The 97,242-nt window shown below is 48.7% G+C and carries 90 protein-coding genes; 57 read left to right on the forward strand and 33 right to left on the reverse strand.

The genetic code is table 11. The features are described 5' to 3' along the window. The first annotated feature begins 229 nt into the window (after positions 1–229). Positions 230–913 carry a class I SAM-dependent methyltransferase gene (locus AB3R30_RS12735; RefSeq protein WP_458649566.1) on the forward strand — a complete coding sequence of 228 codons (684 nt, stop codon included), beginning with the start codon at positions 230–232 and terminating at the stop codon, positions 911–913. 115 nt (positions 914–1,028) lie between these two features. On the opposite strand, the gene AB3R30_RS12740 is transcribed toward AB3R30_RS12735, so the two are convergent. The 7 genes from AB3R30_RS12740 to phoU form a co-directional block, all read right to left on the reverse strand. Then, positions 1,029–2,177, reverse strand: a complete 1,149-nt coding sequence (locus AB3R30_RS12740; protein WP_458649567.1) for a DUF4350 domain-containing protein — start codon at positions 2,175–2,177, stop codon at positions 1,029–1,031. Then, positions 2,174–2,767, reverse strand: a complete 594-nt coding sequence (locus AB3R30_RS12745) for a DUF4129 domain-containing protein (RefSeq protein WP_458649568.1) — start codon at positions 2,765–2,767, stop codon at positions 2,174–2,176. The genes AB3R30_RS12740 and AB3R30_RS12745 overlap by 4 nt, the downstream gene beginning before the upstream one ends. A gap of 46 nt (positions 2,768–2,813) precedes the next feature. Beyond that, positions 2,814–3,410 carry a Uma2 family endonuclease gene (locus tag AB3R30_RS12750; protein WP_458649569.1) on the reverse strand — a complete coding sequence of 199 codons (597 nt, stop codon included), beginning with the start codon at positions 3,408–3,410 and terminating at the stop codon, positions 2,814–2,816. 88 nt (positions 3,411–3,498) lie between these two features. Further along, positions 3,499–4,980: a tetratricopeptide repeat protein gene (locus AB3R30_RS12755; RefSeq protein WP_458649570.1), complete on the reverse strand. Its 1,482-nt coding sequence runs from the start codon at positions 4,978–4,980 to the stop codon at positions 3,499–3,501. Positions 4,981–5,076: 96 nt separating this feature from the next. Then, positions 5,077–5,874 carry a S1 family peptidase gene (locus tag AB3R30_RS12760; RefSeq protein ID WP_458649571.1) on the reverse strand — a complete coding sequence of 266 codons (798 nt, stop codon included), beginning with the start codon at positions 5,872–5,874 and terminating at the stop codon, positions 5,077–5,079. Between the two features lie 245 nt (positions 5,875–6,119). Beyond that, a complete protein-coding gene (locus AB3R30_RS12765) occupies positions 6,120–6,827 on the reverse strand; it encodes a COP23 domain-containing protein (RefSeq protein WP_458649572.1) in 708 nt (235 codons plus the stop codon). Positions 6,828–7,219: 392 nt separating this feature from the next. Further along, entirely contained in the window at positions 7,220–7,873 is a 654-nt protein-coding gene (gene phoU / locus AB3R30_RS12770) for a phosphate signaling complex protein PhoU (protein WP_458649573.1), read from the reverse strand. A gap of 337 nt (positions 7,874–8,210) precedes the next feature. On the opposite strand from phoU, the gene AB3R30_RS12775 reads away from it, so the two are divergent. Continuing rightward, a complete protein-coding gene (locus AB3R30_RS12775; RefSeq protein WP_458649574.1) occupies positions 8,211–9,290 on the forward strand; it encodes a hypothetical protein in 1,080 nt (359 codons plus the stop codon). A 20-nt stretch (positions 9,291–9,310) separates the two neighbouring features. Here the strand turns inward: AB3R30_RS12775 and clpP are convergent, their stop codons facing one another. Together clpP and hflX are read right to left on the reverse strand one after the other, a co-directional pair. Continuing rightward, positions 9,311–9,922 carry an ATP-dependent Clp endopeptidase proteolytic subunit ClpP gene (clpP, locus tag AB3R30_RS12780; protein ID WP_458649575.1) on the reverse strand — a complete coding sequence of 204 codons (612 nt, stop codon included), beginning with the start codon at positions 9,920–9,922 and terminating at the stop codon, positions 9,311–9,313. 171 nt (positions 9,923–10,093) lie between these two features. After that, positions 10,094–11,794, reverse strand: coding sequence for a GTPase HflX (hflX, locus tag AB3R30_RS12785; RefSeq protein WP_458649576.1), 1,701 nt, complete (start codon positions 11,792–11,794; stop codon positions 10,094–10,096). Between the two features lie 545 nt (positions 11,795–12,339). Between hflX and AB3R30_RS12790 the strand changes: the two genes are divergently transcribed. The 9 genes from AB3R30_RS12790 (at position 12,340) to proB (ending at position 20,565) form a co-directional block, all read left to right on the forward strand. After that, positions 12,340–12,690, forward strand: coding sequence for a DUF1815 family protein (locus AB3R30_RS12790; RefSeq protein ID WP_458649577.1), 351 nt, complete (start codon positions 12,340–12,342; stop codon positions 12,688–12,690). Positions 12,691–12,697: 7 nt separating this feature from the next. Further along, positions 12,698–13,636 (forward strand): NAD-dependent epimerase/dehydratase family protein, encoded by a 939-nt coding sequence (locus tag AB3R30_RS12795; protein ID WP_458649578.1) that lies wholly within the window; start codon positions 12,698–12,700, stop codon positions 13,634–13,636. A gap of 37 nt (positions 13,637–13,673) precedes the next feature. Continuing rightward, positions 13,674–14,843, forward strand: a complete 1,170-nt coding sequence (locus tag AB3R30_RS12800) for a F420-0:Gamma-glutamyl ligase (protein ID WP_458649579.1) — start codon at positions 13,674–13,676, stop codon at positions 14,841–14,843. A gap of 122 nt (positions 14,844–14,965) precedes the next feature. Further along, a complete protein-coding gene (locus tag AB3R30_RS12805) occupies positions 14,966–16,276 on the forward strand; it encodes an N-acetyltransferase (RefSeq protein WP_458649580.1) in 1,311 nt (436 codons plus the stop codon). A 13-nt stretch (positions 16,277–16,289) separates the two neighbouring features. Beyond that, positions 16,290–16,742, forward strand: coding sequence for a Holliday junction resolvase RuvX (ruvX, locus tag AB3R30_RS12810; protein ID WP_458649581.1), 453 nt, complete (start codon positions 16,290–16,292; stop codon positions 16,740–16,742). Positions 16,743–16,836: 94 nt separating this feature from the next. Then, complete coding sequence (locus AB3R30_RS12815) at positions 16,837–17,409, forward strand: DUF3727 domain-containing protein (protein WP_458649582.1); 573 nt, start codon at positions 16,837–16,839, stop codon at positions 17,407–17,409. A 90-nt stretch (positions 17,410–17,499) separates the two neighbouring features. Further along, complete coding sequence (mltG, locus tag AB3R30_RS12820) at positions 17,500–18,588, forward strand: endolytic transglycosylase MltG (RefSeq protein ID WP_458649583.1); 1,089 nt, start codon at positions 17,500–17,502, stop codon at positions 18,586–18,588. Between the two features lie 111 nt (positions 18,589–18,699). Further along, entirely contained in the window at positions 18,700–19,239 is a 540-nt protein-coding gene (locus AB3R30_RS12825; protein WP_458649584.1) for a YqeG family HAD IIIA-type phosphatase, read from the forward strand. 207 nt (positions 19,240–19,446) lie between these two features. Then, positions 19,447–20,565 (forward strand): glutamate 5-kinase, encoded by a 1,119-nt coding sequence (proB, locus tag AB3R30_RS12830; RefSeq protein WP_458649585.1) that lies wholly within the window; start codon positions 19,447–19,449, stop codon positions 20,563–20,565. Positions 20,566–20,583: 18 nt separating this feature from the next. On the opposite strand, the gene AB3R30_RS12835 is transcribed toward proB, so the two are convergent. Continuing rightward, on the reverse strand, positions 20,584–21,363 hold the full coding sequence (locus AB3R30_RS12835; protein WP_458649586.1) for a response regulator transcription factor: 780 nt from the start codon (positions 21,361–21,363) through the stop codon (positions 20,584–20,586). 280 nt (positions 21,364–21,643) lie between these two features. On the opposite strand from AB3R30_RS12835, the gene AB3R30_RS12840 reads away from it, so the two are divergent. Then, positions 21,644–21,892, forward strand: coding sequence for a DUF6761 family protein (locus tag AB3R30_RS12840; RefSeq protein ID WP_458649587.1), 249 nt, complete (start codon positions 21,644–21,646; stop codon positions 21,890–21,892). Between the two features lie 96 nt (positions 21,893–21,988). On the opposite strand, the gene grxD is transcribed toward AB3R30_RS12840, so the two are convergent. The 3 genes from grxD to AB3R30_RS12855 form a co-directional block, all read right to left on the reverse strand. Next, positions 21,989–22,312, reverse strand: coding sequence for a Grx4 family monothiol glutaredoxin (gene grxD / locus AB3R30_RS12845; RefSeq protein ID WP_458649588.1), 324 nt, complete (start codon positions 22,310–22,312; stop codon positions 21,989–21,991). Between the two features lie 64 nt (positions 22,313–22,376). Then, positions 22,377–22,631 (reverse strand): BolA family protein, encoded by a 255-nt coding sequence (locus tag AB3R30_RS12850; protein ID WP_458649589.1) that lies wholly within the window; start codon positions 22,629–22,631, stop codon positions 22,377–22,379. A 148-nt stretch (positions 22,632–22,779) separates the two neighbouring features. After that, entirely contained in the window at positions 22,780–23,403 is a 624-nt protein-coding gene (locus AB3R30_RS12855; RefSeq protein WP_458649590.1) for a hypothetical protein, read from the reverse strand. A 233-nt stretch (positions 23,404–23,636) separates the two neighbouring features. Here AB3R30_RS12855 and AB3R30_RS12860 point away from each other — a divergent pair, with 233 nt between their 5' ends. After that, entirely contained in the window at positions 23,637–25,742 is a 2,106-nt protein-coding gene (locus AB3R30_RS12860; protein ID WP_458649591.1) for a S8 family serine peptidase, read from the forward strand. Positions 25,743–25,744: 2 nt separating this feature from the next. On the opposite strand, the gene AB3R30_RS12865 is transcribed toward AB3R30_RS12860, so the two are convergent. Next, positions 25,745–28,168 carry a hypothetical protein gene (locus tag AB3R30_RS12865; protein ID WP_458649592.1) on the reverse strand — a complete coding sequence of 808 codons (2,424 nt, stop codon included), beginning with the start codon at positions 28,166–28,168 and terminating at the stop codon, positions 25,745–25,747. Between the two features lie 294 nt (positions 28,169–28,462). Between AB3R30_RS12865 and AB3R30_RS12870 the strand changes: the two genes are divergently transcribed. Beyond that, on the forward strand, positions 28,463–28,828 hold the full coding sequence (locus AB3R30_RS12870) for a hypothetical protein (RefSeq protein ID WP_458649593.1): 366 nt from the start codon (positions 28,463–28,465) through the stop codon (positions 28,826–28,828). On the opposite strand, the gene AB3R30_RS12875 is transcribed toward AB3R30_RS12870, so the two are convergent. After that, positions 28,822–29,235, reverse strand: coding sequence for a hypothetical protein (locus AB3R30_RS12875; RefSeq protein WP_458649594.1), 414 nt, complete (start codon positions 29,233–29,235; stop codon positions 28,822–28,824). The two genes, AB3R30_RS12870 and AB3R30_RS12875, sit on opposite strands and share 7 nt — an antisense overlap. Before the next feature lie 440 nt (positions 29,236–29,675). Between AB3R30_RS12875 and AB3R30_RS12880 the strand changes: the two genes are divergently transcribed. Further along, complete coding sequence (locus tag AB3R30_RS12880) at positions 29,676–31,460, forward strand: S8 family peptidase (RefSeq protein WP_458649595.1); 1,785 nt, start codon at positions 29,676–29,678, stop codon at positions 31,458–31,460. Then, a complete protein-coding gene (locus AB3R30_RS12885) occupies positions 31,457–31,678 on the forward strand; it encodes a hypothetical protein (protein ID WP_458649596.1) in 222 nt (73 codons plus the stop codon). The genes AB3R30_RS12880 and AB3R30_RS12885 overlap by 4 nt, the downstream gene beginning before the upstream one ends. A 169-nt stretch (positions 31,679–31,847) precedes the next feature. Here the strand turns inward: AB3R30_RS12885 and rppB are convergent, their stop codons facing one another. Beyond that, positions 31,848–33,221 (reverse strand): two-component system sensor histidine kinase RppB, encoded by a 1,374-nt coding sequence (rppB, locus tag AB3R30_RS12890; protein WP_458649597.1) that lies wholly within the window; start codon positions 33,219–33,221, stop codon positions 31,848–31,850. A gap of 9 nt (positions 33,222–33,230) precedes the next feature. Further along, positions 33,231–33,923 (reverse strand): two-component system response regulator RppA, encoded by a 693-nt coding sequence (gene rppA / locus AB3R30_RS12895; protein WP_458649598.1) that lies wholly within the window; start codon positions 33,921–33,923, stop codon positions 33,231–33,233. Between the two features lie 117 nt (positions 33,924–34,040). Between rppA and AB3R30_RS12900 the strand changes: the two genes are divergently transcribed. Further along, positions 34,041–34,214 carry a hypothetical protein gene (locus AB3R30_RS12900; protein ID WP_458649599.1) on the forward strand — a complete coding sequence of 58 codons (174 nt, stop codon included), beginning with the start codon at positions 34,041–34,043 and terminating at the stop codon, positions 34,212–34,214. An 81-nt stretch (positions 34,215–34,295) separates the two neighbouring features. On the opposite strand, the gene AB3R30_RS12905 is transcribed toward AB3R30_RS12900, so the two are convergent. The 3 genes from AB3R30_RS12905 to AB3R30_RS12915 form a co-directional block, all read right to left on the reverse strand. Then, positions 34,296–39,752 carry a choice-of-anchor I family protein gene (locus AB3R30_RS12905; protein WP_458649600.1) on the reverse strand — a complete coding sequence of 1,819 codons (5,457 nt, stop codon included), beginning with the start codon at positions 39,750–39,752 and terminating at the stop codon, positions 34,296–34,298. Between the two features lie 299 nt (positions 39,753–40,051). Then, entirely contained in the window at positions 40,052–40,189 is a 138-nt protein-coding gene (locus AB3R30_RS12910; protein ID WP_458649601.1) for a hypothetical protein, read from the reverse strand. 32 nt (positions 40,190–40,221) lie between these two features. Next, positions 40,222–40,449, reverse strand: a complete 228-nt coding sequence (locus tag AB3R30_RS12915; protein WP_458649602.1) for a hypothetical protein — start codon at positions 40,447–40,449, stop codon at positions 40,222–40,224. A gap of 230 nt (positions 40,450–40,679) precedes the next feature. Between AB3R30_RS12915 and AB3R30_RS12920 the strand changes: the two genes are divergently transcribed. The 9 genes from AB3R30_RS12920 to AB3R30_RS12960 all read left to right on the forward strand — a co-directional run bounded on the left by AB3R30_RS12920 (position 40,680) and on the right by AB3R30_RS12960 (position 50,492). Continuing rightward, on the forward strand, positions 40,680–41,297 hold the full coding sequence (locus tag AB3R30_RS12920; protein ID WP_458649603.1) for a hypothetical protein: 618 nt from the start codon (positions 40,680–40,682) through the stop codon (positions 41,295–41,297). A 2-nt stretch (positions 41,298–41,299) separates the two neighbouring features. Continuing rightward, positions 41,300–44,452: an efflux RND transporter permease subunit gene (locus AB3R30_RS12925; RefSeq protein WP_458649604.1), complete on the forward strand. Its 3,153-nt coding sequence runs from the start codon at positions 41,300–41,302 to the stop codon at positions 44,450–44,452. A gap of 170 nt (positions 44,453–44,622) precedes the next feature. Next, on the forward strand, positions 44,623–44,889 hold the full coding sequence (locus AB3R30_RS12930; protein ID WP_458649605.1) for a hypothetical protein: 267 nt from the start codon (positions 44,623–44,625) through the stop codon (positions 44,887–44,889). Then, the gene (locus tag AB3R30_RS12935) at positions 44,882–45,217 is read left to right on the forward strand and encodes a VOC family protein (protein WP_458649606.1); all 336 of its coding nucleotides are present in this window, start codon (positions 44,882–44,884) and stop codon (positions 45,215–45,217) included. The genes AB3R30_RS12930 and AB3R30_RS12935 overlap by 8 nt, the downstream gene beginning before the upstream one ends. A 254-nt stretch (positions 45,218–45,471) precedes the next feature. Then, on the forward strand, positions 45,472–46,212 hold the full coding sequence (locus AB3R30_RS12940) for a DUF502 domain-containing protein (protein ID WP_458649607.1): 741 nt from the start codon (positions 45,472–45,474) through the stop codon (positions 46,210–46,212). Positions 46,213–46,296: 84 nt separating this feature from the next. Further along, entirely contained in the window at positions 46,297–46,935 is a 639-nt protein-coding gene (gene nusB / locus AB3R30_RS12945) for a transcription antitermination factor NusB (protein WP_458649608.1), read from the forward strand. 45 nt (positions 46,936–46,980) lie between these two features. Further along, on the forward strand, positions 46,981–48,582 hold the full coding sequence (ftsY, locus tag AB3R30_RS12950; protein WP_458649609.1) for a signal recognition particle-docking protein FtsY: 1,602 nt from the start codon (positions 46,981–46,983) through the stop codon (positions 48,580–48,582). 271 nt (positions 48,583–48,853) lie between these two features. Further along, on the forward strand, positions 48,854–50,071 hold the full coding sequence (locus tag AB3R30_RS12955; protein WP_458649610.1) for an urease accessory protein UreH domain-containing protein: 1,218 nt from the start codon (positions 48,854–48,856) through the stop codon (positions 50,069–50,071). Beyond that, positions 50,046–50,492, forward strand: coding sequence for a hypothetical protein (locus AB3R30_RS12960; RefSeq protein WP_458649611.1), 447 nt, complete (start codon positions 50,046–50,048; stop codon positions 50,490–50,492). The genes AB3R30_RS12955 and AB3R30_RS12960 overlap by 26 nt, the downstream gene beginning before the upstream one ends. A gap of 69 nt (positions 50,493–50,561) precedes the next feature. Here AB3R30_RS12960 and AB3R30_RS12965 read toward each other — a convergent pair whose 3' ends face one another. Both AB3R30_RS12965 and AB3R30_RS12970 read right to left on the reverse strand, forming a co-directional pair. After that, positions 50,562–52,379 (reverse strand): ABC transporter ATP-binding protein, encoded by a 1,818-nt coding sequence (locus AB3R30_RS12965; protein WP_458649612.1) that lies wholly within the window; start codon positions 52,377–52,379, stop codon positions 50,562–50,564. 33 nt (positions 52,380–52,412) lie between these two features. After that, positions 52,413–52,565 (reverse strand): hypothetical protein, encoded by a 153-nt coding sequence (locus AB3R30_RS12970; RefSeq protein ID WP_458649613.1) that lies wholly within the window; start codon positions 52,563–52,565, stop codon positions 52,413–52,415. A 508-nt stretch (positions 52,566–53,073) separates the two neighbouring features. Between AB3R30_RS12970 and AB3R30_RS12975 the strand changes: the two genes are divergently transcribed. The 4 genes from AB3R30_RS12975 (at position 53,074) to priA (ending at position 58,134) form a co-directional block, all read left to right on the forward strand. Then, on the forward strand, positions 53,074–53,706 hold the full coding sequence (locus AB3R30_RS12975) for a hypothetical protein (protein ID WP_458649614.1): 633 nt from the start codon (positions 53,074–53,076) through the stop codon (positions 53,704–53,706). Positions 53,707–53,805: 99 nt separating this feature from the next. Further along, on the forward strand, positions 53,806–54,636 hold the full coding sequence (locus tag AB3R30_RS12980) for a LapA family protein (RefSeq protein ID WP_458649615.1): 831 nt from the start codon (positions 53,806–53,808) through the stop codon (positions 54,634–54,636). A gap of 84 nt (positions 54,637–54,720) precedes the next feature. Beyond that, on the forward strand, positions 54,721–55,287 hold the full coding sequence (locus AB3R30_RS12985; protein WP_458649616.1) for a shikimate kinase: 567 nt from the start codon (positions 54,721–54,723) through the stop codon (positions 55,285–55,287). Positions 55,288–55,407: 120 nt separating this feature from the next. Then, positions 55,408–58,134: a primosomal protein N' gene (gene priA, locus AB3R30_RS12990; RefSeq protein ID WP_458649617.1), complete on the forward strand. Its 2,727-nt coding sequence runs from the start codon at positions 55,408–55,410 to the stop codon at positions 58,132–58,134. A 122-nt stretch (positions 58,135–58,256) separates the two neighbouring features. Here the strand turns inward: priA and queA are convergent, their stop codons facing one another. Further along, a complete protein-coding gene (gene queA / locus AB3R30_RS12995) occupies positions 58,257–59,387 on the reverse strand; it encodes a tRNA preQ1(34) S-adenosylmethionine ribosyltransferase-isomerase QueA (RefSeq protein WP_458649618.1) in 1,131 nt (376 codons plus the stop codon). Positions 59,388–59,516: 129 nt separating this feature from the next. Here queA and AB3R30_RS13000 point away from each other — a divergent pair, with 129 nt between their 5' ends. The 3 genes from AB3R30_RS13000 (at position 59,517) to AB3R30_RS13010 (ending at position 61,560) form a co-directional block, all read left to right on the forward strand. Next, positions 59,517–59,810, forward strand: a complete 294-nt coding sequence (locus tag AB3R30_RS13000; protein ID WP_458649619.1) for a hypothetical protein — start codon at positions 59,517–59,519, stop codon at positions 59,808–59,810. A gap of 505 nt (positions 59,811–60,315) precedes the next feature. Beyond that, positions 60,316–60,531 (forward strand): hypothetical protein, encoded by a 216-nt coding sequence (locus AB3R30_RS13005; RefSeq protein WP_458649620.1) that lies wholly within the window; start codon positions 60,316–60,318, stop codon positions 60,529–60,531. 300 nt (positions 60,532–60,831) lie between these two features. Continuing rightward, positions 60,832–61,560 (forward strand): pentapeptide repeat-containing protein, encoded by a 729-nt coding sequence (locus AB3R30_RS13010; protein ID WP_458649621.1) that lies wholly within the window; start codon positions 60,832–60,834, stop codon positions 61,558–61,560. An 18-nt stretch (positions 61,561–61,578) separates the two neighbouring features. Here the strand turns inward: AB3R30_RS13010 and AB3R30_RS13015 are convergent, their stop codons facing one another. Together AB3R30_RS13015 and AB3R30_RS13020 are read right to left on the reverse strand one after the other, a co-directional pair. Beyond that, a complete protein-coding gene (locus tag AB3R30_RS13015) occupies positions 61,579–62,316 on the reverse strand; it encodes a hypothetical protein (protein WP_458649622.1) in 738 nt (245 codons plus the stop codon). Positions 62,317–62,449: 133 nt separating this feature from the next. Further along, positions 62,450–65,101, reverse strand: a complete 2,652-nt coding sequence (locus tag AB3R30_RS13020) for a PAS domain S-box protein (RefSeq protein ID WP_458649623.1) — start codon at positions 65,099–65,101, stop codon at positions 62,450–62,452. A 286-nt stretch (positions 65,102–65,387) separates the two neighbouring features. Between AB3R30_RS13020 and AB3R30_RS13025 the strand changes: the two genes are divergently transcribed. From AB3R30_RS13025 to AB3R30_RS13040, 4 genes are all read left to right on the forward strand, one after another. Further along, a complete protein-coding gene (locus tag AB3R30_RS13025; RefSeq protein WP_458649624.1) occupies positions 65,388–65,654 on the forward strand; it encodes a hypothetical protein in 267 nt (88 codons plus the stop codon). Between the two features lie 147 nt (positions 65,655–65,801). Continuing rightward, on the forward strand, positions 65,802–66,185 hold the full coding sequence (locus AB3R30_RS13030; protein ID WP_458649625.1) for an alr0857 family protein: 384 nt from the start codon (positions 65,802–65,804) through the stop codon (positions 66,183–66,185). A 249-nt stretch (positions 66,186–66,434) separates the two neighbouring features. Next, positions 66,435–68,216 carry a signal peptide peptidase SppA gene (gene sppA / locus AB3R30_RS13035; protein WP_458649626.1) on the forward strand — a complete coding sequence of 594 codons (1,782 nt, stop codon included), beginning with the start codon at positions 66,435–66,437 and terminating at the stop codon, positions 68,214–68,216. Positions 68,217–68,610: 394 nt separating this feature from the next. Beyond that, a complete protein-coding gene (locus tag AB3R30_RS13040; RefSeq protein ID WP_458649627.1) occupies positions 68,611–69,327 on the forward strand; it encodes a PHP domain-containing protein in 717 nt (238 codons plus the stop codon). 32 nt (positions 69,328–69,359) lie between these two features. On the opposite strand, the gene AB3R30_RS13045 is transcribed toward AB3R30_RS13040, so the two are convergent. Then, positions 69,360–69,722, reverse strand: a complete 363-nt coding sequence (locus AB3R30_RS13045; RefSeq protein ID WP_458649628.1) for a Lin0512 family protein — start codon at positions 69,720–69,722, stop codon at positions 69,360–69,362. 189 nt (positions 69,723–69,911) lie between these two features. On the opposite strand from AB3R30_RS13045, the gene AB3R30_RS13050 reads away from it, so the two are divergent. The 3 genes from AB3R30_RS13050 to AB3R30_RS13060 all read left to right on the forward strand — a co-directional run bounded on the left by AB3R30_RS13050 (position 69,912) and on the right by AB3R30_RS13060 (position 71,501). Beyond that, entirely contained in the window at positions 69,912–70,778 is an 867-nt protein-coding gene (locus tag AB3R30_RS13050) for an SWIM zinc finger family protein (protein ID WP_458649629.1), read from the forward strand. Between the two features lie 85 nt (positions 70,779–70,863). Continuing rightward, a complete protein-coding gene (locus tag AB3R30_RS13055; protein WP_458649630.1) occupies positions 70,864–71,004 on the forward strand; it encodes a hypothetical protein in 141 nt (46 codons plus the stop codon). Between the two features lie 293 nt (positions 71,005–71,297). After that, a complete protein-coding gene (locus AB3R30_RS13060) occupies positions 71,298–71,501 on the forward strand; it encodes a DUF2949 domain-containing protein (RefSeq protein WP_458649631.1) in 204 nt (67 codons plus the stop codon). On the opposite strand, the gene AB3R30_RS13065 is transcribed toward AB3R30_RS13060, so the two are convergent. The 3 genes from AB3R30_RS13065 to infC all read right to left on the reverse strand — a co-directional run bounded on the left by AB3R30_RS13065 (position 71,498) and on the right by infC (position 75,810). Then, on the reverse strand, positions 71,498–71,986 hold the full coding sequence (locus AB3R30_RS13065) for a Crp/Fnr family transcriptional regulator (protein ID WP_458649632.1): 489 nt from the start codon (positions 71,984–71,986) through the stop codon (positions 71,498–71,500). The two genes, AB3R30_RS13060 and AB3R30_RS13065, sit on opposite strands and share 4 nt — an antisense overlap. 103 nt (positions 71,987–72,089) lie before the next feature. Beyond that, positions 72,090–75,158, reverse strand: coding sequence for an Npt1/Npt2 family nucleotide transporter (locus AB3R30_RS13070; protein WP_458649633.1), 3,069 nt, complete (start codon positions 75,156–75,158; stop codon positions 72,090–72,092). A 124-nt stretch (positions 75,159–75,282) separates the two neighbouring features. After that, positions 75,283–75,810: a translation initiation factor IF-3 gene (gene infC, locus AB3R30_RS13075; protein ID WP_197984955.1), complete on the reverse strand. Its 528-nt coding sequence runs from the start codon at positions 75,808–75,810 to the stop codon at positions 75,283–75,285. 332 nt (positions 75,811–76,142) lie between these two features. Between infC and AB3R30_RS13080 the strand changes: the two genes are divergently transcribed. Further along, positions 76,143–77,099, forward strand: coding sequence for an alpha/beta fold hydrolase (locus tag AB3R30_RS13080; protein ID WP_458649634.1), 957 nt, complete (start codon positions 76,143–76,145; stop codon positions 77,097–77,099). A 114-nt stretch (positions 77,100–77,213) separates the two neighbouring features. Here AB3R30_RS13080 and AB3R30_RS13085 read toward each other — a convergent pair whose 3' ends face one another. Then, the gene (locus AB3R30_RS13085) at positions 77,214–77,870 is read right to left on the reverse strand and encodes a L,D-transpeptidase (RefSeq protein WP_458649635.1); all 657 of its coding nucleotides are present in this window, start codon (positions 77,868–77,870) and stop codon (positions 77,214–77,216) included. Between the two features lie 103 nt (positions 77,871–77,973). Between AB3R30_RS13085 and AB3R30_RS13090 the strand changes: the two genes are divergently transcribed. Beyond that, the gene (locus tag AB3R30_RS13090) at positions 77,974–79,512 is read left to right on the forward strand and encodes a 2-succinylbenzoate--CoA ligase (protein WP_458649636.1); all 1,539 of its coding nucleotides are present in this window, start codon (positions 77,974–77,976) and stop codon (positions 79,510–79,512) included. On the opposite strand, the gene AB3R30_RS13095 is transcribed toward AB3R30_RS13090, so the two are convergent. Continuing rightward, positions 79,415–79,879, reverse strand: coding sequence for an acyl-CoA thioesterase (locus AB3R30_RS13095; protein WP_458649654.1), 465 nt, complete (start codon positions 79,877–79,879; stop codon positions 79,415–79,417). The genes AB3R30_RS13090 and AB3R30_RS13095 overlap by 98 nt on opposite strands. A gap of 5 nt (positions 79,880–79,884) precedes the next feature. Beyond that, a complete protein-coding gene (locus AB3R30_RS13100; protein WP_458649637.1) occupies positions 79,885–80,628 on the reverse strand; it encodes a class I SAM-dependent methyltransferase in 744 nt (247 codons plus the stop codon). A 578-nt stretch (positions 80,629–81,206) separates the two neighbouring features. On the opposite strand from AB3R30_RS13100, the gene AB3R30_RS13105 reads away from it, so the two are divergent. The 15 genes from AB3R30_RS13105 (at position 81,207) to AB3R30_RS13175 (ending at position 95,799) form a co-directional block, all read left to right on the forward strand. Next, the gene (locus AB3R30_RS13105; RefSeq protein WP_458649638.1) at positions 81,207–83,756 is read left to right on the forward strand and encodes a sugar phosphate nucleotidyltransferase; all 2,550 of its coding nucleotides are present in this window, start codon (positions 81,207–81,209) and stop codon (positions 83,754–83,756) included. Between the two features lie 548 nt (positions 83,757–84,304). Then, positions 84,305–85,666, forward strand: a complete 1,362-nt coding sequence (locus AB3R30_RS13110; protein WP_458649639.1) for an APC family permease — start codon at positions 84,305–84,307, stop codon at positions 85,664–85,666. A gap of 120 nt (positions 85,667–85,786) precedes the next feature. Further along, positions 85,787–86,413 carry an SAM-dependent methyltransferase gene (locus AB3R30_RS13115; protein ID WP_458649640.1) on the forward strand — a complete coding sequence of 209 codons (627 nt, stop codon included), beginning with the start codon at positions 85,787–85,789 and terminating at the stop codon, positions 86,411–86,413. 204 nt (positions 86,414–86,617) lie between these two features. Continuing rightward, positions 86,618–87,085, forward strand: coding sequence for a CBS domain-containing protein (locus tag AB3R30_RS13120; RefSeq protein ID WP_458649641.1), 468 nt, complete (start codon positions 86,618–86,620; stop codon positions 87,083–87,085). 64 nt (positions 87,086–87,149) lie between these two features. Then, positions 87,150–87,806, forward strand: coding sequence for a phycobilisome degradation protein NblB (gene nblB, locus AB3R30_RS13125; protein WP_458649642.1), 657 nt, complete (start codon positions 87,150–87,152; stop codon positions 87,804–87,806). A 117-nt stretch (positions 87,807–87,923) separates the two neighbouring features. Continuing rightward, positions 87,924–88,181 (forward strand): hypothetical protein, encoded by a 258-nt coding sequence (locus AB3R30_RS13130; RefSeq protein ID WP_458649643.1) that lies wholly within the window; start codon positions 87,924–87,926, stop codon positions 88,179–88,181. Continuing rightward, positions 88,178–88,588: a type II toxin-antitoxin system VapC family toxin gene (locus AB3R30_RS13135; RefSeq protein ID WP_458649644.1), complete on the forward strand. Its 411-nt coding sequence runs from the start codon at positions 88,178–88,180 to the stop codon at positions 88,586–88,588. The genes AB3R30_RS13130 and AB3R30_RS13135 overlap by 4 nt, the downstream gene beginning before the upstream one ends. A 190-nt stretch (positions 88,589–88,778) precedes the next feature. Next, entirely contained in the window at positions 88,779–90,434 is a 1,656-nt protein-coding gene (locus AB3R30_RS13140) for a serine/threonine protein kinase (protein ID WP_458649645.1), read from the forward strand. Positions 90,435–90,557: 123 nt separating this feature from the next. Then, complete coding sequence (gene mnmG / locus AB3R30_RS13145) at positions 90,558–92,492, forward strand: tRNA uridine-5-carboxymethylaminomethyl(34) synthesis enzyme MnmG (RefSeq protein WP_458649646.1); 1,935 nt, start codon at positions 90,558–90,560, stop codon at positions 92,490–92,492. Continuing rightward, positions 92,489–92,713 (forward strand): BrnT family toxin, encoded by a 225-nt coding sequence (locus AB3R30_RS13150; RefSeq protein WP_458649647.1) that lies wholly within the window; start codon positions 92,489–92,491, stop codon positions 92,711–92,713. Before mnmG ends, AB3R30_RS13150 begins: the two co-directional genes overlap by 4 nt. A gap of 35 nt (positions 92,714–92,748) precedes the next feature. Further along, complete coding sequence (locus tag AB3R30_RS13155; protein WP_458649648.1) at positions 92,749–92,973, forward strand: hypothetical protein; 225 nt, start codon at positions 92,749–92,751, stop codon at positions 92,971–92,973. Between the two features lie 76 nt (positions 92,974–93,049). Continuing rightward, positions 93,050–93,628 (forward strand): Uma2 family endonuclease, encoded by a 579-nt coding sequence (locus AB3R30_RS13160; RefSeq protein WP_458649649.1) that lies wholly within the window; start codon positions 93,050–93,052, stop codon positions 93,626–93,628. 84 nt (positions 93,629–93,712) lie between these two features. After that, a complete protein-coding gene (tcmP, locus tag AB3R30_RS13165; RefSeq protein ID WP_458649650.1) occupies positions 93,713–94,597 on the forward strand; it encodes a three-Cys-motif partner protein TcmP in 885 nt (294 codons plus the stop codon). Continuing rightward, a complete protein-coding gene (locus AB3R30_RS13170; protein WP_458649651.1) occupies positions 94,594–95,442 on the forward strand; it encodes a DUF5131 family protein in 849 nt (282 codons plus the stop codon). The genes tcmP and AB3R30_RS13170 overlap by 4 nt, the downstream gene beginning before the upstream one ends. After that, complete coding sequence (locus AB3R30_RS13175; RefSeq protein WP_458649652.1) at positions 95,443–95,799, forward strand: type IIL restriction-modification enzyme MmeI; 357 nt, start codon at positions 95,443–95,445, stop codon at positions 95,797–95,799. Positions 95,800–96,092: 293 nt separating this feature from the next. Here the strand turns inward: AB3R30_RS13175 and AB3R30_RS13180 are convergent, their stop codons facing one another. Further along, positions 96,093–96,917, reverse strand: a complete 825-nt coding sequence (locus AB3R30_RS13180; protein WP_458649653.1) for a hypothetical protein — start codon at positions 96,915–96,917, stop codon at positions 96,093–96,095. Between the last annotated feature and the right edge of the window lie 325 nt (positions 96,918–97,242).

A 97,242-nucleotide genomic window follows, 5' to 3' on the forward strand; every position in this document is an offset into this window, starting at 1 on the left:
CATGATTGGTTCAGAGGTAGCTGCCGCTCTATTCTCTCCCATCTATCCACCAAAATAAAGTTGACAGCCTACTAGTAGTCTGCTACTTTGAGTTGAAACTGGCAACGGATGAATAGGGTAGGACACAAAGATCTTTGAGAAATATGGAATAACGGACGGTTGTTGTGTCGATAAAGTCTTGTAATATGGCTCGCAAGATAGTCTGATCGAAATTTATATCGGTGTTTCAATGAACTCATTTACTCTAGAGAGAGTTGCAAGAGCAACTAAAAAATTTGTCAGAAAAGCGATCGGCTGTTCGTGTCTTGAGGATTACTCAGTTGAAAAACGACGAATGATGTGGTCGATGGTAAAGCCTCTAGAAAAGAGACATATTCACAACTGTAAATTGTTAGAAGACCGACTCAAAATGCTTGAGTACATGCCCAAAAATGCGGTATGTGCCGAAATCGGTATCTTGCGATGTGAGTTTTCAGAGTCAATTCTTGAGATCACTCAACCCTCTAAACTTCATTTAATTGATATTGACCCAAACGCTATTAATATTGCTAAAGAAAAGTTCAAAGACAAAATTGCGAGTGGTCAAGTTGAAGTACACCTTGGAGACTCAGCAGCAACTCTAATGGCAATGTCTGACAATTACTTTGATTGGACTTATGTGGATGGAGATCATAGCTATTTAGGAGCTAAAAGGGATCTGGAGGCATCACGATTGAAATTGAAGACTGATGGGCTAATAGCTGTGAATGATTATGTATATTTCTCGGTATCCGATTTCAAGAAATATGGAGTCCTTGAAGCTGTCAATGACTTTTGCATTAATCATAGTTTTGAGATGCTGTTTCTCGCTTTTCAGGGCAGATCCTACAATGATGTGGTTCTTCGGAAAATTACGTCAGAGATCGCAATCTAGCTTGATTTAGAACTTGCCTCTAGATCATCCCTATCGTTGTAATGAGACGCGATCGCAAATGTGGCGATCTGATCAATTTTTGCTGAGGCACTTTCATTTGTTCTCGTTTTCTCATTCAGGAAAGCTGCGATCGCACCGTATTCATTGTTGCTAGCCACTGGCTTAGTTCTGTTTCACTAACGCGACGATGACGGGCGGCGGTACGGAGCAGGGCTTGCAGGGGGGCGGTAGGTTGCCCGGTTTGCTGTAACCAAGCAGCTATCAAGTCATCAATAGACAGGGGAATTGTTCCTAAACCCAAGGCTTTTTGAATCTCTAATTGTTCCGCTTTACCCAGGGTTTCCAAAACAAATTCGCTGCCGCCTGCTTTGTGCAACACGCCAGCAAGGGCTTGAATGTATGCCTCGCTATTATTTAGGGTTGGAGTTTCTATTCGTTCTGGCAAACCCAATCGGCGATTTTGACCCCAAATGAGTAGGAGTAGGAGCGCGATCGCCTGAATTGCCAGCAAAGAGAGGGGAGTTCTCATCAAGTAGCTGAATAAATTGGCTTCACTCGCTGGGTTATTCTGCTCCTCTGAATCTTTGTAACCGTGTAGGTATTCATCCACCCAAACGGGATAGCCCGGTTCGGTAACGATCTTGGCGAGAAGCTCGTAGTTAGCGCGAAAATCTTGGTAGGCGTTGGCGGCAAGATGCGTAGTGATGACGGAAATCAGGCGACCTTTACCCAGGGTTTTCTGCCAAACAACAGTGCCAAAGGAATCTTGCAGAATGGCGGCGCTGTCGGATGATGGGCGGTAGCGGCGGCTAGTGGCAATTCGCACAATCCCCCCAGGGCTAGCCATGTCTGAGGTGAACGGTGCTTGGGTGACGGAGGCATCGACGATCGCCCCCACCAACACCAGCACATTGCCCTGTTTCACCCATGCTTCACTCGCGGCGGATAGCTCCAGATCTTTGCCAATCCGCAGGAAGGTGATGGGGGTTTTAGGAAGCAAAATTTTACGGTTCGGTGTTGGGTCAGCTTCATCGGTTTTGCTATTGGGTTGAAATAAAGCATCTGTGGGCTGTTGCCATCGTTTCACATCTTTACCTTGCTGTTGCATGGAGGCATACCAAGCACCGTAGCCATCGGGAGCGCGACTATAGGTGGAGGCACTCTGGCGATCGCTGCCCATAGGCGCAAGCAGCAGCGTCAATAAAATCATTGCTCCAAGGGCGATCGCCAAGATGACAATTTGGCGGCGAGAAAGTCGCATCATGGCGTTTCTGTCTCCCGATAGGCTTGCTCACAGTCGATAAACTGGGCTTCAGAAATGTCTACCTCACCAAAGCACGAGCGCTCATGGGTGCGAAACAGCACATGATAAGGGCGCGGATTCGGCTGAGTTTGCAAAAACCGCAGGTATTCTCCATCGGTGCGGCTGCGATCGCCAGGTAGGATTTTGCGATCGTCTAACTGCTGTAACACTGCCATATAAAGCGCTTGACAGGCGGCTCGATAGTTACCCTGTTGAGCATAGGTGCGCGATCGCACGATCCATCGCGCTTCAGGCACCGATTCTGCGGAAACTGGCTTGGCAACACTTTTTGAGCGCTCTCGACCGGGGAATAAAGTAGTGAATAAATAGGGACTCAATAAGCGATAGAGCCGCCAGCCGAACCACACTATTAGGGCGATCGCGATCGCCCAAAACACCAGCCGAAAAACCCAATCTGGCACCGACCAATTGGGCAACTTGCCAGATGGAGCTTGAGCAGAATTCAACAGCCGTTCAAACCACTCACCAAACTGCTGCTGGAGGAGGTGAACTTGCCAACCCAAGCTATTTTTTTCAAAAGTACCAGACATAGGCAAGCTGAAAACGAAGGTCTAGACGAAAGCGAAAGCACGAAACTTACGGATCTCCTGCCTGCAAGATTTGTTCTGCGGTCAGTTGCAGCGATGCAAAGGCAGGGGATTCAATCCGTTGATTTCCTCGAAATTCAGTTCTCTGATACTGTCCATGACTAAGAAGGTGCAACACAAATACCTCTCTAGCTGGGTCAATTAGCCAATACTCAAGGATGCCTCTAGAGGCATATTCTTGAGACTTTTCAATGTAATCTCGATTGTAGTTATCGCTGCCAAGATTGCCGGGTGAAACCACTTCAACAGTCAACTGTGGGGCAGGCATCTCTAAGCTAATCAGCGATCGCTGATCCCGCTTCATTGCAGCGCGAGTTTCTTCGGTCAGCACCATTAAATCGGGGTATCTGGAAGTCACCAAGCGGCTTGGAACTGCGATTTCCGTCCCTCGGCGAATTAGATAATGAGGAACGACCTGAGCCAGCATGAAAAACAAAAAACCAGCGATTTGAATATTTTTGTCGTTCTCTGCGCCCATTTCAACAATTTCCCCATTGACCAATTCATAGTTGCCCTCTGGCAATTCAGATGGATTTGCCGCTGCGTATTCCACAAAATTCTTGAATCGTGTTTTTGTTTGTACCATTGCGATCGCCCTTCTTACGTGCCTTTGCGAGTTGGCTCAGAGTTGCGCTTTTATATCGAGTATTCGGGATTGTTCTCATCTTGACACACTACCGCAAACCCGCAAGCAGGCGTTGGGCTTCGGAATTGGTGGGTTGCAGTTGCAGTGCTCGTTGCAGAGAGGCGATCGCTTCTGGTCGTCTGCCCAAGGCATTCAAGGTTTTGCTTTGCAAGATTAAGGCAACCGTAAGATTGGGATTCAGTTGCAGCGATCGGCTAAAGGCAGCCAAGGCTTCGGTGTGCTGACCCAGTTCATGCTGGGCGCGACCTTTGCCCATCCAAGCATCGGCAAAACTGGGATTGATCAACAAGGCGCGATCGTAAGAGGCGATCGCCTGTGGATAATCCCGCAAATCTTTGTTGAGTAAATTACCGCGCATATGCCACAACACATAGTCATCGGGCTTGAGTTCCGTTGCCTTGTCAAACGAGCCAAGCGCCGCTAGATATTGATGCGCTGCCCCTAACAACACCCCGCGATCGCGCCACACGCCATACAAATCAGGCTTTAGCTGAATGGTGCGCTCATAGGACTCCAGTGCCTCCGTTGCCCGATTCATCGCAAACAACACATTGCCCCGCTCATACCAGGCAGCGTAAAAATCAGGCTGAAGTTGCACGGCTCGATCTAGCGCTGACAACGCGGCTGGCAACTGTCCGGTGCGATAAAGCTGATTGCCGCGATTAGTCCACTCGATCGCGCTGCCGCTGTTGTCAAACGGGGTTGGTATCGTAAACGGACGAATGGTTTGCTGCTGGTCGGCAGTGACGCGGCTGGGTGGCGATCGATCAATTCGCAAGCCTAAATTTAGCCCCGATTGAGGCAACAAGCGCAAAAACGTGGTCATTGGAATGCCCGAACTAAAGCCCCGCTTCACCCGTGCCGTGCCGCGTTGCCCATCGTCCACTGTTTCTCCTTCTGCCAGCCCATGAATGCCAATCACGCGCCCATCCGTATCCAACACGGCACTGCCACTCATGCCCACTTCGGTCAGGTTGCTATAGAACAAGTCATAGCCATCTTGGCGAATGCCTTGGGTTTGGGCAATGGAAAAAGTGCGATCGCTCAAAAACCCTGCCGAAAACCGCCACGATTCCCGTAGGGATTGTTTCACAAATCGCGCCGCCGTAAACCCTGCCGTAAACACCGTATTAAATTCGCTATCAGACGCATAGGTGGCTAAAGTTGCCGTGCGATAGGTGCGCCGACTGACGAAGGGCACGATCGCCAAATCTGCCCCTGCCAGCCGAATAATTCGCGAATAGTCAACCACATGGCGATCGCCCATCGGCGTCACAATTGTGTATTCATCCGGTATCCCCACCACATGGCGCGCTGTCAGCACATAATACGTCTCCCCCACGCGATCGATGATCACACCCGATCCCGGATTTACCCCATCAATCAGCACCGTCATTCCCTCCGCAATCTGCTGTACCTGATTGACAGAAAGCGCCTGTGCAGGCTGAAGTTGAACCAACGCGATCGCGCCTGTCAAAAAGATCGTTGAAAGTGAAGTAAATCGGTTCATAGTAGATAGGGAGTTTTGAGTTTTGAGTTTTGAGTTTTGGGTTTTAAGACACGAGGGTGTGTACCATCGCCGTAACGCACCATGAGAAAAATTCAGTTAACACACCTTTTGATTCACCCCCGAGATCGCCGGAGCAAGACAGAGAAACGTATCAATCGGCACTGCCCAGCTAGAACGCACAATCAGCGATCGCTCTGGGGTCGCAGGCTTAGAGCCATCCACAAACACATAGGGATCGCCCCACAGCGGATAGGCGTGCAAACTGTTAATTCCAACCACTTCACCTTTCGCATTCAACACCGGACCGCCGCTCATCCCCTGGAAAATCAGATTGGTATAGCCCAGTTGATAGCCGCCCAAAAACGGCTGCTTGGGAATCAGAGAAACCTTGCCTATGGATTGCAACAAGCTATTTTGCTTAGAAAACTCATCTAGCGGATATCCGGCTGCCATCACTAGATCGTTGCGAACCAGCAACTCTGACCGCCCAAGAGTAGCGATCGCATACGGATTGCCGCTATGAAATTGCAGGAGTGCCAAATCATTTTCCTGAAAATCTATTTTTTTTAGCAAACTTGCCGGATGCGATCGCTGATCCGGTGTTTGAATCACATAGGGTGTACCCGGAGTAACCACATGTCGATTTGTCAGCACCGTATAAAGCTGTCCCTGCCGTCGGATCAAAATTCCCGATCCCCCGTTTCGTCCTGCTTTTACCTTCACCGTAATGGCGCGGCTGATCGCCTCCAGTGCCTTAGCATCCTGATCGGGTTCTAACCGACTAGGAGCAATAGAACCAGGCAACAGCCGAACGTCTACACCGGGACTGATAAAAGGTGAGAGGAAAACTTCCTGTCGCAAGACAAACACAAGGGCAAGAACAGTCTCAATCACAGGAGTTCACCTAATCTACCAAGCGATCTATAAAGAGGAGTGAGTCAGGTGTGAAACGCGATCGTTTACCGAATCAGATATCCACAGAAACAAGCCAATTAACAAATTTACAAATCATCCAGGGGTCTATCCCCTCAAGGTTTGAAGCAGGTTTCCGCACTGGTATCACACCACTAGTGCGGAAGGGCACGGGCAACTCAAAACAGTCTAACGGGCTGGAACTGTTGCCCCGTGCTTCCTTTTCATTAGCGCAATGCCTGTGTGTAAGGTTTCATGTCAATGTATTCACGAGACCCACTCTCAAACAGAGGCCCCGAAGCACCGACTCGTACATCAAACAGTTGTTGAATCGTGCGGGGGACATTTTGACCCGGTTTCAGTGTGAACAATACGCCACGGCAAGGTCCACCCATTTCGCTAGCAACGCAAACTACAGGTTGATTATTGACAATGCCAGTGGTGACAAAGTTTAAAATTCCCTGGTTGTAAAAGCGGTTAAACCGTTGCGAAACTTCTTGACAACGAACCGTAGGGTTATACCCAGAGTGGTTAAAGTGGTGAGAAACCCAACGAATTAAGGAAATATTTCCGGTGGGAGTATTCACAAAAGTTGTTGGCGCTCCTTGGGAACTTTGTCCACAGAAAAAGTAGTCTCTTTGAGAAACCTGGAGCGCTGGCAGTGAAGAACCACCACAAGGGGAACCTCCTATTGGCACAGGACCGCAGAGTGCATTCGGACCACCCGGAGGAAAACCAGGAACACCCGGAAAAGTAGTAGTGGTGGTCGTAGTGGTAGGAGATAAGGGAACAACAGTTGTCCCAGATGAGGTGGAAGGAGTGGTGACGGTAACCCTGGGTCTTTTTTTGGCAAAACTGGGTTGGCTGAGGGTCAGCGCCATGCTAAACGCGATCGCCCCAACACCCAACAGCTTTAGATATGAAGTTGACTTCATGGTGATTCTCCGCAAGTTAAATGTGTCATCAAAACATGGTTCGAGGGGTAGCCAAGTAGGAAGATAAGTAATCACACCATTGCGCGGCGTGTTCTATCTCATCTCCGACTAGGTAACCCTCGTTCCATTTATCTGAAAACCAAAACTATTTCCGGATAACTCACCCAGGAAAAATTAAATTTCCACAACTCAAAACTCTAGAAAAGCCGGAAATGCGCTTGATCCGGAGAAAAATCCGCCAGCAAAAATTGCTGCGTTATGTAAAGAGGCGAGAGGCGAGAGGCGAGAGGCGAGAGGCAAGGGGTGAGAGGCGAGAGGTAAGAAAGGAGTACTCAAAACTCAAAACTCAAAACTATTAACCTTTCACTACCCATTGCTTTTGTAGCGTTTTTTTATCGGTGTCCTGTGACAATATAAGCAACGCGCTTACCAATATTTGTGGCGTGATCTGCCATGCGTTCTAAATGCCGGATCGTTAGGACTAACAAGACAATCGGTTCTACAACGCCTTGAACATTTTTCTGTTGTGCCAAGGAGTGATAGAGGGTTTCATAGTCTAAATCCACTGCATCGTCGCGCACTTTTACGGCTAACCCTGATTCGGCATCGAGGTCGGATAAAGCGGCTAGACTAAGCGCCAACATTGCCCGACAGCGATCGCACATGTGCTTCACCTGCTCCATATCCTTTGGAACTGGATAGGGGAACAGTAAAATTGAAATTTCGCCTAAATCTTCTGCATAGTCACCAATTCGCTCAAGGTCGCGAACCAACTGCATCATGGCACTCAGCAAGCGTAGATCTTGAGCAACAGGGGATTGCAGAGCAATCAGCGTCACACAATCTTGCTCAATCTGCCGATAGAGTTGATCAATTTGCTCATCTTGGAGCGAAATTTGGTTAGGAGCTTCTAAACACCGCTCAAATAGAGCCTGTCGTGCAAGCCAAAACGAGTTTTCAACTAGCGCTCCCATCCGTAAAACATCCCGCTGAATGCGCTTAAGCTGCCGCTCAAACTGGACACGGGTTGAGCTTGAAGTATTCAATAGCTTGTTTACCTCATGCACTTCAAAGGTCTTTACTGTAGCCTTTTAAGCTGGTTTTTGTAACTGCTGTGAGATTGTTATATAGTCACCTTGTCACTATATAAATCTTCTGCATCTGTAACCATATCGTAGATTACATTCGGGTTTATCTCTCTGCTCAAAGCGTTTTAGGGCAATTTTTTAACGAAAAAACATCCCCCCATATGATTTATATGTCATGGTTCTTTGACACGCTACTCTTTGCCTTGCCGCAAGGATAGATGCATTGAAGTTAGACTATTGCGCTACTGTATCTAGCAGCGGTTTTAGAATTTCAGTTATTGTTTGGATTCTTGTTATGTCTCAGATTGGTAGCTCTAAGGGATGGTTCACTCAATTACAAAAGCACTATCCTATGGGTGCTTTAGTGACTGAGCTAGTGCAAATTCATCAAGAGCGATTTATTGTTAAGGCGATCGTGCAAATGGGCGGGGTGACGATCGCAACGAGTATGGCAGAGTCAGCTAACCTTGAAACGGCAGAAGGCCAAGCGAGACTCAGAGTTTTGGAGTTTTTGGGCATTTCAGCGATCGCTCAACCGTCTAATAGTGCTAGCCCTGTAATCGCACCGGAGCCTTTGATGCCGCCTAGCGATCGCTTCCCAGAAATCGCCTTGCCAGAAATTTCATTACCAGAAACTCTCGCCACTTCAATTAGGCAACCCACAGAAAATAGCGTGTCGATCAATCCATTATCTAGCCTAGACTTGGAGACCATTGCTCCCTCTGCTCCCTTATCCCTGCCAACGGTGCCCCTGCCTGAAATATCAGCAGATTTATCGATGCCGTTTCCAACAGCGTTGTTTTCGCCGGAGGTAATACCTGTTGAACCGGAACCCGCTGAACCGAAGGGGATACCTGCTGAAGAAGATAGCCCTGAGGAGACTGTGAATAATTTTGAGGAGACTGTGAATAATTTTGCAGAGGTCAATAATTTTGAAGAAGAGTATTTGCCCAGTGTGGAAGATTATGGGGCAGGGGATGAAGACGAACCCGAAGATACATTCCCCCAAGATTCATTCTCCCAAGATTCATTTGTTGAAACTGAGGCGATCGCGACGATCTCTCCTACTGAATTAGTACCAGAGCAGCCCGAAGCTAATTTCTCGGCTCCGCTCAACTTAGATAAACCCAAAAAAGGGATCGCGACTGAAAACCCAGTCGCTAATAATCCTGTTGCGACGATTGAGCCAGATGATCTTTCGACTCTAATTGCCCACACCGACGTGGAAATGGATCGGATTGGTTGGACAAAGCAAGAGGGTCGCGATTATTTGAAAAAAACCTATAAAAAATCAACCCGCCAACGCCTAGACGTGGACGAGTTGATGGACTTTTTGAATTATTTAAGAGCCTTGCCCTCAGTTAATGGCATTTAAGGCAGTTTACGGGCGATCGCTTAGTTGTTGACAACTGCGATCGGGTGGACAGCAGACGGGCGACGATCAATCACCTGATCGATCAAGCCATATTCTTTTGCCTCCTCCGCAGACATAAAGAAGTCGCGCTCGGTATCATCCTGAATTCGCTCCAAAGATTGCCCAGTATGATCTGCCAGCAATTCGTTTAAGCGCTGCTTGTGATACAAAATTTCCTTCGCTTGAATTTCAATATCAGTTGCTTGCCCCTGAGCGCCGCCTAAAGGCTGGTGGATCATAATCCGAGAATTGGGTAAGCTCATGCGTTTGCCCTTTTCACCCGCACTGAGTAAAAATGCGCCCATACTAGCAGCTAGCCCCATACAAACGGTGGAAACGGCTGGACGAATTTGTTTGATAGTGTCATAAATACCCATGCCAGCAGTGACTGAGCCACCTGGAGAATTAATGTATAGATAAATATCTTTTTCTGAATCCTCCGCTTCCAAAAACAGCAGTTGGGCAACAATCAGGTTTGCCAAGTCGGAATCTACCTGCTGCCCCAAAAACACAATCCGCTCTCTTAGAAGGCGAGAGTAGATGTCAAAAGCGCGTTCACCGCGACCAGACTGTTCAATAACGGTAGGAATCATAGCGCCTGCGTGTAGTGAGTTTCTCCTATTCTACCGATTTGCTGAAAGACTAGGAGGAGAGTTTTGAGTTTTGAGTTTTGAGTTTTGAGTTTTGAGTTTCGAGTTTCGAGTTTTGAGTTTTGCCTCATAACCTTCGCCCTTCGCCCTTCGTCATTCGCCACTCGCCATTCCCTAGCAGGATGCGGCATAGTGAACGAGTTGCCCTAGGCGATGACGAAGGGTTTCTAAGCCGAGCCGTTCGCTAGCGGAAATAAAGAGTGCTTGAGGGTGTTCTTCTTTCGCCAGCATTAGGGTATCGCCGTCGATCTGGTCGATTTTGTTGAAGGCTAGCAGGCTAGGACCGGGGGCGATCGCCATGTCCGACAAAATGGTCATCACTGAGCGAATTTGGCTTTGCCATGCGGGATGAGATAAATCCACCAGATGGATTAAGGCTGTGGCTTCTGTGACTTCTTCTAAGGTGGCGCGAAAGGCATCGACCAACGAGGGCGGCAACTCGTGAATAAAACCCACGGTATCGGTGAGCAAAACCGACAGTGGCTCTTGTGTGATCGCATCAGGAACGACCGTCCGGCGAGTGGTCGGATCAAGGGTAGCGAAGAGTTGGTCAGCCGTGTAAATCTCAGCGTTAGTCAACACGTTTAGCAGGGTTGATTTGCCGGCGTTGGTATAGCCGACAACGGCGATCGAGGGCACTTCTTCATGCTGCCGACGTTGGCGCATTCGGGCACGGTGGGCTTGCAGTTGGGTAACTTCCCGCTGCAACCGAGTGATACGCTGTTGAATCGATCGCCGTTCTGTTTCGAGTTTGGTTTCACCCGGTCCTCGTGTGCCAATCCCGCCGCCTAAGCGTGACATTGCCTGTCCGCGCCCGGTTAATCGGGGGAGGCGATATTCCAATTGTGCCAGTTCAACCTGGAGTTTTCCGGCTCCTGATTGGGCGCGCTGGGCGAAAATATCTAAAATGACTTCAGTGCGATCGACCACTCGTAGCCCAATTTGAGTTTCCAAGTTTCGCACTTGGGCAGGCGATAAATCGCGATCGAAGACCACCAGATTTGCCCCTACAGTTTGCACCGATCTCGCAATTTCTTGCACCTTTCCCTCGCCTACAACGGTTCGCGGATGGGGACGGGGGCGTTTTTGCGTCAGGGTGTGCAAGACTTCTCCACCGGCGGTTTCAATCAGGCGTTCTAATTCTTTTAAGCCATCTTGAAATTGCTGAGCGTGGGTCTTTTCGGTCTGTAGCCCCACAATCAAGACGCGATCGTGATCTGAGTCAACCTGTTGGGCAACAAATTCACGCCGAAATTCCTCTTCAAGTCCTTCTACTAAGTCGTCGAAGGCTTGGTCGGCAATCACTTCTAGGCTCAATGCAGGAGTCACCGTCCAATTGGCTTCTGGATGGGGCACTAAATGGGCAAGGTAGGCTGCCGAAACATAACCCGTTGCACCGCCCCCCCGTCGCTCAAATCCGCTTCCGGTCAAGCTCAAAACGACCAGAGCATCTAAACGCTGCATTGCCATCACGGTCAACGTGGTTTCGCTAGGCGGCTCATTTTTTAACTGCGTTGCGATGCAGCGAATTCCACATAGCCGCTCTGCACCGTACCGAGGGAGTTCTAACGGTGGAATGCGAGTCTGGCGTGGACTACCAACCCCTATCCGAATCACCTGTCCACGACGATTGATGTAGGCACAGACGGGCTGACCTAATTCAGTGCTAACGGCAGCAAGTCGCTGAGAAAATTCGGCAGTAGTAATGCGATCGCTGGGTAATCGCTGCTGATAAAGCTGCTGCAACTGTTTAAGCTGACTGGTTTTGATGCCCTGAAGATTGCCGTGAATTAAGTCGATAAACTGTCTAGCCAAATGCGTCTGGATCTTATTCTATCGATAGGAACCCAGCTAAAGCGATCATTGCGGGATGTGTTGATAATAATTTCTGTGGTTATTCATACAAAATTCAGACCAATGCCGATTCAAGGCATCTCTTTTCTCTATTTCAAACACGAAGAGCAGCCTGTAGAAGCTCTTCCCAGATTCATAAAATTTTGATCGTTTGAGAATATTTTTTAAATCTGGTAAGCAATTCTGCTTATCGATTCGTCATAAGTTGATGAATATGGTTAGAATCATTATATAAAAACCCTTTGTTTCAAGTTATAGACCTAAGAGTAATCTCTTAAAAGGGATTGGGGCTGACTATCTTTATCTGTCTTTATAGATACTTTGTTTAGCAGTAAGCTCAGCTATCCTATTTCTGGGTCGGTTTAGGCAGAGCCGTAACTTGCACCGATACCAAAGCAGAAATTGATTAAAGACTTTATGATATGCATTATCGTTTATAGTAAGTGTTCAATTCTTAAAAAAGCCTAAAGTTTTCGGAAGTTGGATGTGGTGATTGGAGGGCAACCGTGTTTATAAGACTTGCAGAACAACATCGTCAATTCGTCCAAGATTTGGTTATGAATCTTCAGGCTTTGGCGATCGTGCTAGAGCGAAAGGGGTATCTAGCTTCTTGCTATACCTGCGGCGGACAGATGAATAGCGCTTCATTTATGGTGAGTTTGGCAGACAGCCATCTAATTCGCTTTTTGGTTTCTGACTATGGGATAACCTGGACAGAAATGCGCGACGATCGCGAATTAATGAAGCTAGAAGGCGCAGAAGCAATCAGTCAGCTTCAAGATTTAGCTAATTTGGTGAAGTACCAGATTAAACCTTCTCAATCTCGTCTAGCACTATTAACTGAGACAGTAGGCTAGCGGGTCGATGCGAATTTTGATCATGGGCGGTACCCGCTTTGTGGGGGTTTATCTAACCCGCTTGCTCTGTAAGCAGCATGAGGTTGTTCTATTTAACCGAGGTAATCAACCTGCTCCAGTGGAAGGATTGCAGCAAATTCATGGCGATCGCACGGATGCTGCTCAACTGAAACACCTGCTTCAAGATCAAGAATTTGATGCCATTTTTGATAACAATGGGCGCGAACTAACCGATACTCAGCCATTAGCAGAACTCTTCAAAGATGGGGTTAAGCATTTTGTCTACCTGAGTTCTGCGGGGGTCTATCTTAAGTCTGATCAAATGCCCCATGGAGAAGGCGATGCGGTTGATCCCCACAGTCGGCACAAGGGCAAACACGATACTGAAGTTTATCTGGCAGAACAGGGGTTACCCTTTACCTCTATTCGCCCTACTTATATCTACGGTTCGCAAAACTATAACGATCTAGAAGCCTGGTTTTTTGATCGGATTGTTCGCAATCGCCCGATCCCAATCCCTGGTCATGGAATGCACATCACCCAATTAGGGCATGTGAAAGATCTGGCTCAAGCCATGGCAAATGTGTTGGATAATCGCCAAGCCGTTGGGCAAACTTACAATATTTCCGGCGATCGCTTTACTACTTTTGATGGGCTAGCGCGGTCATGTGCGATCGCTGCCGGAAAATCACCCACCGATCTTCAGATTATTCATTACGATCCCAAAAAATTTGATTTCGGGAAACACAAAACATTTCCTCTGCGAACTCAACATTTCTTTACATCTATCCAAAAAGCAACTCGCGACCTGCATTGGACTCCTGAGTTTGACCTCATTTCTGGGCTGCAAGATTCTTTTCAACAGGACTATCTTCCATCCGGACGCGCCCAAGCCACGGTAAACTTTTCAATCGATGACGAAATTTTGCAGGCTGTTGCTCTCTAAATATTTCCTCACCTGCCCCTTTAACGCCGAGGTTTTTGTGCTTCTCCAATTTCTTGGACTCATTTTAGTCACGAGTATCCTACTCATTGGGCTGTATCTGCTGGCATTAGAAATTCAGTATCGCGATCGCCCTGGCAATAATTTGGTGGCAACCGTTGGACAGTGGCAGTTGCGGGAGCAAACACCCACCCACTATCAGCTTGTGGGCGAGATGGAATTGATTAATCGCACTGCCAAGCTTGAAATTATGGTGCCGCAAGTATCGGCAGAGGTGAAGTTATTATCAGGAGGAAGTTTGCAGGGTGTAACGACTCAAATACGCATTGTTTCGTGTCATCCTGACGAAAAGGCTCGCTCCGATGATTACTGGTTTGCTTACATCGTTAAGGTGGGTAAACGAACGACCATAGACGTACACATTGATATTCACGGGGCTGACCTGAGTCAACTGAAAACGGCGTGGGTGCAGGTGCATTACCTAACGTATGGTCCTCAAGGGCGAATTACTAAAACGCGCCATGTGGTGGTGCCATTTCAGTTTCCCGATCCGGCGGAATCTAAAAATTGGCGATCGACTCCAACGGCTGAAGTGTTGCCCATTCGGACTCATTTATTGACCGAACTAGATAGCCCGGTGGATGTGGTTCGGCGATATGTGAGTCCCAATGCTAAACCCGGCGATGTGGTGACGATTGGAGAAAGCCCGATCGCCATTATGCAAGGGCGATTCCGCGATCCGCAAGAGATCAAGCCGGGATGGGCTGCTAAACGGCTGTGTTACTTATTTTTACCCACTTCCAGCTTAGCGACCGCCTGTGGATTGCAAGCCCTGATTGATCAGTCGGGTACGGTGCGGGTATTGGCAGCGTTTTTGGTGGGCGCGATCGCCAAGGTTTTCGGCAAACCAGGCGTGTTTTATCAATTGGCGGGAGAGCAGGCGCGCCTGATTGATGACGTAACGGGCACGTTGCCACCCTATGATCAATTTATTGTCCTAGGACCAGAAAATCCCCAACAGGTGGTGGATCTGATTCAACAAGAAACAGGGTTGGCAGCGGCGATCGTGGATGTCAACGATTTGGGAGCCGTGAAAGTGCTTGCTGCAACTTTAGATGTAGCAATTCCAATGTTGCAGCAAGCATTAAGGAAAAACCCAGCAGGAAACGCCGACGAGCAAACTCCTGTTGTGTTGATTCGTCCTCTTTAATCAGAGCGGCATCTATCGGCATCCCCGCATAACAAATATCTGTCACAATGGCTAACTCATTAAATTCGTTAGAATGCTACTGTGATCCTCAGTTCCCTTTTGGCTGATTCAGCATTTAATCAATGACTCAATCACTTCCCCAACCTACCGAAGTCTTAATTCGCCCTGTTCAGTATGGTGATATGGAAACTGCTGATCGGCTGTGTGATGAAGTTGAAGGAGAAGAACTACAGTTTTCTATCAATCCAGATCAACCGCTGAAGCCGCTACGCTGGTATGCTCCTTGGCGGTTTCTCAGTTTTTTGGTCAACCGCTCCCATTTGTTTGGTGCCTATGTGTTTGGGCAAGACAACAAGCTGAGAGGAATTGTAAAAATTTCTCCGTTTAATCGGACGCGCACAACTTGGCGGGTAGATCGGGTTGCTGTTGTAGATGAAGCCGTGAGCTTGGACGATCGCCCGGTTGAGGATAGCGCGATCGCGGTTGATTCGCCCTCGTTGCCTCTAAGCGATATCGGTTCTCATTTATTGCGCTACTGCTTTGAAACGGTTTGGGAAGCGCGAACCTGGCTGCTGGAAGTCAACGTAAATGACAATCAACTGCTGGCGCTCTATCGACAAAACGGCTTTCAACCCCTGGCGCATATTACCTATTGGGAAATTGATTCAGCCTTATTACAAAGCCTTGCAGAACGAGAGCCAGATTTGCCTAATCTGTTGCCCGTAAGTAATGCAGATGCTCAGTTACTCTATCAACTGGACACGATGTTTATGCCGCCGTTGGTGCGGCAAGTGTTTGATCGTCACCTGTCTGATTTCAAAACTAGCCTGATTGATTCAGTGTTGAATGGCGTGAAAAACTGGATCAATCAGTTAGAGGTGGTGAGTGGCTATATTTTTGAATCGCAGCGGAAAGCCGCGATCGGCTATTTTCAAATTCAGCTTTGTCGAGATGGGTCGCGTCCTCATCAGGCGCAATTAACTGTCAACCCGTCTTACACTTGGCTGTATCCAGAGCTAATGTCTCAAATAGCGCGGATTACTCAAGAGTTGCCATACCAATCGCTTCAGCTTACTTCCTATGATTATCAACCTGAACGGGAAGAGTATTTGAAGCAACTAGGAGCCAATCGCATCGCCCATACGCTGATGATGTCGCGATCGGTCTGGCACAAAGTTCGAGAATCAAGACTCAGTGGTTTTGAAAATCTCCAGCTTCCAGAAGTGTTACAAGGGCTTCAGCCTTCCCGGAAACTGCCAATTCCTAGCCGAATTACCCTGCAATCAATGAGCCAATCTCTTCAACCTTCCGAAGCGCCTCCAAACGCTCGTTCCAAAGGGGCTGCTAAATCTGGTCAACCTAGAAACGCCATTCTGAATTTATCGTCTAAACCCGATTTTTCAGATACTCCTCCCCAAGACCCATGTTGTTAAGCGGTGCGAGTTGATGCCCATTTCAGCGTTAGGTTTGGATGTTGGCAAAAAACGGATTGGGGTGGCTGGCTGCGATGGCACTGGGCTAATTGCCTTCGGCATTGAAACGATTGAGCATCGTTCTTTTAACGCAACCCTAGAACAGTTGCAATATTTAGTCACCGATCGCCAGGTGAGTGTTTTAGTGGTAGGGCTGCCCTACGCGATGGACGGTAGCTTGGGATCTCAGGCTCTCCAAATACAGAAGTTTACCATAGCGATCGCGTCTAAGCTCAATTTGCCAGTGGAATATGTGGATGAACGGCTGACTTCTTTTGAGGCAAAAGAGATGCTGAAAGCGGAAGGAATTCCAGCCACCCGGCAAAAAGGATTGATCGATCGCAAAGCAGCGGCAATTATTCTGCAACAATGGCTAGATGAACGGCGATCGTCCAAGCATTCTGCTTCTGTTTGTAATGAGAATTGAGAATTCTTTTGAAAAATCTAAACAAAATGGATCAAGGTGAAACAGACTTTGGCAGAATGCTTTTTGGGCGCTATGCATGAGGAGGAGTTTTGCAATGGATGAAAATGAGACTGAAATGGATGCAGAAACAGTAGTTTTGACCGATGATGCGGGGCGAAAAATTGCCTGCACAGTTGAGCGATTTATTGAAGTCGAAGAACAGGATTATGCTTTGCTAGTTCCGGTGGATGCACCTGTCGAAATTTTTGCTTGGCAGGGTGAAACGGATGATGACGAAGAAGCCATTCCTGTGGAGAGTGATGAAGAAATTGATGTTCTGTTTCCAATTGCAAAAGCTGTTTTAGAGGAGCAAAATTTAACTTTAAAGAGGACAGCGGTTGTATTAACGGTCGAAGGAGATTTGCCTGATTTAGAAGACGAAGACGAATTTATCGAAATTACTTCCGAAACAGACGAAGAAGATGTTGAAGAACTGCAACTCTTAGCTCGGTTTTATCGAGATGAAAAGGAATTTGCGGTCTATGCTCCGCTTGATCCATTTTTCATCTTGGCGCGGATGGATGCAAACAATCAACCTCGCCTGCTTTTGCCGGAAGAACTGGAAAAGCTTCAGCCCCTTCTGGCTGATATCGAAGATCAGCTTTTTGATGATTTCGACGCAAATTAGGAAAATCGCGATCGCGGCAACTTTGATCCCAGCCCCGATCGCGTTTTCTATCTCAAGCTGCTGTAATGCAGAACCGATGGACTCTTTTTTATGGCTAAACGATTTCCCAAAGGTTTACTTTTCTTCGCGATCGCCCTAGCCTTGGTCGGAACCGCCACTTGGCAAACTTGGAACTGGTGGTTGACCACAACAGCCCCCATTGCATCCAGTTCTACCCAAGCGGAGGCTAAACCCATTAATCTACGGGTTTCTCCTGGCACATCTGCCCAAGAAATTGGACAAGATTTAGCTGCTTTGGGGCTAATCCGGTCAGCCACCGCTTGGAGCTTATGGACTCGGTGGACCTCTTTTCAAGATGCTCAAGGAGGGTTTCAAGCAGGCACTTATCAACTTTCCAAAGCTCAATCGTTGCCAGAAATTGCCAGCACAATTTGGACAGGAAAGGTGACGCAGCAGAGCTTCACAATCCCAGAAGGCTGGTCTATCCGAGAGATGGCTCAATACTTTGAGCAACAAGGTTTTTTCCCGGCTAAAGATTTCTTGGCGGCAGCAGATCAAGTTTCCCTGGCTCAATATCCTTGGTTGCCCGCCACTAGTCCTACATCAGAGTTTCCCCGATTAGAAGGCTACCTGTTTCCAGATACCTATCAAATCGCTTCGCCTGTTCAACCGGATGCGGTGATTAAACAAATGCTCGATCGCTTTGAACAAGTGGCATTGCCTATTTATCAGCAACAAAAAGAGAAAAATCTTACCTTGGCGCAATGGGTCAACTTGGCAAGCATTGTCGAGACAGAAGCGGTGGTGCCAGAGGAGCGCAATCGAATTGCAGGTGTATTTACCAATCGATTAAACAAAGGAATGCCGCTCGCCTCTGATCCGACGGTGGAGTATGCTTTTGGCATTAAGCAAACGCCGGATCGCCCCTTGCTATATCGCGAGGTGGAAACCCCACATCCTTATAATACTTATATCAATCCAGGCTTGCCCCCCGCCGCGATCGCTAGCCCCGGTAAAGCTAGCTTGGAGGCAACTCTCAACCCAGAAAACACCGATTATCTTTACTTTGTAGCACGATACGATGGCACCCATGTCTTCAGTCGCACCTTAGCCCAGCATCAATCTGCCCAAAATGCCATTCACGATCAGCGAGATGCTACAAAACCTTCTACTCAGTAAGCTCTAAAACAAGTTTTGTAATATGGGGCATGTTAATAAGGAGTTCTTAGAATAAATCGGGCAATCTAAGGATTAAACTTCTACTGAACGAATTTTTTAAAGTAAAAATTTATGTCTCGCAGCAACCTTTTACAGCCTAATCTAGTTCTTCCAGGCACCATTCTTCAAATTACGCCTGAATTGCTGAGTACCCATCAACTCAAGGGTTTGGTGCTAGATGTGGATGAAACCTTGGTGCCATTTCGGGCGGCTCAGGTTTCTGAAGAACTCTTACCTTGGGTGAAAGAGGTGCAGCAAGTGGCAACGCTGTGGCTGGTTAGCAATAACGTCAGTGAAGCTCGGATTCGCCGAATTGGTGAATCTCTAAACTTGCCCTATATTTCGAGCGCGGCTAAACCCTCTCGGCGTAAGGTGCGGAGAGCCGTTGAGTCAATGGGTTTGCCCCCAGAGCAAGTGGGCATGGTGGGCGATCGCCTGTTTACCGATGTTTTAGCCGGGAACCGCCTGGGTATGTTTACTATTCTTGTGGAACCTATGATTCATCCTGACTTTGACCCTCGAAAATCGTCTTTTCACGCTCTTGAAGTATGGATTTCTCAAGCATTGGGGGCATCACTCACCAGTGAATCGCTCTTTGAAAAAAACCAATAATTATATTGATTTTAGAAAATATAAAGAAAATATTAGAAAATCTTTTAATGTCAGAATTTGCTGGCATTCTTATAAAAGATTAAATGAGGTCAGCCAAATAAAGACCTTAAACATATATCCCTATGAATACTATATAAAGCGCTAGTCCCCATTTGATAGGGGGTTGGCGCTTTATATTATGGAAACTCTGTTTTTTCTGGCTGCGTCATGTCTCAAACTATTGTGGTTAAAATTGGCACTTCCAGCTTGACTCAGCCAGAAACAGGCAGTCTGGCACTATCCACTATTGCAACCTTGGTTGAGACCCTGAGTCGGTTGCGCCACCAGGGACATCGTGTTGTTTTAGTGTCTTCAGGTGCGGTAGGGGTAGGATGCGCCCGATTAGGATTAACAGAACGTCCCCGCAGTATTACTCTGAAACAGGCAGTTGCGGCTGTTGGGCAAGGTCGTTTAATCCGCGTCTACGATGATTTGTTCAGTGTGCTACAGCAGCCGATCGCCCAAGTATTGCTCACTCGTGGCGATTTGGTGCAACGTAGCAGCTACATCAATGTGGAGCAAACCTTTCAAGAACTGTTGCAGTTGGGCGTGATCCCCATTGTGAATGAAAACGACACGGTGGCAGTAGATGAGCTTAAATTTGGCGATAATGACACATTGTCGGCATTGGTGGCGAGTTTAGTGAAGGCAGATTGGCTATTTTTGTTAACCGATGTTGACCGCTTATATTCTGCTGATCCCCGCAGTAATCCTGACGCGATCCCGATTTCGGTGGTGCATCGCCTGAATGATTTGAAAGAATTACAGGTGCAGATCGGCGATCGCGGCTCTACTTGGGGAACGGGCGGCATGATGACTAAAATCTCGGCAGCCCACATTGCGACAGGGGCAGGGGTGCGAACGGTGATCACGGATGGGCGAACCACTCAAAATATTGAAAAGATTTTGCAAGGTGAAGCGATCGGCACCCAGTTTGAACCCCAGCCTCGCCCTGCCAATGCTCGTAAACGCTGGATTGCTCATGGATTGGTGCCAATGGGCAAGCTTTTTTTAGACGAAGGCGCAGTACAGGCAATTCGTTATGCAGGAAAGTCTTTGCTTGCTGCCGGAATTATTCGCGTGGAAGGTGAGTTTGAAAGCCAAGATGCGATCGCCCTGTGCGATCGTTCTGGCGAAGAATTTGCCCGTGGAATTGTAAATTATAGAACTGTAGAACTTGAAAAAATTCAAGGACATCAATCCGATGAAATCGAGCAAATTCTAGGCTACTCCTGCCCAGAAACCATCGTTCATCGAGATAATCTGGCATTAATGTACGAAGCTTAGCTGAAGTAAAAAAACGTTTTACGAATCACCCACTGCCATTCTTTGAGCAGAAGATTGTACTAACGCCTTCCGACGCGGGCTGGAATAATCATTGGCAGGAGTCGACGCATTGGGAGTTAGGCTTTCCAAATTTAGGCGATATCCAACGTTGCGAACCGTCTGAATTAAACTGGGCTGGCGTGGATCAGTTTCTACCTTTTTTCGCAATGATAATATGTGAGTGTCTACCGTGCGTGGATTGTCGATGGCATCTGGCCAAGCCCGACGCAACAACTCTGAACGACTCAGCGGCAGACCTTCCGCCTGCGCTAACACATATAAAAGGCTAAATTCTTGAGGGGTCAGATCGATTAATTCGTCTCTAAATCGAACACGACGATGAACCAGATCAATTTTCAAGTCGCCACAGTCTAATGAAATGGGCGGTGGCATTGCCACTCGACGACGGGTTAGAGCTTCAACCCGCGCTAAAAATTCTTGCATTCCAAAGGGCTTAGTCAAATAATCATCTGCGCCTGCCCGCAGTCCTTCCACAATATCGGCTTCAGTATTGCGGACAGACAGCATCAAAATTAGGGACTGTTGCTGTCTTAACCAACGACAAAACTCAACGCCATCTCCATCGGGTAATTCAGAATCTAAAATTACTAATCCTGGCTGACGATGCTGAAATACATCCATCCCTTGGCGAATATCAGCAGATTGGTAAACTGTTGAACCAGCCTGCTGTAAATGCCACCCCAGCAGCGATCGCAGGTGGGGATTTCCTTCAACAATCTGGATACAAAAAGCGACCACTCAGGCTTAGTTTCCTTCCGATTTGTGTCCTCAATGTAACAGAGACCCCGCTTCATATTTGTAATCAGCGTTACTCAAGAAGATGAGCCTTTCTATTGGTTGTACTCTTGAAAATCTTTCTAACGGCTTACTCAAAAAGCTACTAGAATTCACTTCATTAAAGTTAAGATAGAGTGATTAAACCAGATTTGGTCGTCACTTTTGTGAATCAGCCCAATCTTGTTTAGTGGAAAGACAGCAACCCACTGCTCTTAATCAAAGGCGCTTTTCACACCCCACTATGCTGCAAGACACTTTAACAATTCGGTACTACCAACGGTTAACTGATTCTCTAGTTGACCTCTGGAGTCGAGGCTATCGATTTGATGATTTGCGACTGTATATCGATGGTTACCTTGCCGCATTAAGGCACGCTAATAGTCTTGAGGCATACCTAATTCATCGGTTGGAAGAAGAAGTAACTCGCTATCTCTACGATATCTCTAACTTTGAAAAACCACAGCCAGAAGTTGAGCGCGGCTACTACTAAATAATACGAGAAAAGCCCTTTGTTAAATGCAACAGAAGGGCTTTTTCTATTATGTAACTGTTGTGTATGATGGCGATCGCGCTGATAAAGCGATCGTCAAGATGCCATTGCAACTTCCACTATCTGCTGTAACTCACCTTTCTGGTAAAGCTCAATCAAAATATCAGAGCCGCCCACAAACTCCCCATTGACATAAACTTGAGGAATTGTGGGCCAACTCGAAAACTCTTTAATGCCATCGCGAATTTCAGAGTCTGCCAAAACATCAACTGTTTCAAACGGAACGCCTAAAACATTAAGAATTTGCACAACATTATTGGAAAAACCACATTGGGGCATCAATTTATTCCCCTTCATGAAAACCATCACTTTGTTATCTTGGAGCAAGCTTTCAATCCGTGCTTTAGTTTCTGGAGTCATAAATTTGCTTTGGTAATGGGCTGTGGACTAAATTAAACGCTGAATATTTATAGGCTCTACTAAGCTAAACAGCTTGCTTAGAAGATTCCCATGCTTGAGGGGTATAGGTTTTAACCGCCATTGCATGAATTGCCCCAGTTAACATTTCAGTTTGAATCGCATGATAAACAAGCTGATGCTGTTGAACTAGCCGCTTTCCCTCAAAAACTGGAGAAACCACAATCACTTCGTAGTGTTCACCATCGCTTGTCAGAACTTGAACCTGAGCATCGGGTATCTCACCCTTAATCATGGCTTCAACCTGATCGGGGCTAACCATTGACCCTCCTTATCTTGTTGAGTGACTCAACTTAGTTTAACGATTTGAAACAGATCTATGTGTTTGCTTAAAGTTTTGCTTGAAATCTTGCAAAACTGAAAGCTAAAAAGAAAAACAACGAGTTGAAAGCAGTTTGATGCTTGATTGATTATTTGGCAGAAGTGGAAGAAGGTGCAGCGCTATCGGCGCGCGGTCGAGGAAAGGGAGAGTCTACAAAGCCAAGCTCAAAAAGCTGCTGATAAGCTTTTTTACCTAAATCGCGAGTGGGTTGTTGACTCCGAATGATTTGCACTAATAGCGGAACTGCTAGCTCAGACTGGTTTTGAGCGCGATGCACTAAGGCTAGTTGATAGGTTGAGTTATCTCGCATTTCAGCCGTCTCTAACGCTTTGCGGCGATGTCCATCTGCAATGCGATTGTCGATTCCAGAAAAACTACCTGCGAGTTCTTGATAGAAGTTGGAGAGTTGGTTAAAAACTTGACGGGCTTCCTGAAACTTTTTCAGTGCTAGAGGATAATTTTGGGAAGAAACAGCATTGTTGGCTTCCTGCATTAGCTTTGTGCCGCCTTGCAAGCTGAGAATTCCAGTTTCTTGGCTAGTAGGGCTGACAACGTTGGGAGCAGTTGGATCAATGGGTTTTGCCTGATTGGGACCCGTTGGCAATTCCTGCGCCGACAGTGTTTCGGACTTAAAGGCGCTGGAAGCGACCAGAATCGACAAGGATGCCAAACTCGTAATGTAAAGAAAACGACGCATTCCAGAGAATTTCATGGGGCAACGTTGCTAAAGGAAACGGGAGTTAGTTGAACTTATGTATATTACCACTGCAACTTGTCATGCGTCGAAGTACCTATCTCGATACTTTATATACTTTGAATTTTAGGTGAGGGATCTTTTGAGAAAGACTTGGAGTAGTCTGGAGATGCGATCGCCCTTTTCCTGCCAATCGCGCTAACGAGATTCAGCCTGTTAGCAATGTGTAGCCACTGTTTTGAGGTGCTTCTATGACTAACCCAACTCCCTTGCAACCTGATGCTTCTAGCCAATCCATGCCAGAGGCGAGCGTGGGTCAGGTGCTTCAGCGAGGCGGCGAAGAACTGCTGATTGAAAAGGTGAGCGATCGCTTTACGGTGAAAGCGGCGGATCAGGCAGTCATGATGGATTTTTTCAAGCCCCTGCCTGCTGAAGTGAGTACAGAGGAGTCACCGCAGCAGCTAACGGAAATTGTGGTAGAGCCAGGTCAGCGAGATCGGGTGATGCAGCAGGTGCGCCAGTCGGATCAGGTTGATTACGCCAGTCATATCTATCAATTTAAGGATGATCCAACGTCGCGAGTTTACATGACAGATCAAGTGACGGTGCAGTTTGCGCCCCAGGTTAACCCGGAAGCGATCGCCCAAATTGCGAGTGATATGGGGTTGGCGCAGGTGAAGCCAGTGATTGGCATTCCCAATACGTTTGTTTTTCAAGTCACGGCGGCGGCTCAAGAAAATCCTGTGAAAGTGACTAATCGCCTAATGCAGCGATCGGAGATTTTAGTTGCCGAACCGAACATTGTGGTTAAGTTACAGGCTCTCTATCGTCCCAAAGATCCGGTCTATCCTAAACAGTGGCACTTGAATCATAGTGGTGGCGCTGATTTGGCACCCAATTCTCACATTGTTGTAGAACAAGCTTGGGATGTCACGAGAGGGGCGCGATCGGTGGTGGTCGCCATCATGGATGATTCCGTTGATTTGAACCATCCCGACTTCCAAGGCGTGGGCAAAATCGTTGCACCACGGGACTTTAAGGATAATGACTTTTTGCCCATGCCCGGTGAACCCGACGACAATCATGGTACGGCGTGTGCTGGCGTTTCGGTTGCCGAAGAAAACGGTAAAGGGGCTGTGGGCGTTGCTCCGGGCTGTGCCCTGATGCCCCTCCGCACCAGTGGCTTTTTAGATGACGAGTCGGTTGAAGCTTTATTTGGTTGGGCAATGACTAAAGGCGCTTCCGTGATTTCTTGCAGTTGGGGTCCGTCAGCGGTGTATTTCCCATTATCGCTGCGGCAGCGGAACGCCCTATCTCGTGCCGCGAGTGAAGGACGAAATGGCAAGGGCTGTGTAATTGTGTTTGCGGCGGGCAATGCGAATCGCCCGATTAATGGCACGGTGAACGAGCAGGGATGGACGAACAACGCCTTAAAGGGCGCAACCAATTGGCTAACCGGATTTGCCGTGCATCCTGACGTGATTGCAGTGTCGGCTTCCACCAGTCTGAACCGCAAAGCGGCTTATAGCAACTGGGGAAAGGAAATCTCAGTCTGTGCCCCCAGCAATAATGCGCCCCCTGGGTTTGGGTTGCAAGGGGTCGGCTATGTGTATACGCCGCCCCCGGTGCGGGAAGAGCTACTGGGTTTAGGCGTGGTCACGACCGATCGCGTTGGGCAACCGGGCTACGACCCTACTGACTTTACCTCCGATTTTGGCGGCACCTCTAGCGCTTGTCCCGTGGTAGCGGGGGTAGCAGCGCTGGTGCTGTCTGCAAATCCCGATCTAACGGCGATGGAAGTGAGGCAAGTGTTACAGCAAACCGCTGATAAAATTGTTGACCCGAATCCAGACCCGCAGTTTGGCTTGCGGAAAGGCACCTATGAAATAGGTGGACGCTGTGACTGGTTTGGTTATGGCAAGGTAAATGCATTTAAGGCAACGCAAGCAGCCCTACAGCGAAAAGTTCCGGCGATCGCCCCTTCCCGCCAAATTCAGCGAACCAACCCCGCTAGCTCGGCAATTCCTGATAACAATCCCCAAGGCATCATTAGTTCAATTCAAGTGACGGAAACGGGTTCTGTTCGCACTATTCAAGTCAATTTAGAACTAGAACATAGCTTTTTAGGCGACCTGGAAATCAGCCTAATTGCCCCTTCTCAGCGAACTGCCCTATTACAAGCTCGAACATTAGGACGCAGAACGGTTTGGCAGGCAACCTATACGCCCCAATCCACTCCAGCCCTCGCTCGATTGGTGGGACAATCGGCACAGGGCAACTGGCAGCTTAAAGTGGTGGATGCTGCTTTGGGCGATATCGGCACCTTAAAAAACTGGCAATTAACGCTAGGGTTATAACCTTACCTGTCGTGTTGCAACTTCAAACTAAATTTCTGGTGTTGGGTTGACCATTGCAACAGTTTGTATTGGGTTGGCGAGTCCACAATCAAGGTGGGTAAGGGGTTTCCTAAATCGGCGATCGCCCGGTACTGTTGCCCACGTTCCGCAGAAACTTCGCTGTACAGCAATTTGCCAGCGCTAGAGAAAATCAGGGTTTTGGGCTGAGTCGGTGCGGCTTGGGGAGATCGCCCTGATGGTATGAGCGTGTTTAAGTCGTCGGGTTGAAGAGTCAAGATGACATCGGGTTGGGTGCCGCCCGTTAGGTTAGCAAGCTGAATCGTCCAATTACTGGCGAGTGGCTCTAGATCTGTCCAGGGAGAAAGGGCGATCGCCTGCTGTAATTCTTGTGTCAATGTCGGAATTGCTTTTGCGGCCCATTTTGGCTGTTGCTGCATCCAGTCACCTAGAGAAACCACATCAGGACTGAGCCATTGCAGGGCGGATTCTGTGAGGGCGAGAGCCTGAGATCCGGAATTACTGCCCATCGAAGCATCGCCAGAAATGAGCAGTTGCAAGCGATCACCTTGTAATCGGACGGCTTGAATGGTTGCCAACAGCGTTTGGGGTTCACCATTGGGTTGCCAGGTCACCAGTTGCAAGGTAGAAGTAGTGTCTAAGCCTAGCCGCTTCCAGAGCGCGATCGCCGCCGTGGGCAAGGTTGAAAATGAATCTGATTGCCAGCGATCGCCCGTATGAAATGCCGCGACATTGACTTGATACCAGTTTTGCTGCTCGGACTGAAGCGGCTTCTTGTCAGGGGGAAATAACCAGTCTGTTAAATTGACCTGAGCAATGGGTTGAACGGTGCCAATCATTCGGCTAGAACTGCTGGTGAGCGTGTCTGTAAACGCGGGATCAAGCCGTTTCGTCAACGCGGTGATTTGGGCAATTTCGGCAGCGGTGACTTTGGGTTGCTTTTTCAACCAGGCGATCGCGGCAGATTGCCCTTTTTGCGCCGTGAGCAACAACGCACCCCACGCTTTCACCTCCAGCTTATCCGAGCCGATTTGCCCAAATGCTTTGACCCGATTTTCCAGCCTGCCCCCATCCGCTTTTAGCACCTCTGCCGTTTCATGACTAGCAACCACAGACGATTGAAACACCTGCAATGCCCGCTCCCAGCGCCCATCGATCAAGTTTGCCAACACCTGTTGGCTGGGACTTGCCCACGAACTTTCTGCCTGACCTTGGGTCACCTGAGCGTGCCAGCGAATCAAATCGAACTGAGCTTGCGCCGTGCTAGACCATGCTTTAGCAGGCAATTTTCCCTTAAGCGACTCCAGCCATTTGAGGCTAGTTGACCATAGCCCGCCCCGTGCCAACAGCAGCGCCGACTGATAGGCAGAGTGTGGCAAAACGGACTCTGAAAGGGAAATCGCCTCCAACTGAACGGGGCTAGGCAAAAAGTTGAGCGGCTTAATGTGATAGATCTCAAACTGCGGCTCCATGCCAATGGTGTGATTGACGATCAGTTCCGGGTCGCTGCTGCCAGTGACTTGTTTCCAAATCGGGACTTCCCCCGTAGGGCTTGTCCACTGCAACTTTTTGCTGAGATGAAAACGGCTGGGATGGTAGTGAATGATTTGTCCATAAGCAAGCGTTTCATTGCCGCGATCGCGCTTGCCGCTGAGAGTTAGCCAAATCCCTTGAGTGGCTGGCACCGCTTCAGATCGCGTCAGGCTAGTCAACGGCAACGCTCGACTGGAGCCTTGGTTATCAGACTTGGCATCGACTAAGGGCGCGATCGCAAAGGATTCTTCAGGTCCCGCGATCGCAATCTGATCGACCAAAGAATATAGTGGCTCATGGGTCGCGGTTTTGCGATCCGTCGCCGTTTGATACAGCCGCAATGCCACAATTTGGTCACAATAATCGGTCTGGCAATTGGGGCGCTGCTCCAACACAGGTAGCAGCAGATCGGATACGGTCGTTCTGTCATCCATAAAGCTGACATTTTGACCCAACTCCAGCAGTTCTCCCGTCGTTTTTCCCTGACTGCGGAGCGCTGTCCGAATCGCATGAAGCGTTTGAGGCGGGTGTTCTGCCCCTTTCGACGGCATCCATCCAGGAAACCATTGACTCACCCAGCCTAACGACTGTGGATTGACGATTAGTTGCAGCGCTAACCAGCCACTACTCGCAATTCCACCACCGAGTAAAATCATCAGCGCGATCGCTCCGGCTACTCGGAACCCTTTTAAATTCGGCTTTAACGGATGAACCCTCTTTTTTGAGACACGCGATCGCGGTTTTGTTGCTAGTTGGACTGGTGGAGTGGGCGATCGTGCTGCAACCCCTGGCATGGCAGATTGGCGACTAACCCCAACCTGCGGACGATTAGACGGACGATTTGGCACGGAGGAACTCGATAACTGACGACTCATAGCACACAGGTATGCGAATTCGCCCCAATGTAGCGGCAATCAGCCCTGATGTCACGTTCCCTCACAAAACGTTGGGCAAGCCGTTGACCATTGACAGATGTAATTCTCTAAGAAGATGTGAAAAGTCCCAAAATGTCAGGCTGCTGATGAATGATAGAAAACACTTTTTAGACACACCTAAAACCCACCACGGTTTCTGGAAAGCCTCTGCGGTTGAATCAGAATTTTAGGCTCAAAATATCCTTAAACTTTATCTAAAAGTACTGGTCTATATTTTTCCTGTGAATTAATACAATGTCGGTTGCTATTTGCCTCAAACCCCAAACACCATTAGGGTTAGTTGTAGCGAAGCAGAGAGTCGAGATGTTTACTTCTCAAGAATCTACAGAAGCTTTGATAAGAAGCATTGATATGGAGATAGACAGTGCGGTGCGCTACGCCACTAATCTACGACAGGCAATTATTTTATTAGAAGATCTTCAGGCAAATTTTGTCCAGCCAGTTTTGGCAGAACAACTCGCTACTTCTAGACGTAATCTTGCGATCGCCGGGAACCAAATCGTCGAGATGCAGAGCAAGAAAAACACTCTTTTAGAAAAATCAGAGCAAGCGAACACCACACCAAAACTTGGCTCTGTTTATCACTTATCGGGTCAATAACTTTCCAGTCTTTTCTGCAAAAACTGCCCCCACTGGGCAGCAAGAGGCGGCTCAGTAAAGGGAATACGGATAGACTCTGCACCGTTGGTATAAGAAAACTCTAATTCAGCGCGTCCTTTCGGTGGCGGATTATTCCAATCGGCTACTTTCCCATTCACTAGCAGTTGAATCGACTGCACCTGCTTGAGGGAAAACGTTTTCGTATCCACAATGCCTTGAGACGTGGGAGTACCCCAAGTTAACTCATCGCCCTGTTGCCCAATCACCGCATACAAATCATACTTTGCCCGTTCAAACTGCTCCGCCCACAGCCGATATGCCTCAACCTTTTGATATTCCTTCCAGCCAGCCCACGCTAACCCGCAAAATACCGCCAACAACGATAACCAAAAAAGACCACGTTCCATAGGAAGGGGAAAAGAAAAGTTTTAAGTTTTGAATTTTGAGTTCAAAAAATGTTCAGTGTTTGTTTGCCAATAAAAAGTGTTTCCACAGATAAGACGGCTACCATAGCAGACGAACTACTACTTTTCTAAGCCTACAGGTTTAGACAACGCTATAAATCCTTTTTCTATTCACGCGATATGCAACTTTCCTGAAACAACGCAAACACTCCCCTTACCCTAGCCCTCTCCCGCAGGAGAGGGAACCAGAGATTTCTTGGAAGCCCCTCTCCCACAGGAGAGGGTTTTGGGGTGAGGGTTCTTAGTTGCACCATCGCGTTATTCGCCATTCGTCTCTTAGCTCTTGCCTCTTGCCTGCTTCTTGTAACGATCGCAATATAGTTCCCTGCCACTTTCGATAGAGGTGAGCTAAGGTAGTAACCAGTCTTGACTAGGCGGATGGCATGAAGAAGTTGTTGCTGGTAGTTTTGTTTCTTGTGGGATTGGGTTGGGCGCTGACCACCTTTCCAGGGTTAGCCGTTGAGGGCAGCTACAACTCCATCATCCTCGACTTTCGGGAAGATGTGGGGGCGGCGCAAATTGAGAGCCAGATTGACGCGATCGCGAAAACCTACAGCACTTCTCCTCATTACAACAGCGAGTTTTCCCTAGCAGATCACATCTTCATCATGCCAGGAGACAAAAAGCTACTCGACAAGCTGAGAAACTCTGATCTCCGCAAGTACACAGAATTCATTGAGCCAGACTATCTTTACCGTACCTATGCCGTGCCCAACGACCCGGAATATGGCAAGCAGTGGAACATGCGGAGCATTAACGTGGAGACAGCCTGGGATCAAACTAAAGGCAAAGGCATCACGGTTGCGGTGATTGATACGGGTATTAGTCAAGTGCCCGATTTATTAGATACCAACTTTGTTGCAGGTTACGATTTTGTTAACGATCGCACCAGTGTGAGAGACGATAACGGGCACGGCACCCATGTGGCAGGCACGATCGCCCAGGCAACTAACAATAAGTTTGGCGTTGCCGGAATTGCCTATGAAGCAAATCTGATGCCGCTCAAGGTTTTGAGTGCTGAAGGGGGCGGCACCGTTGCTGATATTGCGGAAGCGATTCGGTTTGCGGCGGATCAAAAAGCCGATGTAATTAACATGAGTTTGGGCGGTGGCGGGGAAAGCCAGTTGATGAAAGAGGCGATCGACTATGCCCACAGTAAAGGCGTGGTGGTGGTTGCGGCTGCGGGGAATGCCGGACGCAATGCGGCGGAGTATCCGGCGCGCTATCCCCATGTGATCGGCGTGTCGGCTCTGGATGCCGCAGGCAGCAAAACGCCCTATTCCAACTATGGCGCTGGCATTGATATTTCGGCTCCAGGAGGGTTAATCGACGGCGAAGACAAAACGGGCGGCATTTTGCAAAACACGCTGAATCCGCAAACGGGGGAATCGGTGTTTGAAGCTTTCCAGGGAACTAGCATGGCGGCTCCTCATGTATCTGGCGTGGTGGCGTTAATTAAAGCGGCTGGCGTGACCAATCCTGATGAAATTGAAGAAGTGATCAAACAGTCGGCGTTGGTCGTTCAAGACGACAACCTGAATCACTTTGGGGCAGGCAAACTAGATGCCGCTGCTGCCGTGAAGCTAGCGGCTCAAGGCAAGATTTCCTTTCAAGACTTCTTCCGCTGGCTGCGGGATAATGGCTATCTCAATCCTCGCTTCTGGATCGATGGGGGGGTAATTGCCCTCGGACCCAAACTGGCGATGGTGCTAGGCTCCTATCTACTCGCTTGGCTGCTGAAGATCTACTTTCCTTTCGCTTGGACGTGGTCGCTGTCTTCTGGCTTAGTCATGGGCAGCACGGGTCTCTTCTTTCTGCGCGGCGTTTATTTGTTTGATGCGCCCCAGTGGCCCTTTCGGCTCATGGGAAGTTCGCTAGCGGAGATGGGAAGTACGGTTCAATTGAGTGGTGGACTCAATCCATTTTTTGCCAGTATTTTGATTCCGTTAGGGTTGGTGTTGCTGCTGTTGGGTCATCGCACTTGGAAGGGGTTCGCGATCGGAAGCGCGATCGGAATGGCAGTGTTTCTGGCGATCTCGGCTGTCACTTCACCGGCGCTCATGTGGCTAGGGGATGGCATCATGGCGCGGCTATTCCTAGCAGTGAATGCAATTCTTTGTTTCGCGTTGGCACGGCTTGTTGTTAAACCAGAAGGACGGATCGCATGAGCATTCACGTAGAAGGCACAATTGAGCGCAAAGGCTTTGGCATGGGCACTTGGGCGTTAGTCAGCAGTAAGGAAACTTACGAATTGCATAAAGCACCTGCCGATCTGCAAAAAGCCGGACTAAAGGTCAAAGTATCAGGTCAGATCCGCGAGGATGTGATGACGATCGCCATGATCGGTCCTGTGTTGGAAGTCGCTAGTTTTGAAGTAGTCAATTAAGAGTAGTGTCTAGAAAATCAGGCGGTATCTCACTATTTGAAAGTGACCTGAATCAAAGGGCGTGGTTTTGGCTCTGTTTGGGCAGCATTTGATAGGGCTATTTGATAAAACCGAGAGTGTGAAACATTTTTTTACTTATTTTGTTTACGAGTACTTTTGCTTAGGTTGATCAACTTTTCTGCTCAGGTAGTTGAACAGTAAATGTACTTCCTAATTCTAATTTACTGCTCACGGTCAGTAAACCGCTATGGGCATGGGCGATCGTCTGTGCAATGGCTAACCCCAATCCAGTTCCGCCTGTCTTGCGAGAGCGATCGCTGTCAACACGGTAGAACCGATCAAAAATTCGGGTTTGTTCTACGGCTGCAATCCCAATTCCAGTATCTTTTACGGTGATCAATGCCATGCGATCGCGGGTCGTTAAACTAACGACTATCTGCCCCCCATTCGGTGTGTATTGAATCGCATTCGCTAATAAGTTTGACACCAGACGGTAAAGTTGGGATTCGTTCCCTAAAACATAAACTTCATGATTGGGTATGTGATTGGTGAGGTGAATTTTAGCAGTGGTTGCAAGCTCTAAAAATTCCTCGGTCAAATCGCTAATCAAGTCATTGAGGCAACAAGGCTGAAACGGCTTGGGCGACGGGCTATGCTCAAAACTGGTCAAGAAGAGTAAATCCGCGATCAAATGGCTTAGTCGTCGTCCCTGCCTCTCAACTGTATGGAGCATCATGGGAACATCATGCTGATAGGCTGGCGGTAAGCGGAGAATCGCTTCCACTGTCGCCAAGAGGCTGGCAAGGGGCGATCGCAGTTCGTGGGCAGCATTCGCGGTGAACTGTTGCTGTTGTTGGTAAGACTGATAAATTGGCTGCATTGCTAATCCTGAAAGCCACCAGCTAGACACGGCAATTAAGCCTAATGCAATCGGGAACCCAAGCAACAATGTCCATTGCATTCGATTCACTTCTGCGTCAAACGGTTCTAGATTCCGCCCAAGTTGCAAGTAACCCCAGGAGGAATGCGGGTGAGGATGGGAGTGTGAAGTGTGACGGGCACCTGCACTGTGCAAGATCGTTGTGAATTGCTGGTAACGGGTGCTATTGGCGCTTTGCAGTGTTTGCGAGGGTGTCGCGTGTAAAATGGGTGGCAAATCGGCGGGTTGATTGGGTGAGAAGGCGAGAAGTTTGCCGTGGTGATCAAAAAGACGAATGTAGTAGGTGCTGCGATCGCTAATGCCAGTGGTATGTCGTTGAATTAACGTTGGGTTGGTGTTACAAGGTTGTCTAGCTAGACAAAGTTCTGGCAAAATGCGGCGTAACACTGCCGTTGGGTCTTCTGAAGCAGGCAGCATCGGTTCCAGGCTGTCATGAAGCGTACCCGCGATCGATTCCATTTCTCGTTCCATTGCAGTCCAATTAGACTGAACCAGCGATCGATACATTCCCAGCGCCGACAGGCTCAAAATCGCTCCCATGACCACGGCATACCAGAGGGCTAAACGAGTCCGGCTGCGACGAAACAGTTGGTGGCTGTTCATGATGACAATTCACAGAGCAGTGTTGAAACGATAGCCCTGACCCGAAATGGTTTCGATCGGGCAGGTACAGTCGTAACTCGCTAATTTCCGTCGCAATAACCGCATTTGAGCGGCAACGACATTACTAATGGGTTCCTCATCCAGATCCCAAAGTTGATGCCGAATTTTGCTGCCGGAAATAATGCGATCGGGATTTTGCATCAGGTAGGCGAGAATCTGAAATTCCTTCACGGTTAACGGAATCATTTGGAACGGTTGAGTAGTAGCGATGGATAGGGCATTGTTGGCATAGTCAAGTGTGAATGCGCCAATTGTTAGGTTTTGGGGCTGGAGTTGGGGCGATCGCCGCTGAAGTGCCCGCAACCGCGCCAATAACTCTTCCATGACAAACGGCTTAACCAGGTAATCATCGGCTCCCGCATCCAACCCTGCGACTCGATTCTCCGATTGCCCCAAAGCAGTCAGCATCAGCACAGGTAAAGGATTTTGGTGCAGTCTCAACCGCTGACATAACTCCAACCCGGATAGCTCCGGCAACAGCCAATCGACGATCGCCACGGTGTAATCTGTCCACTGGCTTTCCAGACAATGCCATGCCTGAGCGCCATCGGGCACCCAATCCACGACATATTTTTCGCCGACTAGGACTTGCTTGATTGCCAGCCCCAAATCCGCTTCATCTTCTACTAACAGCACTCGCATTGTTTAAGAGGGTCAATCACAAACTTCATTCTACCGAAGCTGCTTTCATCCCTGGTAAGCCTCAACTTTGTGACAAATTTCATTATTTCACGAGGACTGTAGTGACTGGCATGAATAATGGTTGTTAATGAAACCAACGGCTTAATCTGTGCAGTTAATCTATCGATCTCTCATCATCCTAGTGATATCACGGGTCTAAACGGTGCAGCATCTATGCCCCTAGTTGAAGCCGTTCAAATGTCGTTACAGCCCCGAAGAGAACCCATTCAAATCCGATTTGGGTTTAGCTGACAAAAACTTTACGTTTTCATGAATGAGACGGATGATGGCAAAGACTCTATCATCCGTCTCATCGATTGTTACCGCTGCTGACTAGACTGCGATAAAGCTAGAGCGGGTAATGGTGTCTGCCTGAACACCCGTGAGGATGGCTAAGGCATCCCCCGTGCGAGTTAGACTGACCAAGGTATCGCTCGCTATTCCTGAAGTGGGCGCGATCGTCAGTTGGTTAAAGCGCAAGCCGCTAGGTAGAGCGATGAGATCCATGCCGACTTCAAAATCCGCGATCGTGTCGGTTCCAGAACGACGACTGATCACGAAGGTATCGCGTCCAGCCCCTCCATACAGAAGGTCATCGCCTAAACCGCCGTTGAGGTAATCATTGCCCTCACCCCCATACAAGATGTCGTTGCCAGCGCCACCGAACAAGCGATCGTCTCCGGCTCCGCCGCGCAGCAGATCATTGCCACCCAAGCCATAAATCGTATCGTTTCCGCCCTGTCCGTTGATCACATCATGGGAGTTGTTAAACCCAGTGACATCGTTGTCTAGATCGTTTAGGAAGGTGACGGAGTTGCGGTTGAAGATACGATTGAGGGTTGCGTTTGCATCAAACACATCGAAGCTGTCCTGAATGGCGATTTGACCATCGAACAGGATGTTGCCAATGTCGATCGCTGCCCCCGTGCGCCGCTGTAGATTATCCAGATTATCAAGCTGAAAATCTTTGAGGGTCACTTTCGTGTTTTCAGCGCCTGCAAAGGTGAGTTCTAAATCACTGCCAACTTGAGTCAGCAACAGGTTTCGAGCGACCAAATCAGCACCCGTGAACTTCAAGCTATCGGCTTCTGCCACCGTTTGAGCCGTCGGGTTTACGCCACGTCCCACTCCACCAAAATGGGTGATGGTCAGTTGTTCGCCCAGATCCACCTCAAAGCTGCGCTGACCTCTGGCTCCGTTGGGCAGAAGCGTAAACCGAGATACCAGCGGCTCGTGGTCGCTAATTTGGTCAGCAAATTCGGAGTTAATGTGAACCACATCGAATTCAGCCGTGGCATTGAACAAACTGTGGCTAACCAGAATGTGATCCAACACCTGGGAGTTGCCATCGAAAATGTAGGTGTATTGCTCGTTGGCAGGCAACAGATCAAACAGATTGACCAATGCCTGATCGCGGGTTAACACCTGCAAGGGGCGCGAGAATTGGAAGTCGTTTAAGTCACCCGCCACGACCACGTTGGCATTGGCATCGAGATGGAGGATCTCATCGACAAACCCACGCACGATTTGCGCCTGCTGGAGTCGCTGCGCTTCGGTGGTAAGGGTGGGTGGCTGGAATTGCCCGAACAGCGGCTGGTCGCCCCCTTTCGAGTTGAAGTGGTTGGCAATCACGAATACCTGGTTGCCACCGTTGAACAGAAATTCACCCACCAGCGGTTTGCGCGAACTGTCGAATGCGGGGTCGGTGGGGTCAATTCGTCCGGGGCTGGTAGAGAGTTCTACGCCAAATGCACCATTAACGACAGTGGTATCAACCAGAGAACCGCCACCGGGACGATCGACAAACGTCACGCGATCGGGATTGAACAGGAAGCCGACGCGAATGTTGCCGCCGGGTTGTCCGCCATCCTGATTGTTTACAGGATTGATTTGGCGGTACTCGTAACGGGGTCCACCTGCCGCCGCGATAGCGTCAATCAATCGCTGGTAGGTCAGGTTAGCATCCACAACGCCGTCGTTCGCTGGACCGCTATTGTCCTGGATTTCCTCAATCGTCAGAACGTCAGGAGTTTTGAGATTGTTGACGACGCGATCGGCAAGTGCCGCAAACCGGGCTGCACCGCTGGCAGGACTGAGGTTTTCCACGTTGAATGTGCCAACTGTGAGTTGATTGACATCCCCTGTCAATTCAGTTGTTTCTCTGGTCAGACCGCCCGAAATCACACTGGGCAAGGCTTCGGTGTTGAGCAGTTTGAAGTTGCCAAAGCTGTAGTCGAGAACCCCCGTGACCGGAGCCGAGAAGCGATCGCCCACATTCACCTGGGGTGGATTGCTGACGATGGCATCATCAATGATGATCCGTTCCGGGTTGAAATCGTTCGGCTGGATGTAGATACCGCCGCGTGCAGTGCGAGGACTTGCATCTGCGCCGTTGTCTGCCAACACTGCGATTTCACCAAAGTTATTGGTCGGGCTGACAGCGATCGCATTGTTGACCTGGACTCGCATTCCTTCCAGTCCTTCGTAGAAGTCGATGCCGTTCACGGTTGGATTAAAGACAGAACCAGGATTTTCGACGCTGCCACCCACGACACCGCTACTGATCACTTGATTGGGTGGAATCCGTCCACCTGCACCAATGATGGTTGCCTCTGGGAGTGGATTGCCGCTGGAAACCACGCGGAAGGTGGCAGTTGGATTTCCGGCTCCACCAATTTGAGTCGTGGTTAAGTTTGTGCTCGTTGCGCCGCCAGGACGAAACTCGCCGACAGTGCCATTTACCAATACTGCATCTCCGACGTTCACCGTTGGGCGGCTATTGGTGAAGACAAAGACGGCTTCTGAGGTGGCAGGATTGCTATCGGGGGTGGGGTCTTGAACATAGAATCCGTTGTTGCGGATTGCCGTCACGATGCCAGAGACGTTGCTGACGGTTTGTCCTTCTAGGGGCGATCGATGAGCGGTTCCTTGAATATCGCTGATCCGGGTGGGTGGATTGAACTCGAAGATTGAAACCGTGTTGCTGATCTCATTTGTCACCACGAGCAGCGGCTTGCCATTTGGACTGGTTCTGGCATCAATAAAGGTCAAGCCTTCGGGTCCAGCATCGGTTTCGCCGGAGGTGGGATCAACGCTGAAATCTCGCGGGTTGATGTACTCGACGAACACAGGTTGACGCGGATTTGTGACTTCATAGACCATGACACCCCCGATCCGCTCTAAGCCAACGAAGACATAGGTGCGATCGTTCACCGTTGCCACAGTCAGCCCTTCTGGTTCTGGACCTTTGTTGTCGCTGCGATCGTCGAAGTTATTGGCTTCATGGTTTGAGTTGAAGTTGGCAGGGAGGGCGGCGGCAGTGAGCCGCTCAAACTGGTCGCCACTGTCGTAGACCAGATTGCCCGCAGCATCTCGAATTGAGAACGATCGCCCGCCAAACACTTCAATCCGCTCGAATAAACCATCGCCATTGGTGTCACCGGAAGCAGTGGAAACAACGAGGCGACCCAGGTTGGCGTTTTGCTTTAGTTCGGCTGCGTTCGGAAATACCGCTGGATTCAGTTTATAGCTGCTGCTGCCTAAGCGCGCTTCATCGGCAAATCCGGTATAGTCTCGCGTATCACCTTCGTTGGCGGTGACTAAGTAGGTTTTCCCATTAACCGTAAAGCTACTGATCGCGTCGGGTTGATAGATGCCGAAGATGGGCTGGTTGCGAATGTTGATGGCAGAGTCGCGATCGCTAGCATCCAGTCCGTTGCTTTGATTGAACTCAAGAATGCCCAGCTTGATCGTTGGATCAACTGAAGCAGGCGATAGAACCCCGCCGCTGGCAGCACTGCCACCCACGCCGAAGTCGTTATCGTTAATGACTGCGAAGGTATTGGCATCAATTTTGGCGAGTCCTTCGATTTTCTCTACATCTGTATAGCCAAGCGCGGCAGCATTCGTCACTAGCCGCTTATCCACGGGACGCAAATTGGCTGTACTTAATTCTGCAACCGTCAACTGTTCGATCGTCTTGCCACCCACGCCAGCGATGCCGTTGATGTTGGTTGCTCCTAAGAGATCGATTTCGTAAAGTAGCTTGTTTGCCTGGGTACTATCGCGATCGTCCCGCTCAATCACCAAGAACTTGCCATTGCCGAGGGAAACCGCGTCGCCAATCTTGTCGGTTCTCGCGTTGCCAGCCCCGCTGATGCTGTCAAGAATATAGAGGTATTCCCCTGTAACCGTGTTGGTGGAAATATCGAACTCTAAGATTCTGAGGTTGCGAGAATTGCGAGAGGTTGTATCGCCCGTCGTATCGGGATTGTCGATCGCGCTTTGAATAAAGGCATAGAGTTTGTTGCCTTCCAAAGCGATCGCTTCAAAGCCGCGATTAGTACGACGCTGGGCATACACTTCTGGCAATGCTGGAGTGCCAAACTCGCCCGTTGCCGTGGGGGAACCCTGGGGAATGAAGCGATCGATTAACCGCCCTTGGGGGTCGAAGTGATAAATGCCAGGACGATACTCATCCACCATCCAGAAACTGCCATCGGGGGCGATCGCAATCCCTTCAAGATCGCTACCCAACGGATCATTGGCTAACCGATTGCCAAACAAATCGACTCCTACTTCGTCGTTAAAGGCGGTTCCTGCCGTACCACTTTGCACGTTCGGTAAGCCCGTTAGGGATGTGCCATCGGGACGGGTCAAGCCAATCTGCTCGATAATCGCGATTTCGCCCGAAGTCCGATTCAGTTCAAACCGCACCAGTTGCGGCTGAAAGTTGGGCAGTGCAAACGGACGTTCAGACCTAGTTGGCTCCCCATTGGGACCGCGATCGGTGTGAGTAATGAATTTGAGATTGCCATTTGCTGCAACGCCTTCAAATGCCAATCCAGAAAAACCACCCAACCGAATGTCCTGACCTGCTACCGTTTGACTCGGATTGTTAGGATTGACGGTTGCCGTCGTTCCCAGCACCGGTAAATCCGTAAACTCATAGTTGGTGAGCGCAGGCAATCCTTTGCTGTGATCCTTCAAGCCCAGCGGCAAAATGTTGGTGACTTTCGCGGTGGCAATATCCACTACGGCAAGCGCGTTATTCTCCTGAAGCGTCACCCAGGCAGTTTTTCCATCGGCTGAAATGGTGATGTATTCCGGCTCCAAGTCTTGAGCAACCGTGGCATTGGGTCCCGTGATTCGCACATCTTTCGCTTGCAGATCAGCCTTCAGACCATTAAAGCCTTCAAACCCGGCTGTCTGCACGGTTGCGTTGGCAACGCCATGGCTCAAGTCAATAATGCTGACTGACCCGACGGGATCAACAGAATCCGGTTGATTGTAGCTGTTGGGTTCGCCTTCATTTGCGACCAATACTTTCGTGCTGTCGGGCGTGAAGATCAGCATATCGGGCAGTGCGCCCACCGTCACCGCGGATTGAAACGTGCCATCTGTTTTGAAAAAAGCGACTGTGCCAGGATTGGTTTTCACGTTGGCTTCGATCGCGATCGCCACCAATCCATTACTGATTGCAACACTTGTGGTTCCAGCCCCAAACGCCGACACATCCAGCGTTTGCACCAGGGTTGGATTGCTGGGATTGCTCAGATCCAGCACTTGTAGGGTGGTGCGTCCCCCCGACACAAACAGGCGCTTTGTTGCAGGATCATAGGCTGAAATTTCGGCTCCTGCGCCTGCAAAGGTGGAGATCGGGCGGAGAACCCCCCCGTTGGCAGACGGAATTACGGTGATAGTATCGTCATCTCGAAGTGCATTTGTAAAGGTAGAAGGATTACCTGCCCCTGGATTGGAGCTAGAGAGGGTTTCAATTTGAGAGACCATTGGTTGCGGTTTGGTGGTGTGTAGTTGCTTTGAACAAATTTGCTCTAGACCTAAAGCCTGAACGTTTTACTCATCCCACACCAACGTTAAGAAACGACTAACCCACTCTTAAATACCCGTATTTCTACTTAAACATTACGTCTACTTCATATTCTTGAAGATTGTGTGAACTGCAATTAGTAAACTGCAATTAAATGTTGCGATCGCCCCATCTAAACCACGTCCAGATCGAAAACTGAAGATTTTTCCAGCAAAATCCCTCGGGATTGACGCTCACACCCAAGAAGCAGCAATGTTCATCATCGTTGTTCATCTGCTTCCAGATCAACGGGTTGACCCGATAGCTGCGCCCTCAACAAGTGACTGCCCCGGATCGCGCCAACACAGTTATCCAGGCTACCCCGACTAATGGAAAAGCGAGCGTGGTTACTTGCCATCACTTCCTGTAAGTTTTCCTCTACAGAAGAATCTAGATCGAGCCAGTCAATGTAATCCGAGGAGACATGATCGCTCTAATCGGGCGATCGCCCAGTCGAAAAACTCGCTCCACCATTTCGTGTTCGGCTTCCTCAAACATCCCTGATTCTGCTCCTCGAATCAGGACTTTGATTTCTTCTTCAGTAATTTCGGGTTCATTAGAAGCTTTGACTTCCAGCAGATTGAGCAGGGTATCGGTTGAAATTCCAGACAATCCCATGCTTGAGCGCCATCTAGCACCCAATCCACGACATATTTTTCGCCGACTAAAACTTGCTTAATCGCCAGTTCTAGATCCACTTCATCTTCTACCAGCAGAACTCGCATTGTCCAAAAATTAACCACGAGTTTGATTTTATCGAAACTGCTTCAATTTCACCTGAATTTCATCCCCCCTTTGGCAGACTAGAGAAGATTTTTGCTCAACTCACGTCGTTGTGAGGAGGTAACATGAAACGTTTTCCACTCATTAGTTCCATATTTGCAGTTGGTTTAGCAATTAGTACACCTACGGTTGGGCTTGCCCATGTTGGGCATGGGGATGAGTTTCAGGCAGAAGGGGGTGTGCAGCGGGTCAAGGTAAATCCTGAAACCGATCAAATGTTGGGGATTGTGGTTACGCCGATCGCCTCTGCTACGGATGGAAGCGCTACTGTGATGATTCCCGTGACCGCCTTAGTGGATGCCGATGGCAGGCAGCTCGTGTTTGTGCAATATGAGAATTTTTATGAGCCAGTTCCGGTCAAAACAGGGGCGACGAAGGGCGAGTTGCTAGAAGTTACAGAAGGGTTAGCGGTTGGGGAAAAGCTTGTGACTCAGGGCAGTTTGTCGCTGTTTGCAGAATCACGCAAATCTCAAACTGCCACGGCTTCTCCCAATCCTGTGGCTGCCTCTCCCAAGCCGGTTGCCTCTCCCCAAAGTGAAACCGCTCCGACTCAGACCCAACAAGGTGGGTTGCCGATGGGAGCGATCGCCGCTGTTGGGGGTGTAGCCGTTTTGGTTGGAGCGATCGCTGTTGCCAGCACCCGTAAGAAAAAGAGTGCTTTCTCTGATAGGGATGGTCGATAATTATGTTCAACTCTCTTCTGAATCAAACGCTCAAAAACTCGATCGCGCAGCGGTGGTTCATTGTCATTTGTGCAATTTTGATTACGGTATGGGGGGTGTTTAGTGTCACCCAAATGCCGCTGGATGTGTTTCCCGAATTCGCCCCGCCCCAAGTGGATATTCATACTGAGGCGACTGGACTTGCCCCTGAAGAAGTCGAATCGCAAATTACGGTGCCGATCGAAAGTGCAGTGAACGGCTTACCGGGAGTCACGACGGTGCGATCGTCTTCCAAGGTGGGGCTGTCGATGGTGCAGGTGGTGTTTGACCAAGATGCCGACATTTACCGAGCGCGGCAATCGGTGACGGAACGGCTGCAACAGGTGACGAATCAACTGCCGGAAGGGGTACATCCTCCTGAAATTTCCCCCCTGGCATCGCCATTGGGCACCATTTTGATGTATGCCTTTACGATCAAGGGGCAGGGGCAAACCGACCTGATGGATTTGCGCCGCTTAGTGGATAGCACCCTGAGCAGCCAAATTTTGTCGGTGCCCGGAGTCACGGATGTCACCATTTACGGCGGCGATGAACGGCAAGAACAGGTGTTGGTTGATCCAGCAAAACTGCGATCGCGCAATGTTTCCCTCACGGAAGTCACCGATGCAGCTAGAGGCGCAAACTCAAATGCTCCGGGTGGTTTTTTGATTGGGGGTGGTCAAGAACTCTTGGTGCGCGGCATGGGACAGGTGCAATCCATTGAGGATTTGCAAGCGTCCGTTGTTAAAGTCCAAGACGGTAAACCCATCTTGCTCAAAGATGTGGCAGAAGTCACAACTGGAGCCGCATTGAAACGCGGGGATGGTAGCTTTAACGGGCAGCCTGCGGTCGTGATGATGGTGAATAAACAGCCCGATGTGGATACACCAACCGTCACCAAAGCCGTGGAAGCGGTGATGCGATCGTTGCAGCCAACTTTTCCAGCGGATGTGCAGGTAGCACAAACCTTCCGGCAATCAAACTTTATCGACTCGGCGGTGGGGAATGTTGGTAAATCCTTACTTGAAGGCATCCTGATTGTTTCGGTGATTATGCTGCTGTTTTTGATGAATTGGCGGACGGCGGTGATTACCCTGAGCGCGATTCCATTATCGTTGTTGATTGGGTTAATGTTGATGAAAGCCTTTGGCTTGGGCATCAATACCATGACGCTGGGCGGGTTAGTGGTTGCCATTGGCTCGGTCGTCGATGATTCGATCGTGGATATGGAAAACTGCTATCGCGGACTCCGCACTAATCAAGCACAGGGCAACCCCAAGCACCCCTTCCAAGTGGTGTATGACACCTCGGTGGAAGTGCGGCTAGCGGTGATTTTCTCGACAGTGATTATTGTTGTGGTGTTTGCCCCGATCTTCAGTTTGACGGGCGTGGAAGGGCGAATTTTTGCGCCGATGGGGGTTGCCTATTTGCTCTCTATCGCGGCTTCAACCCTGGTTGCCATGACCCTTTCACCTGCCCTCTGTGCGATTTTGCTGGCGAACCAAACCTTGCCGCAGGAAGGCACGTTTATTTCCCGCTGGGCAGAACGGCTGTATCGTCCGTTGCTTAACCTCTCAATGCGATCGCCCCAAATCATTTTGGGATTATCACTCGCTGCCCTCGTTGCGACTTGTGCGATTGTGCCCTCACTGGGGCGAGTCTTTCTGCCGGAATTTCAGGAAAAATCGATGATTAACTCGATGATCTTATTTCCGGGTGTTTCCCTGGATATGACCAATCGGGCAGGCATCGCCCTTGCCAATTCGCTTAAGGATAATCCGCTGTATGAGTGGGTGCAGGTGCGCGCTGGACGTACTCCCGGTGATGCGGATGGAGCCGGGGTGAACATGGCGCATGTGGATGTGGAACTGAGCGATGCAGCCATGAAAGACCGAGAAGCCAGCATCAAACAACTGCGCGAGGCATTCCTGAAGTTGCCCGGTGTTGCCCCGAATATCGGCGGGTTTATCTCACACCGGATGGATGAGGTGCTGTCTGGCGTAAGAAGTGCGATCGCGGTGAAAATCTTTGGTCCTGATTTAGCCGAACTACGACGCATTGGGGAACAGGTGCGCGATGTGATTGAACCGATCGCCGGAGTGGTCGATTTGCAGCTTGAACCACAATTGCCGATTCGCCAGGTGCAAATTCAATACGATCGCGCTGTCGCGGCAACCTACGGATTGAGTATGGCGCAGTTGTCAGACGTTGTAGAAACTGCTCTCAATGGTCGAGTCGTGTCGCAGGTAGCAGAAAATCAGCAGTTGATTGATATTGCGGTTTCATTACCAGAATCAGCGCGTAACAATTTAGATGCGATTCGGGCAGTTCCCATTTCTACGCCTACGGGACAAATCGTAACCCTCGGCACCGTCGCCAAAGTGGATTACGGCATGGGAGCCAATGTCGTCAATCGCGAAGATGTCTCGCGTCTAATCGTGGTTTCAACCAACGTCGCAGGGCGTGATCTCGGCAGCGTGGTAGGTGATATTCAAGCACAGATCCGGCAAAAGGTGCAGTTGCCCAATGGCTACTTCATTCAATATGGTGGGCAATTTGAGGCAGAGCAAAATGCCTCGAATAACCTGCTAATTTTTAGCATCCTGGCAGCGATCGCCATTGCCGTGCTGATGTTCTTCTCCGTAAAGTCGCTACCTGCGACGATCTCCATCATGATCAACTTACCACTGGCGTTAGTGGGTGGCATTGTTTCGATCCTCTTAACAGGTGGTGTAATGTCGATCGCGTCCTTGATTGGCTTTATCACTTTGTTTGGAGTTGCGACTCGGAATGGCTTGTTACTGGTAGATAACTACAACAACAAGTTTGCTCAGGGAATGCACCTGAAAGATGTGATTACGAAAGGGTCACTTGAACGGGTGAATGCCATTTTGATGACAGCGTTGACTTCTGCCCTGGGGATGCTGCCGTTGGCGATCTCTGGTGGAGCCGGAAATGAAATTTTGCAACCGCTGGCGATCGTGGTCTTAGGAGGATTATTCACCTCAACCGCGTTGACGTTGTTAGTCATTCCTGCCATTTACGCCAAATTTGGCAAGTGGCTGGTTCCTAGACAAAAAGATGATGATGCCATTGATATCGATTTTTCAATGAACACGACTTCACAACCCCAGTAAGCTCAAAGTTGTAGTTTTTTAAAGATGAAGCAGAGGCGCGATTGGGTGAACGGAGGCGATCTCACCTTTGTTCTATTGCTTTTAACTTCTCTGGATTGACGGCTGCAAAAATTGCTGATATGCCCCTTACAAGTCTTAAGCCGTAAGGTTTCTAGTGATAAAATCTCGAAATGCGTAATGGAGAAGACAATTCGTCCTTTTACGTGCGGGTTCCAGCGCGAGTTTTAGGCTGTCTGCGAGGGGATGAAATTACCATTACCCTATTTCCTGGGCATGGAATAGTGGGAACAGAATCAATCCAGACCCGTCTCATTCCTGAAAACTTAAGAATGCCCAATAGTGAGCTTTATGTGCTGTTCAAACATCCTGGCGCAGAAATGATCCGAGTCTTGCACCTTGGTGAATTCTGCCCAGAAATCGATGGGAGTTATGAGTGAAACCCAACTGAATCTGGTTGTCATCCGCTCGGCTAACATTGACCAATCTGCTGCCTTCTATCAACAGATCGGTCTGTCTTTGATCAAACATCGACATGGCACTGGTGTAGAGCATTTTGCTAGTGAAGCGGGTTGTGTCACTTTTGAGATTTATCCATACACTTCTGGAAGTGTGCCAACAATAGCAACTCGGCTAGGATTTCAGGTGACTTCTGTAGATGCCGTTGTCTGTGAACTCAAAAAGTGTGGTGCTTTAATCCTTTCATCGCCTGCTAATTCACCTTGGGGATGGCGTGCCGTCGTGGCAGACCAGATGGACATCGAATAGAGTTAACGCAGATCCAATAACTTTGGTTCCATCAAGCTGAGACAACGCAATATTTCTTCACCATTAGTGTTTACAAGTCTTAAACTGTAAAGTTAGATGGCATTAAAGTTAAAAGCTTGCGCCTTGCATCTTAAGCTAAATGCGTGGGGTACTGGTATCTGTGGAGAAAATACATGGACTATTTCATATTCCGCATTCCGTAGCCCCTAGCTTCCTAGGCAAAATGAACGATCACACACCGGGTTCATGCATTCATGAAAGAGAGTAGGCTCCCTGCGCTTCAACGCTTAAAGCAGGATTTGAAGAATGACCTGATTGCCGGGTTGCTGGTGATTATTCCGCTAGCAACCACGATTTGGTTAACTTTTGCGATCGCAAGCTGGGTGATTGATTTTTTGACGCGCATTCCTAGTCAGGTTAATCCATTTGATGGACTGAATCCTTCGCTAATCAATGTATTAAATTTACTGTTAGGGCTGGCAGTTCCCCTATTTTGTATTTTGTTGATTGGCTTGATGGCACGCAATATTGCCGGACGTTGGCTGCTCGACATGGGAGAGCAAATGGTGCAGGCAATTCCGCTAGCAGGAGCCGTCTACAAAACACTGAAACAATTGCTAGAAACTCTGCTAAAAGATTCCGGTAACCGATTTCGCCGGGTGGTGTTGGTGGAATATCCGCGTCCCGGCATTTGGTCGTTGGGCTTTGTGACGGGGGTGATTAGCGGCGAAGTGCAATCTCATTTTCCCCGATCGATGTTGAGTGTTTTTATCCCCACGACTCCGAATCCCGCCACGGGCTGGTATGCGATCGTCCCAGAAAGTGAAGTGATTGATCTGTCTATCCCGATTGAAGATGCCTTTAAGGTGATTATTTCTGGCGGAATTGTGAGTCCAGAGATGGCACTCCCCAATTCATTGCCGCCCTCTAGCCGTCGTCCTTTAGATGCCTTGATGGAACCGAATCGACAGGCGATCGCCCTTGAGGAAGACTGAACCGATCAAACATCTGCTAAACCTTGTTAAGATGACTGGGCTGGGATTCAAAACTGAAGCCAGTCTTTTTTTTGGGATGCCATCATGCAAGCTCGTAGAATTGCGCGGGAATTAGCCCTGTTAAGTATTAGCCAGTTGCCTGCCACTCAGGAAAATCTAGAAGCGCAGCCTTTACAAAATGTGGTGGTAGCAGCCGTGCGTACCCTAACTTCTGAAGTGCAAGATGCATTAGAAACCGCCTCAGCCGAGTTGCAGCAAAGCAATACGCGACTGCTGAATAGTGAAACTCGTGCGGCAGATGTGGCTAGCGCCCATGCCATGGTGACTGAGGCTCTAACGCTGACTCAAACTGCCATTAACCGCTTAGGGGCTGCGATCGAACTGCCCGAAATGGTTCAGCTTGCCAATCAGCATGATGTTCGTGCCTATGCACTGGAAATCATCCAAACGGTCAAAGCCAATCGCCAAGAAATTGACCAAATGCTGACGGATGCGCTGGTCGATTGGCAGTTAGGGAGACTGGCAACTATTGATCGCGATATTCTCAAGATCGCAGTGGCTGAAATTGGATATTTGGCAGTTCCTCAGAGAATTGCCATTAATGAAGCCATCGAACTGGCAAAACGCTACAGCAGTGAAGATGGACATCGATTCATTAACGGTGTGCTACGTCGCGTTGTCGATCGCGTTAGGACAGAAAGCAAATCTCCACAAAATGGGTAAAGTTCGATCCATTGTTTCGGTTGCAACACGTTTAAGGGAAGGGCAATGACATTTGATTGGTTTCGCCGCCGCCACGATAATGAGGAACCTAAACCCGCTGCTCCGGCGGAAGTTGAACCCGCTCAGCCGGATGCTGAGGCTGTTGCCCCACCCGATGACCAGCTGAAGTGGGCAAAAATTGCCTACGAAAACATTCGCAAACGCCAGCAAGAAGCCGCACAAGCAGCAACGGAAACTACGGAAGCTGAGATCGCCGAACCTGTTGAGATTGAAGAAGTTGGTTCTCCTGAAATAGTTCAACCGGACAGCGATCGCCCTGAACCCGTCGATGCGATCGCTGAAGCTGCGCCTGAACCTGTCGAAGTTGCGATCGCTGAACCTGAAATTTCTGAGCCTGAACCCGTCGAATCTGCGATCGCTGAACCTGAAACTGAGCCTGAACCCGTCGAATCTGCGATCGCTGAACCTGAAACTGAGCCTGAACCCGCCACTCCCTTACCGTTCTGGGCAGCCGCCGAAGCCGATCGCCAAGCCCGACTCGAAAAACTCCGGGAAACCGCAATTCCCGTCCCCGAACCGACCCCATCCGTTCCCCCCACTCCTCTCCCCACCCTCCCCTCTACTCCCCTCCCCGACCTCACTCTCGACGAAGGCTTTCTCTGGTCTGCCGAAGTTCTCGCTTCTCAGGGTCGCAGCGCTGATGATATTTCCCTAGAAGAAATCACTTGGCTGAACAAACTACGGCAAGGGTTAGACAAAACCCGACGCGGACTGATTAACCAACTGCGGGCGATCGTGGGGCAAGGTCCGCTGACTCAAGATGCTGTCATTGAAATCGAGTCGGCGTTGCTGCAAGCAGATGTCGGCGTTGCCGCCACCGATGCCATTATTGCCGCCCTGCAACAGCGCTTAAAAGCCGAGGTTCTGCCCCCTGATGCTGCAATTACTTATCTCAAAGAAATTCTGCGCGACATGCTTGATCGCCCCCTAGAGAACACCGTCAGCGCCACCTTTGCACCCAAACCCGACACCCTCAACATCTGGCTCATGACCGGGGTAAACGGGGCTGGCAAAACCACCACCATCGGCAAACTGGCACACATCGCCCAAAAATCGGGCTACAAATGCCTCATTGGTGCTGCCGATACCTTCCGGGCTGCGGCAGTGGAGCAAGTCAAAGTGTGGGGTTCTCGCAGTGGCGTAGAAGTGATCGCCAATCCCGGCAAAAATACCGATCCGGCTGCTGTGGTTTTTGATGCTATCACCGCCGCTCAATCACGAGGCAGCGATCTACTCCTGATCGACACGGCAGGACGGCTACAAAACAAAAAAAATCTGATGGATGAACTCAGCAAAGTGCGCCGAATTATCGACAAAAAAGCGCCCGATGCTACCGTGGAATCCCTGCTCGTGCTAGATGCCACCTTGGGACAAAACGGCTTGCGTCAAGCAGAAGTCTTTTCAGAAGCGGCAAAGCTGAGCGGCGTAGTTCTGACCAAGTTAGACGGCACCGCAAAAGGCGGCATTGCTCTGGCGATCGTCCAGCAACTTGGCTTACCCATTCGCTTTATCGGTGCAGGCGAAGGCATCGAAGACCTGCGCCCCTTTTCCAGCTACGAATTCGTTGAAGCTTTGTTGAACGGGTAGGGTGTAATGAGTTTTACGAAACGCACACTCATTACGTCTAGTTTGACCCCCTGTCTTTTGACAACCCGGATCACACCCCGTATGTTGAAGTGTTCTTGTATGTTGAAGTGTTCTTAACACTTTTTCTGATTGCTGAAGCAGGCAATTAATACCGTTTTGAGTTTTGAGTTTTGAGTTTTGAGTTTTAAATTGTAGAAGCTTTACTCAGTCATGGTCTCAACCTAAGATCTGTCGCAGCCTCTATTTAAACTGTTATGAGGTAGGAGATTCAGTGGATCTGCTGTTGATGATGATTTTGGGGTTTCTTGGCAGTTTTGGTCACTGCGTTGGAATGTGCGGTCCGTTGACGATCGCATTTTCACTCTCACAAAAAAACTCTGCTGCTCCAACCTGGCAACAATCGCTCTACTTTCATGGACTCCTGAATCTGGGTCGAATTTTCAGCTACGCCGCGATCGGCGCTGGAATTGGAGCGCTGGGGTCAGTGCTGATCGCAGGCGGACAGCTTGCCGGAATTGAAAGCGACTTGCGGCGAGGACTTGCAATTTTTACAGGCGTTTTGCTGATTTGGATGGGATTGGTTCAAGTTCAACCCGGTCTACTGCCTAAAATTCCGTTGCTGCATCCCTTTCAAGCAAAATTCCATCAAACCTTAAGCGCCGGAATGAGCAAGTCGCTTCACGCCCAGCGGTGGACTCCGCTGTTATTAGGGCTAACTTGGGGACTGGTGCCCTGCGGTTTTCTATACACTGCCCAAATTAAAGCCGCAGAAACGGGCAGCCTATGGCAGGGGATGGTCACCATGCTGGCATTTGGACTCGGAACGCTGCCTTCCATGCTGGGAATTGGCGTATCTGCGTCGTTGCTGAGTGCCGATCGCCGCAGTCAACTGTTTCGCATGGGCGGCTGGGTGACAATCGCGATCGGGCTGCTGATCTTGCTCCGCACCGGGCAGATGGAAGACTACACCGGGCATGGAGCCTTAGCGCTCTTAATGCTGGCACTGGTTGCCCGTCCCATTAGTCGGCTTTGGGCAGCCCCGCTCAAATATCGCCGCGCTCTGGGTGTGGGCGCATTTGCGCTTGCTGTTGCCCATAGTTTGCACATGATTCAGCACACTCTCAACTGGAACTTTGATGCCGTTTCGTTCATGCTGCCAGAACAACAAACCGCGTTGTGGGCAGGGATGATCGCGCTGGTTTTAATGACTCCTGCCGCACTCACAAGCTGCGATCGCGCTGCAAGTTTATTAAAACGCTACTGGCGGTGGATTCATCTGCTCACCATTCCAGCCCTGATTTTGGCAGTGGGGCATACCCTGTGGCTCGGCGATCGCTATTTTGGTGCTTTGGAGGTATCTGGAGCGCAAACTGGATCAGCGTTTTTGCTGGCTGGCTTAACGCTATTGGTGCTATTAATTCGCCAACGTTGGATCTGGTCACTTTTATCATTGGAGCGATTTTATGCACCGATTCTTAAATCGAAGTAAAGATGTGGGGATATTACTAATTTCTCTGCTGCTGGTTGCACCTGTTTTGGCACATGAAATAAAAACTTCAGCAGCGAGAGATGTTGCGGCAACTTTTCATATTGAACCGAACCATAATCCCACTGCCGGAAAACCCTCCACAGCCTGGTTTGCTTTGACCCGTCGCGGTGGGCAAGTAATCCCCTTGGCTCAGTGCAATTGTCAACTTGCCGTTTACCCGGTTCCTCGCAAAGCGAGAAATGCTCCACTCATCAAACCCACGTTGAGCAAGTTCAACATTGAACGATATAAAGGGGTTCCGGCAACAACTATCACCTTTCCCAAAGCAGGCATCTATGAATTGAAACTGAGCGGAACCGCAAAACCAGGAGCTAACTTTCAGCCGTTTAGTTTGTCTTATAGGGTCACTGTTGGCGGTTAGAGACGAGTGACGAGATACAAATGGCGAGTGACAAATGGCGAGTGACGAATGGCGAATGGCGAATGGCGATTACGCTAACAATTCCCCCGTTTCTTGCAGCGAGTGCAATCGTTGGTACATGCCGCCATGGTGCAGCAGTTGATCATGGCTACCCACTTCTACAATCCGTCCGTGTTCCAACACCACGATTTTGTCAGCTTCCCGCACCGTGCTAAGGCGGTGAGCAATGATGATCAGCGTTCGGGTGCCCAGCAGCGATCGCATTGCCAATTGAATCGATCGCTCCGACTCATAATCCAAACTAGAAGTCGCCTCATCAAACACCAGCACATCCGGGTTCATAATCAACGCACGGGCAATCCCCACCCGCTGCCGCTGCCCACCCGACAAGCGCACCCCCCGCTCCCCAACCGTAGTTGCGTAGCCTCTGGGCATTTGACGAATAAACTCATCCGCTTGAGCAATCCGGCAAGCGTCCTTCACCTGCTCCACTGTTGCATGAGGATTGCCATAGGTGAGGTTATCTAGCAACGTGCCGTTGAAAATGTCTACTTCTTGATGGACGATCGCCAACCGCTGACGATATGCCGTAATATCCAGTCGCCGCACATCTTCCCCATCCATCAAAATAGCACCGCTTTCTGGCTCAAAATAGCGGAACAGCAGTTTCACCAACGTGGATTTACCTGACCCCGATCGCCCCACCAATGCCACCGTTTGGCAGGGTTCCACCCGCAGGTTAATATCTTGCAGCACCGGACGACCCGGCACATAGCTAAACGTCAGATGAGAAAATTCCACCTTGCCCGTAAAGTCATACGTTGGCGCAGATAGCGGATCGATCACTAAATTACCCGCATCTTTTCCTGCCGGAAGTTGCATAAACTCATGAAACCGAATCATGGAAGCATAGCGACGAGCAAATACTTCTGCTAGTTGGCTCAGGGGTTCCACCTCGGCATATGCCATGCCTGAAACCGTCAAAACGGTAATAAAATGCCCGATCGAAATCTGATTTTGAACGGCTGCCCATAAGGTCAACGCCAGCACCAAAAAAACACAGGTTTGAACGATAGTGCGTTCGTAGGTGCCCAAAATGACATAGCCTTTGTGAATTCGATAATTCAACACTTTAAATTCGCGATCGATTCGCTGCTGCTGCCGCTTTAGCTCCTCCGACTCTGTGGCAAATGCCTTCACGGTCTTAATGTTCGTAATAATCTCCGAAGTGCGACTTTCCGTATCCTCCATATATTTATCCAGCTTTTCCTCTTGATCTGCCAGATCTTTTAAGCCCAACGCACTGAAGCTCATAATTCCCACAAAAGAAACGAGCAGCAGCAACGCAATTTTCCAGTCGATCAACCAAATTACAACGAAAATACCCACCACACGGAATAACTTGGGGATCAACTGCCCGGTGATTTCTGGATAAGTCCATGTGTGATTGGCTAAGCCCTTTGCTACCCGCGAGGCAATTCGTCCTGGATTGTTTTCGTCATAAAATTCCAGGGGCAGCGTCAAAACTTTCTCTAAAGACTTGCGGGCATAATCTCGCCGCGCCCGAAATGCAATACTCCAATTAAACCAAGCACCGAGCCAAGGCTGAATGGGTGCGCGTCCCACAGAGACGATGCCAATCATCAGCAATAACATGATTAAAGACAACGATTTATTCTGAGGTTGCCCTGTCAGATTTGCCGCGATCGCCACGATTTTTTGCACAGGGCGATCGAGCGGTTGGCTAGACAACACATTCAAAATTTGCCCGATCGCATAGGGCACAAACAGATCAATAATTTCAAACAGGCTGATTGCCACAACGCTGAAAAGCGAAATCAGCCAATAGTTGCGGTAATAAAAAATGACATCTCGAAACTTTGCCATAACCCCTCTCTAACAAACCCTGACTCCATTCAGTCAGTTTTCCCGCTTAAGATTGCCGACTTCGCATCGCCAAGCTTGTCGCCGCCTAATCAATCGCACCGTATTTCCCATCAAGCCCCGCAGAAGCGCCGATTGAGTTACTGGATTGATAGGAGTTACTCCATGAACAGACAAAATTACTTTCAAAGTCCTTGGCAACCTTAAAGTCGGCTTAACAAGCGCATCGCACTACAGTAACAAGCTCGTCGCACTACAGAAGTAGTATTGTAATACAAATACAGTGGGAATCGTAAAATTTCGGGAATTCACGCTTTTGAATTTTAGGAAAGATAGAAAATTCTGAATTTTCTGTGTTCAAAAGTGAAAGTTTTATGAAGTCTTAATAAAGTCTCAGTAAGACTACTGGGTGTCTGCTGAGGGTTCGTTACTCTACATCATGAATTGAAAAAAATGAATAGCTAGACAGCCCTAGAAACAAGCTGCGAGAAGTAGCCGTCTACGGTATTGAAATTCAGTCTCATTGACCCGTTTGAAATAGAGACATAACAGGGCTTTTCTGAAAATAGGAATGCTTCTGGGTCTTGGAACCAAAACCCAAAACCGGATGACAAATTTTGGATTCATCAAAGACTGATTCAGGTGTTTATCCAGTTCTTAACTTTCCTCTCTCAAGTCAATCTACTGTGAGGCGTTTATGTTAGAACCCGGCGTTAAAGTTTTGAAAGCTATGGGCGCGATCGCAGCAAGCGCAATCCCCCTTTGGCATCTGACCTCTGACTCTGCTAATGCAGCCACATTAACCTACGAAATGACTGTTGATGTTCCTCAAGGTAATTACCAGGGTACTTATCAAGGCGACTTCAGCTATGGTGCATCCAACCCGTTGCAACCCTGTCAAGATAGCCCCACCTTTACTTGTGCCACAGTTAAGCAGAACAAACTATCCGTTCTATTCAATTTTCTGGGCAAGATTTATTCAGAGAAGCAAGATGTCGATTATGAATTTGGCTTCCCAGCGGTTTACTTTGACGACAATGCGCTTGCAGGCTTAAGTTTCATTGTCACTCCGCCCACTTTAGATATTAGCTTCTCGATTCTGGGCGAGAGCTTTTATATGGGGTTTGGAGTTTATCCAGATCCGTTGACTCAGCAAGGGTTAGTTGGCTCAGTATCTTATAAGTTGAAGCTGCAATTTCCACAATCTCCCCCTACCCCACCGCCTTGTTCTGAAAATTGCGTAAGCATACCAGAGCCATCTGAGATAGCAGGGAGTGCTTTAGCGATCTCGTTTCTAGGATTGGGGCTAAAACTTCGGCAAAATCGATAAGCCTCTCTTGTTGGAAGTCGCAGCTTTAAACACCTTGGCGTAATCCCTTAGTTAGGCGTTGTGAGTTAAGCTGGAGGCTCGTTGCTGTGGTGTTAAACCATGCTATTTCGTTTGATCTTGCTATTGGTGATCGCGGGAGTAATGACTCTGTTCACGCTGCAAAATCTGACTCCGGTATTGCCGTTGGTATTTTTAGGCAGCCCAACTTTGGCATTACCGCTGTCTTGGTGGATCTTGGGCGCGATCGCGGCAGGAGCATTGACTACCCTTGCGATCACCTTTTTGGTAGGACTATCCAATTTTTTAACCGGGCAAGGAGTTCGCGCTAAAGTTCGGTCATCGACGCGACGTAATTCTGGTTCAGAGTCTTTTGTAAAAACACCTGCTGAGAAAAATCGGACGGCGGCAACAGCAGCAGCCCGTGAAGCGAAACCAGCCGAGGCAGAAGGTGATGCCGTTTGGCAGGATTGGCGGGGTTACGAGTCATCGTCTGCGTCAGAAAGCAAACGAACGAACCCACAATCGGCTCAAGATACCGATCTAGATGATTGGGAGCAGGGAATGAGTGATGATTGGGAAGAACCCCCTCGAGATCGCGCTACCCCTTCCTCTGCTACGCCTCCTCCGGCGCGCGATCGGTTTGAGCAACCGCAGCAGCCAAAACAAGGATCTCGCTCAGGATCTGCTTATTCCTATAGCTATCGTGAACCGGAGCCAGCCGATAGCGGTAAATCGAGCAGCAATAAGTCAAGCAGCGGCAAATCGGATAGTGGAAAACCGGAGCAGGTTGTCGATGCGGATTTTCGGGTCTTGGTGCCGCCCTATCGATCGCTAGAGGATGAGCCTGCCCCGCCTCTAAGTCAGGCTAGCAATGCCGATAGTTGGTTTGAGGATGAGGAGGAAGGGGATGAGCGGCGATCGCAGCGTTAAATTGCAATACTGTCCTTCTAGTCGGTATTCTGGCTGTCGTATTCTGGTAAATCGGTATTCTGGTAAAAAGGTGATCTTGAAACCATGGGCGATTTTTTAAAGGGCACGAATCTCTACCTAATTGGCATGATGGGGGCAGGGAAAACCACTGTGGGCAAGTGCTTAGCTCAAGAGTTGGGCTACCGATTTTTTGATACAGATAGCGTGATTGAGCAGGTAGCACAGCAGTCAATTCCGGATCTGTTTGCGGCTGGCGAATCAGAGTTTCGATCGCTGGAAACTCAAGTGCTAGCGGAGTTATCTGCCTATACGCGGCTGGCGATCGCCACGGGCGGCGGGATTGTGCTAAGCCAGCAAAACTGGAGCTATCTCCGGCATGGCATTATCGTGTGGCTAGATGTGCCGTTGGCAGAGTTACATCGTCGCCTGCAAGGAGATCAACAGCGCCCGTTATTGCAACCTTCAGAACACTCCCCCAATCTCAGCACTCGTCTGCAAACACTGATGGATCAGCGGCGATCGCTTTATGCCCAAGCCGATGTCCAGGTATCATACGTGCCAAATGAATCTTTAACTCAACTGACTGCTAGGGTGATAGAACAGATTCAGCAACGGCTGAAACCGGCAGATACACCAGAGTATGGAAATTGAAATAGGGTGCTGCCCCTGAAGTAACCCCCCTTAAGAGAAAAAGAAACCCGCCCTACGGATTCATATTCATCCGCTACCGTGTATTCTGTCTATAGAGTATCTATTTTAGTTGGAGGGTGAATGCCCCAAAGTCGCCTGCACCCCTCACCATCCTCCGAACTGCCAGTCTCGGAATTGCCAATCGTTAGCGGTACTGATTGTTATGAGCAAACTGGACAAACTGGGCTTTGGGTAGAAGTGCTGGTCGATTGTCCGGGTGTGCAGGGAGTTTTCACCTATGGGCTACCTGTTGGATTAATGGTACAACCAGGCGATATTTTGAGTGTGCCGTTTGGGGCGCAGCAGATCGGCGGGGTGGTGGTGCGATGCTTAACTGCCTTACCCGATGGCACAAACTTGGCTCAGCTACGGGAGATTGATGGGGTAATTGCACGGGGCTTTTTCCCGCCTGCTTACTGGGAAATTTTGCTGCGCGTCGCTGAATATTACTGTACGCCCTTGATGCAGGTCATTCGGATGGCATTGCCAACGGGATTGTTGGGGCGATCGCAGCGTCGAATTAAGCTGAGTCAGGAGCAGGGAACAGGGAACAGGGAACAGGGGACAGGGGGCAGGGAACAGGGAACAGGGAACAGGGAACAGAAGCCACCCTTAGACGGGATGCCTTGTACTATTTCGACTGTTGCTCAGCAAATTCTGACCCTGCTTCAGTCGAGTAAAACGGGTGACTATAGCTGGCAATATTTACAGCGGCAAGTGCCCAATGCATATCGGGGGCTGCAAGAATTGCTCAAATTGGGTTGGGTTGAAAGCTATCTGCAACCGCCAACCCCCATTCGCCCCAAACAGCGACAGGCTGTGACACTGATTAATCAAGCCGATGTGGCGTTGCTCAGTCCTCGGCAACAGGAAGTGCTGCGAGTGTTGCAGCGCCAGGGGGGAGAACTGTGGCTCACCGATTTATTGGCACTGTGCCAAACCAGTTCAACGACGCTGAAGGCGATCGCCCAAAAAGGATACCTAATCATTCAGCCGCGAGAAGTGCTGCGATCGGAGTCGAGCGAAACGACTGTAACCGATACTCCCAAAGCGCTTACTAAGGATCAGGCGATCGCGCTGGCTGCCATTCAACCCTTGGCTGGCTATACTTCGGTGCTGCTGCATGGGGTCACGGGATCGGGCAAAACTGAGGTCTATCTTCAGGCGATCGCGCCGCTGTTGGACGAAGGGAAATCGGCGATCGTTTTGGTGCCTGAAATTGGCTTAACGCCCCAGTTGACTGATCGCTTTCGCGCTCGATTTGGCGATCGGGTTTGCGTCTATCACAGTGCGCTGTCGGATGGAGAACGCTACGACACATGGCGACAACTGCTTACGGGCACTGCCCAAGTGGTGATTGGCACTCGCTCGGCTATTTTTGCGCCCCTTGCCAACTTGGGCTTAATTATTTTGGACGAAGAACACGACAGTAGCTTTAAGCAAGATCAACCTTCCCCCTGCTATCACGCTCGTACCGTTGCCCAGTGGCGCGCTGAGCTAGAACAGTGTCCCCTAATCCTAGGATCAGCCACTCCTTCCTTGGAAACCTGGGTCGCCCATCAAGAAGTGTCGAATCAAGGAATGGCGAATGACGAATACCGAATGGCGAATCAAGGAATGGCAAATAAGAGAATGGCGAATCAAGAACCATTCGCCATATCTCCTACCGAGACGCTACGCGAACAGAATTCGGAATTCGGAATTCGGAATTCGCCTGTCTATCTTTCGTTGCCGGCTCGTGTGCAGGCTCGTCCAATGCCCGCGATCGAAGTGGTAGATATGCGGCAAGAACTAGGACGGGGCAATCGCTCGATCTTTAGCCAATCTTTGCAAGCCGCGCTCAATCATTTACATGAGTCTGGTGAACAGGGAATTTTGTTTATTCAACGGCGAGGGCACAGCACCTTTGTATCCTGCCGAAGCTGTGGCTATGTGGTGATGTGTCCCCATTGTGATGTCTCCCTTGCCTATCACCAGATTCACGCTGAGGCGCGTCCTGTTTTGCGCTGCCACTACTGCAATTACACTCAGGCTCATCCAGAGGTTTGCCCAGAGTGTCAATCCTCGTACTTTAAACATTTTGGCAGCGGCACTCAGCGGGTAACTCAAGCCTTAGAGCAAGAATTTCCTACGCTGCGAGTCCTGCGATTTGACAGTGACACCACTCGAACCAAAGGTGCCCATCGATCGCTGCTCACCCGGTTTGCCCAAGGGGACGCTGATTTGCTGGTAGGCACTCAGATGTTAACCAAGGGAATTGATCTACCTCAAGTAACGCTGGTGGGCATTGTGGCAGCCGATGGGTTGCTGCATCTATCCGACTATCGCGCTAGTGAACGCACTTTTCAGGTGTTAACTCAGGTGGCGGGGCGCTGTGGACGGGGCGATCGCCCAGGGCGAGTCATTTTGCAAACCTATTCTCCCGATCATCCAGTGATCGCCGCCGTGCAGCAGCAGCAGCAGTATGAACCCTTTGTCCAAACCGAACTTGAGCAGCGAAAACTGCTGAATTATCCGCCTTACGGTCGCCTAATTTTGCTTAAATTCAGCGGGCTGAGTCCCGGCGTTGTCCAAACCACAGCGGCACAAGTGGCAGCAGCACTACAGCCTTTGCAAGAACAGGGCGTTGAACGATTGGGACCAGCGGCGGCTGCGATCGAGCGCGTTGCTCGTCGGTATCGCTGGCAAATTTTGCTCAAAGTTCCGGCAACCGTGGCGATCTCTGCCTCGTTTCTCTCTAGTCTGCGGGATCTTTGCCCTAGTTCGGTCAGCTTTGCGATCGATATTGATCCGCTAAATATTGGCTAGGAAGAGGAGGCAGGGGCGAATGGCGAATGGCGTTCGCGTAGCGTCTCCGAAGGAGTGAGGGCGAATTCAAAACTCAAAACTCAAAACTTTCTGCAATCTTTAACCCCAACCCCCAACACCTCTCACCTAATTCTCGCTTCTGGCAAAATCAGCATGGCATCGCCGAAGGAATAGAACCGATATTCCGCCGCGATCGCCTGTTCGTATAGATCCAGCAGTCGCGATCGCCCGATCAATCCACTCACCAGCATCAGCAAGCTAGATTTGGGCAGATGAAAATTGGTAATTAATCCATCTACTACCCGCCATTCATACCCTGGATAAATAAATAGATTCGTTTTACCTTGGAACGGCTCTACTTTTCCCATTTGGGCGGCTCCTTCTAAGGCTCGCACCGCCGTAGTGCCCACAGCAATGATTCGTCCGCCTGTTGCCTGGGTTTGGCGAATCAGTTCCACGGTTGCTAATGGCACCTCTGCCCATTCTGAATGCATTTGGTGAGTGATGATGTCTTCCGCTTCCACGGGGCGAAAGGTGCCCACCCCCACATGGAGCGTTACAAATGCTTGCTGAATCCCTTGTTCCTGAAGGGTTTGCAGCAGTTCGGGGGTGAAATGTAGCCCTGCGGTGGGGGCGGCAACGGCTCCTAGGCGATCGGCGTAGACGGTTTGGTATTGGGCTGGGTCGCTGTCAGAGTTGGTAATGTAAGGCGGTAAAGGCATCTGCCCGTAGGTTTCTAACCAATCTCGCAAGGATTGATCCGGCGGCAGGTGAAACTGCAAAATTCGTCCACTCGTAGCGCGATCGGTCGCCAAAACGGTTGCCGAAACCTTAAGAGTCTCCAAACTAGAATCAGGCTTGTTTAAGGACTGCTCTGGAGACTGCCCAAACCAAATTTGCGTTCCTGGCTTTAAGCGTCGCCCTGGTTTTACCAGCGCTAGCCAGCGGTGAGAAAAATCATCGTTAGTCGGTTTTTCATTTTCTAATTGAGGTTCTAGGAGCAACACTTCAACGGGCAGCCCACTTGCTTTGTAGCCATGGAGTCGTGCAGGTAAAACGCGAGTATTGTTTAAGACTAAAAGATCGCCCGATCGCAACCAGTTGGGTAAGTCCCGAAAAATTCCATGGGCTTGCTGCGAATTTGCTTTGACTATCAGCAGTCGAGCGTGATCCCTAGGTGTAGCGGGAGTTTGGGCAATGCGTTCCGTGGGAAGGATATAGTCATAAGCGGCAAGCAAGCGATCGCGGTTCACAAGGGTCTTTCCAATCTTGGCTTTCCTATTATTTCCTATTCTTCATATTTGTAAAACTTGTAAAAGAATGAATCCTCATCTTGCAAGCGCTAAAATCAGACCTACCTCCCGCGATCGCCATTGCTTTCTATGAATACAGATGAACTGACGCAAATCACGACCGCTCACCACACCATCATTTCTCGCCACGATGTAGAAATGGCAGAAATTCGTACAACCCTCAACACCGTCAGCCATAAGCTTGATCAAACCGCTGATCAGTTGAATCAAGTTGCTGATCAGTTGAATCAAGTTACTGATCAGCAACAAGCCAATGCTCAGCAGATCGCACTCAATCGACAAGATATTGCTAGCTTGACGGCTGGCATTGTGGATTTAAGGAATTTGGTTGCAGATTATCTACAAGGACGCGCAAATCCCTAATTGGGGAACATAGGCTGACAGTGGATGTGAAAGACGATCGCTGGCAATCCGCGCCTTAACTTCGGCGCTACAGGTGCCTAAACCGTTTCATTTCAAAAGCAGTGGTTAAAATAGAAATAGCTGACAGGCAGAATGAACCAGATGAACGATTTATTTTCCCTGAACGGGTGAGGCGATCGCGTCTAGCTTCACATAATCTTAAAAACTGAGTCCTTTAAAGCAAAGCACTCAAAAAGCAACTTTAAAGATTCGATTTTCTGAGAGACATGGCTACCCAGGAATGTTAGGTTCATGCTGTAGCAAACTTGTCAAGATAAAAACCTGACAGATTAGCAACGTCAGCCTTTCAAAGCTAATTATTCGCTTTAGGTCTTTAGGCATTGACTATTTATAACGGACAGTTGATATACTGCACAAAGTCCGTTTTAGCTCCAGACACTGCTCAATTAGTCTTGAAAAATTGAGTATTTCTTTTCCCAAGTTAAACTAGCTTTAGGATATAGTAATGTTCCAGCCACATCTTCAACTGCACTCGCTCACTTCCCATCACAATTCCGTTAAACCAAGTTTTTCTCGGCAATCCAAGCGTAGTGTCACCGTTGAGAGATCGGCAGCAACCGTCGCTCAGTTGAAAGAAACTCTCTGTTCAGAGATGAGTCCTAATAAACGGGCAATGGTTGAGCAGTTGATCAAATTATGGTCGCAGGGCAATTTAGAATAAATTTTTTATCGGGAAGCGAGTTTTCACTGTCATACAACTACTTTATTAAAAAAAACTTATCAATGGGTTCACAAAAGTGAACCCATTCTTGTTTAGAAAAAATTAGAATCTAGGTAATTCACACTAGTTTAGCCACTGTTTTCCAGAATACGTTTGATCGATCGCCGCTTTATCGACCAATTATGGATGAGTAGGAAGGATTTAAAGATGCGATCGCCCGACTGGTTGCATATTTTTAGCTAAATTTCAGGATATTTACTTATCGTTCTTGATTCTGCTAATGTCGTCACCCGGAGTGTTATGGATTATAGCTCCACCCTTTCTGGTCAGTTCTACCCTAATATGTCAACCGATCAGTCTTTACAGAAACTTCACGACTTAACTCAACTGGTTGCGAAGGCAGACACGGAAGACTTTTTTGAGTTAGCAAGATTAGTGGGATTGCGCCCCACTGAAGATTTTTCTGGAGCCGACCTCAAGCAGGTTGATTTGCACTCTGCCCAGCTTGTGGGAGCTAATTTCATCAGCACCGATCTTTCTGGAGCCAATTTAATCAATGCCAATTTGGAAGATGCTCGGTTGATTGGTGCTTTTTTGGTAGCAGCCAACTTGATTGGTGCCAACTTGAATAACGCTAATTTGGTGGGTGCCAATTTGACTCAAGCAAACGCCCTGAGTATCACCTTGACGAATGCCGACTTAACCCGTGCCAATCTAACGCAAGCGAATCTAAGTCTGGCGGAGATGGGACGGGCAAACTTAACGGCTGCTGTTTTAGAAAGGGCTAATTTAAGTGAAGCATCTTTAAATCATGCCAACTTGCGCCGTGCCGACTTAAATGGTGCTGACTTGAGTGGGGCAGACCTTTACGGAGTCGATTTAGGCAACTGCGATTTACGGCGGGCAAATTTGCAAGAAACAAACTTGATAGGGGCTACCGTTACCCGATCTCTGTTTGGTCAAAATTTGGGGCTAACCAAAAGTGCAATCTTGGATTTAAGCCAGCGCGGCGCAATTTTTTATTCTTAAGAACCATAATTCCCACTGCTATAAAAGTGGCTTGGCAGATTTGCGTTTTAAGTACCAGCCTAAGCTTAGGAACCCGATCGCGATCGCGCTTCCAGCCATTTCATTCGGTTCAGGAACTGCGGCAGCGGTGGGCGAAACTGAGTAAGAAAGGACATTTTGTAAAGTTTGGGCAATGCCAAAATCAAAGGTAGCAGCGCCACAAAATGGGGCTGTTGCCTGAGAACATTCGCTTGGATTTGATGGATTAGACAGCGTGAGTACCAAATCTGAGCTATAAATAACCACGCCTGTGGGAGTCAATTTAGAAAGGCTGAGTTCAAAGTTGCTCGTTCCAAAGTTGGTTTGCGCTCCGGTGAAATTCACAGACTGTGGAAATATAGAATTGATGGTGCCAGGTGAACTCGGTGCAAAGTAGCTGCCGACAAAGCTAGTAAAGGTGTAGCGATCGGCGATCGCTTGGACAGCCGCCTCCTTAATCTCTGGAGGAACCGCAGGATTGCCTCCTTGGAAACCGGGCAAAGTCACAAGTCCAAGTCCAGGTAAGTTGAAGGTGCCAGCAACTTGAGGCTCAAGCGTTCCTGAAAACGAATATTTCGCATAGGGAATTTGAGTCACTCCATCAAAACTCACCAGAGCATTGTTCTCGTCAATTGGCGTGAATTGGAAAGCAAAAGCTGGCTGGATATCGGCTGCAACTACGCAAGCTAGGGAAGTTGCGGCAATGGAAGCCGTTCTCAAAAAGCTAGAAAAGTGCATCGCTGTGTGTGGAAAAGTAGAAACTACCCGAAAGGGTATCGAATCCTAGAAAAGTGATTCGACTTTGCTAGGGTGCTTCATCAAAAAAATATAAAAAATTCATGATAGCTACATATTTTTATAGGGTGGAGCGTTAGGAAAATGGAATCGTGAACCACAGCGTTGAACCGTGACCCGGTGTACTGTGAACTCCGATTTTGCCGGCATGGGCAGAGATGATTTGCTGGCAACGATAAAGTCCGACTCCAATGCCGGTGAGGTGCTGCTGATCTAAGCTACGGGCATAAAGTTGAAAGAGGCGATCGCACTGGGTTTGCGTCATGCCTGTGCCATCATCAGTCACGGCGCAGTAAAGGCAGTTGGGATAAGCTTCAGGGGCAAAAGTAGCGGTGAAAGTAATGGTGCGATTCGGCGGATTGTGTTTGACGGCGTTGGCAAGCAGATTTTCTAGAACGTGCTGGAGTTTAATGGGATCGGCGTTGATAGTTGGTAAGTTTAGGGATATCTGATTGACAATAACTGCTTCATTGTGGGTCAGCAGATCTGCTTGAGTGGCGATCGCCTGCTCAAAAACTTTGGATAGATCAATGGGTTCGCGATTCAGGCTCAGCGTTACCTGAGTATCGGCATGGGCTTCCATCAAAGAGTTCAGTAGACTCAGTTGGCGATCGCTGCTGGCAATCATACAATCTAGCATGGAGCGAGTTACGGGCACTGTTTCACACTCCTTACTGCGAAGATGATTCAACACCATCAGCGTTCCTTGGATGGGAGTGCGTAAATCATGAGAAACCGCGTGTAGTAACAAATCCTTGACCTCATTCAGGTTTTGCAACTCTTGCATTCGCCGCTGCAATTCCACGGTTCGATCTTCCACTTGAGACTCTAAATTGCTTGCCAACGCGATTAACTGTTGATAAAGCTGCCCTTGCTGAATGGCAATTTCAACCTGAGTGCCCAGTTTTTTCAGCAAATCTACTTCAAATGGCTGCCAGTGACGCGGTGCTGAACACTGGTTTATCGCTAATACGCCAAACATTTCGCCATTCAGCATAATGGGAATCCCCATATCTGCTTTGACTTGGCAGCGCGTGTAATATTCCCAGACAAAGGCAGTTTTTTCAACTTGCTCAGTATTGTGGATGACGCGAACGGTGTCTGGCTCAAATAGCTGTTTGATTTCCGCAATCTCACGGGCTTCAATCTCCCACCCTAGAGCAGGCTTCCAGCCCTCGCCCACAGATTCAGCTACTGTGCGGCAGCAAACATCAGGCTCGAAACCGCCAATTACCACCCGATCTGCCTGCAAAAATTGGCGCACCTCCGCCACGGTTGTTTGCAAAATTTCTTCTAGATTGAGCGAACTCCGAATTCGCAGTGAAATTTCCCAGAGCAGCCGCTCTCGATCTGCCGCGAGTTGCAGTTGCTCTTCAGCCTGTTTGCGCTCAGTAATGTCATAGCCTGTAGCTAATACAGCAGGTTTTCCTGCCAAAGTGATTAAGCCAGCGGTGGCATCTAACCAGCATTCTTTGCCCGATTTTGTCAAAATTTTGAATTCATAGCGATTGGGTAGAACAGCCCCGCTTTGTCTGGCTAACCCGCGATCGCGCACCAAGGCTTGGAAATCGGGGTGAACAGTATCCCAAAAGTTCATCGCCATCAATTCATCACGGGTATATTCACTAATGGTTTCCGCGATTGGATTGACATAGCGCAGCGCATTTCCTTGAAATATCAAAAACATGCAGGCAGCGGTTTCTGCAACCACTCGGAATCGCGCCTCGCTCTGTTGCAAGGCATCTTCAGCTTGTTTGCGTTCTGTAATATCTTCAACCACCAACCCAAGGCAGCGATTGGGCAGCGGAAACGCTTTCATTGCAAAAATCTGCTGGCTTGTTGTGTCTCCATAGCAGCCTTCACACAAATTTCGCCCTTCACCAGAGCGAATGATTTCAGCGTAGATATTCGGAATATCGGTCTCTAGCAACTCTGGAAAAAGGGCTGCTAAGGGCTTGCCAATTAGCTGATCATGAGCCGCCGTGATTTGCAAAATTTGTTGGGCAGCCGGATTACATTCCACTAACCGCAAGGATTGCACATCATTCGGATCGGGCATTTGCCAAACTAACAATCCAAGCTGCATTCGTTTGACAATGTCGCTATACAGTTGAATGCTTTCTTGCGCTTGCTTTAAGGAAGTGATGTCTTCAACTACGGCGATCGTATAACGCGGATTATTCACCTTGTCCCGAACTAGGGAGTTGGTTAGTCTGATCCAACGCAACTGCTGATCTTTATTGATATGGCGTTTTTCAATCTGGTAAAAGCTGCGATCGCCCGCAATCATTTCGCTAAAGAGCCTTTCATCGATCGCCACATCATCAGGATGGGTAAATTGCGAAAAAGTCATGCTAGCAAGTTCTTTATGGCTGTAGCCCAGCATTGTTTGTAAAGCGCTATTGCTTTCTAGAATCGTGCCATCTAGGTTATCTAACCCAATGCCGATCGCCGCGCCTTCAAAAATAGTCCGAAATCGATTTTCGCGCCCTTGAGGAGATACCCAAAAACGAGACAAAAAAAAAGCAGTTAGCCCCACAGCAATCACACTGCACAGAGGTAGCATCCCAATGATTGCCGCCTGTGTCCAAAGGCTAACTTGAGCAAGGGTAGAAATTTGGGATATCACCTTCCAGATAACTACTCCAACCGTTGCGGTGATCAAGCCAGCGATCGCAGCGATCGCTCCAACCATTCGCCAGTATAGAGTCGGTTGATTTAGCTCCATAAGTCCCCAAATAAAAATAGGCAGAGACAGAAAGATTTTTATTTCCTAAGCTATCCCATCAGCGTATGACTGCTTTAGCCCAGTTGTTTAGCCAGTTAAATGTCGCTTAAAACACTTACCTAAAACTAGGGTGCCTGTTTCTCCTAGCCTTAGCCTTCCTCCACTTGGATGAGCGATTTTTGCATTTTTCAGGAATGCCTCGCGATCGCGGTGATTCTCAAAAAGGTAGACAAACAGATGCTACACCTTGTAGTATATAAACAACAAAATTGAAACCCCACGTCCCATGTTGAATCCTCTGTTGATTCTCTCAGCTATACCGAACCCGCTGCACTGCCAGTCCGATACTGGAAAATTGGCGATCGCAGGGCTGTTTAATGCTAGCTGGTTTTCTAGCAAGTTAGAGAATCGACCCATGGGCAACCCTGATAGTGTCAGCACAACTCTGGGCGATCGCATTTTTAGACCCATTCTCAAACTTATTCAAAGCGCGTCGCGGTTAGAACTTTATATCGATAGCGGGAGGAACAGGCGCACCCCTGAATCCACATAGGCAAGCTGCATCCAATGCTTACGCCCCCGCTGCTGGAAATCCAGAGGCGGGGGTTGTTTTTTGCCTATTTAATTTCTTGTTTAACTAATTTTCTAGTCAAGCCCCATTCAACCCTAAGCCTCCTCTTTCTTCCTTGGAGAAATTACTATGTTGAAGCTGACTTATACCGAAACTGGACTGCACATGGAGCGCGTCATGGCTCCTCTAGAAGTGGCGATCGCTCAACGAGTGGTGCTAGCAATGCGGCTAGGGCAACACCTGCACATTGAGCCAGGTCGCGCCTCGTTTTTGTTGCCTGCAACCGCCCCTAGCTTAAAGCAACTAGAGCAGATTCTGCGAGTAGACCAAACCCAAGCAGTGATGGTCACTCCCGTGGATCAAGAATTTGTGGAAGCAACCGTGTATGGAAGTTGGATTGCTGAAACAACCGACGCAGAAGAAGGCGTATTTGTGACCGTCGTTTCAGATATGGCTGAATTTCTACTGCTGCGTCTGTGGGAGGCTCAAACTCAGGTATCATTCCTGGCATAAAAAGGGATATTAAGGTTTCGGGCACAGAGTGTCGAATGTCGATTGTCGATCAACATAGGCTTGATAGCGTCTCCCCTTCGCTCTTAATGCTTCGTAACTCGCCATTCGTAACTCGCCATTCGTAATTTATTCCTGTCCCTGTTCCCCGATCCCTGCCTTTTTTCTCTTCCCCTTGTCGTTAAAGCATTTTCACGTCAGCATGGAAAGAGTAGCGACTTTGCGCTATCCGCAGAAGAGAAAAGGATTTGAATGCGCGACTTTCTTAAATACACCTTTGCCAGTTTGCTAGCGTTGCTAATTTTCCTGGGCTTAAGCATTGGCGGATTAGTCCTCTTAGTTATTTCCATTTCATCTAGAGATCCAGCCCCATCCGTTAAAGATAAGTCTGTGCTTGCTTTTGATTTGTCTGTGGATATCACTGATGGGCAGAAAGGGTCTAGTGGCAATTTAGGGAATGCATTACTGAGTGGCACTCCCGATACGATCGCGCTGCGAATGGCGTTGAATGCGATCGATCGCGCTGCCAAAGATAAGCGGATCGTGGCGCTGTATTTGTATGGGGACATGGAGAGTTCCACTAGCGCAGGCTATGCAGGACTGAAAGAAGTTCGTGAAGCATTGCAGCGGTTTCAAGCGACAGGCAAAAAAGTTATTGCCTATGGAGTGGCTTGGGGCGAACCGGAATATTATTTGGCATCCGTGGCAGACACGATCGCCATTAATCCCTATGGTTCCTTTGAACTCAATGGTCTGGCTTCAAACACCGCTTTTTATGCCAGTGCCTTAAAGAAATTGGGCGTGGGCATCCAGGTGACGCGAGTTGGCAGATATAAAGCTGCGGTAGAGCCATTTTTGTCCGATAAACGCAGCCCTGAAAGCCGCCAGCAAACTCAAGCGCTGCTGGGGGATGTGTGGGGTGAGTTTTTAACCGCCGTGGGTAAAGATCGAAAGTTAACTCCCACTCAGTTGCAGACTCTTACGGATAATCAACCTGTCTTAAATGCGGAAGATGCGGTCAAGCAAAAGTTGGTGACCAAGCTAGCCTATGAAGATGAAATGATTAGTCAACTTCAACAGCTTGGGGAAAAAGATGAGGACTCTTTTCGCCAGATCAGCTTGAAGAGTTATGCCAAAGTTGCCCAAGCGTCAGAGCGGCAATCAAAAAATCAAATTGCGGTGGTGTATGCCGAGGGCGAAATTGTCGATGGAGAGGGCGATGCTGATCAGGTAGGCGGCGATCGCTTTGCCCAACAGTTACGAGAAATTCAGCAGGACGATGACATCAAAGCGGTGGTGATCCGGGTGAATAGTCCCGGTGGCAGCGTGGTTGGCTCGGAGGTGATTCAGCGGGAAGTGATCCAAACTCGCAAGAAAAAGCCCGTGGTCGTTTCAATGGGAGGAATTGCAGCTTCTGGTGGCTATTGGATTTCGACCTTTAGCGATCGCATTTTTGCTCAGCCGAATACGATCACTGGCTCCATTGGCGTGTTTGGCTTGCGCCCTAACGTGCAAAAGATCGCAAACGACAACGGCGTAACGTGGGATGTGGTGAAAACGGGGCGATATGCCGATATTTCTAGCATTACTCGTCCTCGCACCCCGCCAGAACTTGCCGTTTTTCAGAAAACCGTCGATCGCATTTATGACCGATTTGTCAGCAAAGTCGCCGAGTCGCGCAAATTGCCAAAAGCAAAAGTGGCAGAAGTTGCCCAAGGTCGCGTTTGGTCGGGTAAGCAAGCATTGGCGATCGGGTTAGTGGATAAAATAGGCGGGCTGCAAGATGCCATTCAAGATGCGGCTCAACGGGCAAAACTGGGAGATGATTGGAAGCTTACTGAGTTTCCTGAACCTCGCGGACTCAGGGAAACACTGCTGAAAAATCTATCTAGCGCCAGCTTGCAAAAAAACAGGTCGAAAAATTCAGTTTTCAACGAGCTAGGCAAACTTCAGGCAGACTTCACCGTGTTGAGAGGAATGAATGATCCTTCAGAAACTTACGCTCGATTGCCGTTTAACTTCCGCCTAGACTAACTTAGGGCGCAACTTGCGGATCGCTGTGTCTTCGGCTTGATTAGCTTCTTTTCATATGAAGTAACCTGATGTAGAACTAAAGTCAGCCCTCATCCCCCACCCCCTTCTCCCAAGGCAGGAGAAGGGGAGTAAAAATGGTTCAAAGTCCCTCTCCCGCTCTGGGAGAGGGATTTAGGGTGAGGGGGGTTGCGATAGTCGCATATCACGTGAAGCAACCTTAAAAGTTTGATCAGCCAATGATAAAGACTGGAAACTATTGGGCTAACGAGGATTGACAAGCGCTTAGCAACCCAGTAAAGCAGACAACAAGAAGTAACAGAAGGTTAAGATAGGATTGGAGGTGTTAAAGTCTTGCCAAAGATAAGACATCCCACATTACCCTTCTGAGGCAACTATGGCTGTCGTAAATTTGGTTGAGGATTCTGTTTCCTCTAAGCCCACTGCCCAGGATGCCCTGGTGCTAAGGGGCGTATTTGAGACTATTCACGCTGAAAGCTGCCCGACATCGTTTAACTTTCACATGCACACGGTTTGTTCGGATGGACAGTTGCAGCCAGAAAAATTGATGGAACAAGCGATCGCGATTGGGTTACAAGGATTTGCCATTACCGATCATCACACGGTGGATGGATATAAACGGGCGCAAGTCTGGCTAGCTAACTATATCCAAGCCAATCCTGATCGGGTTAGCACGCTGCCCCATTTGTGGACAGGAATTGAAGTTACTTCTAGATTGTTAGAAACCGAAGTCCATATCTTGGGCTATGCCTTTGATTTCAATCATTTAGTCATGGAGCCTTACTTACAGAAGCACGCCCCCCAAGGCGCGATCGCGTCTGCGGCTCAAGTCATTGCTAGTATTCATACGGCAGGTGGGTTGGCAGTATTGGCGCATCCCTGTCGTTATCGGCGATCTCCCGACGACCTAATTGCCGCTGCTGCCACGTTGGGGATTAGTGGCGTAGAAACCTACTATGCCTATGACAACCCGTCTCCGTGGCGCACTAGTCTGCGTCAAACTGAGCAAGTACAGCGCTTAAGCTCCACCCATGGATTGCTGAATACCTGTGGCAGCGATACTCACGGGCTTAGCCTGCTTCAGCGCCTCTAAGCACTGTGTTTTAGATATTTTTTAGATATTCTTTAAATGTCTACCCAAACGGTCACCGAGGCAACGGCAATGAGCATTTCATCGTTTTTGTCCTCTAACTCAGCGATCGCCCGTCCTTGTACTACCATGCCCCCTAGCTCCACGGTCAACGTTTTTTGACCAAACGGCAGCACCGCCAACACCTCTTCCTGCCTCACCTGCTCAGGATAGGGAACCCCCACTTGAACCACCACAATCATGTCATTCGGATGGCTTAGCCCTGCCACTTCCCATACTCCCGGCAACGCATTATGGGCGATCGCATTCCGCACCGCACGCGCCGCTGCAACTGTTGGCTCTTGCCCATGCTGATCAACTCCCATCCCCATTTCAATAATCAATCGTTTGCGCGCCAAGCAACCCTCCTAAACTCTGAATCAACATCGCCCTCAGCATACTTTGTTATACAGTTTTGAGTTTTGAATTTTGTTCGCGTAGCGTCTCCGTAGGAGACATTTTGAATGTAGATTCTAAATAAGACACTTTTAGTGTTCTGTCCGCATTCGGACTTCGCACTTCGTTATTCCTTTTACCCTACTTCTGCCATGACCGATGCCTATTCTCAACCGATCCGCGAATGGTGGGCACAGCGCTGGATCGATGTCTTGGAATCTTTTGGCTGGGTGCGTCGATTGGCAAGAGCGCGAATTTATGCACGAGAAGGCAATGTGTTGAGCATTGAGTTTAACGGCGAAAAAGTGGCAGCCTTGGTTCAGGGAACGGCTCCAGAACCCTACAAGGTGACATTATCACTTGATCCTTTCACGGATGAGCAGTGGAGTTATGTGATTGAATCGATGTCGCAGCGAGCGATTTTTTCTGCTAAGCTGCTAGCCGGGGAAATGCCGCAAACCATTGAGGAAGTATTTACTGGGAATGGGTTGAGCCTGTTTCCGTTTACTAAGTTTGATATTCATAGTCGGTGTTCTTGCCCTGATCCCGCCAATCCTTGTAAGCATATTGGGGCGGTATATTACCTGTTGGGCGATCGCTTTGGTGAAGATCCCTTCGTTCTTTTTCAATTACGCGGGCGAAGCAAGGAGCAAATTATTGAAGCTTTACGCCAAACCCGCAGCCAAGGTGAACATAAAGAGTCTAACCTTCAGAATGCAGACTCATTTGAACCCTCTGCTACACAGTCTTCCTATGCCCTCAATCTAGAGAAATTTTGGCATTATGCTGATGAGTTAGAACCTTCTTTAGTCGTGATTGCACCGCCCCCTAGCAGTGAAACGGTTTTAGACGTATTAGGCACAATTCCATTAAAAATCAGCGATGGCGATGCGACGGTGGCTACAAAGGCGGCTCAAGCTGCAATGCAACACTTAAAGGGAATCTATCAAAGCGCTAGCCAGCAGGCAATTTTGACGGCGATGAATGTTGCAACCCCCAAAACCGGAGCAGAGCTTTAAAGCTTTTTGGGATGTAACTGGCACACCAATGTGAAGATTTCTAAAATAAAGAAGATCACTCCAGCAATCGGTAGAGTTCTTTTTTATGGCAACTGACAGCGATCGCAAAAAGCGCATCTTGGAACATCTATCTCGTAGCACAGGAGACTTTAGCAAGCGCTCTACTGGCGACAGTTCTGACCGTAAGCAAAAAATTATGGATCACGCTCGACGGACAACTGGATAAGCGGTTTCTCTAAGCTTCATGCTCTAGACTCTCATCTACTGCGCCCTAGATTTTCATCTAAGAAAATCTGGGGCGTTTTAGTGATTTGCGTCTATCCTGGTACGGCAATCACCCGGCTCATCCATCAATGAATTGCGTAACAGTAAAAAGAAGAATTGATGTAGTTTTAAGGTCTGAAAATAATTTAATAGAATTCTGCTTTTCTTAAAGGGAACCTTCGAGTAAGCTAGTTAAACAAAAAAGAAATCTGAGAGTTTGTTACATAAGTTTATAAAATTAGTGTTTTAATTAAGATGGAATTAAAAAAGGGAGGAGTTGTGAATGCACGATTGATCCAATTTTTGAAAGAAGAATTGGCAATTTCTGATAGCGCGATCGCGATCGCGCAACGGCATCAAGAATTTACCCCAAGCTTGTTGCCCATGATTCTGTGGCAGTATGGCTTGGTTACTTTGGAAGACCTAGACCGAATTTTTGATTGGATGGAAACTGCTTAACGCAGTTGAGCCGGCTTATAGAGTCGCGTTGGGGGCGGTGGGGCACCAATCGAACTTTGCATTGCATTCATTTTTTGATTGAGTTCACGAATCCGCCGAGATAGTAATCGAATAATGTTCACAGCAATTCCTGGAGTTTCTTCGATCGCCTCATATAACTGCTGCTGAGTCAGGATGAGGCATTCTGAGGGCGCTAGCGTTGTGACTGATGCTGAGCGAGGTTCGGCATCAAACAAAGACATTTCTCCAAAACACGCTCCTTGCTCAAGCTGCACGAGTTCTTGGCTTTCAATGTGAACGCGCACCTTGCCAGATACCACAATGTAGAGCGATCGCCCTTCTTGCCCTTGGGTAAAAATAGTATGGTGACTCGGAAAAGCAAGCTCGTCCATTACGGAGGCAAGGCGCACCAAAAATTCTTCCCGCAGTTCTTTAAAAATTGGGACTTCTCGAATAAACAGAACCCGTTCAAAACTAGAGAGCATAGCGGCGATGCAAATGAGGCGGGCGATTGCCTGGTTCCAATAGAAATAACTTACTGAATAAAGCCATTATTAGCAGAATTTCCACAACCATAGGGATGCATTACTAAATTGTTTCAAATCCGGACTGATTTGAAATATTTAATAAATTCATTGAAGCTTTTCCAGTAACTTCAGTAGAATTTCCTTTTTTTAGCTCAAGTTCTCTGAGCATTTTCTTAACTTGGGCTATGACTAGACGATCAGGATCTTTTTGTAAAAGCGGCAGCAACGTCTGCATTGCCCTGGGCGATGCCATCCATAGGTAGGATATCACCGCTTCTCGCACAAACCCTTTAGGATGACGTAAACACGCGACTGCTTGTTCGCTGGTCAGGCTCCAGTGCGCTTGTTTTGCGAGATGAAAACAACAGGCGATCGCCCAATCTGATAAAAAATGACGCAGTTCTAATAACTGGCGCAGGCGATCGCTGGGTAGCGATCGCTGATCTTCAAAAATTTCCGACAAGTTTCTTAGCTTTTCCTCCTCAGAATTCCGATCCAAAATACTCAGTAAAGCTCGCTTATTGGGAATATCCAACGTATTATCCAAAATTTCTAAGCCGCGTGCCATATTACTACGAGACGCAGATTGGAGATTAAACGCTGCTGCCTTAATTGCCCCAATGGGATACAAAAATTGCATCAATAAAAATAGTCTCTCCTGAGCATCTATCAGCAGCCCTTCCAGCGCCCGTTTCAGTAAATCTGCCTCCCGCATCCACATAGCTTGCGGCGACAAATCTAATAACGCTGCATATATCTGACCCATAAACATCAGTTCTTGGTCAATCAGTTGTTCTACGCCACTTCGCCCTATTTGTTTTAAAGTACTTTCAATCCCCGCTTCGCCCGGTATTTCTAGCAAAATTCTGAGAATATTACGGCGGTTATTTCCCCATGCCACCACCAAATGAGAAATCAGTGCATCTAGTGCCTCTGGAGTGCCAATCAACCCGATCGCTTGCCATGCATGAAGCCGCACAATATCTGGTTTTTGCACGTCTTCTACCAAGTCGATCAACATGGGCAATGCTTCGTTGTGCAACCTTACCAGCGCTTTGAGTGCAGCATCCCGCGTAGATTTATACTGCAAGCCGCGCAGTAACGATGGATAAAACTCTTCTAAATGGGTCGCGGCGATCGCATCCAAAATTGCCCACCGCACCCGCAGAGATTCATCTTGCAACAATTTAGGAATATAAATTCGCAGCGCTTGTAAATAGACCGCCTCCCCTAATGCCCGACAGCCCATCACCCGCTCTTTCTCAGACTTATGAGTCAGCATTCGCCGCAACGTATTAGTTGCCTCTGCCTTTTGAGTCGAATCACCCTGACGCATCATCAGCGAAGAAGCAGTGCCCCGCACCACCGGATCAACTTCCGATTTCAAATAAACGCGCAGGCGACGAATGTCTGGGTCTTCTTCCGTAATCCAAACAAACCGTAGCGCCAAAGCCAGTACATTGGCAGAAGGAGCTTGATCAATCAGTTCTTTTACCTGTCCTAAAGCCGCCGCATTTGGATACAGCAGCATTGCTTCTAGGCTTTTTCGCTGGAGAGTCGGTGAAAAATTCATCAAGCGAGGGGCTAATAATTCACAGGCACTTTTGGGATAGACTTTACTTAAAAAATCAATGCAGGATTCCTTACGTTTTTCGGGTCCTGGCTTTTCGAGGGTTTCTAACAGTTTTCGCCGCAGTTCTAGCTCATCCACATCCCGCGTTAGTTGCCCACGGTCTGCACTAATCACTAGAAGATTGACATACTTTGCTCGCAGCAGCAAAATTACCAAAATCCAGACTAGCGACAGAACTAGCATGACTGGAAACAAAATATTAAGCTGGCGATCGCCCAAAAACCAACCCAACGTTAATAACGCGACCCCAGTCGCCCCTGTAGACAATGGCTCCGCCACCCCTCGCACCATCGCCTGTACATGGCTCCGAACCCCCTCAGGCACAGGTTGAAACAACACCGGACCCACACTAGCAAATAACGTATAGTGCAGCAGTTCATCATAAAATTTTAGGGCAAGCAGAATTAGAAATAGGGGTACTGTCCATGCCCATTGGCTCACTAAGGGAGCTTGCCACGCCAAACTAGAAATTGCCAAAGCACTGAGAATGCCGATTCCACCTGGCAACAACAGCGAAGCAAAGAAGACACCCACCCGTTCAATCAAGCGACTGGAAGCGAGCCACTGCATTGTCACCTCAAAAATGCCTAGAATGCCGTTGAAAACACCTAGAAATGCAGCAATTTGCCCCTCTGAAGTCGAAAATTCTTCTAGCGCTCCTAAGAACCGAAAATCGATTAGCAGGAACAGCACCTGAGACAAGATAAAAAACAAATACAACAGGATGACGTAGCGGCGTAAAGAACCTTGAACTGAGCGATTCGTTGAGAACTCAGAGGCTTGATCTTCTGATCCCGATCGCCGCCGCAAAAAGTCTGGAAACGCCTGTTGATACGCATTACTCAGGTAAAAAAGGATTCCTGCCCCGATCGCCATCATCCCACAGGACAGCAGCACCATATTTTCCAGGTTGCCCACCAGCCTGATCATGAAACCCAAGGAAAAGCCACTAATCACATCCGCCACTAAGATCCCGCTACTGATCAACGGATAGGTGCGCTTAATTTCCCGAATATTAAACAACTGGTTTGCAGTAATTGCCGTATTCAGATCATTGAGAACATTTAGTGCCTCTACCCATAGTCGCATCAGAAAAATGGTGATGCCGACTGTACTCACCTTCCAAAACTCAAATGGGTAAACCGCTTGGGCGCTCAATCCCAGCCAAAATAGGAGCAGTGGAGCCGCCATCAGCAGCGCAATAATCACAATCACACGGCGTAACGGCAGCGCCTTTTGAAGCTGAGAATAGACAAAACTTAGCCCTGAGCCAATGCCTGCGCTGGCGATATAAATCCAAGGCAGCCCTTCTGCTTTATATTCGCTCAGAAACAGATCGGCTGTAATTGCCTCTAACCAAACTAACCCGATAGACGTGGCTGCATAAAAAGCAAACATCAAAAATGTTCGCTCCGCCTCTTCTGCTCGGAGGTTAAACCCTTGTAGCAGCGGTTGCTTCCAGCCGTCTTTAGAAAACCATTGATCAATTAGTCCCATTCACTCTGCCAACAGTCGAGCATCACTTTCATTAAAGTGCCCTGAATGGTCTTTATTGTAGAGATGCAGATTCGTTTCGTTGCAGAAATTTTAATCGTCAACCTGCGATCGCCGCAATCACTAGCTACTTCTTAGGAGCCAATAACATCATCATGTTGCGCCCTTCCTGTTTGGGAAACTGTTGAACCTCAGCAAATTCTTGCAGATCATTCGCTAGGCGAGACAGCAAATCTCTTGCCATGTCGCTATGTTGAATCTCGCGACCCCGAAACATCACGGTTGCTTTCACCTTGTCGCCATCTTGCAAAAAGCGCTTTGCTTGATTGATCCGCACGTCGTAGTCATGCTTCTCAATCTTGTAACGCATCTTCACTTCTTTGACTTCAACGTTATGCTGCTTCTTTTTTGCTTCTTTCGCTTTCTTCTCTTGTTCAAACTTAAACTTGCCGTAATCAATAATCCGGCAAACAGGGGGATCTGCCTTGTCAGTCACCAAAACCAAATCTAGTTCCTTCTCCTCAGCAAGCTGTAAAGCTTCACGAGGAGTCATGATTCCCAGTTGTGAGTTGTCAGAATCAATCACTCGAATCTTAGGGAATCGAATCCGTTCATTGATAGTTGGGAGGTCGCGTGTCGGTCTATTTCCAGTCACAGGCAGTTTTAGAGAGAATAATTGGAGTCAGATAGCAACCATAAACTAATGCGTAGTCTGGTTGCAACCTGGCTTTTGGCAGAGATCTAAGGCAACCATTGCCCATTTGAAGGAGTAAAGGCATTGCTTAGATCCTTGGACACATGATTGTATCTGACATTTTACTCACTCTGCTTTGTTTTCTGGGGATTGTTTATAAAATTTTTAGTCAGATGATTGTCCAAAACCTTTTGGCTAAAACTTTATTTGGATATTTTTCTGAATTTCAGAGGAAGTTTATGATGAAGATAGATGAAGTAATTGTTGGGATTTATTTACATATTGGTTAAGAAATGGTGACGACGACTCCTCCTCTCTGGCACCAACGATTAGGCAATCAACGAGATTGGATTTGGCGTGGATGGCAAACCCGCTATACCTGTGTGCGCTCTGCTTGTCCTAGTTCAACGCCATTGCTGCTGCTGCATGGCTTTGGTGGCTCCATTGGTCACTGGCGGCACAATTTGTCTGAATTGGGGCGGCACCACACGGTTTATGCAGTGGATTTATTGGGGTTTGGTGCGTCTGAAAAGGTAACTGCTGCTTTTGGGGTGGAGCTATGGGTGGAGCAGGTGTATGATTTCTGGCGATCGTTTGTGAAGCAGCCTGTCATTTTAGTCGGAAATTCGATTGGATCTTTAGTGGCTTTGGCGGTAGCAGCAGCCCATCCAGAGATGGTCAGTGGAATTGTCATGCTCAATTTACCGGATGCGTCGGTATTGGAAGTGTCGCCGTTGGTTAAGCAGGCGATCGCCGCACTCAAACCGCTTTCCCGTCCTGCTTTTGCCCTAACCAAGTGGATCGTGACATTTCCACTCATTTTTGATGGAGTATTTTGGCTCGTGCGTCATCCGCAAGCCGTTCGCTTGTTTTGGGCACGCCAAGCTTATGCTGGGAAGTCGGCTGTGACGGATGAGTTAGTGGAGATGTTTTCTACGCCTGCCTACGATCGCAATGCGGTAAAAGCGCTCAGAGCCATGGTGCGATCGACTGGAAAATCCACGCGAGACTACACGGCAAAAGCAGTATTACCCACTCTGACGATTCCCATATTGTTGTTTTGGGGATTGCAAGATGCGATGGTGCCGCCTACATTGGCAAAACTGTTTGTGAAATATAACCCGAACTTAAAACTCATAGAAATTGAAAATGCAGGACATTGTCCCCATGATGAATGTCCGGAGATCGTTAATCATGAAATTTTGAACTGGATTAAGGGTTGGGCAGAATTAAGGGGGAATGAGTTTTGAGTTTTGAGTTTTGAGTTTTGAGTTTTGTTCGCGTAGCGTTTCCGTAGGAAATATTTTGAGTTTTGAGTTTTGAGTTTTGAGTTTTCGACACCTGAAATCCGAAACCTGGATTTCTCATTTCACAACTTTCACTTCAGTTCCCAAGCTAACCTTTTTAAAAAGCTGTTCGATATCTGCGTTATACATCCGAATGCAGCCATGGGATACTGCTTTTCCGACAGATTTTGGATTATCCGTGCCATGGAAGCCAATCCAATTTTTTCCATCGCTCCAAAACCCGATCCAATAGCGCCCTAAAGGATTTTCTGGATCGCCACCTGGAATAATCACTCCTTTTTTGAGGGGATGAATCCACGTCGGATTCCGAAACATTTGTTTGACTTGAAAGGTTCCTGTGGGGGTTTCCCAGCCAGCACGACCCACCGCGATCGCGTAGCTTTTGACCGCAGTAGTACCTCGATATAAGGTGACTTGGCGGCGACTGAGTTTAATCTCCAAACGCAGGGGTTGTTCTTGTTTGGGCGGTTGAAACGGTTCTGGGCTATATAGTGGTTTCAGTTCTAAATTCGCAGGCGGCAACTCAAGCTCTAAATCTTGCAGTGGACTTTGCAAAGGCGTAAGAGGCGTAAGAGGTGTATCAGTGGCAGCATTGGGCAGGGCGATCGCAGCCTCACCCGATTGATCAGAGGCAAGGGCTGCAAAGGCAACGTGAGGAAGTGACACGACACCCGCGATACTGAGGGTCGCAATATTACCTATCAATTTAGACAAACGGTGCATTCTCAGAAACCATGATTCTTAAACAACCTATTTTCATCATATTCGAGATATTCAAGTTACCCAATGTGCGGTTTTTCTTAGTGAGGAGGGGAAAATGAAAGGGGCATGGGAGTACTTGGAGCAACGCTCAGGTGAAGACTGGCTGATTGGGCAGGAACGTCACGCTTTTCTAAACTTGGCAAGTCAGGCGATCGCAGAATTGCACCAAACAAAAGCGCGATCGCCCTATCCCCCCGTTATTTTTCTCGATGAATCCGACCCTATTCACTTCCTGGCAAAATTCATCGCCGCCTGCACCACAAACTGCCATCTCTTCCTCTGTAACCCCACCTGGACAGCCTCCGAATGGGCACAAGCCCACGCCCTAATCCAGCCAGATCTCATCTACCAGAAAAGTTTCTCTACACGCAATTCACAATTCACAATATCTCCTAGGTCAACGCTACGCGAACGCAATTCGCAATTCGCAATTCCTTTAATTTGCATCCCCACCGGCGGTTCCTCTGGCACGATTCGCTTTGCCATGTACACCTGGGAGACTCTCCTGGCTTCCGTTGCAGGCTTCCAGAAATACTTTGGCGTAGAGCGGGTTCACTCCTGCTGTGTTTTGCCGCTTTATCACGTTAGCGGCTTGATGCAATTTGTGAGATCGCTCACCTCTGGCGGCAAGTTCGCTCTCATCCCGTATAAAACTCTGGAGTCATCCCAACTGCCTTTTGACCCCGCTGATTTCTTTCTGTCCCTCGTCCCAACGCAACTCCAGCGGCTACTCCACGCTTCCGATTTATTTACCCCACCACCCCTCCACTCCACCACCCCTCTACCCCACCACCCCTCTACCCCACCACCCCTCTACCCCACCACTCCTCCACCCTCCTCCGCTTCATCCCTTGTCCGCTTCAAAACTATCCTTCTCGGCGGCGCGCCTGCTGGGTCAGAGTTTTTAGAACAAGCTCGGAGACTGAATATTCCGCTTGCGCCTACCTACGGCATGACGGAAACCGCATCTCAGGTGGCAACACTCAAGCCAGCCGATTTTTTACAGGGTATGACAAGCTGTGGTCAAGCATTGCCCCATGCTCAAATCACGATACGCAGCGTCGCAACAGGGGAAGTGCTGGGGGAAAATCAAACGGGAGTAGTGACGATCGCCGCTCAATCATTAGCGCTGGGCTACTATCCAAAACTATTTGGCGACAGCACTTTTTCCACAGATGACCTCGGCTGGTTGGATGAGCGCGGCTACCTGCACATCGTCGGGCGGCGGAGCGACAAGATCATCACTGGCGGCGAAAATGTATTCCCGGCAGAAGTGGAGGCGGCGATTTTGGCAACGGGACTGGTGCAAGATGTGGGCGTGATTGGCGTGAGCGATCGCCACTGGGGAGAAGCGATCGCTGCCATTTATGTACCAACCGCCGCTAATCTAACCGTCGCAACTCTAAAGTCTGCCTTGGAAAACCGCTTGAGCAAATTCAAGCTGCCAAAACACTGGATTGCCGTGGAACAACTGCCCCGCAATGCTCAAGGCAAACTTAATCGGCAGGAACTCCGGCGACTGGTGCCGCATACTGACCTAGCCAAGCCAGCAACATTACCGATAATTCCTGTCGAGTTCGAGTTTGGGCATTGATACAAACATGGCGAGTGACTGCCTTGATTACCGGTTTATTGGAGATAGGTTCTAAATAAATCTGATAGTGAACTTCAAATTCGCTAGGACAGATCTGATGAGGAGTGAGATGAATCTCCAGGAGATCGCCCACCGCGATTGGGCGCAAAAAATCCACGCTGGCATGAACAATCGGCACCGCCACAGAGAATCCTTGGAAAAATGCCTTCAGGTCAATTCCTGCGGCTTGTAGCGACGCTTCATAGGCTTCATGGGCGATCGCCAACCCATTCGCAAAATACACCACTCCCGCCGCATCCGTATCCTGAAATCGCACCGTCCGATGATGAACAAACATCCCTCTCGCCTCTTGCCTTTTGCCTCTCACCTCGCTCAAAAACTCACCTTCCAAAGCTGAAAAACCTCTCCAGGCAAGGTTTTAATGATCTTGCCTCCCGCGTCTTGAACAAGCTTTTTCCAGATTTCCAAAGGCTCTAAAAAAACTTCGCTGCCCAAGTACATTTCCAAAATTGCCCAGTTTTCTGCCAGCGGCATATCCGGATCGACCACATCAAACACAAAAGAACTGCCCGGTTTCAAAACCCGTTTAGCTTCAGCTAGCACCATGCCCCAATACTCTGGCGGATAGTAGGCGCTAACTCCTGTCGCGATCGCCAAATCAAATTGGTTCGCTTCGTAAGGCATGTTGTGGGCAGTTGCGAGTTCTACTCCTTTGAACAATTTGGAGTTCAATTGCGGTCCGCGTGAATTGAGCAGATTCCGCGCTTCCGTACTCACTTCCAGCCCATAGAAAACTGCATCCCACTCGCGCCAAGGATAGATCAAAAAGCTGACTCCACAGCCAATATCTAGGCAGTGCTGTTTTTTTTGCGGTTTAGCCACTTGCCAAAAGGGAGAAGTGAGCTTGCTTTGCAGCAATCCAGAGAGCCGCTCTTGGTAAATCGGCATTGCTTTCACTTCATCAGGCAGGTCAGCCGTCGTACCTTGATACTCTTGATTAAAGCGGAACGCGATCGCGGCGATGTGGCTTTCCCAATCGACCGGGCGATCGCGCAACACTCCAAACCCATCGTTGAAATCCGCTTGAGATGAAAGACGCTTGTTTTTGTTAGACATCCAATCCTTTCAGAAGATTTTTGGGAGAAAAGATACCGCTATTGTTGGGGCAGGTTTAGCCAAGATCTACAGGGTTCTGCCAACCAATCCACTACAAACCTGCCCTTACAGGTATTTCGTTTGCTAGAAAACACCTCAGCCTTTCAAGGCTTTATTAAAGTTTTGGCGGTAAGGTTTGTTGAAAATCAAAATGGGCCAGAGGGGTGCTAAATACCAACGACCTTGACTAAAATTGGTGCGATTAAATCCCGTCCAAAACTTCCAAATACCACCAACGTAAACAACAGACGCAAGAATACCAATGATTCCCATAGCTGAACGACCTCTTGAAATGGCTAGTTAGACTTACTACTCTGTTTTATCCTACCTACAGAAATCAAGATGTCCAGCAGTATTGATGTAACAAGATTGATGTAACAAGGTTTTACGATGTTCCGGTTTAGGTAGCATTCCTTGCGTCCGGAGGATACCTTGAAGGCATAACGCTACAAAACTATAGAAAACTCAACTCTTCAAGAGTTACAGCTTTTTCCATTGAGAAAAAATTTTCCATTGAGAACAATACCATTTGAGGGCGTATGCGAGCAGTTTTGATGGCAGGAGGATCGGGAACTCGATTAAGACCGTTGACGTGTGACCTTCCGAAGCCGATGGTTCCGATTCTCAACCGTCCGATCGCCGAACACATCATTAATTTACTGAAGCGCCATGGGATTAATGAAGTGATCACCACGCTCCACTATTTGCCCGATGTCATGCGGGATTATTTTCAGGATGGTAGTGATTTTGGCGTACAAATGACCTATGCGGTTGAGGAAGATCAGCCCTTGGGGACAGCAGGTTGCGTTAAAAATATTGCGGAACTGCTGGATGATACGTTTTTGGTGATCAGTGGCGACAGTATTACGGATTTTGACCTGAAGGACGCGATCGCTTTTCACAAAGCACACCGATCTCAAGCCACGCTGATTCTGACCCGCGTTCCCAATCCTCTAGAATTCGGTGTGGTGATTACCGATGAAAACTATCGCATTTGTCGCTTTCTCGAAAAACCGTCCAGCAGCGAAATTTTTTCCGATACGGTCAATACGGGCATCTACATTCTGGAACCAGAGGTATTAAAGTATTTGCCAGAAAACCACGAAAGCGATTTTTCTAAAGATTTGTTTCCGCTGATGCTGCAAGAAGGGGAACCGATGTTTGGCTACATTGCCGATGGGTACTGGTGCGATGTCGGTCATTTGGATGCCTATCGCGAAGCTCAATACGACGGCTTATTTCGCAAAGTTAAGCTCGATTTTGCCTACGAAGAGCGGATGCCCGGTGTTTGGATTGGACAAAACACTTACCTTGACCCAACCGCACAGATCGAAGCGCCTGCCATGATTGGCAGCAATTGCCGAATTGGGGCACGGGTGTTGATTGAAGGCGGCACGGTGATTGGCGATAACGTCACGGTGGGGGCGGAGGCAAATCTAAAGCGCCCGATTGTGTGGAATGGCGCGATCGTCGGGGAAGAAGCCCACTTAAGAGCCTGTGTGATTGCGCGGGGCACTAGGGTCGATCGCCGTGCCCATGTGCTGGAAGGTGCCGTTGTCGGTCCGCTTTCCTCGATTGGCGAAGAAGCGCAGGTTAGCCCTGGTGTGCGGGTGTGGCCCAGCAAACGAGTAGAACCCGGTGCCATTCTCAACATCAACTTGATTTGGGGACAGGCTGCCTATCGCAATCTGTTTGGACAGCGGGGCGTGTCTGGTCTGGCAAACATTGACATTACGCCAGAATTTGCCGTCAAACTGGGAGCAGCCTATGGTTCCACGCTCAAATCGGGTTCCCATGTGACGGTTTCTCGCGATCAGCGAACGATTTCGCGGATGGTGTCGCGATCGCTGATTGCAGGGTTAATGTCCGTTGGGGTGAATATCCAAAACCTGGAAGCCACAGCCATTCCAGTCGCGCGATCGATTGTGCCGACGATCGCGATTGCAGGAGGTATTCATGTCCGCGTCCATCCAGAGCGCCCCGACCATATCTTGATCGAATTTTTTGACCACAAAGGCATCAACATTTCCAAAGCCCGCGAAAAGAAAATCGAAGGCGCGTACTTTAAAGAAGATTTTCGTCGCGCTCAGATGCATGAAATTGGGAACGTTGCCTACGCCAACCAAATGCTAGATATATACGGCATCAGTTTTGAGCGCCACCTGAATGTGGAAGCGATTCGCCACAGCAGTTCCAAAGTGGTGATTGATTACGTCTACGCCGTGTCGGGAGCCGTGCTGCCCCAAATTCTTGCCAAATTTGGCTGCGATGCTGTTGTGCTGAATGCTAGCCTCAGTCAGGTTGCACCGACCAACTCAAACCGCGAAACCTTGTTAAGCCAGTTGGGGCACGTCGTGGAAGCGCTGAAGGCAAACTTTGGTGTACAGGTTTATGCCAATGGCGAACAGCTAATTTTGGTGGATGAAGCGGGTAGCAGTATTCGCGGCGAAATGCTGACGGCACTGATGGCAGAAATGATGTTGACCCAAACTCCTAGAGGCACGATTGTGGTTCCTGTGAATGCCTCTAGCGCTGTAGAACATATTGCCCGTCGCCATGATGGGCGGGTGATTCGCACGAAGGCAAACCCGACTGCCCTGATGGAAACCTGCCAAACGAACGCCAATGTGGTTTTAGGCGGCAGTGGTGAGATGGGGTTCATCTTTCCTCACCTGCATCCCGGTTTTGATGCCATGTTTTGTATTGCCAAAATTATTGAACTGTTGACCATTCAAGAGCGATCGCTGGGACAAATTCGGGCAGAGTTACCGCGCATCAGCCATAAAACCCACGTTGTCCGCTGCCCCTGGGCAACCAAAGGTTCGCTCATGCGACACCTGGTCGAAACTCACCCTGTAGAGTCTCTAGAACTGGTGGATGGCGTGAAAATCTTTGATTATCGCTCTGATGGCTGGGTGCTGATTTTGCCCGATGCTGGAGAGCCGTTAGTTCATATTTTTGCCAACAGCCCCGATCGCAACTGGGTAGACGAAACCCTACGAGATTATCGGATTCGGGTTCAAGAATTTGTTGATCAAGAGCATGAATCTGAAGAAGAAGTCTATGCCGAAAGCACTTATTCTTACTAGAAGGAAGTAATAGCGCAGAGACTAGAAAATAGCAGCTAAAAATTTAGGAATGTCACTTTAAGTCCATTCTTTAAAGCAGTTTTTCATTTTTTATATTTCGTCAAAGCCATTTATTAGTGCATATAAAAAGCGAATTTGATTCAGCCCTAGTGCTTGATTTATTCCAAAGATAATCGTCCATTAGAGAGACGAAGTTGTTTGGCGACTTACTTACCATGATAAAGGTTTTGAAGCTCGCAAAAGTGCGATCGCACTAGCAAGATAACCTCTAGAAGCAAGATATAAAGCGTTCTAAAATAATGCTAAGTCTATGGTCATATCATCCAACTTGACCTTGGTTCTTGTATCGATTAGCTCTGCTGGTTATCAATCTTCAAAAGATTTAAGCTCTTCAAAACATAAGTTCAAATGGCTTTTCTTTTTGATAGCTTTATCCAGTTTATATAGTTACAGAATGCCCAAGGTGTCATTCAACATTTCAACAAATTAGCAACTCACCTGTAGAGATCAGAAACACGGCAAAAAAACCAAAATCGGGAGATAAATTTGTGAGTAAACGTGGAAATCATGTATTACTAAAACAGCCAATTCTTGCCGATTTGTCATCTCCTAAACCTGCTTTAACCCTAGCGGATGCGGTAGGGCTGATTGTTGGGATTGTGATTGGAGCAGGAATTTTTGAAACACCCGCATTAGTGGCTGCCAACACAGGTAATGGCACCGCTTTATTGAGCGCTTGGCTGATGGGTGGCGCAGTTTCGATTGTCGGGGCACTTTGCTATGCCGAGTTGGCGACGACCTATCCCAATGTTGGGGGAAGTTACTATTACCTCAAACGTGCATTTGGTGGCAATACTGCTTTTCTGTTTGCGTGGGCACGGTTGACTATTATTCAGACGGGTTCGATCGCGCTACTGGCATTTGTCTTTGGAGATTATGCATCGCAACTTTTGCCCCTCGGTACTTTTTCAGCCTCAATTTATGCCGCCCTCGCGATCGCCCTACTCACAGCATTAAACGTCATCGGTTTACAGCAGGGCAAGCGAACCCAAAATATTCTAACTGTTGCCAAAGTTGTAGGCTTGTTGCTGGTCGTTGGGGTGGGATTACTATTCAGCGCTTCTCCAGCCAGTCCTATTCCTGCTACTTCGCAAACCACAAACTGGGGGCTAGCAATGCTGTTTGTCTTGTTGTCCTATGGCGGTTGGAATGAAGCTGCCTACATTTCAGCAGAAATTCATGACGGCAGGCGTAACATTGTGCGGTCTTTACTGTGGAGTCTTGGCATTATCACAGTGATTTTTTTGCTGATTAACCTTGCATTTTTACAAGGGTTAGGGCTGGAAGGGATGGCACAGTCTAGTGCAGTGGCAGCCGATTTGATGCGGCGTGCGTTTGGTGAACCCGGAGCCAAATTTATTAGTTTCCTAATTGCGATTTCTACGCTGGGTTCTATCAATGCCACAATTTTCACGGGTGCCCGCACAAACTTTGCCCTCGGTCAAGATTTCTCGCTATTCAGCCGGCTAGGACAGTGGGAACAACGCCCTAGCGCCCCCAAGACAGCCTACCTATTGCAAGCCGCCATCACCCTAGCGCTGGTGATGCTTGGCACAACGACCCGCAAGGGTTTTGAAACAATGGTCGAATATACGGCTCCAGTCTTCTGGTTCTTCTTCTTGCTTAGTGGGCTTTCGCTGTTGGTGTTGCGCTATCGAGAGCCTGAGCGCCAACGCCCTTTTCAAGTGCCGTTCTATCCGCTGACTCCTTTGCTCTTCTGCGGGGTCTGTGGCTATCTGCTTTACTCCAGCGTGGCTTATACCGGAAAGGGCGCGATCGCCGGAATGATTGTCGTTGCCCTTGGCATTCCCCTGCTTTGGTGGGAGCGTACCCAACAGCGCAAAACCTAGTCAAAGTTTCTTCAAGGATAGGACTAAGGCGGACTTAAATGGAAAACCGCTCAACATGAATTGTGAATATATTGCGCTCGTTTAATTGCTGTAATTCATAGACAAAAGGAGAGTTTGATCATGATCTTTCAAAAAACATTGTTAGTTTTAATGGCAGGTGTGGGATGTTTTAGCATGGGAATTGTTGGATGTAGCCAGCAGCAGGACATTGCAGAAGCCCAGCAATCTAACGAAGTTGCTCAAAACACTCAAGCACAGATCCTACCTGAGCGACAGCTTGATGTGCCCTATGTGCCTACCCCGCAAGCAGTAGTTGATCGAATGCTGAGCCTTGCTAATGTGAAACAGGGCGATCGCCTCTACGACCTTGGCAGTGGAGATGGACGAATTGTCATTACCGCCGCCAAAAAGTTTGGCACACGAGGAGTGGGAGTAGACCTGAATCCAGAACGGGTGAAAGAAGCGAATGAAAACGCCCGACGCGCAGGAGTCACGGATCTTGTTGAGTTTCGCCAGCAAGATCTGTTTCAAACAGATTTCAATGATGCAACCGTGGTAACGCTGTATCTACTACCCAACATCAACCTAAAACTACGCCCCAAATTGCAGCAACTTAAACCGGGTACTCGGATTGTTTCTCATGCTTTCGATATGGGCGATTGGAAACCGGAGAAAACGGTTGAGGTTCAAGGTAAAACAATTTACTACTGGACTGTACCCAACCGAGTGGGCACTAATCCGCAATAGTTAAGCTAATCGTTACTTAGGTTGCAATCCTAATAAAAGTCAAAACGTGCAAACAAGGGGCTTAAGTCCCTTGTTTTTGCAATTTAAGCAATTCAAAGTTCATCTGGCTAGACCTGTAACTGATGTAACAACCTGTTGAGTCTGGTTGGGCGATCGCCGCTATTCCCTACAATGGGTTCAGACCTTGTGTAGAACCTGCGAATTATGGCTAAGACCGTTGGGGATGTAATGACCCGCGACCCGATTACAGCGACCCGCGATACGCCGCTGATTGAGGTGATCAAAGTATTGGCAGAAAAGCGCATTAGCGGTCTGCCTGTAGTCGATGAGGCTGGCAAACTGGTCGGCGTGATTTCTGAAACAGATTTGATGTGGCGCGAAACAGGAGCCACCATGCCGCCCTACATTATGTTTTTAGATAGCGTCATCTACCTCGAAAACCCTGCCCAATATGAGCGGGAAGTGCATAAAGCGTTGGGTGAAACCGTGGGAGAAGCCATGACCAGTGACCATCTGGTGACGATCGCTGCCAATCAACCCCTGCGAGATGCCGCCCAGTTAATGCACGATCGCACCGTTCGTCGCTTACCGGTGGTGGATGACAGCGATCGCGTGATCGGTATTCTCACTCGTGGCGATATCATCCTCTCTATGGCGGCGGATCAAGGATAGAGGAAATAGGGAATAGGAAAAGCGAGTTACTTTTTTAAGAACAATTTATTAATAAGCAATTTTTATGGATATTACGCCTGACTCTGTTAAAACTCTTTTAAATTCTCCCGATCTGGGCGATCGCCTCAGAGCCGTCAACCAAATGCGAACGCTCGACCCCAGCATTACGTTTGGGATGATTTTGCAAGCGGTGGACGATCTGAATCCCAGGGTACGCTATGCCGCTGTCAGTCAGCTATCGTCCTTGGGCAGCCAAGATCGGGCAAAAATTTTGGAAACCCTGCGCGATCGCCTACAAGATGCCGAACCGGATGTGCAAGCCGCCGCTGCCGATTCGATTGGCGCACTGAAACTGACCGAAGCCTTTGAAGATTTACGATTTCTGTATAACACCAGTCCAGAATGGCTGGTCAAATTCAGCATTGTGGCAGCATTGGGAGAATTGGGCGATCCACGCGGCTTTGAACTATTGGAAGACGCGATCGCATCGCCGAATGAACTGATGCAAATGGCAGCGATCGGTTCTTTTGGTGAACTGGGCGATACCCGCGCTGTGCCGCTCCTGACCAGTCATGCAGCAAACCCCGATTGGCAAGTTCGCTATCGGGTTGCCCAAGCCTTGGGTCGATTGGCAACCCCTGAAGCCAAAATCATTTTGGAAACCCTAGCTCAAGATCCCGTAGACCAAGTTGCTGAAGAAGCCAAATCTGGCTTAGGGTGAGTTCGGCACATCGTTAAACATTGCCTTCAGTGAATAGATTTTCCATCGTTCTCAAATCCTCAACGATATGAGAGCTTTTTATCAAAGTTAAGAAACCTTACTACTTTGAGAGTTGTTATGGGTGTTCGCGAAACCACTATTGCCAAATTGCAGCAACTTCCAGATTGGCTCTTGCAGGAGGTTAGCGATTTTATTGATGGTATAACGCGCCAGCATCAATCTGTAGCCAGTGACAATCCTCAAAGAAACATCACTAAAACTTGGGCAAAATGGTTTGAGTCTGTCGATCATTTAGATATAGTTCCACCGAAACCAAGCAGCCCCTATCAGCAACTTTTGCTCAACAAGTATCGAAAACAAGGGCTAGAGCTATGATCCTGTGTGATGCAGGGATCTTGCTTTGTTTAGTGGATCGAACTCAACCTCAGCATAGTACTTACAAATATGCGATCGTGCGTCTTGAGAAACCACTCATCACAACTTGGGCTTGCCTGACGGAAGCCATGTATCTTGCTCTTCACCGTGGCGGCTGGAAAATGCAAAAACATCTAGGGCAGCTACTTTTAGATAAACTGCTGACTGTTTGCGAAATCCAGGAGGCTGACTACAGCCGTTTGTTGGCGTTGATGGAACAATATTGCGATAGACCCATGGATTTGGCAGATGCAACCCTGGTTTTAGTGGCTGAAAAGACAGGATATCGTCAAATTCTCACCCTCGATTCTGATTTCTTGTTTTATCGGATTGGCGATCGCGACACCTTTGAGATCATTCAAGCTTAGTCGCTGAGTGTAGGAGTGGAAAGGACGCACACAACCTTGATAGGGAGGAAGAAGAGTAGTCTTAAGTGTGTTGCAAAGGCATTCAACAGAAACATCAGGCAACCAACAGGAACATCGGACAACTCTGCTCTGGTATTGTCTATTCTGGAGGAAGTTTGAAAGAGCAGGTTCATCTATAGAAAGGTTTGGCATGAATTCGCTGGTTGGCAAGACCTTACAGAGCGGCAAATATACCCTCGATCAACTGCTGGGCGAAGGCGGCTTTGGCATTACCTTTCGGGCAACCCATCATTACCTCCAGCAAACGGTGGTGATTAAAACTTTGAATGCGCTGAATCAGGGCAATCTGGAGTTTACTCAAGTGCAGCAGCAGTTTCAAGACGAGGGACGAAGACTAGCGCTGTGTAACCATCCGAATATTGTGCGAGTCAGCGACTTTTTCATAGAAGATGGAATGCCTTATATCGTCATGGATTACATTCCAGGGCAAACCTTGGAAGACGTGGTGTTTCCCGATCGCCCTTTGCCCGAAGCCACTGCGCTACACTATATCCGCCAAGTTGCCGCCGCCTTGCAGGTGGTTCATACCAACGGGTTGCTGCACCGAGATGTCAAGCCGCAAAACATTATGCTGCGTCAGGGCACTCAAGATGTCGTGCTGATTGATTTTGGTATTTCTAGAGAGTTTACGATGGGTGCGACCCAAGCCCACACCAGCATCACCTCGGCTGGCTATGCGCCCATTGAGCAATATATGTCCCAGGCAAAACGCACGCCTGCAACGGATATTTACGGTTTAGCCGCCACTCTGTATGCCCTGTTGACGGCTCATGCCCCGATCGCAGCTATTCTACGCGATCGCCAACCGATGCCTGCTCCTCGCGATTTGGTTCCTCAGATTACGCCAGCAACCAATCAAGCCGTGGTGCGCGGGATGGCAGTTGATGCTCACTATCGCCCCCAAACGATCGCCGAGTGGGTAAACTTGCTGTCGAGTGTAGCCTCATCGTCCTTACCGCCTGCAATCCCTGTTGGTAATCCCACAGGCAATCCCACGAGAAATCCTGCTGGCGATCCCATTTCCCAGATGGCAACTCAAGCCTATAGCCCAGCGAATCTACCTGCCTCCACGATCGCGCCTGTGGCTCCCAAACCTGCGCGATCGCGCCAAGGAACCTGGCTATTTGTCATCGTTGCCATGCTTGCCAGCGCGACCGCCGCCGCCTTCGGAGCGATTTGGCACAATGCGCGATCGCCCCAAGTGCCTCAACCGCCTGCTGCGATCGCCCCCCCACAAACAATAACGCCAACTCCTAGCAACCCATCCCCCCCGCCAACTCCGATCGCTCCATCCCCTACTCCGCCACCACCCTCTCCCGACCCCATTCCTTCGGTTCCATCGCCGCAACCCACCAGCACCGACACCAGCGGCAGTAACAGCGCTCCTGTACCCGGCTTTTCCACGGGCGTTGCAGAGCAAACGATTGTTGCAAAGCTAGGTGAACCTTCAAAATCAGGCACCGGATACTGGACTAACACTCGCTCCGCCCAATATGATCTGGTTCCCGATCAAGTGACGGTGGCTTACCTCTATGACAAAGACACTGCCAAAGTGCGCCAAACTGAAGCCTCCTTTGCCCAATCCATCGATCGCGCCGTCATGGTAGAAACGCTGAACGGCATGGTAGATGGCAGCCTTACCGCCCCAATCGAAGAAGGGTTTAATAGCGTGTGGAAGCGGAATTCTAATCAATACACCTTTTCGACAGCAACCCTCAAAGGCACCATTGAACGCAACGATCGCGATCGTATCTATATCGCCGTTTGGGAAGCTGATTTGCATTAAGCTGATTTGCATTAAAACTGCGATCGCCGCTCCGTTGCTTTTATTTAGGGTGGCAGAGCCAAACCATCTCAAGAGTAGAGTCCGTCCGTCATAATAGATAAAAGCCTTGCGACACTTGTGATCATGACCCCCTCTGTTGAATTTTTGGATGCCTATGATGTGGTCGTTGTTGGAGCCGGACACGCAGGCTGTGAAGCGGCGTTGGCAGCGGCTCGGTTGGGTTCTCGGACGCTGCTGTTGACGTTGAACCTCGACAAGATCGCATGGCAACCCTGCAATCCAGCGGTGGGCGGTCCGGCAAAATCCCAACTGGTGCATGAAGTGGATGCGTTGGGCGGCGAGATTGGCAAAGTCAGCGATCACACCTATTTGCAAAAGCGAGTGCTGAACTCCTCCAGAGGTCCGGCGGTCTGGGCACTGCGGGCGCAAACCGACAAGCGTGAATATGCCGCCGTGATGAAAGGCATCGTGGAAAACCAGGCGAACCTGACGGTGCGGGAAGGCATGGCGATCGATTTAGTATTGGGCGCAAATGAGGAGGTGATTGGCGTTGAAACCTACTTTGGCGTGGCGTTTCAGTGCAAAACAGTAATTTTGACCACAGGCACCTTTTTAGGCGGACGCATCTGGGTTGGCAACAAATCCATGGAAGCCGGACGCGCTGGCGAATTTGCGGCTGTCGGCTTAACCGATACCCTGAACCGATTGGGATTTGAAACCGGGCGACTAAAAACCGGGACTCCTGCGCGAGTCGATCGCCGCTCGATTAATTTCGATGTCCTAGAACCGCAGCCTGGTGATGAAGAGGTACGCTGGTTTAGCTTTGATCCGATCGTCTGGATCGATCGCGAACAAATGCCCTGCCACCTGACTCGCACCACACCCGAAACCCACCGGATTATTCAAGAAAACCTGCATCTATCACCTGTTTATGGCGGTTGGGTCGATGCCAAAGGTCCGCGCTATTGTCCCAGCATTGAAGACAAAATCGTCCGATTTGCCGATAAGGAAAGCCACCAGATTTTTCTAGAACCCGAAGGGCGTGACAGTCCTGAAATCTACGTTCAAGGGTTTTCCACGGGGCTGCCGGAGACCCTTCAGCTTGCCATGCTGCGATCGCTCCCCGGTTTGGAACAGTGCGCGATGCTGCGTCCCGCCTACGCTGTCGAGTATGACTATTTGCCTGCGACCCAATGCTACCCCACCTTGATGACCAAAAAAATCGAGGGGCTGTTTTGCGCCGGACAAATCAATGGCACCACAGGCTACGAAGAAGCCGCTGCTCAAGGCTTTGTCGCCGGATTGAATGCCGCCCGCTTCTGCCAGGGTCAGGAGATGATCACCTTTCCGCGAGAACATAGCTACATCGGCACCTTGATCGATGATCTGTGTACGAAAGATTTGCGCGAACCGTATCGGATGTTGACCAGCCGTTCGGAATATCGACTGCTGCTGCGATCGGATAATGCCGATCAACGCCTCACCCCGCTGGGTCGAGAGATTGGGTTGATTGACGATCGCCGCTGGCAGTTGTTTCAACACAAACAGGCAAACATTACGGCTGAAAAAGAGCGCCTACAGGTGACTCGCGTTAAGGAACATGACGAGCTAGGTAAAGCGATCGCTGCTCACACCCAACAACTGATCAAAGGCTCGATCACCCTGGCAGATCTGCTGCGGAAACCGGGCTTTCACTATGCCAATTTGGTGCAGTTTGGGCTAGGCAATCCCAACCTCGATCGCGCCGCCAAGGAAGCCGCCGAAATCGACATCAAATATTCTGGATACATTCAGCGGCAGCAGCACCAAATCGACGCGATCGCCCGTCAGGAGCATCGCAAACTACCATTCGATCTCGATTATCACGCGATCGCCACCCTCTCCAAAGAATCCCGCGAAAAACTCTCTAAAGTGCGCCCCCTCACCATTGGGCAAGCAACCCGCATCGGCGGAGTCAACCCGGCTGACATCAACGCTCTATTGGTTCACCTGGAAATCCAGTCTCGTCAAGCTCAAGCGATCTCTAGCGCCAACCCAGTTGCAACGCTGAAATCATGAACTTTGAATGGCATCCAACGAAAGCCGAAGCAAACTTTCAGAAACACGGTGTTACTTTTGAAGAAGCTAGCACGGTTTTTCGCGATCCCTTTTCTACCAATTTTCCTGACGCTGATCATTCCATTGAGGAAGAGAGATTTATCATAATTGGCGTATCTAGTCTGAACCGACTTTTAGTCGTTGCTCATACAGAGAGAGTAAATCAAATCCGAATCATTTAGTGCTAGAAAAGTAACTCGACAAGAGCAGAGGTTTTATGAAGAAGGAACATGAGGCTGAATTGGAGGATGAACTTCGCCCAGAATATGACTTTGCAACGATGCCGGGTGGTGTCAGAGGAAAATATGCCGATCGGGTTAAGCACTCAACCAACGTTGTGATTTTAGATCCTGATGTTGCTCAAGCATTTCCAACCGATGCAGCCGTCAACGAAGCACTCAGGCTGTTAGTGAATCTGGCAAAAACTACGACTCAGCTTTAGCGATGGGTGGTTTCAAAAGCGCGATCGCTCACACAGTCTTCTCTTTCCAATCCCGTCAAAACTCTGAGGTAGCAGTATGACATCGGTGATTGTTCAACTTGACCCCATTCTGCAACTCACCGATGAGCAATTTTTGGAAATCTGTCGCGCCAATCCAGAGGTGAAATTTGAGCAAACCGCGCAGGGAGAACTGATTATTGTGGCACCCACGGGAGGAGAAACTGGCAGCCATAACTCAGAACTGAATGCAGATTTTGTGGTGTGGAATCGCCAAACCAAGCTAGGCGTTGTTTTTGATTCCTCTACCTGCTTTGTGTTGCCCAACAATGCCAAGCGATCGCCCGATGTTGCCTGGATTGCCAAGGAACGTTGGACAACATTGACGCTTGAGCAGCGAAGGAGATTTCCAGCGATCGCGCCCGATTTTGTGCTGGAATTGCTGTCTCCTAGTGACAGTTTGGCAGATGCTCAAGCAAAGATGCGCGAATATGTGGAAAATGGGGTGCGCTTGGGCTGGCTAATTGATCCAGACACCAAACAGGTTGAAGTTTACCGCCCAGGACAGCCTGTTGGGATCTTGTCGCATCCAGACACCCTTTCTAATGAAGACGTGCTTCCCGGATTTGTCTTAAACCTCAATTCAATTTGGAGCTAGTGTCCAGAAGCCAGTGCTACTCAAATCGAGATAGTATAGACGTACTCTAGATAGTAAAGACTAAAAATGTAAAACAGTAAAACCATGCCGAAAGACACTACGCGCACCGGGCAGCAATACTCTGCTTCGACTCCTTATAAGCTCAAAGGATTTCGTTATCTTATGAGTTATCATGCCCGCGTGTGTAAGTTGATTTTCGACAATCCTAATAATAAGTCTTCTCAATACATCTACATCGATTTAAATTGTGGGGCTGGTTATCAGCCTGACTACAGAAAAGTGGGTGATGAAGCACTTGGTTCACCCATCATTGCTTTACAAGAACTTAATAGACAAGGCATTGAGCCAATATGTCACTTTTGCGATTCTAATCAAGAATCCTTAGAAATTTTAAAGAGAACAATAGAAGAATTAAAGCTGAATTGTGAGTCACATTATTGGTTGGGTGATAACAAAAACTCATTACTCAATATCTCTCAAGACCTTGCTGATTCCCAGTTTCAGGGCTTAGTATACTCAGACCCTAATGGCAAACAAGATTTTCCAATCAAAGAAATTAAGGATGCTTTTCAACTTCCTCAAATGAGAAAAGTGGATCTCTTGATGAATGTAGCCACTACCTATGTAAAGCGTTGGGAGTTTAACCCGAAAGCAAATTGGGAAGCTTACTCTCTTGAAGAGATAATTACTGGACACGGGAAGGTGAAAATCTTGGTACGAAAGCCTGAGAATCCTTCTCTGAAGTGGACTTTTATTTATGCTACTAACTGGGCTAAACAAAAGGATTTAATTAAAATTCAGCTTTACAGTGTCGATGGTGATGTCGGCAAGGGGATTTTAGACCATTTATTTAATCCTAAATCTAATCCATTACCTGGCATTTACGATGATGGATCGGTTTCAATTCAAGGTCGCCTGAATTTTGATATGCCAAATTCGGATTTAGAAGAACGGGAAACTGAATTATGAATAAAGTTTTACAACCTTCTCTTTTTGCAGAACAAGAGAACATTCAAGTTCTTGATTTAGAAGATGGACGTAAGTTGTACATTGTTCAAAGTGATACTAAAGCTCAATTCAACAGCACCAATGAGATGGTTGACTGGGCTTGGTGGACTTGGAACCCTGTAACTGGTTGCTGGCATGGATGTCCATATTGCTACGCACGAGATATTGCCAATCGATTTTATGAAACTAAGTTTGAACCAACTTTCTACCCAGGTAGGCTTCGTGCGCCTCAGAATATGAAGCCAATGTCTCCTGAGCGGATTAAAAACGAGGCTCAAAAGAGACGAATTAATCTTGAGGATGCTCAAGTCTTTGCCAAAAATGTGTTTACCTGCTCAATGGCGGATCTATTTGGCAAATGGGTTCCCGAAGACTGGATTTTTCAAGTCTTTCAAGCAGTTAAAGCATCACCAGAATGGAATTTTCTGTTTTTAACAAAATTTCCACAAAGATTGCAGGAAATTAATGATAAGTTAGGCGGCTTTCCAGATAACGTCTGGGTTGGTACGACCGTTGATACTCAATCAAGAGTTTCTCTTGCAGAGAAATCATTCAAAAATATTCAAGCTAAGGTCAAATGGTTATCTATAGAACCAATGCTAGAGCCATTGCATTTTGAGAGCCTAGATATGTTCGATTTGATTGCTATTGGCGGTCAAAGTCGTACTAGTAAAGAGCCTGAATTTCAGCCAGAATGGATTTGGGTTGAGGCTTTGATGAAACAAGCTAGAGAGTCTAATACCTCCGTTTACTTTAAAGAAAACTTAAAAGCTCGTCCTAAGGAATTGCCTTGGAAGCCTTTCTAATTGCGATCGCCCACACTGGCGCAGGTGAAAAAAGTGGCAGCGGCGGCGGTGAAGTTGCGGCAACTGCGGCGCACGGTGATGACTGAGAATCAGTGGAGTTTGCGCGATCTTTACCGCACCCTCGATCTTCCGGGCGATAATCCGCTTCGCAAAGCCCACGCTGAACTGGATGCTGCGGTGCGGGATGCATACAGCATGAAAGCCACTGAAGATCCACTTCAGTTTTTGCTGAGTTTGAACCTGGAAGTGGCCGATCGCGAGAGCCAAGGGTTGCCTGTCGTTGCGCCCGGTTTGCCGCCCTGCGTTACCGATGCCCGCCCATTCATCACCGCTGATTGTGTGACGATGCCAAAGTAGCGATCGCAGTTCTCAATCTGAAATAAGCTGCCAATGTTTCTGGAATTAATAGCCAAATGACACAACAAGGAACTTCGACCCCTGATTAGGCTTAAGTCCCTTGTTAACAGAATGTTTGCATTCTAATTGCGGTGTTGCTGAATGCAAGTATGATTTTCGTTTGTAGGGGTAGCGCCTTGTGCCTACCCTGGTGGAGTTGAGGGCAACCACAAGGGATTTCCCCTACAATCTTCATTCCTAGATTCAGCAATGCTCTAATTGCTTAGTTTATCGAAACAAACCAACTTACCAATTTACTCAGCAGATTCGATCGCCTTAGCTGCTTTGCTCAACCGTTTGCCCAACTTTTGTACCACGGTCTTAAAGCCGCGAGGAGCTTCAGAAGCCACTTCAGCAGTTTGTTCACCTAACCGGGATAGCACTTCCGCAATCTCTTCAGGCTTTGCCTTGCTGCGCTTCAACACTTGCTTCAGTTCCTTTAACCCGCTAGCAATTTCCTTAAACTGCTCACCCTCAGCCTTGTTGACCATGCCATACCATAGGTCAATCGTAGTAGCAGAATCCTCAGACTCTAGGGAGGTGATTTCTTCACTCTCCAAGGTTTCAATCAAAGAGTTCATGTCATCTAGATGTTCCTGATTGTCTGCTTTGTTGATTGTGGCTCCAACTTTAGTTAGTTGTTTGCCCAACTTTTGCAAGGCAGATTTTGCGCTCTTATCGGCTTCAGATGCACAATCACTGGTGTGTTCGCCCAACTGCTCTAACACTTCGCCAATTTCGTGACCCTCTGCCTTGCCGCTTTTCAGTAGCTTTTGAAGCTGTTTCAAGCTGGTGGCAATTTCTTTTAGTTCTGGCTCTTTTGCTTTGTTGAGAAGCCTATGCCACTGATCAATAATGCCTAGAGCGGCTTCGGGTTCAACGGTGCTAAGGTCGCCATTGAGTGTTTCGATCAGTTCGTCCAACTCTTGGCTGGTATCTGATTCGCTGCCCGCGTCACCCGCGATCGCCTTGGAAGAATCCTGCTGTTCGTGTTTACCAGTTTTTTGCTCTTTAGCATCGACTTGATTAGCCTGCTTCTGCTTTGTATCTGTTTCTTTAGATTGCTGCTTGCTAGCCATGGGATTTATCCAAACAACTATTACGATGTACAGCCGATAGCCTACAAAGCTAAACTTTGGGAGACCTCTTTCATAAGAAACAAACTCAATTTGCCAAGGTAACTCTCTAGAGAGGTGACAAAAATTGAACCGATTTCATTAAGATATTTTTGGATTGTTACAAGGTTGCACCCTGCATCCTCAACTCCAAACTCTATATCCCCCACCCCGCGTTGCATCAACCCTTATCCTTTAATCTAATGTAATCTAACCTGAGTTCGGGATAAGGAAGGGGCAAAACAGGTAGGGTGAAAGTGCCAACTTATCATCCATCTGAATTACCCCC

It is taken from the genome of Sivoneniella epilithica UHCC 1019, assembly GCF_040830845.1.
Classification (GTDB): Bacteria; Cyanobacteriota; Cyanobacteriia; order Leptolyngbyales; family Leptolyngbyaceae; genus ULC077BIN1.

What these genes read in the sequence shown, in the direction of transcription:
- AB3R30_RS12735 (WP_458649566.1), top strand. Translation starts at nt 230, where the DNA reads ATGAACTCATTTACTCTAGAGAGAGTTGCAAGAGCAACTAAAAAATTT.
- AB3R30_RS12740 (WP_458649567.1), bottom strand. Translation starts at nt 2,177, where the DNA reads ATGATGCGACTTTCTCGCCGCCAAATTGTCATCTTGGCGATCGCCCTT.
- AB3R30_RS12745 (WP_458649568.1), bottom strand. Translation starts at nt 2,767, where the DNA reads ATGTCTGGTACTTTTGAAAAAAATAGCTTGGGTTGGCAAGTTCACCTC.
- AB3R30_RS12750 (WP_458649569.1), bottom strand. Translation starts at nt 3,410, where the DNA reads ATGGTACAAACAAAAACACGATTCAAGAATTTTGTGGAATACGCAGCG.
- AB3R30_RS12755 (WP_458649570.1), bottom strand. Translation starts at nt 4,980, where the DNA reads ATGAACCGATTTACTTCACTTTCAACGATCTTTTTGACAGGCGCGATC.
- AB3R30_RS12765 (WP_458649572.1), bottom strand. Translation starts at nt 6,827, where the DNA reads ATGAAGTCAACTTCATATCTAAAGCTGTTGGGTGTTGGGGCGATCGCG.
- AB3R30_RS12775 (WP_458649574.1), top strand. Translation starts at nt 8,211, where the DNA reads ATGTCTCAGATTGGTAGCTCTAAGGGATGGTTCACTCAATTACAAAAG.
- clpP (WP_458649575.1), bottom strand. Translation starts at nt 9,922, where the DNA reads ATGATTCCTACCGTTATTGAACAGTCTGGTCGCGGTGAACGCGCTTTT.
- AB3R30_RS12795 (WP_458649578.1), top strand. Translation starts at nt 12,698, where the DNA reads ATGCGAATTTTGATCATGGGCGGTACCCGCTTTGTGGGGGTTTATCTA.
- AB3R30_RS12805 (WP_458649580.1), top strand. Translation starts at nt 14,966, where the DNA reads ATGACTCAATCACTTCCCCAACCTACCGAAGTCTTAATTCGCCCTGTT.
- ruvX (WP_458649581.1), top strand. Translation starts at nt 16,290, where the DNA reads ATGCCCATTTCAGCGTTAGGTTTGGATGTTGGCAAAAAACGGATTGGG.
- AB3R30_RS12815 (WP_458649582.1), top strand. Translation starts at nt 16,837, where the DNA reads ATGGATGAAAATGAGACTGAAATGGATGCAGAAACAGTAGTTTTGACC.
- mltG (WP_458649583.1), top strand. Translation starts at nt 17,500, where the DNA reads ATGGCTAAACGATTTCCCAAAGGTTTACTTTTCTTCGCGATCGCCCTA.
- AB3R30_RS12825 (WP_458649584.1), top strand. Translation starts at nt 18,700, where the DNA reads ATGTCTCGCAGCAACCTTTTACAGCCTAATCTAGTTCTTCCAGGCACC.
- proB (WP_458649585.1), top strand. Translation starts at nt 19,447, where the DNA reads ATGTCTCAAACTATTGTGGTTAAAATTGGCACTTCCAGCTTGACTCAG.
- AB3R30_RS12840 (WP_458649587.1), top strand. Translation starts at nt 21,644, where the DNA reads ATGCTGCAAGACACTTTAACAATTCGGTACTACCAACGGTTAACTGAT.
- grxD (WP_458649588.1), bottom strand. Translation starts at nt 22,312, where the DNA reads ATGACTCCAGAAACTAAAGCACGGATTGAAAGCTTGCTCCAAGATAAC.
- AB3R30_RS12850 (WP_458649589.1), bottom strand. Translation starts at nt 22,631, where the DNA reads ATGGTTAGCCCCGATCAGGTTGAAGCCATGATTAAGGGTGAGATACCC.
- AB3R30_RS12855 (WP_458649590.1), bottom strand. Translation starts at nt 23,403, where the DNA reads ATGAAATTCTCTGGAATGCGTCGTTTTCTTTACATTACGAGTTTGGCA.
- AB3R30_RS12860 (WP_458649591.1), top strand. Translation starts at nt 23,637, where the DNA reads ATGACTAACCCAACTCCCTTGCAACCTGATGCTTCTAGCCAATCCATG.
- AB3R30_RS12865 (WP_458649592.1), bottom strand. Translation starts at nt 28,168, where the DNA reads ATGAGTCGTCAGTTATCGAGTTCCTCCGTGCCAAATCGTCCGTCTAAT.
- AB3R30_RS12870 (WP_458649593.1), top strand. Translation starts at nt 28,463, where the DNA reads ATGTCGGTTGCTATTTGCCTCAAACCCCAAACACCATTAGGGTTAGTT.
- AB3R30_RS12875 (WP_458649594.1), bottom strand. Translation starts at nt 29,235, where the DNA reads ATGGAACGTGGTCTTTTTTGGTTATCGTTGTTGGCGGTATTTTGCGGG.
- AB3R30_RS12880 (WP_458649595.1), top strand. Translation starts at nt 29,676, where the DNA reads ATGAAGAAGTTGTTGCTGGTAGTTTTGTTTCTTGTGGGATTGGGTTGG.
- AB3R30_RS12885 (WP_458649596.1), top strand. Translation starts at nt 31,457, where the DNA reads ATGAGCATTCACGTAGAAGGCACAATTGAGCGCAAAGGCTTTGGCATG.
- rppB (WP_458649597.1), bottom strand. Translation starts at nt 33,221, where the DNA reads ATGAACAGCCACCAACTGTTTCGTCGCAGCCGGACTCGTTTAGCCCTC.
- rppA (WP_458649598.1), bottom strand. Translation starts at nt 33,923, where the DNA reads ATGCGAGTGCTGTTAGTAGAAGATGAAGCGGATTTGGGGCTGGCAATC.
- AB3R30_RS12900 (WP_458649599.1), top strand. Translation starts at nt 34,041, where the DNA reads ATGGTTGTTAATGAAACCAACGGCTTAATCTGTGCAGTTAATCTATCG.
- AB3R30_RS12905 (WP_458649600.1), bottom strand. Translation starts at nt 39,752, where the DNA reads ATGGTCTCTCAAATTGAAACCCTCTCTAGCTCCAATCCAGGGGCAGGT.
- AB3R30_RS12910 (WP_458649601.1), bottom strand. Translation starts at nt 40,189, where the DNA reads ATGGCAAGTAACCACGCTCGCTTTTCCATTAGTCGGGGTAGCCTGGAT.
- AB3R30_RS12915 (WP_458649602.1), bottom strand. Translation starts at nt 40,449, where the DNA reads ATGGGATTGTCTGGAATTTCAACCGATACCCTGCTCAATCTGCTGGAA.
- AB3R30_RS12920 (WP_458649603.1), top strand. Translation starts at nt 40,680, where the DNA reads ATGAAACGTTTTCCACTCATTAGTTCCATATTTGCAGTTGGTTTAGCA.
- AB3R30_RS12925 (WP_458649604.1), top strand. Translation starts at nt 41,300, where the DNA reads ATGTTCAACTCTCTTCTGAATCAAACGCTCAAAAACTCGATCGCGCAG.
- AB3R30_RS12930 (WP_458649605.1), top strand. Translation starts at nt 44,623, where the DNA reads ATGCGTAATGGAGAAGACAATTCGTCCTTTTACGTGCGGGTTCCAGCG.
- AB3R30_RS12935 (WP_458649606.1), top strand. Translation starts at nt 44,882, where the DNA reads ATGAGTGAAACCCAACTGAATCTGGTTGTCATCCGCTCGGCTAACATT.
- AB3R30_RS12940 (WP_458649607.1), top strand. Translation starts at nt 45,472, where the DNA reads ATGAAAGAGAGTAGGCTCCCTGCGCTTCAACGCTTAAAGCAGGATTTG.
- nusB (WP_458649608.1), top strand. Translation starts at nt 46,297, where the DNA reads ATGCAAGCTCGTAGAATTGCGCGGGAATTAGCCCTGTTAAGTATTAGC.
- ftsY (WP_458649609.1), top strand. Translation starts at nt 46,981, where the DNA reads ATGACATTTGATTGGTTTCGCCGCCGCCACGATAATGAGGAACCTAAA.
- AB3R30_RS12960 (WP_458649611.1), top strand. Translation starts at nt 50,046, where the DNA reads ATGCACCGATTCTTAAATCGAAGTAAAGATGTGGGGATATTACTAATT.
- AB3R30_RS12965 (WP_458649612.1), bottom strand. Translation starts at nt 52,379, where the DNA reads ATGGCAAAGTTTCGAGATGTCATTTTTTATTACCGCAACTATTGGCTG.
- AB3R30_RS12975 (WP_458649614.1), top strand. Translation starts at nt 53,074, where the DNA reads ATGTTAGAACCCGGCGTTAAAGTTTTGAAAGCTATGGGCGCGATCGCA.
- AB3R30_RS12980 (WP_458649615.1), top strand. Translation starts at nt 53,806, where the DNA reads ATGCTATTTCGTTTGATCTTGCTATTGGTGATCGCGGGAGTAATGACT.
- AB3R30_RS12985 (WP_458649616.1), top strand. Translation starts at nt 54,721, where the DNA reads ATGGGCGATTTTTTAAAGGGCACGAATCTCTACCTAATTGGCATGATG.
- priA (WP_458649617.1), top strand. Translation starts at nt 55,408, where the DNA reads ATGCCCCAAAGTCGCCTGCACCCCTCACCATCCTCCGAACTGCCAGTC.
- AB3R30_RS13000 (WP_458649619.1), top strand. Translation starts at nt 59,517, where the DNA reads ATGAATACAGATGAACTGACGCAAATCACGACCGCTCACCACACCATC.
- AB3R30_RS13005 (WP_458649620.1), top strand. Translation starts at nt 60,316, where the DNA reads ATGTTCCAGCCACATCTTCAACTGCACTCGCTCACTTCCCATCACAAT.
- AB3R30_RS13010 (WP_458649621.1), top strand. Translation starts at nt 60,832, where the DNA reads ATGGATTATAGCTCCACCCTTTCTGGTCAGTTCTACCCTAATATGTCA.
- AB3R30_RS13015 (WP_458649622.1), bottom strand. Translation starts at nt 62,316, where the DNA reads ATGCACTTTTCTAGCTTTTTGAGAACGGCTTCCATTGCCGCAACTTCC.
- AB3R30_RS13020 (WP_458649623.1), bottom strand. Translation starts at nt 65,101, where the DNA reads ATGGAGCTAAATCAACCGACTCTATACTGGCGAATGGTTGGAGCGATC.
- AB3R30_RS13025 (WP_458649624.1), top strand. Translation starts at nt 65,388, where the DNA reads ATGTTGAATCCTCTGTTGATTCTCTCAGCTATACCGAACCCGCTGCAC.
- AB3R30_RS13030 (WP_458649625.1), top strand. Translation starts at nt 65,802, where the DNA reads ATGTTGAAGCTGACTTATACCGAAACTGGACTGCACATGGAGCGCGTC.
- sppA (WP_458649626.1), top strand. Translation starts at nt 66,435, where the DNA reads ATGCGCGACTTTCTTAAATACACCTTTGCCAGTTTGCTAGCGTTGCTA.
- AB3R30_RS13040 (WP_458649627.1), top strand. Translation starts at nt 68,611, where the DNA reads ATGGCTGTCGTAAATTTGGTTGAGGATTCTGTTTCCTCTAAGCCCACT.
- AB3R30_RS13050 (WP_458649629.1), top strand. Translation starts at nt 69,912, where the DNA reads ATGACCGATGCCTATTCTCAACCGATCCGCGAATGGTGGGCACAGCGC.
- AB3R30_RS13055 (WP_458649630.1), top strand. Translation starts at nt 70,864, where the DNA reads ATGGCAACTGACAGCGATCGCAAAAAGCGCATCTTGGAACATCTATCT.
- AB3R30_RS13060 (WP_458649631.1), top strand. Translation starts at nt 71,298, where the DNA reads ATGGAATTAAAAAAGGGAGGAGTTGTGAATGCACGATTGATCCAATTT.
- AB3R30_RS13065 (WP_458649632.1), bottom strand. Translation starts at nt 71,986, where the DNA reads ATGCTCTCTAGTTTTGAACGGGTTCTGTTTATTCGAGAAGTCCCAATT.
- AB3R30_RS13070 (WP_458649633.1), bottom strand. Translation starts at nt 75,158, where the DNA reads ATGGGACTAATTGATCAATGGTTTTCTAAAGACGGCTGGAAGCAACCG.
- AB3R30_RS13080 (WP_458649634.1), top strand. Translation starts at nt 76,143, where the DNA reads ATGGTGACGACGACTCCTCCTCTCTGGCACCAACGATTAGGCAATCAA.
- AB3R30_RS13090 (WP_458649636.1), top strand. Translation starts at nt 77,974, where the DNA reads ATGAAAGGGGCATGGGAGTACTTGGAGCAACGCTCAGGTGAAGACTGG.
- AB3R30_RS13100 (WP_458649637.1), bottom strand. Translation starts at nt 80,628, where the DNA reads ATGTCTAACAAAAACAAGCGTCTTTCATCTCAAGCGGATTTCAACGAT.
- AB3R30_RS13105 (WP_458649638.1), top strand. Translation starts at nt 81,207, where the DNA reads ATGCGAGCAGTTTTGATGGCAGGAGGATCGGGAACTCGATTAAGACCG.
- AB3R30_RS13115 (WP_458649640.1), top strand. Translation starts at nt 85,787, where the DNA reads ATGATCTTTCAAAAAACATTGTTAGTTTTAATGGCAGGTGTGGGATGT.
- AB3R30_RS13120 (WP_458649641.1), top strand. Translation starts at nt 86,618, where the DNA reads ATGGCTAAGACCGTTGGGGATGTAATGACCCGCGACCCGATTACAGCG.
- nblB (WP_458649642.1), top strand. Translation starts at nt 87,150, where the DNA reads ATGGATATTACGCCTGACTCTGTTAAAACTCTTTTAAATTCTCCCGAT.
- AB3R30_RS13130 (WP_458649643.1), top strand. Translation starts at nt 87,924, where the DNA reads ATGGGTGTTCGCGAAACCACTATTGCCAAATTGCAGCAACTTCCAGAT.
- AB3R30_RS13135 (WP_458649644.1), top strand. Translation starts at nt 88,178, where the DNA reads ATGATCCTGTGTGATGCAGGGATCTTGCTTTGTTTAGTGGATCGAACT.
- AB3R30_RS13140 (WP_458649645.1), top strand. Translation starts at nt 88,779, where the DNA reads ATGAATTCGCTGGTTGGCAAGACCTTACAGAGCGGCAAATATACCCTC.
- mnmG (WP_458649646.1), top strand. Translation starts at nt 90,558, where the DNA reads ATGACCCCCTCTGTTGAATTTTTGGATGCCTATGATGTGGTCGTTGTT.
- AB3R30_RS13150 (WP_458649647.1), top strand. Translation starts at nt 92,489, where the DNA reads ATGAACTTTGAATGGCATCCAACGAAAGCCGAAGCAAACTTTCAGAAA.
- AB3R30_RS13155 (WP_458649648.1), top strand. Translation starts at nt 92,749, where the DNA reads ATGAAGAAGGAACATGAGGCTGAATTGGAGGATGAACTTCGCCCAGAA.
- AB3R30_RS13160 (WP_458649649.1), top strand. Translation starts at nt 93,050, where the DNA reads ATGACATCGGTGATTGTTCAACTTGACCCCATTCTGCAACTCACCGAT.
- tcmP (WP_458649650.1), top strand. Translation starts at nt 93,713, where the DNA reads ATGCCGAAAGACACTACGCGCACCGGGCAGCAATACTCTGCTTCGACT.
- AB3R30_RS13170 (WP_458649651.1), top strand. Translation starts at nt 94,594, where the DNA reads ATGAATAAAGTTTTACAACCTTCTCTTTTTGCAGAACAAGAGAACATT.
- AB3R30_RS13180 (WP_458649653.1), bottom strand. Translation starts at nt 96,917, where the DNA reads ATGGCTAGCAAGCAGCAATCTAAAGAAACAGATACAAAGCAGAAGCAG.